At 37.7% G+C, this 115,343-nt stretch carries 117 protein-coding genes, 1 pseudogene and 1 riboswitch (2 of these 119 cut by a window edge); of the genes and pseudogenes, 29 read left to right on the forward strand and 89 right to left on the reverse strand.

The features are described 5' to 3' along the window. Positions 1-322, forward strand: partial view of a hypothetical protein gene (locus ACO1DI_RS26485; protein WP_423145757.1) — the 3' portion only. It extends 140 nt beyond the left edge of the window; the window shows 322 of its 462 coding nt (coding positions 141-462); the start codon falls outside the window, past its left edge; its stop codon occupies positions 320-322. A 30-nt stretch (positions 323-352) separates the two neighbouring features. Here ACO1DI_RS26485 and ACO1DI_RS26490 read toward each other — a convergent pair whose 3' ends face one another. Continuing rightward, on the reverse strand, positions 353-1,234 hold the full coding sequence (locus ACO1DI_RS26490) for a M23 family metallopeptidase (protein WP_243556594.1): 882 nt from the start codon (positions 1,232-1,234) through the stop codon (positions 353-355). A 263-nt stretch (positions 1,235-1,497) separates the two neighbouring features. Between ACO1DI_RS26490 and ACO1DI_RS26495 the strand changes: the two genes are divergently transcribed. Further along, the gene (locus ACO1DI_RS26495) at positions 1,498-2,034 is read left to right on the forward strand and encodes a histidine phosphatase family protein (protein WP_115654188.1); all 537 of its coding nucleotides are present in this window, start codon (positions 1,498-1,500) and stop codon (positions 2,032-2,034) included. Positions 2,035-2,094: 60 nt separating this feature from the next. On the opposite strand, the gene ACO1DI_RS26500 is transcribed toward ACO1DI_RS26495, so the two are convergent. Next, entirely contained in the window at positions 2,095-4,128 is a 2,034-nt protein-coding gene (locus ACO1DI_RS26500) for a Na+/H+ antiporter (protein WP_115654189.1), read from the reverse strand. A gap of 268 nt (positions 4,129-4,396) precedes the next feature. Here ACO1DI_RS26500 and ACO1DI_RS26505 point away from each other — a divergent pair, with 268 nt between their 5' ends. Continuing rightward, the gene (locus ACO1DI_RS26505) at positions 4,397-5,710 is read left to right on the forward strand and encodes a hemolysin family protein (RefSeq protein WP_423145758.1); all 1,314 of its coding nucleotides are present in this window, start codon (positions 4,397-4,399) and stop codon (positions 5,708-5,710) included. Here the strand turns inward: ACO1DI_RS26505 and ACO1DI_RS26510 are convergent, their stop codons facing one another. Then, a complete protein-coding gene (locus tag ACO1DI_RS26510; protein WP_226555337.1) occupies positions 5,711-6,157 on the reverse strand; it encodes a DUF4385 domain-containing protein in 447 nt (148 codons plus the stop codon). A gap of 105 nt (positions 6,158-6,262) precedes the next feature. On the opposite strand from ACO1DI_RS26510, the gene ACO1DI_RS26515 reads away from it, so the two are divergent. Both ACO1DI_RS26515 and ACO1DI_RS26520 read left to right on the forward strand, forming a co-directional pair. Further along, positions 6,263-7,651, forward strand: a complete 1,389-nt coding sequence (locus ACO1DI_RS26515; protein WP_328575301.1) for a DUF2254 domain-containing protein — start codon at positions 6,263-6,265, stop codon at positions 7,649-7,651. Positions 7,652-8,340: 689 nt separating this feature from the next. Continuing rightward, positions 8,341-8,637, forward strand: coding sequence for a hypothetical protein (locus ACO1DI_RS26520; protein WP_014459616.1), 297 nt, complete (start codon positions 8,341-8,343; stop codon positions 8,635-8,637). A 65-nt stretch (positions 8,638-8,702) separates the two neighbouring features. Here the strand turns inward: ACO1DI_RS26520 and ACO1DI_RS26525 are convergent, their stop codons facing one another. The 9 genes from ACO1DI_RS26525 to ACO1DI_RS26565 form a co-directional block, all read right to left on the reverse strand. Further along, on the reverse strand, positions 8,703-9,473 hold the full coding sequence (locus ACO1DI_RS26525; protein WP_115654193.1) for an ABC transporter ATP-binding protein: 771 nt from the start codon (positions 9,471-9,473) through the stop codon (positions 8,703-8,705). A 9-nt stretch (positions 9,474-9,482) separates the two neighbouring features. After that, the gene (locus ACO1DI_RS26530) at positions 9,483-10,280 is read right to left on the reverse strand and encodes an ABC transporter ATP-binding protein (protein ID WP_014459614.1); all 798 of its coding nucleotides are present in this window, start codon (positions 10,278-10,280) and stop codon (positions 9,483-9,485) included. 5 nt (positions 10,281-10,285) lie between these two features. Further along, positions 10,286-11,092: a nickel transporter permease gene (gene nikC, locus ACO1DI_RS26535; RefSeq protein ID WP_226555334.1), complete on the reverse strand. Its 807-nt coding sequence runs from the start codon at positions 11,090-11,092 to the stop codon at positions 10,286-10,288. Then, entirely contained in the window at positions 11,089-12,030 is a 942-nt protein-coding gene (nikB, locus tag ACO1DI_RS26540; protein ID WP_226555333.1) for a nickel ABC transporter permease, read from the reverse strand. Before nikB ends, nikC begins: the two co-directional genes overlap by 4 nt. A 2-nt stretch (positions 12,031-12,032) precedes the next feature. Further along, complete coding sequence (gene nikA / locus ACO1DI_RS26545) at positions 12,033-13,556, reverse strand: nickel ABC transporter substrate-binding protein (RefSeq protein WP_423145759.1); 1,524 nt, start codon at positions 13,554-13,556, stop codon at positions 12,033-12,035. Between the two features lie 243 nt (positions 13,557-13,799). After that, positions 13,800-14,213, reverse strand: coding sequence for a DUF4395 domain-containing protein (locus tag ACO1DI_RS26550; RefSeq protein WP_115654196.1), 414 nt, complete (start codon positions 14,211-14,213; stop codon positions 13,800-13,802). Between the two features lie 313 nt (positions 14,214-14,526). Then, on the reverse strand, positions 14,527-15,357 hold the full coding sequence (locus ACO1DI_RS26555) for a YitT family protein (RefSeq protein WP_116740831.1): 831 nt from the start codon (positions 15,355-15,357) through the stop codon (positions 14,527-14,529). 199 nt (positions 15,358-15,556) lie between these two features. Next, complete coding sequence (locus ACO1DI_RS26560; protein ID WP_014459607.1) at positions 15,557-16,117, reverse strand: hypothetical protein; 561 nt, start codon at positions 16,115-16,117, stop codon at positions 15,557-15,559. Positions 16,118-16,314: 197 nt separating this feature from the next. Then, positions 16,315-16,869, reverse strand: coding sequence for a GNAT family N-acetyltransferase (locus ACO1DI_RS26565; RefSeq protein WP_013057535.1), 555 nt, complete (start codon positions 16,867-16,869; stop codon positions 16,315-16,317). Positions 16,870-17,028: 159 nt separating this feature from the next. On the opposite strand from ACO1DI_RS26565, the gene ACO1DI_RS26570 reads away from it, so the two are divergent. Continuing rightward, positions 17,029-17,172 carry a hypothetical protein gene (locus ACO1DI_RS26570; RefSeq protein WP_158307786.1) on the forward strand — a complete coding sequence of 48 codons (144 nt, stop codon included), beginning with the start codon at positions 17,029-17,031 and terminating at the stop codon, positions 17,170-17,172. Positions 17,173-17,238: 66 nt separating this feature from the next. Here ACO1DI_RS26570 and ACO1DI_RS26575 read toward each other — a convergent pair whose 3' ends face one another. The 5 genes from ACO1DI_RS26575 to ACO1DI_RS26595 form a co-directional block, all read right to left on the reverse strand. Beyond that, positions 17,239-18,063: a thermonuclease family protein gene (locus ACO1DI_RS26575; protein ID WP_209366841.1), complete on the reverse strand. Its 825-nt coding sequence runs from the start codon at positions 18,061-18,063 to the stop codon at positions 17,239-17,241. Positions 18,064-18,481: 418 nt separating this feature from the next. Continuing rightward, the gene (locus ACO1DI_RS26580; RefSeq protein WP_209366843.1) at positions 18,482-19,141 is read right to left on the reverse strand and encodes a 2OG-Fe(II) oxygenase; all 660 of its coding nucleotides are present in this window, start codon (positions 19,139-19,141) and stop codon (positions 18,482-18,484) included. A 249-nt stretch (positions 19,142-19,390) separates the two neighbouring features. Further along, positions 19,391-20,893 carry a malate:quinone oxidoreductase gene (locus ACO1DI_RS26585; protein WP_209366845.1) on the reverse strand — a complete coding sequence of 501 codons (1,503 nt, stop codon included), beginning with the start codon at positions 20,891-20,893 and terminating at the stop codon, positions 19,391-19,393. A 120-nt stretch (positions 20,894-21,013) separates the two neighbouring features. Beyond that, complete coding sequence (locus ACO1DI_RS26590; RefSeq protein ID WP_042992073.1) at positions 21,014-21,838, reverse strand: pyruvate, water dikinase regulatory protein; 825 nt, start codon at positions 21,836-21,838, stop codon at positions 21,014-21,016. A 552-nt stretch (positions 21,839-22,390) separates the two neighbouring features. Then, a complete protein-coding gene (locus ACO1DI_RS26595) occupies positions 22,391-23,272 on the reverse strand; it encodes an HAD family hydrolase (protein ID WP_243556587.1) in 882 nt (293 codons plus the stop codon). Positions 23,273-23,592: 320 nt separating this feature from the next. Between ACO1DI_RS26595 and ACO1DI_RS26600 the strand changes: the two genes are divergently transcribed. The 3 genes from ACO1DI_RS26600 to ACO1DI_RS26610 all read left to right on the forward strand — a co-directional run bounded on the left by ACO1DI_RS26600 (position 23,593) and on the right by ACO1DI_RS26610 (position 28,497). Continuing rightward, the gene (locus ACO1DI_RS26600; protein ID WP_115654203.1) at positions 23,593-25,056 is read left to right on the forward strand and encodes a hypothetical protein; all 1,464 of its coding nucleotides are present in this window, start codon (positions 23,593-23,595) and stop codon (positions 25,054-25,056) included. A 969-nt stretch (positions 25,057-26,025) separates the two neighbouring features. Further along, the gene (locus ACO1DI_RS26605) at positions 26,026-27,048 is read left to right on the forward strand and encodes a hypothetical protein (protein WP_115654204.1); all 1,023 of its coding nucleotides are present in this window, start codon (positions 26,026-26,028) and stop codon (positions 27,046-27,048) included. Positions 27,049-27,900: 852 nt separating this feature from the next. Beyond that, the gene (locus ACO1DI_RS26610; protein WP_014459595.1) at positions 27,901-28,497 is read left to right on the forward strand and encodes a mechanosensitive ion channel family protein; all 597 of its coding nucleotides are present in this window, start codon (positions 27,901-27,903) and stop codon (positions 28,495-28,497) included. A 2-nt stretch (positions 28,498-28,499) separates the two neighbouring features. On the opposite strand, the gene ACO1DI_RS26615 is transcribed toward ACO1DI_RS26610, so the two are convergent. The 3 genes from ACO1DI_RS26615 to ACO1DI_RS26625 all read right to left on the reverse strand — a co-directional run bounded on the left by ACO1DI_RS26615 (position 28,500) and on the right by ACO1DI_RS26625 (position 30,711). Further along, positions 28,500-29,078, reverse strand: coding sequence for an HAD-IA family hydrolase (locus ACO1DI_RS26615; RefSeq protein WP_115654205.1), 579 nt, complete (start codon positions 29,076-29,078; stop codon positions 28,500-28,502). Between the two features lie 127 nt (positions 29,079-29,205). Then, positions 29,206-30,219 (reverse strand): hypothetical protein, encoded by a 1,014-nt coding sequence (locus tag ACO1DI_RS26620; RefSeq protein WP_423145760.1) that lies wholly within the window; start codon positions 30,217-30,219, stop codon positions 29,206-29,208. A gap of 72 nt (positions 30,220-30,291) precedes the next feature. Next, positions 30,292-30,711 carry a hypothetical protein gene (locus ACO1DI_RS26625; RefSeq protein WP_014459592.1) on the reverse strand — a complete coding sequence of 140 codons (420 nt, stop codon included), beginning with the start codon at positions 30,709-30,711 and terminating at the stop codon, positions 30,292-30,294. A gap of 407 nt (positions 30,712-31,118) precedes the next feature. Between ACO1DI_RS26625 and ACO1DI_RS26630 the strand changes: the two genes are divergently transcribed. Continuing rightward, positions 31,119-31,610 (forward strand): hypothetical protein, encoded by a 492-nt coding sequence (locus tag ACO1DI_RS26630; RefSeq protein WP_014459591.1) that lies wholly within the window; start codon positions 31,119-31,121, stop codon positions 31,608-31,610. Positions 31,611-31,690: 80 nt separating this feature from the next. Next, positions 31,691-31,825, forward strand: a complete 135-nt coding sequence (locus ACO1DI_RS26635) for a hypothetical protein (protein ID WP_014459590.1) — start codon at positions 31,691-31,693, stop codon at positions 31,823-31,825. A 29-nt stretch (positions 31,826-31,854) separates the two neighbouring features. On the opposite strand, the gene ACO1DI_RS26640 is transcribed toward ACO1DI_RS26635, so the two are convergent. From ACO1DI_RS26640 to ACO1DI_RS26675, 8 genes are all read right to left on the reverse strand, one after another. Further along, complete coding sequence (locus ACO1DI_RS26640; RefSeq protein WP_371905740.1) at positions 31,855-32,691, reverse strand: hypothetical protein; 837 nt, start codon at positions 32,689-32,691, stop codon at positions 31,855-31,857. Between the two features lie 119 nt (positions 32,692-32,810). Continuing rightward, positions 32,811-34,043, reverse strand: coding sequence for an aminopeptidase (locus tag ACO1DI_RS26645; protein WP_371905741.1), 1,233 nt, complete (start codon positions 34,041-34,043; stop codon positions 32,811-32,813). A gap of 143 nt (positions 34,044-34,186) precedes the next feature. Continuing rightward, positions 34,187-34,981: an IclR family transcriptional regulator gene (locus ACO1DI_RS26650; protein WP_013057552.1), complete on the reverse strand. Its 795-nt coding sequence runs from the start codon at positions 34,979-34,981 to the stop codon at positions 34,187-34,189. Positions 34,982-35,033: 52 nt separating this feature from the next. Next, positions 35,034-35,810 carry a fumarylacetoacetate hydrolase family protein gene (locus tag ACO1DI_RS26655; RefSeq protein WP_014459574.1) on the reverse strand — a complete coding sequence of 259 codons (777 nt, stop codon included), beginning with the start codon at positions 35,808-35,810 and terminating at the stop codon, positions 35,034-35,036. Between the two features lie 108 nt (positions 35,811-35,918). Then, positions 35,919-38,096 carry a malate synthase G gene (locus tag ACO1DI_RS26660; protein ID WP_014459573.1) on the reverse strand — a complete coding sequence of 726 codons (2,178 nt, stop codon included), beginning with the start codon at positions 38,094-38,096 and terminating at the stop codon, positions 35,919-35,921. Positions 38,097-38,267: 171 nt separating this feature from the next. After that, positions 38,268-39,719 carry an FAD-linked oxidase C-terminal domain-containing protein gene (locus tag ACO1DI_RS26665; protein ID WP_014459572.1) on the reverse strand — a complete coding sequence of 484 codons (1,452 nt, stop codon included), beginning with the start codon at positions 39,717-39,719 and terminating at the stop codon, positions 38,268-38,270. Continuing rightward, positions 39,703-41,064: a (Fe-S)-binding protein gene (locus ACO1DI_RS26670; RefSeq protein ID WP_014459571.1), complete on the reverse strand. Its 1,362-nt coding sequence runs from the start codon at positions 41,062-41,064 to the stop codon at positions 39,703-39,705. Before ACO1DI_RS26670 ends, ACO1DI_RS26665 begins: the two co-directional genes overlap by 17 nt. Then, positions 41,065-42,390 carry an FAD-binding oxidoreductase gene (locus tag ACO1DI_RS26675; protein WP_042992070.1) on the reverse strand — a complete coding sequence of 442 codons (1,326 nt, stop codon included), beginning with the start codon at positions 42,388-42,390 and terminating at the stop codon, positions 41,065-41,067. Positions 42,391-42,772: 382 nt separating this feature from the next. On the opposite strand from ACO1DI_RS26675, the gene ACO1DI_RS26680 reads away from it, so the two are divergent. Continuing rightward, positions 42,773-44,473, forward strand: a complete 1,701-nt coding sequence (locus ACO1DI_RS26680; protein WP_115654212.1) for an L-lactate permease — start codon at positions 42,773-42,775, stop codon at positions 44,471-44,473. A 464-nt stretch (positions 44,474-44,937) separates the two neighbouring features. On the opposite strand, the gene ACO1DI_RS26685 is transcribed toward ACO1DI_RS26680, so the two are convergent. After that, positions 44,938-45,585, reverse strand: a complete 648-nt coding sequence (locus ACO1DI_RS26685; protein WP_013057564.1) for a VC0807 family protein — start codon at positions 45,583-45,585, stop codon at positions 44,938-44,940. Between the two features lie 251 nt (positions 45,586-45,836). On the opposite strand from ACO1DI_RS26685, the gene ACO1DI_RS26690 reads away from it, so the two are divergent. Continuing rightward, the gene (locus ACO1DI_RS26690) at positions 45,837-45,983 is read left to right on the forward strand and encodes a hypothetical protein (RefSeq protein WP_014459567.1); all 147 of its coding nucleotides are present in this window, start codon (positions 45,837-45,839) and stop codon (positions 45,981-45,983) included. A 108-nt stretch (positions 45,984-46,091) separates the two neighbouring features. Beyond that, positions 46,092-46,895, forward strand: a complete 804-nt coding sequence (locus ACO1DI_RS26695) for a lipid II flippase Amj family protein (protein WP_014459566.1) — start codon at positions 46,092-46,094, stop codon at positions 46,893-46,895. Between the two features lie 27 nt (positions 46,896-46,922). Here ACO1DI_RS26695 and ACO1DI_RS26700 read toward each other — a convergent pair whose 3' ends face one another. The 15 genes and pseudogenes from ACO1DI_RS26700 to ACO1DI_RS26770 form a co-directional block, all read right to left on the reverse strand. After that, positions 46,923-47,699, reverse strand: a complete 777-nt coding sequence (locus tag ACO1DI_RS26700) for an ABC transporter permease (RefSeq protein ID WP_014459565.1) — start codon at positions 47,697-47,699, stop codon at positions 46,923-46,925. Then, a complete protein-coding gene (locus ACO1DI_RS26705; RefSeq protein ID WP_140451446.1) occupies positions 47,696-48,586 on the reverse strand; it encodes an ABC transporter ATP-binding protein in 891 nt (296 codons plus the stop codon). Before ACO1DI_RS26705 ends, ACO1DI_RS26700 begins: the two co-directional genes overlap by 4 nt. Positions 48,587-48,598: 12 nt before the next feature. Continuing rightward, positions 48,599-48,790: a PLD nuclease N-terminal domain-containing protein gene (locus ACO1DI_RS26710; protein ID WP_014459563.1), complete on the reverse strand. Its 192-nt coding sequence runs from the start codon at positions 48,788-48,790 to the stop codon at positions 48,599-48,601. A gap of 4 nt (positions 48,791-48,794) precedes the next feature. After that, a complete protein-coding gene (locus tag ACO1DI_RS26715; RefSeq protein ID WP_014459562.1) occupies positions 48,795-48,995 on the reverse strand; it encodes a hypothetical protein in 201 nt (66 codons plus the stop codon). After that, entirely contained in the window at positions 48,995-49,315 is a 321-nt protein-coding gene (locus tag ACO1DI_RS26720; RefSeq protein ID WP_014459561.1) for a YxlC family protein, read from the reverse strand. The genes ACO1DI_RS26715 and ACO1DI_RS26720 overlap by 1 nt, the downstream gene beginning before the upstream one ends. Next, positions 49,312-49,842 carry an RNA polymerase sigma factor SigY gene (gene sigY, locus ACO1DI_RS26725; RefSeq protein ID WP_013057572.1) on the reverse strand — a complete coding sequence of 177 codons (531 nt, stop codon included), beginning with the start codon at positions 49,840-49,842 and terminating at the stop codon, positions 49,312-49,314. Before sigY ends, ACO1DI_RS26720 begins: the two co-directional genes overlap by 4 nt. 97 nt (positions 49,843-49,939) lie before the next feature. Beyond that, positions 49,940-50,279 (reverse strand): annotated as a pseudogene (locus ACO1DI_RS26730) (DUF1033 family protein). Between the two features lie 155 nt (positions 50,280-50,434). Continuing rightward, positions 50,435-50,668 carry a hypothetical protein gene (locus ACO1DI_RS26735; protein WP_423145761.1) on the reverse strand — a complete coding sequence of 78 codons (234 nt, stop codon included), beginning with the start codon at positions 50,666-50,668 and terminating at the stop codon, positions 50,435-50,437. 6 nt (positions 50,669-50,674) lie between these two features. Beyond that, the gene (locus ACO1DI_RS26740) at positions 50,675-50,893 is read right to left on the reverse strand and encodes a spore germination protein (protein WP_013083687.1); all 219 of its coding nucleotides are present in this window, start codon (positions 50,891-50,893) and stop codon (positions 50,675-50,677) included. A gap of 109 nt (positions 50,894-51,002) precedes the next feature. Next, positions 51,003-51,524, reverse strand: a complete 522-nt coding sequence (locus ACO1DI_RS26745) for a hypothetical protein (protein WP_014459559.1) — start codon at positions 51,522-51,524, stop codon at positions 51,003-51,005. Between the two features lie 124 nt (positions 51,525-51,648). Next, positions 51,649-51,888, reverse strand: coding sequence for a YiaA/YiaB family inner membrane protein (locus tag ACO1DI_RS26750; protein WP_042992069.1), 240 nt, complete (start codon positions 51,886-51,888; stop codon positions 51,649-51,651). Positions 51,889-52,188: 300 nt separating this feature from the next. Then, positions 52,189-52,389 carry a DUF6501 family protein gene (locus ACO1DI_RS26755; protein ID WP_013057578.1) on the reverse strand — a complete coding sequence of 67 codons (201 nt, stop codon included), beginning with the start codon at positions 52,387-52,389 and terminating at the stop codon, positions 52,189-52,191. 79 nt (positions 52,390-52,468) lie between these two features. Then, positions 52,469-53,242 (reverse strand): alpha/beta hydrolase, encoded by a 774-nt coding sequence (locus ACO1DI_RS26760; protein WP_014459557.1) that lies wholly within the window; start codon positions 53,240-53,242, stop codon positions 52,469-52,471. Positions 53,243-53,363: 121 nt separating this feature from the next. Next, a complete protein-coding gene (gene ssuD, locus ACO1DI_RS26765; protein WP_371905743.1) occupies positions 53,364-54,434 on the reverse strand; it encodes an FMNH2-dependent alkanesulfonate monooxygenase in 1,071 nt (356 codons plus the stop codon). 219 nt (positions 54,435-54,653) lie between these two features. Further along, positions 54,654-55,511, reverse strand: a complete 858-nt coding sequence (locus ACO1DI_RS26770) for an STAS domain-containing protein (RefSeq protein ID WP_042992486.1) — start codon at positions 55,509-55,511, stop codon at positions 54,654-54,656. Positions 55,512-55,658: 147 nt separating this feature from the next. Between ACO1DI_RS26770 and corA the strand changes: the two genes are divergently transcribed. The 3 genes from corA to ACO1DI_RS26785 all read left to right on the forward strand — a co-directional run bounded on the left by corA (position 55,659) and on the right by ACO1DI_RS26785 (position 59,160). Next, positions 55,659-56,621 (forward strand): magnesium/cobalt transporter CorA, encoded by a 963-nt coding sequence (corA, locus tag ACO1DI_RS26775; protein WP_014459553.1) that lies wholly within the window; start codon positions 55,659-55,661, stop codon positions 56,619-56,621. A 443-nt stretch (positions 56,622-57,064) separates the two neighbouring features. Further along, positions 57,065-58,342: a polyamine aminopropyltransferase gene (locus ACO1DI_RS26780; RefSeq protein WP_014459551.1), complete on the forward strand. Its 1,278-nt coding sequence runs from the start codon at positions 57,065-57,067 to the stop codon at positions 58,340-58,342. A gap of 83 nt (positions 58,343-58,425) precedes the next feature. Continuing rightward, a complete protein-coding gene (locus ACO1DI_RS26785; RefSeq protein ID WP_423145762.1) occupies positions 58,426-59,160 on the forward strand; it encodes a polysaccharide deacetylase family protein in 735 nt (244 codons plus the stop codon). A 28-nt stretch (positions 59,161-59,188) separates the two neighbouring features. On the opposite strand, the gene ACO1DI_RS26790 is transcribed toward ACO1DI_RS26785, so the two are convergent. The 8 genes from ACO1DI_RS26790 to ACO1DI_RS26825 all read right to left on the reverse strand — a co-directional run bounded on the left by ACO1DI_RS26790 (position 59,189) and on the right by ACO1DI_RS26825 (position 67,328). Continuing rightward, on the reverse strand, positions 59,189-59,860 hold the full coding sequence (locus tag ACO1DI_RS26790) for a DUF421 domain-containing protein (protein ID WP_014459549.1): 672 nt from the start codon (positions 59,858-59,860) through the stop codon (positions 59,189-59,191). A gap of 110 nt (positions 59,861-59,970) precedes the next feature. Continuing rightward, positions 59,971-60,732, reverse strand: coding sequence for a M15 family metallopeptidase (locus tag ACO1DI_RS26795; protein ID WP_014459548.1), 762 nt, complete (start codon positions 60,730-60,732; stop codon positions 59,971-59,973). 166 nt (positions 60,733-60,898) lie between these two features. Then, entirely contained in the window at positions 60,899-61,966 is a 1,068-nt protein-coding gene (locus tag ACO1DI_RS26800) for a TolB family protein (protein WP_014459547.1), read from the reverse strand. Between the two features lie 25 nt (positions 61,967-61,991). Further along, positions 61,992-63,461: a sensor histidine kinase gene (locus ACO1DI_RS26805; protein WP_014459546.1), complete on the reverse strand. Its 1,470-nt coding sequence runs from the start codon at positions 63,459-63,461 to the stop codon at positions 61,992-61,994. Continuing rightward, positions 63,458-64,150 (reverse strand): response regulator transcription factor, encoded by a 693-nt coding sequence (locus tag ACO1DI_RS26810; RefSeq protein ID WP_025751271.1) that lies wholly within the window; start codon positions 64,148-64,150, stop codon positions 63,458-63,460. Before ACO1DI_RS26810 ends, ACO1DI_RS26805 begins: the two co-directional genes overlap by 4 nt. Positions 64,151-64,321: 171 nt before the next feature. Continuing rightward, positions 64,322-64,456: a hypothetical protein gene (locus tag ACO1DI_RS26815; RefSeq protein WP_258232115.1), complete on the reverse strand. Its 135-nt coding sequence runs from the start codon at positions 64,454-64,456 to the stop codon at positions 64,322-64,324. Between the two features lie 149 nt (positions 64,457-64,605). Further along, on the reverse strand, positions 64,606-66,117 hold the full coding sequence (locus ACO1DI_RS26820) for an FAD-dependent monooxygenase (protein ID WP_226701348.1): 1,512 nt from the start codon (positions 66,115-66,117) through the stop codon (positions 64,606-64,608). Positions 66,118-66,152: 35 nt separating this feature from the next. Continuing rightward, the gene (locus tag ACO1DI_RS26825; protein WP_014459544.1) at positions 66,153-67,328 is read right to left on the reverse strand and encodes an ABC transporter permease; all 1,176 of its coding nucleotides are present in this window, start codon (positions 67,326-67,328) and stop codon (positions 66,153-66,155) included. 197 nt (positions 67,329-67,525) lie between these two features. Here ACO1DI_RS26825 and ACO1DI_RS26830 point away from each other — a divergent pair, with 197 nt between their 5' ends. Continuing rightward, entirely contained in the window at positions 67,526-68,134 is a 609-nt protein-coding gene (locus ACO1DI_RS26830) for a TetR/AcrR family transcriptional regulator (protein ID WP_042992068.1), read from the forward strand. Positions 68,135-68,175: 41 nt separating this feature from the next. Here ACO1DI_RS26830 and odhB read toward each other — a convergent pair whose 3' ends face one another. The 6 genes from odhB to ACO1DI_RS26860 all read right to left on the reverse strand — a co-directional run bounded on the left by odhB (position 68,176) and on the right by ACO1DI_RS26860 (position 76,515). Further along, on the reverse strand, positions 68,176-69,471 hold the full coding sequence (odhB, locus tag ACO1DI_RS26835; protein ID WP_014459542.1) for a 2-oxoglutarate dehydrogenase complex dihydrolipoyllysine-residue succinyltransferase: 1,296 nt from the start codon (positions 69,469-69,471) through the stop codon (positions 68,176-68,178). Positions 69,472-69,487: 16 nt separating this feature from the next. Beyond that, complete coding sequence (sucA, locus tag ACO1DI_RS26840) at positions 69,488-72,349, reverse strand: 2-oxoglutarate dehydrogenase E1 component (protein ID WP_014459541.1); 2,862 nt, start codon at positions 72,347-72,349, stop codon at positions 69,488-69,490. 363 nt (positions 72,350-72,712) lie between these two features. Next, the gene (locus ACO1DI_RS26845) at positions 72,713-73,300 is read right to left on the reverse strand and encodes a PadR family transcriptional regulator (protein WP_423145763.1); all 588 of its coding nucleotides are present in this window, start codon (positions 73,298-73,300) and stop codon (positions 72,713-72,715) included. A gap of 66 nt (positions 73,301-73,366) precedes the next feature. Next, positions 73,367-74,911: an MDR family MFS transporter gene (locus tag ACO1DI_RS26850; RefSeq protein WP_140451437.1), complete on the reverse strand. Its 1,545-nt coding sequence runs from the start codon at positions 74,909-74,911 to the stop codon at positions 73,367-73,369. 138 nt (positions 74,912-75,049) lie between these two features. Beyond that, the gene (locus tag ACO1DI_RS26855; protein ID WP_014459537.1) at positions 75,050-75,496 is read right to left on the reverse strand and encodes an OsmC family protein; all 447 of its coding nucleotides are present in this window, start codon (positions 75,494-75,496) and stop codon (positions 75,050-75,052) included. Between the two features lie 122 nt (positions 75,497-75,618). Beyond that, a complete protein-coding gene (locus ACO1DI_RS26860; RefSeq protein WP_226701349.1) occupies positions 75,619-76,515 on the reverse strand; it encodes an NAD-dependent epimerase/dehydratase family protein in 897 nt (298 codons plus the stop codon). Between the two features lie 165 nt (positions 76,516-76,680). On the opposite strand from ACO1DI_RS26860, the gene ACO1DI_RS26865 reads away from it, so the two are divergent. After that, positions 76,681-77,901, forward strand: coding sequence for a DUF418 domain-containing protein (locus ACO1DI_RS26865; RefSeq protein WP_226701350.1), 1,221 nt, complete (start codon positions 76,681-76,683; stop codon positions 77,899-77,901). A gap of 41 nt (positions 77,902-77,942) precedes the next feature. On the opposite strand, the gene ACO1DI_RS26870 is transcribed toward ACO1DI_RS26865, so the two are convergent. The 3 genes from ACO1DI_RS26870 to ACO1DI_RS26880 form a co-directional block, all read right to left on the reverse strand. Then, entirely contained in the window at positions 77,943-78,401 is a 459-nt protein-coding gene (locus tag ACO1DI_RS26870; protein ID WP_153254556.1) for a hypothetical protein, read from the reverse strand. A gap of 320 nt (positions 78,402-78,721) precedes the next feature. Beyond that, positions 78,722-79,012, reverse strand: coding sequence for a hypothetical protein (locus tag ACO1DI_RS26875; protein WP_014459532.1), 291 nt, complete (start codon positions 79,010-79,012; stop codon positions 78,722-78,724). Between the two features lie 93 nt (positions 79,013-79,105). Beyond that, the gene (locus ACO1DI_RS26880; RefSeq protein ID WP_014459531.1) at positions 79,106-79,594 is read right to left on the reverse strand and encodes a GyrI-like domain-containing protein; all 489 of its coding nucleotides are present in this window, start codon (positions 79,592-79,594) and stop codon (positions 79,106-79,108) included. 221 nt (positions 79,595-79,815) lie between these two features. On the opposite strand from ACO1DI_RS26880, the gene ACO1DI_RS26885 reads away from it, so the two are divergent. Further along, complete coding sequence (locus ACO1DI_RS26885; RefSeq protein WP_014459530.1) at positions 79,816-80,103, forward strand: hypothetical protein; 288 nt, start codon at positions 79,816-79,818, stop codon at positions 80,101-80,103. A gap of 28 nt (positions 80,104-80,131) precedes the next feature. On the opposite strand, the gene ACO1DI_RS26890 is transcribed toward ACO1DI_RS26885, so the two are convergent. The 14 genes from ACO1DI_RS26890 to ACO1DI_RS26955 form a co-directional block, all read right to left on the reverse strand. Next, a complete protein-coding gene (locus ACO1DI_RS26890; RefSeq protein ID WP_014459529.1) occupies positions 80,132-81,229 on the reverse strand; it encodes an acyltransferase in 1,098 nt (365 codons plus the stop codon). Positions 81,230-81,445: 216 nt separating this feature from the next. Then, positions 81,446-82,126: a hypothetical protein gene (locus ACO1DI_RS26895; protein ID WP_223260186.1), complete on the reverse strand. Its 681-nt coding sequence runs from the start codon at positions 82,124-82,126 to the stop codon at positions 81,446-81,448. Between the two features lie 528 nt (positions 82,127-82,654). Further along, positions 82,655-83,362 (reverse strand): ABC transporter ATP-binding protein, encoded by a 708-nt coding sequence (locus ACO1DI_RS26900; protein ID WP_042992066.1) that lies wholly within the window; start codon positions 83,360-83,362, stop codon positions 82,655-82,657. Next, positions 83,359-84,156: an ABC transporter ATP-binding protein gene (locus tag ACO1DI_RS26905; RefSeq protein ID WP_115654233.1), complete on the reverse strand. Its 798-nt coding sequence runs from the start codon at positions 84,154-84,156 to the stop codon at positions 83,359-83,361. The genes ACO1DI_RS26900 and ACO1DI_RS26905 overlap by 4 nt, the downstream gene beginning before the upstream one ends. Before the next feature lie 12 nt (positions 84,157-84,168). Further along, positions 84,169-85,455 (reverse strand): branched-chain amino acid ABC transporter permease, encoded by a 1,287-nt coding sequence (locus ACO1DI_RS26910; protein WP_014459528.1) that lies wholly within the window; start codon positions 85,453-85,455, stop codon positions 84,169-84,171. A gap of 9 nt (positions 85,456-85,464) precedes the next feature. Next, positions 85,465-86,451, reverse strand: a complete 987-nt coding sequence (locus ACO1DI_RS26915; protein WP_014459527.1) for a branched-chain amino acid ABC transporter permease — start codon at positions 86,449-86,451, stop codon at positions 85,465-85,467. Between the two features lie 81 nt (positions 86,452-86,532). After that, entirely contained in the window at positions 86,533-87,708 is a 1,176-nt protein-coding gene (locus ACO1DI_RS26920) for a branched-chain amino acid ABC transporter substrate-binding protein (protein ID WP_014459526.1), read from the reverse strand. After that, on the reverse strand, positions 87,702-87,860 hold the full coding sequence (locus tag ACO1DI_RS26925) for a hypothetical protein (RefSeq protein WP_014459525.1): 159 nt from the start codon (positions 87,858-87,860) through the stop codon (positions 87,702-87,704). The genes ACO1DI_RS26920 and ACO1DI_RS26925 overlap by 7 nt, the downstream gene beginning before the upstream one ends. 325 nt (positions 87,861-88,185) lie before the next feature. Then, positions 88,186-88,548, reverse strand: coding sequence for a P-II family nitrogen regulator (locus ACO1DI_RS26930; RefSeq protein WP_013057611.1), 363 nt, complete (start codon positions 88,546-88,548; stop codon positions 88,186-88,188). Positions 88,549-88,562: 14 nt separating this feature from the next. Further along, positions 88,563-89,789 carry an ammonium transporter gene (locus tag ACO1DI_RS26935; protein WP_013057612.1) on the reverse strand — a complete coding sequence of 409 codons (1,227 nt, stop codon included), beginning with the start codon at positions 89,787-89,789 and terminating at the stop codon, positions 88,563-88,565. Positions 89,790-90,056: 267 nt separating this feature from the next. Then, positions 90,057-91,595, reverse strand: coding sequence for an AbgT family transporter (locus tag ACO1DI_RS26940; protein WP_423145764.1), 1,539 nt, complete (start codon positions 91,593-91,595; stop codon positions 90,057-90,059). A 209-nt stretch (positions 91,596-91,804) separates the two neighbouring features. Next, complete coding sequence (locus tag ACO1DI_RS26945; RefSeq protein WP_014459523.1) at positions 91,805-92,767, reverse strand: class F sortase; 963 nt, start codon at positions 92,765-92,767, stop codon at positions 91,805-91,807. 106 nt (positions 92,768-92,873) lie between these two features. Next, positions 92,874-94,217 carry a hypothetical protein gene (locus ACO1DI_RS26950; protein ID WP_014459522.1) on the reverse strand — a complete coding sequence of 448 codons (1,344 nt, stop codon included), beginning with the start codon at positions 94,215-94,217 and terminating at the stop codon, positions 92,874-92,876. Between the two features lie 435 nt (positions 94,218-94,652). Continuing rightward, positions 94,653-95,516, reverse strand: a complete 864-nt coding sequence (locus ACO1DI_RS26955; RefSeq protein WP_226701351.1) for an alpha/beta fold hydrolase — start codon at positions 95,514-95,516, stop codon at positions 94,653-94,655. A 150-nt stretch (positions 95,517-95,666) separates the two neighbouring features. On the opposite strand from ACO1DI_RS26955, the gene ACO1DI_RS26960 reads away from it, so the two are divergent. Next, complete coding sequence (locus ACO1DI_RS26960; protein ID WP_014459520.1) at positions 95,667-95,819, forward strand: YflJ family protein; 153 nt, start codon at positions 95,667-95,669, stop codon at positions 95,817-95,819. 122 nt (positions 95,820-95,941) lie between these two features. Here the strand turns inward: ACO1DI_RS26960 and ACO1DI_RS26965 are convergent, their stop codons facing one another. The 3 genes from ACO1DI_RS26965 to ACO1DI_RS26975 form a co-directional block, all read right to left on the reverse strand. After that, positions 95,942-96,874, reverse strand: a complete 933-nt coding sequence (locus ACO1DI_RS26965) for an alpha/beta hydrolase (protein ID WP_014459519.1) — start codon at positions 96,872-96,874, stop codon at positions 95,942-95,944. Positions 96,875-96,889: 15 nt separating this feature from the next. Next, a complete protein-coding gene (locus ACO1DI_RS26970) occupies positions 96,890-97,444 on the reverse strand; it encodes a GrpB family protein (RefSeq protein WP_042992064.1) in 555 nt (184 codons plus the stop codon). 90 nt (positions 97,445-97,534) lie between these two features. Beyond that, complete coding sequence (locus ACO1DI_RS26975) at positions 97,535-98,680, reverse strand: acyl-CoA dehydrogenase family protein (RefSeq protein WP_014459517.1); 1,146 nt, start codon at positions 98,678-98,680, stop codon at positions 97,535-97,537. Positions 98,681-98,956: 276 nt separating this feature from the next. Between ACO1DI_RS26975 and ACO1DI_RS26980 the strand changes: the two genes are divergently transcribed. The 7 genes from ACO1DI_RS26980 (at position 98,957) to ACO1DI_RS27010 (ending at position 103,719) form a co-directional block, all read left to right on the forward strand. After that, positions 98,957-100,084, forward strand: coding sequence for a TcaA 3rd/4th domain-containing protein (locus ACO1DI_RS26980; protein WP_423145765.1), 1,128 nt, complete (start codon positions 98,957-98,959; stop codon positions 100,082-100,084). Between the two features lie 182 nt (positions 100,085-100,266). Further along, entirely contained in the window at positions 100,267-101,046 is a 780-nt protein-coding gene (locus ACO1DI_RS26985; RefSeq protein WP_014459515.1) for an STAS domain-containing protein, read from the forward strand. Between the two features lie 143 nt (positions 101,047-101,189). Beyond that, positions 101,190-101,432, forward strand: a complete 243-nt coding sequence (locus ACO1DI_RS26990) for a spore germination protein (RefSeq protein WP_013057625.1) — start codon at positions 101,190-101,192, stop codon at positions 101,430-101,432. A 107-nt stretch (positions 101,433-101,539) separates the two neighbouring features. Beyond that, positions 101,540-101,782 (forward strand): spore germination protein, encoded by a 243-nt coding sequence (locus ACO1DI_RS26995; protein ID WP_013057626.1) that lies wholly within the window; start codon positions 101,540-101,542, stop codon positions 101,780-101,782. Positions 101,783-101,833: 51 nt separating this feature from the next. After that, the gene (locus ACO1DI_RS27000) at positions 101,834-102,337 is read left to right on the forward strand and encodes an Hsp20/alpha crystallin family protein (protein WP_014459514.1); all 504 of its coding nucleotides are present in this window, start codon (positions 101,834-101,836) and stop codon (positions 102,335-102,337) included. 90 nt (positions 102,338-102,427) lie between these two features. Beyond that, positions 102,428-102,853, forward strand: coding sequence for an Hsp20/alpha crystallin family protein (locus ACO1DI_RS27005; RefSeq protein ID WP_025751247.1), 426 nt, complete (start codon positions 102,428-102,430; stop codon positions 102,851-102,853). A 44-nt stretch (positions 102,854-102,897) separates the two neighbouring features. Then, the gene (locus tag ACO1DI_RS27010; protein WP_115654244.1) at positions 102,898-103,719 is read left to right on the forward strand and encodes a hypothetical protein; all 822 of its coding nucleotides are present in this window, start codon (positions 102,898-102,900) and stop codon (positions 103,717-103,719) included. 17 nt (positions 103,720-103,736) lie between these two features. Here the strand turns inward: ACO1DI_RS27010 and ACO1DI_RS27015 are convergent, their stop codons facing one another. From ACO1DI_RS27015 to ACO1DI_RS27025, 3 genes are all read right to left on the reverse strand, one after another. Beyond that, a complete protein-coding gene (locus tag ACO1DI_RS27015) occupies positions 103,737-105,020 on the reverse strand; it encodes an ABC transporter ATP-binding protein (RefSeq protein WP_226555315.1) in 1,284 nt (427 codons plus the stop codon). Beyond that, positions 105,017-106,075 carry a FecCD family ABC transporter permease gene (locus ACO1DI_RS27020; protein ID WP_115654245.1) on the reverse strand — a complete coding sequence of 353 codons (1,059 nt, stop codon included), beginning with the start codon at positions 106,073-106,075 and terminating at the stop codon, positions 105,017-105,019. The genes ACO1DI_RS27015 and ACO1DI_RS27020 overlap by 4 nt, the downstream gene beginning before the upstream one ends. Before the next feature lie 205 nt (positions 106,076-106,280). Continuing rightward, a complete protein-coding gene (locus ACO1DI_RS27025) occupies positions 106,281-107,807 on the reverse strand; it encodes a cobyric acid synthase (RefSeq protein WP_014459509.1) in 1,527 nt (508 codons plus the stop codon). 92 nt (positions 107,808-107,899) lie between these two features. After that, a riboswitch (cobalamin riboswitch) is annotated at positions 107,900-108,079 on the reverse strand. A 147-nt stretch (positions 108,080-108,226) separates the two neighbouring features. Here ACO1DI_RS27025 and ACO1DI_RS27030 point away from each other — a divergent pair. Continuing rightward, complete coding sequence (locus ACO1DI_RS27030) at positions 108,227-108,790, forward strand: YdcF family protein (protein ID WP_140451427.1); 564 nt, start codon at positions 108,227-108,229, stop codon at positions 108,788-108,790. A gap of 58 nt (positions 108,791-108,848) precedes the next feature. On the opposite strand, the gene ACO1DI_RS27035 is transcribed toward ACO1DI_RS27030, so the two are convergent. The 8 genes from ACO1DI_RS27035 to ACO1DI_RS27070 all read right to left on the reverse strand — a co-directional run. Continuing rightward, positions 108,849-110,420 (reverse strand): APC family permease, encoded by a 1,572-nt coding sequence (locus tag ACO1DI_RS27035; RefSeq protein ID WP_014459507.1) that lies wholly within the window; start codon positions 110,418-110,420, stop codon positions 108,849-108,851. 423 nt (positions 110,421-110,843) lie between these two features. Next, positions 110,844-111,491, reverse strand: coding sequence for a nitroreductase family protein (locus ACO1DI_RS27040; RefSeq protein WP_099000308.1), 648 nt, complete (start codon positions 111,489-111,491; stop codon positions 110,844-110,846). A gap of 181 nt (positions 111,492-111,672) precedes the next feature. Continuing rightward, entirely contained in the window at positions 111,673-111,822 is a 150-nt protein-coding gene (locus ACO1DI_RS27045) for a hypothetical protein (protein WP_157774334.1), read from the reverse strand. A 137-nt stretch (positions 111,823-111,959) separates the two neighbouring features. After that, positions 111,960-112,709, reverse strand: coding sequence for a glucose 1-dehydrogenase (locus ACO1DI_RS27050; RefSeq protein ID WP_115654246.1), 750 nt, complete (start codon positions 112,707-112,709; stop codon positions 111,960-111,962). Between the two features lie 21 nt (positions 112,710-112,730). Continuing rightward, on the reverse strand, positions 112,731-113,702 hold the full coding sequence (locus ACO1DI_RS27055) for a DHH family phosphoesterase (RefSeq protein ID WP_014459504.1): 972 nt from the start codon (positions 113,700-113,702) through the stop codon (positions 112,731-112,733). 346 nt (positions 113,703-114,048) lie between these two features. Next, complete coding sequence (hxlB, locus tag ACO1DI_RS27060; protein WP_028412834.1) at positions 114,049-114,597, reverse strand: 6-phospho-3-hexuloisomerase; 549 nt, start codon at positions 114,595-114,597, stop codon at positions 114,049-114,051. Then, positions 114,597-115,232, reverse strand: coding sequence for a 3-hexulose-6-phosphate synthase (hxlA, locus tag ACO1DI_RS27065; RefSeq protein WP_042992061.1), 636 nt, complete (start codon positions 115,230-115,232; stop codon positions 114,597-114,599). Before hxlA ends, hxlB begins: the two co-directional genes overlap by 1 nt. 102 nt (positions 115,233-115,334) lie before the next feature. Continuing rightward, positions 115,335-115,343, reverse strand: partial view of a LacI family DNA-binding transcriptional regulator gene (locus tag ACO1DI_RS27070; RefSeq protein ID WP_423145766.1) — the final stretch only. It continues 1,002 nt past the right edge of the window; the window shows 9 of its 1,011 coding nt (coding positions 1,003-1,011); its start codon lies off the right edge, out of view; the stop codon is at positions 115,335-115,337.

Genomic DNA, 115,343 nt, shown 5'->3' on the forward strand with positions numbered 1-115,343 from the left:
AGAAAAAATGCACTGGTGGACGGTTCAAGAAAACGTATTTTTTCTTACTAGCATGGGAGCAACGATTTATTGCCTTCATATTGTGATTACAATCTTTGTCTTTTACCTTACGTATCCCGGGTTTATCTTGTACATAATTGTTAACGTGATTTTGGATTTGATTCATGGTTATGTTATTGTTCCTTTTCTCGCTAAAATCGGGCTTTATAATCTGTATGAAATTAGTCATTTTGGGCTTTTCCTTGTCATGACTACTGTAGCCATTATTCTTTACTTGTTTCAACGGCTGCTTGACTTTATATTTGAGGAAATCCCTGCATAAAAAGCCACAGCAAACGCTATGGCTTTTTAATCAATAAAAAAATGGAATAACCGTATCTCCGCGAATCGGTTCAACAGCCGCATGAAATTGAATTCGCAAACTTTTTGACGTTTCGATGTCAGCGGCATCCATGACGTGAAAATGAATGTGGGGTTCGGATGAATTCCCAGAATTTCCACACCTTCCGAGCAGCGTTCCTTTACGAACCACGTCTCCTTTTTTCACAGAAACCGATCCTTTCTTCAAATGTGCAAGCACACTGTATTCTTTTCCTTCATGCTCAATGATAACGTGATTTCCTAAAGGATTTTTTCTATTCGTGTGTCCAATTTCATTATCTTCTTGACCATCAGCTGCTGCGATAACGACTCCTTCAAGCGGAGCTACAACCTTTTTTCCATATGCATAGTAATCTTCGTTTTTCATTCCATCATTTTTATAGCTTTGCTTTCCTTTTCGCACGACTAAATCATACGCATACCTTTGGTTTTCGACTGGATGGTGATAGTTTAACACCTCATGCTTTCCTCCCCAATAGACAAACCATTCACTTTGAATCGGCATTGTATATTTGTTTGTACTCCATCGCTCTCTCTCTGAAGATGATTCTATAGGAGCAAGCACAAGTGCTTGTATAGTGTTATGTTCATCAAACATAACGCTGATGGCTTTTGTCTGCGTAGAATTTATCCAAATAAACTGCTCAATTTGAGGGGTTAAATAAAGATTTGTTTCTAGTCTGTAGAGCTGTTCTCCTTGATTAAACAATTTGCTCTGCTCCAAAAATTGCTGAAGTGAAACTTGACGTTTAAATTCTTCGCTTACACAATCATAAAGCTTCTTAAAGTCCCCTTGTGCAAATAAAGTTCCAAACTCTTCTCTGATATTCACTTTTCTCTCTGTATCCATCATTGTAATCCACCCTTTTATATGTATTTCAATTTGTTTGAATTATCTATAAGTAATACGTTTTATGTTATAAAAAGGTTTCATTTTCCAATTATTCTATCTCAAAATCTTCTTCTATGCCGTATTTACAATTTTCTCAATCCATCTTATACTTATTTTACAAATATTTGAAAGGAGGTGCAGCATGATGAAAATAACGTTAAATAAGAAAATCAAGCTGCGCCGAGTAAGTGTTTTTGGCGCTTAGATTTTAAGGAGATTTCACAATGAAAGTAGCATTAGTACGTCATTACAAAGTAAACAAAGGGCTTCCAGAAAACCACCGCTTATCCACCGATGAACTAGTGGCTTGGTTTCAGGAATATGATGAATCAGATATTACGTATGGAGAGACTGATTTGAATAATATTGAATGGAAACGCTGTTTTTCAAGCGATATGCCGCGAGCACACAAAACGGCAAAGCATATTTATAAACAAGAGATCACTCTTCTTCAGGAACTTAGAGAAATACCTATGCCTATTATTCCATTAAAATTTAAACTTCCTTTTATTCTCTGGGCACTACTGTTTCGCATGTCCGGATTCATCAACAAACAAGCTCGTAAAGATATGGCTGAGACTAAGAGAAAAGTAGCAGCAGTGCTAGATCGCGCTATTTCCGAGTCAGAAGACGATTTGCTGATTGTCAGCCACGGAGGCATTATGAAGTTTATGCGTAAAGAACTTATAAAACGCGGCTTTAAAGGGCCTCGTTTTGATATTGCTGTTAACGGAAAGCTTTATCTTTTTGAAAAGCAATAGAATGAAACTTACTAGAAAAACATTCATAAAAAAGTCGCAGAGATCAGTCCCTGCGACTTTTTAATAACCATTTTCTTCAATTGTTAATGCTTCACGCAAAGCGATATCTTTTCGGATATTATGAGCGATTTCACGCGTGATTTCTCCTTTTTCATAAAGTTCTTGCACCGTTTCCCGCTCGGTATGAAACGCTTTATAACATAAATCTCTCGTTGCTTTTTTACGTTTGCCTGAATTATACTCCGTACTCTCTTTTCTAAGTCTTGCCATGGATCTATGGTATTCACTAATGATAGCAAGTGAAATCATTCGATTTTCTTCGTTCATATTTTCTTTAATGACCTTTATTGCTTCTTCCATCATTTGAATACGTACTTTATTCACTTTGCTTCTTCTTCGCAAGCTTTGTTTTCTTAAAGCCTGCTTATTCGGTGAAAAAATTCGGACTAATAATAATAAAACTTTTTTAAACCTCATCCAGCTCACCAATAATTTGTACCTTACACGATTGGTTACAGCCATTTCAAGCTTGTGCGTATGTTCCAAACAAATATACGCTGTCTCACGGTCTATTTTTTCCTCTTTTAATAGCTTTTCCACCAATTTCCCCTTGGCCTGAAGAGCCAGCAATCGAATTTCTTCTTCATACTGTTTGTTTTCAGAGGCTTCTAAAGGATGAGTTTTAACAATGATGTTATTAATCGTTGTATTATACGTTGAAATTAACGAAAGGGCTGCTCCACGATTTTCCTCGGTCATTTCTCTTTTTAACCGCTGAATAGCAGCTTTGTGCACTTTGATGCGTGCTTTAACCTCTTTTGTATTGCGCTCAGGCTTCTTCGGCGCCTTTTCTGTTTTCGCAATAACAGGTAAAAGAATGCTTGCCGCAACTAAGGTTAACAATATAACGCCTGCTGCTAGAAAAATAATCAGAGAGCGTTCCGGAAAATCACTGCCGTTATCAAGCGTATATGGAATCGAAAACGCTCCGGCTAACGTAACAGCTCCTCGTACACCTGAAACCGTAATAATGCCAATAGACCGAGGCTCAGGTTTTAGATGCTTGTTATTTTTGTAATACCAGCCTACTGACCATGACACCATCACCCAAATAAATCGTAGTACAAGCAAAAAGACAGTAATAATCAAAATATAAAGAAGCACTTGTCCATTATTAAAGTTTGGATCTTGAATAATTGCTTTCGCCACTTTTGGTATTTGCAGACCAAGCAGTACAAACACCAAACCATTTAACAAATATAAAATAACCGTCCAAGTACTTTTTGATACTACTTTAAGCTGCTGGTTAGGTGATTCCTCTCGGTCGCGCTCAATCGCATGCACAATGCCACCTGCTACAACTGCCAAGATTCCTGATAAATGAAAATGCTCAGCAATGTAGAAGACAACAAATGGAGTTAGAATTTGTATTAACATATGAATCGTAATATCTTCCATTCCTAAACGTCGAACAAGTACACGCAGTCTGATAATCAGAAAAGCGATAAATGCTCCTACAAACAAACCGCCTAGCGCTACCCAAAGGAACTGAAATGTAGCATCTACTATCGAAAAGACGCCCGTTACGGTAGCAGCTACTGCTACTTGAAACGCTACAAGACCAGAGGCATCATTCATCAGCCCTTCGCCTTCCAGCAAATGCATAATTCGCTTAGGCAGCTTTACTCGGCTCGCCATAGCTCCAACAGCCACTACATCTGTTGGGGACAAAATAGCGGCTAGTGCAAATGCAGCCGGTAACGGAATGGAAGGAATGAGCCAATTGATTAGATATCCCCCTACTGCCACCGTTACAAAAACCAGTCCCAGCGCTAGTAATAAAATAGGTGTACGAAGCTTCCAAAGAGCAGCTCTTGACACGTTTTTCCCATCATTAAATAATAGCGGGGCAATAAATAAAATAAAAAATAATTCAGGCTCCAAATGGACATCTCCGCCAAATGGCAAGATAGCAAGCCCTGCTCCCAAAGCTATTTGAACTAATGGAACAGGAATAAATGGTACAAAATGATTAATGATATTAGATAGACCAATCAAAGCCAATAAGACTAATATCGTTAGAAAAAATTCCATAAAAACAATCGACTCCTACTTCTATTTACATCCTTTTAAAGTTTCACGTTATCTCTTTTCGTTCATTTTATAGTGTTTAGTTTACGCTTTTTCTGCCAAAAAATGTTGCGGGTTATTAAAAAGTGCTCTTTCTTTTCGGTAAGTTTATTTCTACGGAGATTAAGGGAACAGTATACATGATATTCTTTATTTACCATATAAATCAGCTCATCAAACTTTTATAAAGGAGGTGTTCCCTTATCCGTTTCAACGGGGTAAGGAGATAAATTTGGAAACAGTAAATGTCATCTTATTCATCGTATTAATCATATTAACAGCCTTTTTTGTTGCAACGGAATTTGCCGTCATTAGGGTACGGTCGACTAGAATCGACCAGTTAATTGAAGAAGGAAACCGGAACGCTTTAGCAGCAAAAAAAGTAGTATCAAATTTAGATGGTTATCTTTCAGCCACACAGCTGGGCATTACGGTTACCGCACTAGGTCTAGGCTGGATAGGTGAACCTACGGTAGGTCATTTATTAGAGCCGCTTATTGACATGCTTCCTTTTGCTACATCACTTTCGCATGTCCTATCTTTTGTTCTTGCTTTTTCGATTGTCACATTTTTAAATGTGGTAGCTGGAGAACTTGCGCCCAAAACGGTGGCGATTCAAAAAGCCGAACAAGTGACGCTGTTATTTTCCCGTCCCCTTATTCTTTTTTCTAAGTTACTTTATCCGTTTATTTGGCTTTTAAACCACTCAGCCAGAGGCGTTGTCGGATTATTTGGCCTGAAGCCAGCTTCTGAAAATGAAGTAGCTCATAGTGAAGAAGAGCTTAGAATTATTTTATCTGAAAGCTATGAGAGCGGTGAAATTAATCAATCGGAGTTTAAGTTCATGAATAATATTTTTGAATTTGATAATCGTACGGCTAAAGAAATCATGGTGCCTCGTACAGAAATTGTTAGCGTATCAGCAGATGAAACGATAGAAGAATTCTTAAAAATGGCTAGAGTAGAGCAATATACTCGCTATCCAGTAGTTGTAGATGGAAACAAAGATCAAGTGGCGGGATTAGTTAATATTAAAGAAATATTAGCGGATTACATAAAAGAAGATGATATTAAACCACGTACCGTGCAAACATATATGAAACCCATCATTCAAGTTATTGATTCCATCGCCATTTACAACTTATTGCTTAAAATTCAAAAAGACAGAATTCACATGGCCATCTTAATAGACGAGTACGGAGGAACAACAGGGCTTGTAACGGTAGAAGATATTTTAGAAGAAATTGTTGGTGAAATTCGTGATGAATTTGATGATGATGAAATACCGGACGTACACAAAATTAATGAAAATCACTACGTACTAGATGCGAAGGTGTTGATTGAAGAAGTAAATGATTTACTCGGAACAACTATTGAACAAGAAGATGTTGATACCATTGGCGGCTGGATGCTGACCGAAAAGTTTGATCTTGCTAAAGGTGATAGCATCAAAAACGAAAGTTTTTCATTTAAAGTCATTGATATTGAACATCACCATATTAAACGAATCGAAATAACAAAGGAAAAAAGTACGGATCCCAGCTAATTATCCGTACTTTTTTTGATGCTCTTTTTTCATTTGCAAATACTCTTTATTCTCTCGTACCTCCTTCCATTTTTTCATAAAAATAGATGCCGATTCTGCTTTTCGTTCATCAATTTGCCGTTCGTTCCGCTCTCCGTCTTTGTTGTATTTCTTTCCGCCTTTGTAGTTCGCGTAGCGCCTCGATCGCGTGTATCCCATTTGGAGAAATTTCCGGGCCATGTCCATTCCAACAAAATCGCTTTTTTCTTTGTAGGTTAAAAAAAGCTGATAGATGGCGTCGGCGGATTCCTCAGCAATTTCAGGTGTACGAAAACGCCAGTGAGGAAGAATTTCACTTTTATATGGCTCAACAAGGAGAACTCCTTGTTCTCCTTTTCCTACTCTATACTTTTCAGGATGTTTTCTAAAATCGATATGTTCAAAGTCAAGTGAATAATCAAATGCCACGGCTCTCCCCTCCTTTTTTGATCTCTACCCTTTACAAATGAATGATAAAACTTTTCTTAAAGAAGTTTTTCACATGCAGGTGCGGGTAATAATAGGTGGATAAGTATGGCTAACTTTTTTCTTCATACTAAAAGAAGTCCGAACTTATTAAATCATGATACGGGAGATTTCGTTATGTCAATAAAGCTACAGCAAAATCGAATAAAAGCTAATTTTTGGATTACTCCTTCTATATACGGAATTGTTGCTTTTGTTTTAGCCACTATTAGTACATTTTTAGATCGATATTTGACGGCTCACAAACAGTGGTTAAAGTTAGTTCCTTCCGTGTTTCTAACGGATAAAGAGCTGGCTCATACTATTTTAAGTTCAGTATCAAATTCCTTATTAACGATGACGACGATTACCTTTTCTTCTGTTTTGGTGGTACTGACCACGTTTGTAGGTCAGTTTTCTCCTAGAACGATTCAGAATTTTAATACAGATGCCAAAACTCAGCGTGTACTTGGCACTTTTATCGGTGGATACGTATACGTGCTCGTACTGCTCATTCAAGTTCGCAGCAACCAAGTCAGCAATACTTTTATTGTTCCTTCATTAGCGATTGTGGTAGCATTCATTTGCTTAGGGATGTTTGTGTTTTTGATTCACCACGTCATCAACTGGATTAAAGTTGGAAATTTAATTTCAAACATTGCAAAAAAAACGATGCTTACCATTGAAGAGAGACGGCTAGAACAACAAAAGCACCCCCAATCAAAGAATGAAATACAGCTTGATTTTGATAGTGAAAACACGCTGCAAATTAGAAGTAACAGACAAGGATATATTCAATATATCGAACTCAACCACTTAACAGCACTAGCATCTAAATTAAATGTCATTGTTAAACTGGAAAAAGCACCCGGTGAGTATGTAGAAGTGGACACACCGTTGTTAACTGTGATCACTCACAATCAATCGTTAGAACGTGAAAGATTTCTTCATTGCTTGTTTATTACAAATGATCAAGAATCGATCCAAGACGTAAAGTTAGGTATTCAAAAAATAAGTGAAATTGCGTTAAGAGCTATTTCACCAGCTATTAATGATCCTGAAACAGCCATTAACTGCATTGAACAGCTCACCCAAGTGTTTATCAAACTCGGACAAAGCTATTCTTCTTCTCCTTATTATTGCGATGAAGAAGGACGCATTCGAGTGCTGCTAGAAAAACCTTCTTTTATGGATTATTTGTACAAAGCGTTCTATCAAATTCGCCATTATGGAAAAGAAGATGTTTCCGTGATGTCTGCTATCATTAAGGCATTAACCATAATCGCTGAAACAAATCGCTCTGCCATCAAAAACGACGTATGGGTTTTTTCTTCCTATATCGTAGAAGGTCTGCAAAAAGAAGAGTGGCTTAAAATGGACAAAGAATTTCTCAATCAGCTTCTCAAAAACCTTGCAAAAGCTTGTGATAAAAAATGCACTTCGATACTGATAGGATAAAAACAAAAAAACGCCGCTCATCAACTGAGCGGCGTTTTCTTAGGGTATGAAGTGCTCTATCTCTTCTCTCTTTTTCACTATTATAAATTTATCGTTATATGACGTACGAAGAATATGCAAAATTTTAAGTCTGCTTTGCTTTTCGAAATCTGAATTCCACTGAAACATGTTAATAAAAATAGAAAATGTGGGTGCATAATTCGCTTTTTCGATTTTAGCTTTTTGCAGAACATACCTTTTTATAATAAACCATATTCTTTTTAGATAATGGGTATCAAGAAAAATAATAAGATCAGCTTCATTAAAACTTTCATTTGCCCACGTATAGTGTACACCTTCTACGATCTATTCCTTTGAAGCTGCAATATGATGTAAACACTTCTTTCTATCCGCTTCACTTCTTCTTTTATCTCCTTCATGTGTTCGTTCCCACATAATATTATCAAGTTCGTAGTGAGGAACTTTTAATCTATGGGATAATAAACGGGCAAGAGCTGTTTTTCCACTTCCAACAGGTCCAACGATATGTATTTTTTTACATGAAGCGCTTTGAATACCTCATCTCCTCCTACTTCAAACCTGTTTTTTTACACATATTGTATAACTCACGTTCTTTTTCTCTAATGCAAACTAGAACGTTTTATGCTAGTATTTTATGGTACTTGACTGACAAAAGGAGTGAAATCGCAGTGCCTAAAACCCTTTTTGGAAAACTTACGCTGTTTTGGATTGGACTATTTTTATTGATTACAGGTCTATTTTTTTATTATAAATATACAAACCAAGCGTTTACCGCTGCGGATTTATTCTTTCGCGTCTCTCCTCCATTAGCTACTATTGGCTTCCTTTTAAGCGCAGCCGGACTATATGAAGAACGTGGAAAAAACAAACTAATTCCTCTCATTGTACTCAGCATTAGTTTTATCATGCTCTTTCAAGCAGGCTATCACTTTATCCATATGCATACTCCACCGCCGCGTCCCTGACTTTGTCTCATTCTCATTTATAAAAAAGCTCTTCGTTTAGTATATTAAACGAAGAGCTTTATTTTCTATTCAAATAAACGCACAAGCTTTTTTGTATAGGGATGCCTGTTTTTATCAAATAGCTGTGCACGGTCAAATTGATCGATAACCTCGCCTTGCTGCATAACCATCATGCGACTGCTCATAAATTTTACTGCTGCTAAATCATGCGAAATAAACAAATAAGATAGCTGAAACGTCTCCTGCAAATCTTTTAATAAATTCAAAATCTTCGCTTGTACTGTAACATCAAGGCTAGCTGTTGGTTCGTCTAATAGCACTAGAGACGGACCTACGCTAATGGCACGCGCAATCGCTACACGCTGAAGCTGTCCGCCGCTGAGCTCATGAGGATAACTCAGCGCATATTCCGAGCTGAGTCCGACTTTTTCTAACAAATAGAAAGCGATTTCTTTTTCATTCTTGCTAACATGAGATAAAAATGAAGGGACGGTTCGCTGCTGCCGCAAAGGCTCTAGCAAAGAGTCGATGATTTTCACTTTCGGATTAAAAGAAGCCGCTGGGTTTTGAAATACAACCTGCATGCCTAGACGAGCTTGCTGCATTTTTTTTCCTTTTAACCGGTGAAGAGGTTTCTCTGCAAACCATACTTCTCCCTGCTGAATTTCTGTTAACCTTAGCACACTTTTTACAAGCGTACTTTTTCCACTTCCACTTTCTCCGACAATCCCTACACATTCCCCTTTATCGATATACAAGGAAACATTATTTAGCGCTTTAACGTCTTTATACTGTTTCACAAGCTGCGTGACGCGTAATATACTTTTTTCTTTCATATTTCACTCCTATACCAACACTTTTTTCTGCGTATCTAATAATCGATCAGGCGTTTTCTGTAAAGAAGGAATGGCGTTAAACAGTTTTTTTGTATAAACGTGACGCGGAGCGTGAAGCAAAGATTCAATACTATTTTCTTCCACGATTTCTCCTTCTAGCATAATGGCTGCTCGGTCTGCATATTTCCGCACATGACGCAAATCATGGGTAATAAACAGAATGGCACAGCCTGCTTCTTCTTTCAGCTTATACAGCAGCTGAAGAACTTCAGCTGCTGCCACGCTATCTAAAGCCGTAGTTGGTTCATCTGCGATAATCAAGGCAGGCTTCATCACCAGCGCTAAAGCAATCGCTGCTCGCTGAAGCTGTCCTCCGCTCAGCTGAGAAGCATAGCTTTTATATACGCGTTCATTAGGTAAATTCACAGCTTTTAAAGCCTGAAAAATGGCGGCTTTCCTGTCTTTTTTAGACAGCTTACTATGTGTACGAATCGTTTCATCAAACTGCTTTCCAATTGTTAAAAAAGGAGTAAAAGCACTTCGATAGTCTTGAAAGATATACGAAATATCTTTTCCAAGGATAGGCGCCTCTCCTTTCTGCTTAAAGATAATAGATCCTCCTTTAAGCGTTACACCTGAAGGCAGCAGTCCTCCTATCGAAGCAGCAGTGATACTTTTACCGCTTCCGCTTTCTCCAACAAGCGCCATCCACTGTCCTTGCTCGATTATAAAAGAAACGTCTTTTACGATTTGTTTTGTTTTATTATGAATGGCTAGATGCTTTACTTCTAAAACGATGACGACCACCTCTTTTATCGATTAACTTGATATTTCCCTCGAATATATTCACCTAAAGCTGTAAACGTCAGCACAAATAAAATAATGGCCACACCTGGTATCAACATTAACTGCGGAGCATTGTAAAAGTAGGCCCTGCCTTCATTTAGCATCGTTCCCCATTCCGGAGTAGGCGGCTGAGTCCCTAGTCCAATATAGGATAGTGAAGCCATCATTAAAATAATTTTCCCTATATCCAGCGTAGCAAGCACGAGAATATGTCCTCCCACATGAGGAAGAAAGTGGCGCAGGATTAAAGGTAATGTTCCCACTCCGTTTAATTTAGCGATCAGCACATATTCTTTTGACTTTTCTTGAAGTACAATACTGCGCACTACCCTTGCATAACTAACCCACTTTACAATAACCATCGCAGCAATTAAGTTAAATAATCCAGGCCCTAACAGTCCGCTTAAGACGATGGCTGCAATATAGTCAGGAAAAGCTAAAAAAGCGTCTACAATTCTCATTAAAAAGCGGTCTATTTTCCCTCCAATATACGCTGAAACTAAGCCAACAGGTACTCCAATCAAAAGAGAAAGAGTTAAGACAAGAAAACTAGTCCCAATTGTGGTCTGAGCTCCAGCTACGATTCGTGAAAAGAGATCTCTGCCTAAGTGATCAGTTCCTAACCAGTGATCACCGGTGGATCTTTGAAGCCGATCTTGCATATTGACTTGTGTGGGATCCATCGGTGTTAGCTGACTTCCAAACAGACAAAATAAAATAAGCATAATACCACACACGCTTATTACTACAAAAGGAAGCTGCGGCTTTTTCACGTTTTATCCCCTCCCTTTACATAGAGCTGGGGATTTACATATTTGTAGCTCAAATCCACAAGTAAATTGATTAACACAACAAACAAGCCCATCCACAAAATATACCCTTGAATCACAGGGTAATCACGATTCATAATCGCATCAATAACTAATTTTCCAACTCCAGGATAAGCAAAAAGCACTTCAATGATGACCGTTCCTCCAAGCAAACTGCCTAAGCTTGTCCCTAAAATAGTCAGAAGCGGTGTTAAGCTATACCGAAACGCGTGGAAAATAAAAATGCGGCTTTCACTTATTCCTCTTGCTCGAGCAGATCGTACAAAATCTTGTTTCAATCCTTCTAGCAGACTAGCTCTAATCATTCGCATATACACAGCGGACATGGCAAAACCAAGCGTTAAAGAAGGCAGCACAAGATGGGCTGCTGTGCCTGTACCCATTGAAGGAAGCCATTGAAGACGTACAGAGAACAGCTGTATAAACAAAAGGCCGAGCCAAAAGCTTGGAATAGACGCTCCAATTAAAGAAATACTTCTGCTGAGATAATCAATCCACTTATTTGGATATAGTGCTGACAGCGTTCCGAGTGGCACAGCTATTAACAGCATCACAACCAAAGATGCAGCCGTCAAGCGCAGCGTAGCCGGAAACTTTTCTACCAATTCATCGATGACAGGCTCTTTTGTCATGTATGAAGATCCTAAATCAAACTGAAAAAAACGCGTCAGCCATTTTCCATATTGAATATATACAGGTTCGTTAAACCCTAGCTCTGTTCTCAAGTTATTCATTTGTTCCTCAGAAACTGCCACGTCATCTACGCGAAGCATTTGCTTAACTGGATCTCCTGGAGCTAGCTTCATTAAAACAAAGCTGAGAAACGATAGTATAACTAAAAAGATGAGTAATTCTATTATTCTTTTACCAATTAATTTCATATCTACTTCACATCTAAATCCTTTGTTATCACATAGTATTCACTTTTGGTTGTAACCCAATTTTTCACATTGTCTTTATAGGCTACAAAATTATTTGGGTGAACAATCGAAGAATGCAGCGTTTCCTTTTCTGCTATTTCTCCGGCTTGTCTTGCTAACTTATTGCGCTGTTTTTGATCAACGGTTTTATTAAGCTCATCAATAATGGAAGCTAATGCTGGTTCATGAAAATGTCCGACATTAAATGCTCCTCCCTCCGTATAAAGAGCATTAAAGAAATATCCTGCATCTCCTCGCGGCGCGGTTACTAGACTGTATGTAACGATTCCCCAATCATCTTTTGTTGTCATATACTCATCCATATTCTCAACTTGTTGAATATCTATTTTTACACCAATCTTTTTTGCTTCTGACTGAAGCATTTGTGACATTAAAGGCAGTTCTGGACGATAAGGGTATGTAACAAGCTTAAAAGAAAGCTGTTTTCCATTTTTTATTGCTTTTCCATCCTTGAGTATATAACCGGCTTTTTCTAAATATGTTTGAGCTTCACTTGGTCCATAGGTTTTCGTTTTTTGATCGTTCGAAAAATCTAAACTCTTTAAAAATGGACCTTTTGCCGGGGATCCTTGACCGGCAAGCGCTGTGTCGACAACATCTTTTGGATTTAATAATACATCAAACGCTTTTCTCACATTTTTATCTTTAAACGCTTCTTGCCTTGAATTATACAAAAGCATTTGATTTCTTAGGCTCGGCTGTATATCTACTACAATAGAAGAATCTTTTTTTAACGTGTTTAAGCTTTCAATTGCCGGACGGTACACAATATCGGCTTCACCTGATTGCAAAGCGGACGTTCGTGCATTTTCATCATCATTAAATGTTAACACAACTTCATCCAATTTTGGTTCTCCACCCCAGTATTCATTATATTTTTTTACTTTCATTTCATTATCCGGTTTAAACGAAGCTACTTTAAATGGCCCTGTTCCGACTGGTTTATTTTTTATATTTGGAGCGTCAACATCAATAATTGCCGTGTTTGGGTGAACAAGTTCAGAAGGCAGCGTGGCAAGCGGCTCTGTTGTTGTAATGGTCAAGATTTGGCCACTGGCTTTCATTTCTTTAATTTTAAGTGCACTTTTCATTGCTTCACTTTCTTTTATCGTTCTTTCTAACGATTGTTTCACGGCTTCAGCATTCAAATCCTTGCCATTTTGAAACGTAATTCCGTCTCTAATCTCAAATATCCAGGTCGTCCCATTATCTTCTGTTTTCCATTTCTTTGCGAGCCATGGTTCAATCTGTAATTGCTCATTCACTTTGACTAGCGTCTCAGCAATTCCCGCTCTTACAGTTGTATAATTTAGCTGCGGATTGAGCGTGTCGCTTGGAAAATTTGATACAAAAGTAAGTGATTTCTTTCCACTCTTTTCTTCGGTACTTGCGGAGTTATCCGAACATGCAGCCAGCAGACCTATCGTAACAAGCATTGAGCACAGCAGACTTATCTTTTTTCTCATATAAACCCTTCCTTTATTAAAAACTATCCTTCTTTTATGTACTGCCTCTAAATATAATCCCCCCTTTAAATCGTAACGATTATTATTATCATAAAAAGTTTAATTTGTTTACCTTACTTTGTCAACAAAGGTTTTTAAAGGATACAGGTGCTCTAGCACCTGCTTTCACTCGTTGTGATGATTGAATTTATTGATAACGTATACAAATGAGCATAAAAAAACAAAGCCTTCTCGAGGCTTTGTTTATACAGCATGTTTTTTTCTTTTATATTTCCACATCATATATCGATAACGAATCGTGCAGCCTATACAATATCCCATCAGCGCTACACCCGCAGCAAGAATCACCATTATACTAAATACATAGCCAACAAACGTATAACTAAGTAAAAATGAAATGAAAGCAATCCCAATGCATATCGTTGCAATCCATTGATTAAAAAGCTGCTGATCACGGTCTTCCATCTGATAAGAAGAAATAGGTTTCTTGAGAAGCTTTTTCCCTGCCATAATTACGGGATTACGCTTTGTTACAAGTGTGACTACTCCAACGAGAAAAGGCAAAAGTAACAGCCATTTTGTTGCAAGTAAGGCAATCAAAACCGTTATAACGACAAAAAATTGATTAAGCTGAACTAATGGTTTTGGAATGCTCATGGAATTCCTCCTTCTTAAAACCTATTATACAAATTGGTTTACTAATTTAAAAGAAAAAGCACTCCAAATGAGCGATAAGACTCATATAAAAAAAGCTACATAATTTCACTAACGTACTTTAAAATCAGTATCGTAAATAAAATCAAGACAACGTATCGTAAAGAACGAATTCGACGTTGAAGAAGACGTTTTACATGCCTTTTATTACGCATATGGGTTCTTCCTTTCGTATATTGAATTGTCTTTAGACACACTTATATCATACTTTTTCGGAAAACACCAACGTCAGAAAAAATTGCCAAGAATTGCGGCTTTATGCGCTTAAAAAGCCTTTTCCAATTACATCTCGTACATCGTGCACAATAACAAATGCTTCATCATCAATTTTTTTAATCAGCTTTTTAAGCTTAATAAGCTCTTGCTTGTTAATAACAACATACAAGATTTCTTTTGACTCTTTTGTATAGTTCCCTCGACCGTTTAGAATCGTTACACCGCGATCAAGCTGTTCATTGATTTGGTCCGCCACCTCGTTTTTGTTGCTTGAAATAACGGTAACGGCTTTTTTCGCATCAAATCCTTCAATAACGAAATCAATTACTTTTGTTGTAATGTAAAGCATAACGATTGTAAATAATAACTTTTCGGCTCCAATAATAAAATAAGAAGCCAATACCACTAGTAAATCAACCGCTAAAAGTGCGTAACTGACTTTCCAGTTTAAAAACTTATTTAGAATTCGAGCAATAATGGCTGAACCTGCTGTCGTTCCGCCAACTCGCAAAATCATCCCAATTCCAACCCCTAGCAGTACACCGGCAAAAACCATGCCGATGAGCTCTTCATGAAGATGAAGACCCCAGCCTTCAGTTACGTGAAGAAAAATAGATGTAGCGATAATCGTAATCATCGTATAAACGATGGTTTTTTTCTCTAAAAATTTATACCCTACGATAAGTAAGATACCGTTTAAAATAAAGTTAGTGATGCCCGTTGAAAGATGCGTTGTATAATATAAAATAATGGAGATACCCGTAACGCCGCCTTCACCTAGTCCTATTGGAATGACGAACATGTTAACTGCAAGTGAAAATACAAACGAACCTATTAATAAAAAGATGACATCTTTTACTGTTTTACTCATCGATTAAACCCTCCTCAGCATAAAAATTCACATAAAAAAGCCCCTTCTCCAAAAGAGAAGAGACGCTTATGTTTAGTTTTTATACTACGTATTCTTAAATTGCCATGTATGACTATAATATGTTCACATACGTTTGTCAAACGGAAAGTTTATGCATTATGTGTAACCAAGGCTATGAGTCATTTATCTTTTATGTATACTAGGAATGTTTTAATTTATTTAAACAAAGACGGATGCAGGAATTAGTCGACTCAATTAATTCTTTATCGCCTTTTTTCAATCGAATTTCTAACGCGCGTTGAAAATAGTGATGCGCTCTGGAAACAACCCGTTGATCAAGTAAACATTTTCCATAATGCTGATAGACAAAGTCTTCATATATGTGAAGGTCTTCATCTGCTTTTAATTGTTCAATGAGTAGCTGAAACGTTTCATTCGCTTTATCCCACTGTTCTTGCCAGTGATATGTATGTCCAAGTCGGATCGTATTCAAAAATTCACCTTTTGTATCAGCATGTCGGTCATATAGATAAATGGCCAGCTGCAGATGTCTTTCACTGCTCATTAATTCTCCAAGTATGCGCTCATATACACCAATATGTCCATATGTTTTAGCAGCGGCACACTCATCCTCTTCTTCAAGAGCTCGTTTCTTTAAATAGATAATTCCCTGCTTCATTTGGTGTGGGTTAACCGGAACTTCTCGAAGCTGTTCATTAAATCGATAACTCATATTAAACGGAAGATCTCTGATGTTCATGCACGCTCCTTTCGTGTGGCACATCAGCAAACATACTTTCATGACCGCTTGCTTATGGTCCATTTGATGTAGGGTTCTCTCCATTTTGATACGTTTACGCGATTTACAGGAAAGCTCAGCAAAACTGCTGAGCTGTTGGTTCTTATTATTTTACTTATATATCCATTTTATCACAAAAAATACTACCGTAAAGATGATCAGGCAGTCTTCATATAAAAAAATGGTTTTTTATCAATAAAAATGGTTTTATGCTCTTGAAAGCCTATACGCTGATACAATTTTTTGGCTTCTACGTTATTATATTCAACGTTTAACGATAAAAACATCTTACGCTTTTTGGCTTCTTGCTTGGCTACATTTAAAAGAGCCGTTCCTATCCCTTTTCCGCGGTAAGCTTCATCTACACATAGAGAGTCAATATAATAATCTCCATGTTCCGTTTCTATATCAATTTCCCACGCTGGATTATTAAGTTTAGCACGTACAAAACGCTTAACTGGTTCATAAAGCGTTTGTAACATACTTCCTTCATAGCAAAGCATAAGTCCAACTACCTTCTCATCGACTTCTGCGACTGTAATATGATGATAGCTATAGCGATTCTTCTCAGACAGAATAAACGCTTTAAGTCTTAAAAGCGCTTCTTCATTCGTTGTAGCCGCCGTATGAGAGCGTGCAATACTGCCAAGCATGTCATAAAGTAATTCCGTTACAGCAGAAGCATCTTCTTTTCTTGCTTTCCTTATTTTCACGATTTTCAAACTCCCTTTATCCTCTTTGCTTGCTTTATTTGCAGCAAAACTTCTTACCTATCTACTTTAACACGAAAAAGAAAAGAAAGAAAAAATTAACTCCTAATCTTCCTTTCATTGTATAATTAATGTATATTTTCAAATGAATGGATGATGACTATGAAAAAACGCCGGCAGCAGAAAGATAATACGATGAGCGGGAGAGAACTTATAGCGGAGGTTCTTTTACAAGTGCCTCAGTTGCTCATATGGCCCGTGCGTCTTCTTATACGAATTGGTCGTTCTTTGTTGGACGGTATTTAGCCAATCCTATACACATACTTACGGAACTCACAAAAAAAGAAACTCAGCAGCTACTGAATTTCTTTGTTAGTTTTTTGCTTTTTTGTATCCTGCTTCTTGTGCATCTTTTTCGGTACAGAACCAAATGATGTTGTTCATGGTTTGGTTGTAGTGTGCCCCTGTTGGCACGTGATAAATTTTAGAGTTTTGATTTCCTTTTATTTTACCTTCACAGTTTTTGGCAGACTGAGTATCCTTTTGTTTAGAAGAGGACTGATTTTTTACAGCATCCGTGTTATATCCTTTTTCTTGTGCATAGTTTTCAATACTCCAGATGCCTTTTTCGCTTTTTCGAGCCTGCTCCTGTATTTTCTTAAATTCATCTACGTACTTTGTATTAGGAGGAAATACCGCTACGCGGGCTAGCCCTTTTACTAGCAGCTCTTCATTATACAGCTCATTGTCTATCCATACATAAGCAAGCAAGCGTCCATATTGATCACGCTCTTGTACATCAAATTCAAGAGTGATTTCCTGCCCTTCTAGCCTTTTTTTGGTGTAAGCAGATGCTTCTGGACCAAAGGGCTGTACGCCTAGTTTGGGATGCTTTGTTTCAGGGGTATCGACAAGAAGTAGTCGCACTCGATCCGTCTTTCCGTTCAGCATTTTCACTTTAAGCGTATCGCCATCCACCACTCTTTCTACCGTAGCTGCCTCACCTACTACATCTTCACGACTTGCTTTAGAAGGACTATGATCGTCTTCTTGATCTGATGAACTTTCTACTTGAACTGCTTGTTTTGTATCCGTAGAAGATGTGGTTGAATGACTTGCCTGCTCATCGCTGCATCCAGTAAGAAGCAGCATAAACGTCGCGAGCATGGCGTAAATAATTGCTTTTATTTCTTTCAAAACCCGGGTCCTCCTTTAACACGTTCCCTATCTACTATATAAAAGTAAAATGATTTTATAAATAGTGTAAATCACCTAAAAACAAAAACTCGTGAAAATACCTTTCACGAGTTTTTTCGTGCACCTGTTATAAAAATTGGTTACCTGTTTTAAAATCATTATTTAAATGGCATCTATTTTATTTTTATCTCACGAACACATTTTTCGTTTTCGTGTATCCAGATTTTTAATCATGAGGATATTTTACACTACAAATACATTTATCGTCTACCGGCTTATAAGAATAAGGAATAGCCGCACAAATAGAATAAGTATGAATATTTCAATATAATAACTAGCTAACATGATTGCTATTTTTTGTAACATAAATAAGAGCCCTCATTAACAATAGCTAATAGGGCTCTTCAAACCTTTGTTATTACGATCGAATTTTTTGTTTGCGCATCCACTGGGTAGCGACCCACTTTTCTCCTTTTATAACAGGAGCTCCCCCGTGGAGAGTACGGTCATTAAGTTCAGCGTCACTATAAAAATATTCAAAGTACACGGCCATTCCTTTTGTCGGAGATATGGAAAGACCCAGCTTAGGAAAATAAGTTTCTCCTCCTTCTTCCACATCGTTTAAGTACATAACCAATGTACTAATACGGTTATTTTTAGATGCTTTACTTGCAGAAGTGAAATAATCGTGATGCGCTTTGTATTCTTGATCAGGCAAGTATTTTAAAACTTGAAGACCTTCAGCATATTCAATAGATGGTCCCATTATTTTAGAAAGTCTTCTTTCGATTTGATGTACAAGCTCGTTTTCGCTTTCTTCAAAAAACATGCCGCTGCTCGTTCGAATACTGTTTACTTCACGTTCAGCACCAATTTTTGATCGCTGCATTTTATCTTTGGATAGCTGTATAAGTTCGTCACATTCTTCGTTACTTAGGACATTTCCTAAAACTAGAACAAGAGGCTCTTCAAATCGAGCAACAATATCAATCTCTCTGTCTTCTAATTTAATTTTATTCCCTGAATGGTTAAAAATCGTTTGTTCTTTCGTTAGTAAAGATGTATTAGTTAGAATCATCTTTTATCGGCTCCTCGAAATAGCTATTTTCCACTTCTTCACTTCACTATATGTAAACGCTTACTAATAAGAATTATATCATGAATACGAAGTAAATTCTGCTAGCAAAGGAAATAAATAAAAAGAAGCCCGTTATATAACGAAGCTCCTTCATTTTTTATTATATGTTTCACCTATATTTTAAACACTTTATAAAGCAGCCTGAAAAATTCTTTTAATCTAAAGCATACGTGTCAAAGGCGCCTAAAATCATCGGTACGCAAGTTCTTTTTTACTTAAATCAAGCGTTTGTGCTGTAGAAGCATGAATTTCGTTAAAAAGCGCTGGATTTTCTACCAGTGACAAGCCGTAAGAAGGAATCATTTCTTTTATTTTTGGTTCCCATTTCTTCATATGCTGAGGGAAACACTTTTCTAGCACTTCAAGCATAACATGAACGGCAGTCGAAGCACCTGGCGAAGCCCCGAGCAATGCAGCAACGGAACCATCCGCTGAACTCACAACTTCTGTACCAAATTGAAGAGTTCCTTTACCTCCGGCTTCCGTATCTTTGATTACTTGTACACGCTGACCCGCTACGACGATATCCCAGTCTTCGCTTTTTGCGTTTGGAATAAACTCGCGAAGTTCTTCCATACGCTTTTCATTGGACAACAGCACCTGCTGAATCAAGTATTTCGTTAAGCCCATCTCTTTGACGCCTGCTGCTAACATCGTTAAGATATTATTCGGTTTTACAGAATTGATTAAGTCCAAATTTGAACCCGTTTTTAAGAACTTTGGTGAAAATCCGGCAAAAGGTCCAAACAGCAGTGTTTTTTTGCGGTCGATATAGCGTGTATCAAGGTGTGGAACCGACATCGGTGGAGCGCCAACCTTTGCTTTTCCGTACACTTTCCCGTGATGCTGCGCTACAACTTCGGGATTAGTGCATACCATAAATAATCCGCTTACCGGGAACCCTCCAATATGTTTGGACTCAGGAATACCCGTTTTTTGGAGTAAAGACAGACTTCCGCCTCCTCCTCCGATAAAAACAAAGTTCGCCGTGTGATATTCCTGTTTGCCGCTATGAATATCATGTACTTTTACTTCCCACGAGCCGTCTGCGTTACGTGTCAGATTTTCAACGCTGTGGTTATAGTTTATTTCTACGCTTTTACTTTTTAAATGTGTAAACAACATACGAGTTAAAGCTCCAAAGTTCACGTCCGTCCCTGAGTCAATTTTGGTTGCCGCAATTGCTTCAGTCGATGTACGGCCTTTCATAACAAGCGGCATCCATTCTTTTAACTTTTCAGGACGATCCGAATACTCCATCCCTTGAAACAACGGATTATTTGATAGCGCTTCAAAACGTTTTTTCAAAAAGGATACGTTCTTTTCTCCTTGTACGAAACTCATGTGAGGGATTGGCATAATAAACTCTTGCGGATGATGAATTAAATTACTGCTTACAAGGTACGACCAAAACTGTCTTGAAAGTTGAAACTGTTCATTAATTCGCACGGCTTTCGTAATATCTATGGATCCGTCAGCTTGTTCAGATGTATAGTTCAACTCGCACAGTGCAGCATGGCCCGTCCCTGCATTATTCCATTCATTGGAGCTTTCTTCTCCTGCATCTGCGAGTTTTTCAAATACTTTGATTTCCCATTCCGGCGCTAACTCTTTTAGTAAAGATCCCAACGTTGCACTCATCACTCCGGCCCCAATTAAGATAACGTCTGTTTTTTTATATACATTGCTCATCACAATCTTCCTTATCTTTTATATTTTAAAAAAGCACCTTTTAGCAACACGCCTGTTCTACTTGACTCTCTATAGATTAAGTATGTCTGACAAGTTGTCTGTCTTACATAATGGGAGTTTTTATACATACCCTTTCATCTTGTCCTTTTTTAACATGCTCAATATCACTTCAGCGGTTTCTTCAACTGCTTTACCTGAGACATTAACAATAGGACAGCCAATGCGCTTCATAATTTTCTCAGCATAGTCCAGCTCTTCAAGGATTCGATCTACATTGGCATAATTGGCTTGAGACGCTAAACCTAAATTTTTTAATCGTTCTTTTCGGATTTCATTGAGCTTATCCGGTGTAATAACTAAACCAATACATTTATTTTTTGGAATAGTAAAAAGTTCGTCAGGAGGCGTCACTTCTGGAACTAACGGTATATTCGCTACTTTAAGACTTTTATGAGCTAAATACATAGAAAGTGGCGTCTTAGATGTTCTCGAAACACCAATCAACACTAGATCAGCTCGCTTGATGCCTCTGAAGTCTTGTCCATCATCATATTTAACAGCGAATTCAACTGCTTCTACTCTTCGAAAATAGTTATCGTCTAATTTTCTTGTTAATCTCGGTTGAAGATTAGGTTCTTTATTAAAGGTTTGGCTAAAGGCACTCATAAGAGGGGTCATCAAATCAATGGCTACAATTCCTTCTTCTTGTGCCGTTTGGTCAAGATACTGTTTTAAAGGTGGGATGACGATAGTATACGCAATGATGGCCTCGTTACACCTTGCTTCGGCAATGATATTATCAATATTTTCCTCATTTTCTACGTAAGAAGTATTTTGAATTTCAATATCTTCTCCACTAAATTGAGTTAAAACTGCTTTTACCATCAGCTCAGCCGTTTCACCTACTGAGTCGGAAACTATATAGACAATTTTTCTTTTATTCACATTAAATCTTCCTATTCTTTGATTTTAATAGTTTAATAACGCTAATATTTTTTATTTAGCAGCTTACAAGATACACAATTTAATAGTAATGAATAGATAAATATGCTGGTCACTGTGATTATAAACACTTTAACAAAACAATTAAATCAAGAATTTATGTCATACTAATTACGAAATAAAGCTAAATATGTTATACTATTTTCATTAAATGTTATATTAGCATTAAATATACGGAGATACAATCCCTTTTCTGCGCATTTTATAAAAAGTTTGAAGAAAGAAAAAGTTTAGATTTTAAAATGTTTTATGCTTTGGCATGGTGCACTCATCAGGGCTGAGAGGCGTTTTGCAGGAATAGGCACGAGGATAGTTATGTTGTTTATAACATGATTTTTAAATTATAGAAGATTTATTCTTAGCTATTCTTTTTAGCTAAGAGTGCTATAACTAAAAATAATGAACGGTTTACTTTTTACCTTATACATACTAAAAACACCGCCTAAAAGACGATGTTTTGAATAGTTGGTTATATGTCGTGAAATAGATTAATTTTTATAAAACGGGATTACTTCTAGTAGATTTTTGCAATAAAAATTTAGAAAGATAATGAGATACGCCGTTTTCGTCACAGTTAAATTCCGTTACGTCATCGACAATTTCTTTAATATGATCCGGCGCATTTTTCATCGCTACGGCATAGCTGGCAAACTGAAACATTGGTAAATCATTGTTGCTGTCGCCAATTACTAGAATGTCTTGCTCGGGCAAATTAAAATGTTTTAGCATTTGCTGAATTCCCGTTGCTTTATTTACGTTTGCCACCATCACTTCAACATTGTGTTTAGATGAAGTAGAAGTTGTAAAGTCGATTTCTTTTTTAAGTTCTTCAAGCTCCGCTTTCCAGTTATCGATATGCTCGTGCGTTCTTGCAAAGAAATAGAACTTTGAAAATTCACTTCCTTCTACGGAATCTTTCCAGTCAATTTCTTCTTTAATTGCTTGTTTACGAGAAAGCCATTCGTTAATTTCCACACTGTCTGGCTTTGGCTCTCTAATTTCATTTTTAACATATGGCTGATCTTGTTTTAACGTCACGCGAGGTGTGCCATATGGGAAAAGCTCGTAGTATACCTTGTTCGCTCTTGCTTTTTCAATAATAGTTTCCACCAATTGAAGCGAAAGCGAGTGCTGAAAGACTGCTTCTTTTCCTACGTACCCTGCCATACCATTTGACGTGATAAATCCATCCACTTGAAAGCCTTCAGGAACTAACTCTTCTATTTCATCAAACGCTCTTCCCGTAGCAATAAAAACAAAAATTCCCTGTTTTCGTAATTCGTCAATGGTTTCTTTTGTTTGAATACTTACTTTGTTGGAGCGATTTAATATCGTACCATCCATATCTAAAAAAATTGCTTTAGGTTTTAACAACATATTTATTCCCCCTATTTGTAAAAAGAGTGTACTTGGCAAGTATAAACTTTTCCATTTTTAAACTCAATGAATGTACTTTGCTTTTCTTTTCTATAAAGCTACTATAATACTCTCTTCATATCAAAAGTACGTAACTATATGGAGGCCCTACAAAAAGCTATTTATATTTACAATAAGTCTTTATATACTAATAGCCGGCTGGGCTTATTTGGTATAAAACAGCTTTCAAAAAAATGAATTTTCCTTTTAGCCTTTAGAGTATCGTTCAAAAAAGATATAATAAGATTGTTACAGATTAAATACATACAGAGGAGGTCAACATGAAAGAACCATCCAATTTTTCTCCTTACCTTATTAAACAAATCAGCGATGCGATCGATGACAATATCAAAGCAAAGTGTATAGACTTTTTATATGATTCTCACTCGTTCTTTTCGAATGAAAAAGATTTTATAGAAGACTACATTTTAAATATATTGCAAGATACGTTTGTTTTAGAGAATAAATTAATAAATCCTAAGGAAATCAGAAACCCTGCCTACAAAAGAAGACAGTCGAATAAGAAAAACTGGCTGCAAACATTAAAAAAAGATATTAAAGCAGAAAAGCCTAACCCTATTTTTGAAGACATTGAATTGGCCAAAAAAGTGATGGATAAAAAAGTGGATACCGAACACTTAAAAAAGCTGTTTGGCGTGGAAAAACCTGAAGATATTTTAAAGATAAAGTTAAAAGAAGTAGAGGCATGGGCTAAAAGTAAAAAAACAAATATTACCGATTTTCCTTATCTAGATTCAAAGATGAATTATCAAATAGAGAAAGCATTTCACACAGACTTTACTTTTTTAATTGCTGAAATCATACTAGAAAAATACAATGGAAATTTGAGTAACTGGATTGATAAAAGATTAAATTCGTGGGTAGAGGCCCCTATCTTCTCAAATGAAAGTCATTCTCTTAAAACCAATATGGAAGTTAAAACAAACTCCCAAGAAGTCGTTTTATATAATGACTATAAAGTTGATGAAGAATATTTCATTCGCACCATTATCCCTGTGAATGATAATCAAACAGTTCTTTCCAAACGAAATATGGTTTTAGACCCAAAAGATTCCCAAATTATCCAGTTTGCTCTTTCACAGCGCGACGAGATGTTTTATAAAGAAAAAACGGTGACTCTTGATTTAGCGGATATCGTTAAAGAAATTTATAATTCAAAAGGTGTAAAAAACTATGAAGCGGTTGAAGCTCGCATTATGAAAATTGCCAGATATCACGTAGAAGGTGTAGCGAAGAAGAAAAATTCCAGAGATACAAAATTTGCGATAAACTTCTTCCAAAAAGCTGTTATTGAAACCGATGAAGTAACGGGCAGACGATATGCAACCATCGTATTTAGCGACGATACGCATCAAGGCTTTTTAAATCAGCAGTTTGTACAAATTTACAGTGACGTTATTAAAAAGTTTAAAGATAACTCGCTGTCTTCTTTACTGCTGTATGCATTTCAAAAAGAGCGATTAGATTGTTATTTACAAGAGAAGTCTTACACCCATTTTTACCCGTATCAATATTTTGCTTCAAAAGTTCGTTTTCGTTCAAAGAAAATTGATGTCAACCTAAAATTAATTAATGAATCTCTAGCAGAGTTTGTTAGCAATCAAGTGCTGATCCAAAGTTATCAGCAAAAACTTCAAGGATTTGAAATCTCTTTTATTCCTCTTCAAAATTATGAAATTCAAGATTATTTTGGAGGAGAACATAGAGAAACATTGGAAGGGTAAATTGTTCCCTTCCTTTTTTATTTGATATTTTGCCACTTTCAGCTTATAAATACAAAATATCCCTCTACTTTTATTTCATAGTTTGGAAGTTTTGTCATTTTTAACGTACTAACTAGAAGCTTTGGCCGTTTTTGACGTACCTCTTCGCTTCTTTTGCCGTTTTCTGCGTACTAATTACTACCTTTTGCTGTTTTTGACGTACCACTCTAATTCTTTTGCCATTTTTGACGTACTAAATGCATTTTATTTACTAATAATTACTTATTAATTGTTAATTATTCGCTTTTTTCCGTAAAACAATCCTACCTTTTGCCGTTTTTGACGTACTCCTTCGTTACTTTTGCCGTTTTCTGCGTACTAAACATTGCTTTTCCCTTTATTATTGCCTTTTCAAACCCCATTTTTTATTTTTTTCGCAGCATATATAAAGCTTTTGCCGTTTTTGACGTACCAAACGATAAATTTTGCTGTTTTTGTCGTACTACTACGTCGTTTTTGACGTTTTTCACGTACTAAAAATAGCTTTTGCCATTTTTGACGTACCAATAAAATTCATTGTGTTATTTACAACGATCAGAGAAGTGATTTTTTTACCTTTTTTTAGGTGAATCGAGGTATCTTTTGCTGTTTTTAGCGTACCATTCTTCACTTTTGCTATTTTTAGCGTACTATACTGAAACTTTGGCCGTTTTTTACGTACTAAAACGCATAAAGTTTTTTTTGGTTTTTACTGATCGTAACAAACACTGTTCTACCGGTACTTGCTTGCTTTTGCCGTTTTTGTCGTACTAAAAAACCTATACGCTGAACCCCTTGATACGACAGCATTCTTTGAACCTTTTGCCGTTTTTAGCGTACTACTCGTTCGTTTGCGATTCTGTTTCTTATTGATATAATTTTCACAAGGTATTCTTTGTTATTTTACCCTAATAAATTATTGTTGATATGAAATAGATTGGAGGGATTCTCATGATAAAAAAAGAATTTGCGAAAATTGGAAAACAAATTATTCGCCAATTGTCTAGCACCGTAGAAAAATATAAAGATATTGAAGATCACATGGACCTAGACGCTCATGGGAACCCTACAGTCAAAACAGTGGCAGAACATCACCGTTTATCTAAATCTCAAATTTCACAATTAATTTTTTATCACTTCCTTCACGTTGATGAAAGAGGTATTATTTGTGATGTTTCTGAAAAAGAGATTGCAGCCGCTTTGAATTGTACAGTTCGAACAGTTCGCAACAACAATGTAGTATTAGCAGAAACAGAATTAATTTCCTATTCTCGCAGCGGCAAAGGAATCAATATTTGTATTGTTCCCTATCCTCAATATTTTGAAGAACACGGCTTTGGGTTTATGGAATTAGAATATACTCGCTTTGAAGAACTTATTCTAATTGAAAACGTAAATGCCCTTCGTTTAGAGCTGCGCAAAGAATTGGTTTATGACAACGATACGATTAAGCGTCAGTTTAATCCTGGAGAAAACACTTCAAAAATTAGCTTTAATGACTATAAAATTTTTACGCCGAAATATACTCACTACAAGGGTATGATGCAAAAAATAGCTGAAACACAGACGAGCGCATTTAAAACCGTTGTCCAAGGATCTACTATTTTCTTTGTTTTAAAAGACGGAGCGAAAAATGGCAAGATGTCAAAACAAGAAAAGAAAGATCAATATAATGCGGCGATTCGACGTACTATTGAAGAGATTTTTGCAAAATTATCTGGACACAGCACAGATTCTACAGGAATTGTTATGTCTTCATTCCAAAACGAAGACATCGCTGATTTGGTTCAGCTTTCTTTTGAATATGGTATTGAACGAGTGAAGTCTGCCCTTTATTCTCTGATTGAACAGGCCTTCTTCAGCCATGACGCTCAAGTTGTTGAAAATTACGGTGGAAAAATCCGTACGCTCATTCGAAAAGAGCTTTCAAAAAATCTTCAAGATCAAGTCCCTGCCGAACTTACAGCTTCATAAGGGGCTTATTTGGCATGCCTTTTTTTTATTTTCTCTCCCTTCTCTTCTCTTTTTGATACAAATAGCGCAAACAAACACCCATTTTTGCAGCTCTCCAATTCCATTATCCTATCCATATAAACGTGATGAGTTCAAATAAATGATATTTCTTGTGTATAACTACGGAATATTACTAAAAAAACACCTTCATACTTATCCACAAAAGAAAGAAAACATATTCAATGACTGTTATATCATCCTCTTTGTTAATAAAAGCATCCCTTTTATTTTTTTATTAACGATAATTTCCAGGTTATTTACTCTTTAACATAACTACTTTTATCCACAGTGGAAATAATTCATACTTTTAACAGCAATCTTCATACCATTGATTTTAAAATCCATCTATTGTAGAAGAAAAAACATAGTAAATAAAATATATTCCATATTTATTACGATAAAAAACATCCTTTAGCTAAAGGATGCTGTTCACAAAAAAGGTCTATTTTCCACACAGTTATTTATTGAAAAGCTATTTTCTTTCTAACCCTTGATATCATTGTGTTTTTAGAAGATTTTTCTTTCTTTAATATTTGTATATAATGTTTGCTAATAAGATCTATACTAATATCTGCTATAATTTTTTATTTAATCTTTGTATAAAGAAATGCTTTAAAAATCTCTATACTTGAAGATTTCTTTTTTTCTAAATTAATGAATTTTTATTACATATACCAGATACAAATAAATTAAATTAAAATAAAACCATACAATCGTTCAAACTTACCTTAATAAATTCTAGTAGTATATTTTTTAAAATAAATTATACTATTCAGTAGAGAAAATTTTATAAAGCAAGAAAGGGACTTAGTCATGAAATACATACAGTGGATACAGCAAACTCTATTTAATACCGGTAAGTGGATTGACATTAGTGAAGTAATCATAAAGATTATCCTCATTTTTATCATTGCTCAAATTGTCATCCGGTTTGCTCGTAGTGTAATTAATAAAATCTTTGATTTCAGATTTAAAACTAAGCTGCTGAGGTACAATGAACGTAAAGAAATAACGCTCAAAAAACTTTGTCTGAGCATTGTCATGTACGTCGTGTATTTTATTGTACTTATCACATCTTTAGAAGCAATCGGAATTAATATGAAAGCACTTTTAGCTGGTATTAGCGTAGCAGGGTTTATTACAGGCTTAGGTGCACAGAATTTAATTAAAGATATTTTAAACGGTTTTTTTATTCTGTTTGAAGATCAATTCTCAGTAGGAGATCACGTATCCATAAATGATACGAAAGGAACTGTTGAAGAAATTGGATTGCGCACGACAAAAATTCGCGGAGTTGACGGAGAGTTTTACTTTTTTGCCAATAGTAACATTACAAAAGTAGCGAACTACACGCTCGGTGAAATTCCCGAAATACATACACCTGAACAAATAAAAACTCGTGAAGAATAGCTTCACGAGTTTTTATTTACGACCGTTGTAAAGAATTGATCATATGATGTAAGGTGATAATCTGCTTCAATATCGTCATTTTGAAATGCACATGTTTTAATTCCCAGTTCACGAGCAGGTTTTAAATCGAGCTCGCGATCTCCAATCACTAAATCGAGCTGATACTTATCGTGAAGATATGCATAAGCGCCGCTATCAGGCTTTCGTTTGTAGCCATCATCCTTTGTAATAATCTCCGTAAAATAGTGCTCCATATTAAAAAATGCAAGAATATCAAGAGTAGACTGTCTAGATTTATGCGTAACAATTACATTTGTATCCGCAAAGCTCAGTACGTCTTCTACGTGAGGAAAAGCAGGCTTATCTTTAGGGTTGATTTTCTGTTCGAGCACATGGAAGTGTTTATCAAACAAAGACTTTTCAATATTGAAATGCTTAATTGCTACGTCAGAAGAAACCTTCATTTGTCTTAGAATATCATCTTCTGAGATCGTTTGATCTGTTAGTAGTTCTTTAAATGCTTTTACAATAGTCGGATAGGTATCAAAGATGGTTCCATCAAAGTCCCATAAAATATTCATTTTCGCTGTCTCTCCTTTTTAAAAACGTAACGATTATACCAAATTTTTCATTGCTTGTCAGTTAACCTTTTTATCATCGTTACATTTGCAGTAAAAAAACTCGTATAAAGCGAGTTTTTTTACTGTACTAGCTGCTGCTGCACCCGCTCCCGCAGCTAGAGCTTGAACAGCTTGAGCTGCTGCAGTTTGAACTCGAACAGCTGCTGCCGCTGTCATGATGGTGGTGACCTCCGTCGTGGTGATGATGACGGTTGTCTTCCCATGGACTTGAACAGCTATAGCCGCTGTACGAGGCTGTATCTCCCGCATAGATTGTCTTTTTGTATAGCAGCAGTTCATTCATATGTCTTGAAAAGTCGGTAGCTTCGTAAAGTGAATAAAAAACAAAGCCTTGAAAGAGAAGTTCAGTTGATACATTCCCTTTTGTTAATGCTTTTTTAAAGTACGACGATCCTCCGGATTTCATTCGTTTTTTTGCATCCTTAATTTCTTCTTTTAATGTTTGAATCAAGTGCCTCTGTTGTTTTTCCCATTTGCCGTTTCTTAAAAAATAGCGATCTAGTAATTCATCTTCTGATAACCTTTGAAAATCTTGAAGCGTACTTTTATCAAGCGGATGCTGAAAAAATTTCCCCCAAAGCAGTCGGCTGTTACCCGTTATGTCAAACAAATGAGCATACATCCAATCAAAGAACGCTCGCTTATCCGGCTGTGGGGATGGAGGTGTTTCTACATTTGGCTGGTGATGCAAAAAGCGGTTGAAAAAACGGTCTGTAAAGCGCTCATAATCTACTGTAAACATAATCATTTCATGCCATACTTCATCCACTTTTGCACTAAACATCGGTACATCTTTGATGACTGCATTTAATAAAAAGTAGCGCTTCATCTCAAAAAACGTCCATTCCACTTCATCGTCTTTTGTATTTTTCCCTTTCATACGCTGTTTCACTTGCTGAACATAGGCTATCGGTAAAGAATCTTCTAGTGAATGAACAATATCTTCAAAACCATTACCTTTATGTATTCCGAGCTCATCTGGAAGCTCCTCTTTATACAAGCGAAATCCCCTTGGCTTTCCAATCGCTTTAATAATCAAAGCTAAAAGAATTACCGCTCCTACTATAATTGCTGCTATCATCTTCTTCCCCCTGTATCGTATCTGTATATTCAATATTTTACCACATTCGTAAAACACAAAAAAAGAGCTCAATTAACTTGAGCTCTCGTCATCATCGGGTATCTCGTCTACCTTTTCTACTTTGACTAGACCTTTCGTGCTATATTCAAGATCAAAGTATGCTTTAACGATATCCCCTTTTTTCAAATTGCTTGGAATCGGTTCATTTAAATTTTTATCGGAAAATTTAATGCCCGTTCCTTCTTTGGTTGTTCCGCTGTATGTACCATTTTCGATTTTTTCAATAGTAATATAATACACTCGATATTTGTGCGCTTCCTCGTCGCCCTTTGCTTTTTCTTTAACGGTTTCTTGTTCAGGAAGCTTACTCAGTGTTTCTTGGGCCTGTTCAGAAGTCGGCTCTGCTGATCGATTTATGAATTGCATCACAACTAACACTAAACATATAACTACTAAAACTAATAATAATATCTTCTTTGCTGATAAAGACAATGAACTGTGCCTCCTTACACCTTTATGTATATCATGCTGCACACAAGAGATTATACACGATAAAGGATTAGAAATTGGGATAAATTCTATAAAAATAGTAAAAATATGAGAAAGTACCTAGAATTTTTTACGCTTTTCTGCACTTTTTTGAGATAAAAAAGAAATTTGGTACCTTATCCTTAAATTGTAACTGATTCGCTTCATTTTCGAAAAGAGTTTTGCCCATTTTGTCGTAAAAAAGTCATAATAAGAAGGAATATCACACCATATTGTCGAACGTATGTATATACTTATAATGAACTGCCGAACTGCTTTTCTCTACCCTCATTGTTGAGGCAATATGGCAACTGAAACAGCTTGCTGTTAAATTCAGATTACACATCTATACTCAGGAGGTGGAATGCAAAATGATGTTTGCACTTATTGTTGTGGTTGGTATCGTAGCACTTGGCGTAGGTAGCTTCTACGTCATTAAGCGGCCTCAAGGCGCTGTTGATCCTGAGGATCGCAAACCGCTTGTTTCTGTAAACGGGCATGTTAAATTTGCAGAAGGAATTAATCAAATTTCTATATCTAAAATTGACATGTACGATCAGCGTCTTGTTATCAATCAAGTAGCTATTATTCCATTTAACCGTATTCAACGAGCAGAATTTTCAAAGGTTGTCAAAAATGAAAAAGGCCTTCACGGAGCTCCTGTTCAACGCTATTTCGGTGAGTTAACCATTCATTTCACAGACAAGAACGGGCAAGAAACCTACATTCGCTGTGAAACACCGAAAAAAAATCAATTTCACCTCATCTACCAGTACGATTTAATGAAAAGACAATTAAATAAGCGTCTTGGTCTTGAAGATCAGCAGCCTTACCTTACTCTCCAAGAACCATACGAACTATAAGAGAAAACCTCCCTTTTTCACATATTATTTCACTTCCCTGTACATACTAGAAGCGAAACTGAAAATGGGAGGTCATTCCAATGGATTTCGTCCGTTTTTTGCAATATTTTTGTTCAATCGCCGGCGCTCTATGCTTAGGGTTTACCTACTATCACATGTTCAAGCGTGACGCTCCGGTAAAAAAAGAAGAATCACAGCAAGGTGGAACTGAGTGAAGTTCGCCTGCCGTGATTCTTCTTTTTATTTATATATTCTTTATTTTTAGCCCAACAATAATTTTTGGTAAGTACATTTTTAATAATATTCCGTAGCATACAAATAGAATTGTAGGAATAATAATGAATTTTGAAAAAAGTAAAAATGCAGTAATAGACAAAGTTATAAAAATAATAAGAAAAATAACTAAGTGTTTCATGCTAGACACCTTTTGGTTATTAATAATATCAGCGATACCAACTAATATCATTAAGAAACATATGTAATCTATTACACCTTGTATCAAATAATATTGTTTGACAACAGATTCAACAGTTGACATAGCAGACGTGAGATATAATAGCATAAATGAAACCACTACAGTTAATAAAGTCAACAGGAAAGATATAAGCACAGGTGAAAGCATTGTTCTAAATAAGTGACCAAATGACCGAGATATACTTCTTTCACTTAAATAAGAGAAAGCATTAGGTTGGTTATATTTAAGGTTATTTCTCTCTGCACTCAATCTTTCGACGAATTCCTCGACTTTTTTCTTTTCTATTCCAGTACTAAAGCTTCCAACATCCTTACTTAGATCATAAGATAAATACGGATAAGCAGCCTTTAAATTCTCTTCTAATTGACTAAACTCTAATTCATTTATTAAGAATCTATTTAGTGCATACTCCAATTCTAGTAAAATTGTTAATACCTCACTGTACTTTTCTCTTTTATAGTTTTCACTATTTAGTAATTGAGTTCTGAACTCTTTGTACAACCATGTTCCAATTAATGCTATTAATAAATAAGTAATCAATTGCACATAATTTTTGCCAAATAATTGGTCTACACTATTTAAAACAATTTTTACTAATTCATTCATTTAACGTATTACTCTCCTCTTTACATTAAAAAAACTTATAGCCACTTCTATAAATCGAGAAGTGGCTAATTCATTTATTACCTTGATTATTGTAGAGACTTCATAGATTAAACTGTTTATTAAAGCGCCCAGTTCCCTTTTCTAAACACAGGCTCGCTTGTACCGTCAGCTTTGATGCCGTCGATGTCCATTTCAGCTGAGCCGATCATGAAGTCAACGTGGGTGATGCTGTCGTTTGCTCCGTTTTCTGATAGCTCTTCTTTAGACATCGTTTTTCCGCCTTCTAAACAGAAAGAATACGAGCTGCCGATGGCTAAGTGGTTGGATGCATTTTCGTCAAACAGCGTGTTGTAGAAAATGATGTTTGACTGAGAGATTGGCGATTGATGCGGTACTAAGGCTACTTCTCCTAAGTATTTGGCACCTTCATCTGTTTCAATTAAGTGCTTTAACGTTTCTTCGCCTTCTTCTGCTTTTACATCCACAATTTTTCCGTTTTCAAATGTTAGCGTGAAGTTTTCAATTAAGTTTCCTGCGTAGCTAAGCGGTTTTGTGCTTGTTACTTGACCGTTTACGCCGTCTTTTTTTGGAAGTGTGAATACTTCTTCTGTTGGCATATTGGCCATGAACGAGTTGCCGTCTTCATTAACACTGCCTGCGCCAACCCAAATATGTTTGTCAGGAAGTTCAATTGTTAAATCTGTTCCCGGCGCTTTATAGTGAAGCTTAGCAAATCTCTTTTCATTTAAAATGTCTACTTTTGTATGTAATGAAGCATTATGCTCTTCCCATGCGGCCACTGGATCTTCTTGGTCTACGCGCACAGATTTAAAAATAGCTTCCCATAGTTTTTCTTGCTGCTGTTCTTCTGGAACGTCAGGAAATACTTTGGCTGCCCAGTCTTTGGAAGGAACAGCTACGATGGACCAGCTGATTTTATCGGATTGAATCGCTTCACGGAATTTTTTCATTGCTTTTCCGCTTACTTTTTGGAACGCAGCAATACGTTTGCCGTCTACTCCTTTTAATAAGTCAGGACCGCTTGAAATTACAGATAAAACAGCGCCTCCGTTTTTAACAAGCTCTTCTCTTGCCTGAGATTTCCAAGCAGGAAATTCATTAAATACAGATTCATCCGCTTTTTCGTATTTCAAACGAACTAAGTGATCATCATGCCACTCTACATCAACAGACTTTGCTCCGGCTTCATACGCTTTTTTCGCAATTTCACGAACAAAATCAGCGGAAGAAATATCGGCATTAATGTTTAATACTTGCCCTTTTTGAATGTTTACACCGACTTTTACAGCTAGCTCGGCGTACTTTTCAATATTGCGCTCAAACTGTTCCATAATTTATCTCCTTTACGTATATATTCTAACGACTTTATTGTATCATGAATAAAACATCAATTAAAAATCCTAGCCTATAGTTTACATAATATAATTACGTTATTTTACAGATTATTATATAAAAAAAGTTTGTTCTTTAAGAATCAGAACAAACTTTTGTCTTTCACAGATTCCGTTTTGTAGCCGAGCCGCTCTGAAATATTCTTGCCTATATCAACCATGCGTTCTTGAAGATACGTTAATCGCTCATTTGTCATACGCATCGTAGCACCGGAAATGCTGACTGCGGCAACGACTTGACCAAGGTGATCAAAAATAGGCGCTGCGATGCAGGTAATTCCATATTCATTTTCTTCTAAATCCAGCGCATATCCTTTTTGTTTTACTTCTGAAAGTTCTCGAAGAAAGCTTTCTTCATCTGTAATGGTGTGATCGGTATGAGCTGGTAAGCCTTTTCTTTCAAGAATGCTCGTTACCGTATTAAGCGGTAAAAAAGCTAGAATAGCTTTACCGACAGACGTACAGTGCATAGGCGCTCTTTTCCCCACTTTTGAATGCATGCGCAGCGTCTGATTTCCTTCTAGCTTTTCAATATACACTACTTCACCTTGATCGTAGACCACAAGGTGAATGACTTCATTTGTTTCACTTTCAAGTTCTTGCAAAAACGGCTTTGCTTCCGTTCGTAGATCAATAGAATCTAAAAGCTTTGAACTTACTTCTAAAAACTTATACCCAAGCTTGTACCGCCCGGTTTCTTGATCTTGTTCAATATAGCCATACTGAGCAAGAGTAGTTAGAATACGGTATACGGAGCTTTTATTAATGTCCATTTGCTTTGCAATTTCTGTGACGCCTACCCCTTCTCTTTCCATGCTGACAATTGTGACAATATCCAATGCCCGGCTTACAGACTTCACCATATTTTCTCGCTCCATTTTTCCTCTCTCCTCTATGTGTCGTTTTACTGCCGGGCATTTTTTATCACTTTTATACGTTTACACGTTCTTTCTCTGCAACAAACGGATTTTGGAGGGTCCCAATTTCTCGGATGGTGCATTCAATAATATCGTTTGCGCTCACCAGTTCCGCGCCGACCGGACTTCCTGTTAAAACCACATCTCCCGGCTTAAGGGTCATAACAGTAGAAAGGTAAGCAATCATTTCTCCAACGGAAATAATCATTAAATCTGTTGAGCTGTTTTGTTTTTCAACGCCATTTAAAAACGCTTTTACATGAATGGACTTAAAATCAAGCTCTGTTTCGATTACGGGGCCAAGAGGCGTAAATGAATCAAAGGATTTTCCAATGGTCCAGTGCCCGTCTTCATGAAAATAATCCGGAGCCGTTACATCGTTTCCAATTGTATACCCAAATATATAGTCCCGTACGTCTTCTTTTGCGATGTTCTTCGCTTCTTTTCCAATAATAACTGCAAGTTCAGACTCAAACTTGACGTGCTTAATGGCAGTTGGAATGACAATGTCTTCGTTTGGACCAATCACAGAGGATGTGGGCTTAAAAAAGAAGACAGGAATAGAAGGCATTTCTTTTGGCAGCTCCGACTTTGCAGCTGCATAATTTGCGCCTATTCCAATAATTTGATTCGGCTCTAAAGGAGCCAAAAGCCTTACTTCACTCGGTGAAAAAGTCTGCCCTGTATAGTCCCACTTCTCAAATATATTTCCTTTAATAACGCTGATCGTATCTTCTTTTAGTACACCTGTATGACGGCTATCTTGTACAGCAAACCTTACAAATTTCATAACATGGCTCCTTTTCCCATTTGCTTTGTTTTAATAAGGATCGTAGGTAGTCAGGTTCTTAAGATGTAAGTACAGCCTGCCATCTCTATGGTGACAGGCCGTTTTTTTTTACTGTTTTATAGCTGCTTTTGCTTTTGCTTCGATACGGCGGCGGTGTAAAATGGGTTCCGTATAGCCGTTTGGCTGATCATAGCCTTGAAATACTAAATCGCAGGCTGCCTGAAAAGCAATGGATGTGCTGTAGTTTGGTGCCATTGGCTGATATAGAGGATCATTTTCATTTTGTTGATCCACTACTTTTGCCATTCGCTTTAATGTTTCCGTTACTTGTTCCTTTGTACAAATCCCATGATGAAGCCAGTTAGCTACGTGCTGACTGGAAATACGAAGCGTTGCCCGGTCTTCCATTAGCCCGACGTTATTAATATCCGGTACTTTTGAGCACCCTACTCCTTGGTCAACCCATCTTACTACATAACCAAGTATTCCTTGAGCGTTGTTGTCGAGCTCCTGCTGAATTTCATCTTTGCTCCAATTTGGTTTTTCTGCCACAGGAATTTGCAAAATGTCATCTTGTAAATCAGTAGACCGAGTAAGCAATTCGTTTTGAACATCTCTTACATCAATTTGATGATAGTGAAGAGCATGAAGCGTTGCTGCGGTTGGTGAAGGCACCCATGCCGTATTCGCTCCTGCTTTTAAATGCCCCACTTTTTGTTTCAGCATTTCGGCCATCATATCCGGCATTGCCCACATTCCTTTTCCGATTTGAGCGCGGCCTTGGAATCCGCTTGCTAATCCTACATTTACATTAGACTGCTCGTAGCCTTGAAGCCATTTAGACGCCTTCATATCATTTTTACGAATAACAGCGCCTGCTTCCATAGAAGTGTGAATTTCATCACCTGTTCGATCCAAGAATCCAGTATTAATAAAAGCCACTCGATCTTTTACTTCTTTGATGCACGCTTTTAAATTAAGCGTTGTGCGGCGCTCTTCGTCCATTACGCCAATTTTAATCGTATGACGCTCAAGCCCTAGCATATCTTCAATTGAATTAAATAACGTGTTGGCAAAAGCCACTTCTTTGGAGCCGTGCATTTTCGGTTTAACGATATAGATAGAGCTCTTTTTAGAATTTTGATACGTACCGTTTTTAAGCAAGGTGTGTTTGGCAATTAAACTAGTAATCACGCTGTCTAAAATACCTTCATAGATTTCGTTGCCATCTCGATCTAAAACAGCGCTGTTTGTCATTAAATGCCCAACGTTTCGAACAAACATAAGCGAACGGCCAGACAGTGAAATCTTTTCCTTGTCGGGAGAAATATAGGTACGGTCTGGATTCAAACGCCTTGTCATGTTTTGACTTCCTTTTTTAAAAGTAGACGTCAAATCACCTTTCATTAATCCTAGCCAGTTGCGGTAAACATCTACTTTATCTTCTGCGTCTACTGCCGCTACTGAATCTTCACAGTCCATAATCGTCGTAAGAGCTGCTTCCATTAAAATATCTTTTACACCCGCATCGTCTGTTTTACCAATCGAATCCGTACGATCAATTTGAACTTCAAAATGCAGGCCGTTGTTTTTGAATAAAAGAGCATCAGGGCTTTCTTCTTCTCCTTGATACCCTACAAATTTCTCTTCTTCCTGTAATTCTGTTAAACTGCCATCATTTAATTGAGCGACAAGCCTTCCATTTTCAAGGCTGTACTGAACCACTTCCGCATGAGAAGACTGAACGAGCGGAACAATTTCATCAAGAAAATTCTTCGCAAACGCAATAACTTTTTCTCCTCGAATTGGATTGTAAGAACTCGTGCGCGAAGCTCCATTTTCTTCACTGATTGCATCAGTGCCGTAAAGAGCATCATAGAGACTTCCCCAGCGTGCATTAGCAGCGTTAATAGCATACCGGGCGTTATTCACTGGTACAACAAGCTGTGGTCCTGCCTGATAAGCAATTTCACTGTCTACTCCTTCTGTACCAATAAGAAAATCTTCTGTCTTGTCTTCTAAATAGTCAATTCTCGTTAAAAACGATTTGTATTCGTTAAAGTCACCGTCAGGATTTTCTTGATGCCACGCATTAATTTGAGCTTGCAGCTGATCACGCTTTTCTAACAAGCGTTTATTTACGGGTGTTAACTCAGTTACTAACGCTTCAAAATCAGACCAAAAATTTTCTGTACTTAGGCCGCTGCCCGGAAGAGCTTCCTCATTGATAAATTGATAGAGAACTGGGGCTACTTTCAGATTTCCAACTTGTTTATAGTTTGTCACCGTCTGTTTCCTCCTCTTACTTCTTTATATTTTTAAAATTGGACACGCTTTCATTTTTTCTGACCAAGATGGTTAAGACGAACATATGCGGTGCTGTTTCTTATTACGAAACATCGTTTTATTTTTGTTAAAAAAATCATATCATCGAGCGAATGTATTTTCAAGAATTTTCTAAAAATATTCTACTTTTTTCTTTTCTTTTTTGACTTCAGCGCAGCGGCTCGGACTTGGAAAAAGCTTTCCTGCATTTAATAAATTTTTAGGATTAAATACTTCTCGTATATTCGTTTGTGCTTGAATTTCATCTTCATTAAAAACAAATCGCATTTCTTCTTTTTTTTCAATGCCTACGCCGTGTTCGCCGGTAATCGTTCCTCCTACTTCTGCACATACTTGCAAACATGCGCTTCCGGCGTCGAGTGCTTTTTCGGTTTCCCCTGGCTTTCTAGCATCAAATAATACAAGCGGATGCAAGTTCCCGTCTCCAGCGTGAAAAATATTGGCAATGCGAAGGCCAGATTCTTCGCTAATTTTGTTAATTCGCTTCAGCACTTGAGGCAGTTTACTTCTTGGAATGACGCCGTCTTGTACGAGATAGTCAGGGGATATAGCTCCCATCGCTCCAAATCCTGTTTTGCGATTTGCCCACCACCTGGAGCGCTCTTCTTCACTTTCAGCTACTTTCACTTCCCGTACGTTTTGTTTTTTACATACGTCTAAAATACGAAGGATTTGCTCTTCGATACCAGCTGAAATGCCGTCTACTTCAATTAATAAAAGAGCTTCAATATCTCTAGGGTGTCCGACCGGAAATGCAGCAGCTTCCACTCCTTCAATAGCGGTTTTATCCATCATTTCAAGCGCAGCAGGCACAATGCCGGCTGATATAATGTCTGATACCGCTTGACTGCCATCTTCTACGCGGTCGAAATAGGCAAGAACCGTTTGTTTTGCTTCGGGGTTTTTCAAAATGCGCACCGTAATTTTTGTAACGATTCCTAACGTTCCTTCTGATCCCGTTAAAAGTCCTAATAAATCATATCCCGGTTCATCCGGAATACCTTGCTTGCCAAGTTCAATCACATCTCCATTTGGAAGCACCACCTCTAGCCCTAAAATATGGTTGGTAGTGACGCCATATTTAAGACAGTGTGCCCCTCCTGCGTTTTCCGCTACATTTCCACCAATGGTGCAGCAATATTGACTCGAAGGATCGGGTGCATAATAATATCCTTTTTCAGAAATTGAATTGGTTAATCTAAGATTAATAAATCCAGGCTCTACAACGGCACGTCTGTTTTCATAGTCGACGCTAAGCAGGCGCTTCATTTTCACTAAACTAATAACCACTTCGTTATTAAGAGGAATTGCTCCTCCGCTCAGTCCTGTGCCTGCTCCTCTTGCAAGAAAAGGCAAATTATTTTCATTGCAGTATTTAACAATGCTAGAAACTTCTTTCGTATTTTGAGGAAATAACACCGCTTTAGGCAAATGTCTATGAATGGTAAACCCGTCGCAGTCGTACGCAAGCAAATCTTCTTTATGATACAAAATAGAATGAGCATCTACTAGTTGAGAAAGGTTTTTTACGTGAAGATCTTTTATTCTATTTTTCTTCAACACGATGTGCTTCCTCCTCTTCTTTTTGATAGGCCCACTCCAAAAGCTGTACCGTGTGAACAATTTGCTGACTTCGTCCATATTTTTTTACTCCTACTGCCATCTGCAGCATACATCCTGGGTTTCCCATTGAAATCATTTCTACGTCATCAGGGATATGTTCCATTTTATTTTGGAGTACGGCTCCCGCCATTTCAGGGTTTGTTAAATTATAAATTCCTGCGCTTCCACAGCACCGATCGGCATTAGCCATATGAACCATTTCCACTCCTGGAATAGAAAGCAAAATATCTCTTGGTTCTTCTCTGACTCCTTGACCATGAGCTAAATGACAAGCATCGTGGTACGTAATGCGCGTATGCAGCTTCGCCTGCGGAGGGCGATATCCCGTATCGTGAAGGTATTTTGAAATATCCTGGACTTTTTCAGCAAAGACTTCGGCTTTTTCAAGCCACTCTTGCTCTTCTTCTTTAAATAATTCAGGATACTCTTTTAACATGCAGCCGCATCCCGCAGCGTTTACAATAATAGTATCGGCATGTTGAAACGCCTCTATATTTTTTTTGGCAAGCTGTCTTCCCATGTCTCGGTCTCCTGCATGAACGTGCAAAGCACCACAGCACGTCTGAGACTGAGGAATAACAACATCGTTGCCGTTTCTTCTTAATACATTAAGAGTCGCTTCGTTAATATCACTGAACATGACGTCCATGATGCACCCAGTTAAAAAAGCAACTTCTGCTTTTCTTTCTGCTTTTGCTTTTAGAACACGTTCTTTTTTATATTTTTTCCGAACAGAACGAGTAATCTTAGGCATTACATATTCCATTTCTGATAGATGTGTCGGCATCATATTTAACATCCCTGTCGTGCGCATCATTTTTTGCATCCCGCTTTTTTGGTACAATTTTAATAGACTTCCTGCAGCTTCTAAGCGATGGAAATGAGGAAAAAGTTCCTTTAGAAAAAACTTGCTAATCATGCCTTTCCATCCCGTCAAAGGCATCGCCTGACGAATTTGGCCGCGAGCTTCTTCAATAAGTCCGCCAACGTCTACATTTGCAGGACAAGCAGTTGTACAGGCACGGCAGTCCAAACAGGCAAACACAGGATCTGTAAATTGTTCATTCACGCTTATTTTTCCTTCTGCTACCGATTTGATAAGATGAACGCGACCTCTTGGTGAATGCTGTTCTTGCCCCGTTATTTCGTAAGTAGGACAAGACTCCAAGCACATTCCGCAGTGTACACAATCCGCCCATTTTTTTTCGTCTGGCGCGTCTTTCCACAGATAATTGCTAACGCTTTGACATGGAGCATCTTTGATATCCGCTTTCGCTGAATTCACTTAGATTCCTCCTATAAATCGTTTATAGTTAAGCACGTTTTTAGCGTCCATCTTTGCTTTAATTTCTGCTAGTAACGGAAAATGAGAAGGTTTTTCTCCCCATACATTTACTTTTTGGCGCAGTATAAAAGGCAAGTGTTTAACGACTACATATCCTCCGTACGTTTTAGCAGTTTCAATAAATGAAGTAATAACGGAAAGAATGGCATCTTCTGAGCCTTTTATGTAGACCGAACAAAGACCATGTCCAACTCCTCCATGTGCTTTTATCAGCATTGGACGGGACGTTTTTAATGCATTACTTTTGTTTATTACATCGAGTACATTCATATTTGGTACGCCAATTTTTAGCGTGGCTTCCGTTTCTTCTTCGGAAGAACAACGTGCACCATTTGGACTAATGTTACTAAAAAATCCCCAAAATACCTCGGCTTCTTTTTGCTGCAGTACTTTTAAAATGGTATCAGACGGCTGAATACTTTTAATGTAATTCTCTTGATAATGAACGGAACTTTCCACATCTTCGAAGCTAATTACAAGCGTAAACAGATGCTGCCCTATTACATCTTCAGCTAGGGAAGGATTCAATAATTCCAAAGCAACGGGCTCTATCATCGAGTCTAGGACTTTGCTAACAAAAGCATAGATTTCTTCGATATTGCCTGTTGAAAAAGAAAGAAAAAGAACGCTTTGATACTTAGGCAGCGGACGCAGCTTTAACGTTATTTCGGATATAACGCCGAGTGTTCCCATTGAACCAATAAACAGCTTATTCATATCATAGCCAGCCACGTTCTTGACGACTTTTCCCCCTGAACGAACAATGGTTCCATCTGAATATACGACTCTCATGCCAATTACTGCGTCTCGAGCTGATCCATAAGACAAGCGCTTTGGACCACTTTCATTCGCTGCAATAACCCCGCCGATTGTAGCGTAGTCTCCTAGAGGTGGATCAAGTGAAACTTGCTGATTGTACGTTTTTAAATACGTTTGCAGCTCTCCAAACGGTGTACCAGCTTTTACAGTAACCGTCATATCACCTACTGTATGTTCAACAATTCCGCTGTATTCAGTCAGCGAAAGCAAAAGGTCTGCTGTATCTATAAGTCCGCCAAACCCTTTTTTTGTACCGTTCCCTTCAATGACGACTTTTTTTCCGTGTTCCGTCGCATACTTTAAAACGGCTGCTATTTCTTGTTCTGAAGTTGGCTTAACATGAAGGGATCCGTTATTTCCAAGGAAGTGATTCATATGATGTTCTTCAAGTGTAGAAGGATGAGATAAAATGGATTTTAAATGACCTGGAAGCTTCGACGTACTCAATAAATTGACTCCTCTCGTTTTGTAATAGCAAACACCGTTTCACTAATAACATAAAGAAGTGCCATATATAATACGACTAAAAGTAGTAGATTAATAAGAAGAATAATTAGTAGAATAGATGAAAAGATATATTTCAAGCGCTTACAATCATTAAATCACCTATTCTTGGGATTTTCAACCAATATTTTCTTCTTATCAACAAAAAAATGTCCGTTCTTTTGAAAAAAAGTTTCTTTTAGTACTTGCCTATCACAAAAGGATTAGAATATAATGTAAGCGAATTCATTTTTACATAAGTCATCAGATGACCTTATCATCGTAGTTTTAATGGTTTCGTTTTACTAAATTTATAGTTCACTAATTTGAAAATGAGGTGTTAGTTATGACATGGACACAGCAGTTCACTCCTGTAGGAAACAGCGTCATTTGGTCTTCATTAATCGCTTTGATTCCTATTCTTTACTTCTTTTGGGCTCTGGCTATTAAACGAATGAAAGGTTATATGGCTGGAGTTACAACTTTACTGGTCGCACTTGCCGTTGCAATACTTGCTTATAAAATGCCGGCTAGCATGGCTTTTATGTCAGCCAGTCAAGGGGCCGTATACGGTATACTGCCAATTGGATGGATTATCATTACGTCTGTTTTTCTTTACAAACTAACCGTAAAAACCGGTCAGTTTGATATTATTCGTACCTCTGTCGTATCTATTACAGAAGATCGCAGACTTCAAGCTTTGTTGGTTGCTTTTTCGTTTGGGGCTTTTCTTGAAGGGGCCGCTGGTTTTGGTGCACCTGTTGCTATTTCAGCAGCTCTGCTGGTAGGTTTAGGGTTTAATCCACTGTATGCCGCTGGCTTATGTTTATTAGCAAACACAGCACCCGTTGCTTTTGGTGCAATCGGTATTCCTATCACGGCTATGGAAGGTCCTACTGGAGTAGCGGCAATGGAAATCTCTAAAATGGTAGGCCGCCAGCTTCCTTTTATTTCTGTATTTATTCCGCTGTATTTGGTTTTTGTAATGGCTGGATTTAAGAAAACATTAGAAGTACTCCCTGCTATTTTAGTATCCGGCATCTCTTTTGCCCTTACCCAGTTTGTCAGTTCTAACTTTTTAGGACCGGAACTTCCCGATATTTTATCGGCACTCGTTTCACTTTTTGCGCTCGCTATTTTCTTAAAATTCTGGAAACCAAAAACAACGTTTCGCTTTCGATCTGAAAAAGCAGCACATGAAGTAGCTTCCGCTTCGGCTGAGCCAAGAGAAACTCAGGATCAACCCGCATTCACGGGGGCTCAAATTGCAAAGGCGTGGTCACCTTTTTTAATTTTAACGATCTTTATTTCTATATGGGGAATTCCTCAAATTAAAACCGCTTTGACAGGACATTATGAAGGATCTAACGCTTTTTTGAGCGCTATCAATTCCATCGGACATTATTTAACGTTTATGCCAGAAGTACCTTGGTTAAATAATTTAATTTTAAATGGAAATGGAGAACCGATTGCGGCAGTGTATAAGTTAGAATTACTAGGCGCTGCCGGCACAGCTATCCTGTTGTCTGCTGTTGTCACAAAATTTATCGTCAACATCTCTTGGAAAGAATGGTTTATTACGTTTAACGAGACGTGCAAAGAATTAGCGTTGCCGCTGCTTACCATTATGTCCGTTGTAGCATTTGCTTACGTGACAAATGCTTCTGGAATGAGTACAACCTTAGGACTGCTGCTAGCTAAAACAGGCGCGTTATTTCCCTTTTTCTCTCCTGTACTCGGCTGGCTTGGTGTTTTTATTACAGGATCAGATACATCAGCCAACTTATTGTTCGGCAACTTGCAAAAAATCACGGCTACGTCTATTGGAATGGATCCGCTTCTTGCGCTTGCAGCAAACTCTTCTGGTGGAGTAACCGGTAAAATGATTTCACCGCAGTCCATCGCTGTTGCCTGTGCTGCGGTTGGGTTGGCTGGAAAAGAGTCCGATTTGCTTCGTTTTACGGTGAAGCACAGCTTATTTTTACTGCTGATTGTCTGCGTATTAACATTTTTACAATCCAATGTATTATCGTGGATGATTCCTTAATCAAAAAAGCTTCCGCAGCTAGAGGTGACCCTCTGCACGGAAGCATTTTTCTTTTAGTTAAGATCGATTGATGGCATATACAACAAATAAAACTATATCTAGCAAAATCATCACAACACCGACAAGTAGCCAGATGTTTCCTTGAGTCTTTTTTCTCTCCTTCTTGCATTTCAAACGCTCGAATAGCAAATACAATTCCAAGCGTAAACACAAGGAAAAAAAGCTGACGGTAATCAAAAAACGACAGTACGACAAAAATTAAGGTAAAAAACACCATAATCATTTCTAAAATTCGATAAGGCTGCTTTTGACATGCTAATAATAGTTTCATTTCTTGACCTACTTTCATCCCGTTTCTAATAGCGTTATTTTACTATTAATTTTAAATGAGATGTTAGTGTTTCGAGCACTGTTCACTGTTTTGTAACAAAAAAGCGTACGTTAGTTAAACGCACGCTTCTTTTTTATTCATTTACATTTGGATTCATTGGATTATCCATCCCTGTTTTATCTTGAATTTTTTTATAGATAAAATACGTGTAGACGGCAATTAAAATGGAGAATGCCCACGTAACGGCCTGACGGAATACAATCATGTTCCCGTACCCTTCTACTCCGTACTTTTGAATCAATACGTATTTTACGATTGCTAAAAATACATAGCGACCTGCGAACAGTACTGTAAGCCAGTTCATCATTTTGAATAAATCGGGCTGGTGGAAGAGTTTTAGAGAGTCTTCTCGCTTATAGCCCATTAAGTAAGCCGTATCTACAAAGAAGTACAAACCAATTGGCTTTTTTATCACAATGGTAAACAGAACAACTACAGCCAGTCCAATCATAAAGTATACTTGATTGTTTAACATCGTCGCTGCGTTCCCTGAAATTAAATCAATAATGGTACGTGCCAGCAGCGTAATGACAATAAACAATCCTGTTACGTTAAACTGGCGATCTTTAATAAATGTATAAATGGTATACACAAACGCTGGTGCTGTTGAAAGCAAAATGGCATAGTAATCACCAATAATGTCTTTTCCTTGATTCCATATTAGGTAAGGAATAGCGATATAAAAAAGTAAATCAAACCATACTCGTTTTGTATTGTTCATATATAACTCCTTTAAAAACGTTGTTCCTGCTATTATATGGGATACTACGCAAGAAAAAAAGGCTTTTACCTGGAATGTTATGAAATTTTAATCATTTATGTTTAGATCCAAAGCGACAGGGAAAACGATTTCTAGAAAGACTTCAAGAATTATAAACATCGAAACACTTGAGCAGCAATACATGTGCCACAAGTGAAAAATGCTGAAAGGATTGATTCATTATCGCACTTCACCTAACGTACACGTCAGAAATGGAAAAGGCCATGCAGCTTTCTCACGGCGTGGGGTATGCTGAATATAGCCGTAAACTAGACAAACGTCTACAGGTGGAAAAAGAACGGGAAAAAGATTATCAGGCTAGCAAAGATATACTTCGTGATATTAACCAGCATCGATAATAAAAAGCCGCTTGCTACTCTTGGTAGCAAGTGGCTTTTTATTTACAAATGAACCAAAATTATACATAATAAGGAAGTGCGTGTATCAAAGAAAGAAACTTACTTATTATGATGGAAAAATTACTGATTATTTGTGTATTTGTAGGAATTATTCACATGATTGAAACACTAGCCTACTCTGTGAGACTTGCGGGCTTGAAAACTGGAAAACTAGTCGTGGCCCTATCTCTTTTTAATATTATTGTCATCGTTTCAAGAACAGCTAATATGGTGCAAGCTCCGCTGACCGGCAAATTAGGAGATGCGGTCCAGTCTAAAGAAGATTTGCCCCTTCTACTTCATCAGCTTCAAACTATCTTGCTCGCGGCTTCTATCGGGACAATCGCAGGTGCTCTTTTAATTCCTAGCTTTGTATCGATCTTCTCCCGCATGATTTCACACTTAGAAGTAGCGGGATCTGTACCCAAAATGATGAAAAACATTGCTTCCATACATACGCTGGAAAAAGCAAAAAAACACGTGAAGCGTCCTAGGTGGATTATGCTGTCTCAGCTGCGAATAGGCGGAGTGCCCAAGCGGTTGCTTCTTTTGAATTTAATGGCTACGACCATTTATACAGTAGGTGTTCTTTCCACTCTTTATGCTTCTACGCTCGAGCCTACCCTTTCTAAATCAATTCTGATGTCTTCTGGTCTTATTAACGGACTAGCGATGATTACCCTTGCTGTGTTTGTAGATCCGCAAGTAGCCATTTTAACTGAAAAGGTAATGAAAGGTGAATCTACTAAGCAATCTATGAATAAAATGGTTGGTACACTCGTCATCTCTCGTTTATGCGGGACAGTATGTGCCCAGATTCTCTTAGTCCCCGCTGCTCTTTATATTGCGTGGATTTGCAAATTAATTCCTTAGAAAAAAGACTTCGTTTCAGAAGTCTTTTTATACATATTCTACTTTTTTGTATCTATAAACAGCAGCAATTAAAAGAAGAAAGCAGCTCACTAATGTAACAACTACGGTATTGGTGACACTTTGTGACCAGTGCAATTGTTCAAGTATACGACCGGCGTATTGTGACAGCGCTGCAGGACTCCACTTTAATTGATTCGTAAACAAAGTACTCAAAAATGAAAGTGACGCAATGATCAATATGCTTACTCCAGCAATTCCTCCGCTTTGTAAAAGAAAGGTTCCAGCTGCCACTAAAACGGACAGAATAAAAATCAGCCACAGACTGTATAAAAGAAAGCTAACTAGCATATGAGTCCAATCCACATGTGAAAATAAAAGATTTGTATAATACCACGCTGCTATATAGCTTATAAACGTTGAGCCAATGACCAGTACGATTTGCGCAGCCCATTTACTCATAATGTATTGAATGACGCTCACCGGTCTCATCATAACAAGTACAGCCGCATGATTTTGTCGTTCATTTGAAATCATATTCATGCTTGCTAGTACAATCAATAAGATTCCTATTGTGCTATATTGTGAAAGGACACCTTGCAATACTTCTTGACCGGTGGGCGTAGGAAGTTGAATAATGGCTCCTTTTGGTAAATTTCCTGCCATGTCAATGATTTGTGGCATATAATAATTCGTTAAAGGCTGTGTGATGCCTAGCAAAATTAGAGAGACAGGCAGCCAAATTCCTTTGCCGTTCGCAAATAATTCATGCAGTTCCTTTTTAAATAAGACTCCAAATGTGTTCATTTGTTCATCACCTCTAGATACACATCTTCGAGAGAATGCTGTTTTCGTTCAAATAAAACAAGATTTGCTTGTTGATCAACAAGCAGTTGAAGCAGTTGCTGCTGCTGAGATGTATCTTTTACACCTACAGTGGCTTTATATGGCGAATGAAACAACAGCTGTTCACTTGGCAGACTGCTAAGAGATGCAGGGAGCCTTTCTTCTGTTTCAATCGTAAAAGTAGGAGACGTAAACTCTTGGCGCAGCGAACTCTTTGTTCCATTCCATTTCATACGTCCGCTTTTAATCATGATAATGTTATCGCATATTTGTTCTGCATCATGCAAAATATGGGTTGAAAATAGAATGGATGTATCCTTCTTTAATGCTTCGATAATCATTAGGACATCTTTCCTGCCTTCAGGATCCAAAGCCGAAACGGGTTCATCTAAAATTAGCAGTTCAGGTTTATGCAACAAGGCTTGCGCTAAGCCCAAACGTTGTTTCATTCCTCCAGAAAAGCCAGCAATTTTCTGCTTTTCCTTTCCTTTTAAACCTACAGTTTCAAGTACTTCATCTATTCGTTGGGAAAGCACATTCTTTGAAATATTAGATAAAAGACCTAAAAAAGTTAAATACTGCTGAGGCGTCATCCAATTAAAAAACGTAGGATGCTGTGGCAGAAAGCCAACAAATGACCGTACGTCTTGATGTTGTTTATCTTCAAAAGAAATTTTCCCTTTATTAGGTGCCGTAAGACCTGCAATCATATGCAGAGTAGTTGTCTTACCTGCACCATTAGGCCCTAACAATGCTACACATTTTCCTTTATCGAGATTAAATGAAAGGTTATCTACAACGGTTATATTGCGGTACGTTTTTGTCAGTCCTTCTACTTGCATAAACATCTTCGTTCCACCTCACTGTTTTTTACGTCCTAAAACAAAATATAAAACGGGACCGACTGTACTTACACATAAAATGATGAGTCCCCATAACCATTTTGGTCCGTTTGTCTCTTCTTGCTTTATGCAGCTTATCAATGCTGGAATCATTAAAAATAATTGTAATAATAGAATTGGAGCAATTAACAACCAGTTAATTTCATTCATTTATTTACATCCCCCTTTTTTTTCGTGCTGGAAGCCAAATAATAAAAAACCAATAAAAAAGCGTTGGCATTGGAATTTGAATCAGTCCCCATATTCCCCAAAACCATGGATGGGCGCCGCGTTTTTTTGCATTGATAAAAAGGAGAAAGCTTTGAAGAAGAAGAAATGGCGAAATAAACAGAACCAAAATCCATTTTTCATTCATTATAAAAACATCTCCTTTTTCCGTCTATAGTGAAAGACGATAAAAGAAATAGGAGCAACAATGATCCCGATCACTTCAATGGCGATAAATAAGGCAGGTATTTGTAAAATAGCCGTTGCCATTACTGTTAAAATAACAAGTGCTGTTAATGTAAATAAGCATAATTCTTTCCGGAAAGCTTTTTTCTGCTTTTGTTTTTCAATAAGAAGTTGTTCTTTAATTACATGAAGAGAAATATGTTCATGACTTGCTAAACTCTCTAGCTGCTCCCAATCTTTTTTTAAAGAATGCAAGGGCTGATTGTCATTTTCTTCTCTCATTCTTTCCACTCCTTTCTCAGTATGTTTACTCCTTTATTTACTCTTGATTTGACCGTTCCTGCTCGCATATTCAGCATATGGGCAATCTCATCGTATGTGTATCCGTAATAATGTCGAAGCAAGACAGGAATTCGAAAGCGCGAATCGAGTTCATTAAAATCGGAAAACATCTCGCTCCATTCCACTCCTTTGTATTTAGCTTTCCACTGAAGCTGATGCGATAAAGACTGCTTTATTCGCTGAAGACTGCTTTTTTCACGTTTTTGCTTACGCAAATAATCCATGTACAGTCTTGAAGCAATGGATATCATCCAAGTCGAAAACTTTGCTTCATTTTTGTATGAAGAAAGATTCACGTAACACTTCATCATTGCTTCCTGACACAATTCACTGCATAAGTCCTCATCTAATGTCAGCTTTAAAAGGTATTTATATAAAAATGAATGATAGCGCTGAAATAATAATGAAAAGGCATCATCATCACCTTGTAATGCTTTTTGGACAAGGATGAAATCATCTTGTTCCAAAGCGGTCACCCCTCCTTTTTGTTTCATCACCTATATGACGCTTTAGCAATTGAAATCGTTCATTTTTTATATAAAAAAAACGCCCCGCAGGACGTTTTTATTTAGTACGAAGCATTTTTAATCCTTCTTCATCTTCTTCTAATGAATAGACTTCATCGTTTTTAGCGAATAAAACACCGTGGAAGATTTGAAGATCATCATCACAGGCCTCGCAAAATTCCTTTTCGCCTTCGTTCCAAAAGCTAAAGAGCGCTAGTTCATCACTTCGCACGCTTGCATATTTTTGATGAAATTCATAAATCATCATCGCGTAGTAGCGAAGCGCTTCTTCTTTTTTCAAATTCAATGGTTTCAATAATATCTTTTTCCCAGCCTTCTAAAAACAGCCAAGGTTCACAATCACTTTTTATTTTATGAACTCTCCATTTATCTGTCATGATTGAACATCTCCTTACTTACAGCTTACTTCTAAAAATTCTCTTTTCCTTATTATTCAGCAAAAATAACTTTGAATCAAGTAAAACGGAAAAAAACGCCTATTTTCAGGAAATAGACGCCAACAAGGTAGCTTAATTCGAACATCTTTTTTATATTAATAATAGCTCCTTAAACTATAAGGAACTAAACTGCCCGTATAGTACTGGGTAACAGGAGGGAAAACGCCGGCTGAAGGCGTAATTTTCCACCACCAAGATGGTTTTTTGCCCCACCAGTTATCCATCGCTCCATCAGGTGACACGACAAATCCAATCGGACGTGCAAAAGAAGGTATAAAATACGGATAAAACGAATACTGAAAAGGCGTGTAGAAAGAAGAGTAAAACATCTCTCCTTATCCGTTTCCGAAGCCGTTTTGATCAGAACCATCCGGATCGAGCGTATTTGTATTAGAAAGTCCTGAATTTGTATTTACACAAATTCCTGTATTTGAAGACCCTGAACCTTGTGCGGTTTTACTGTTACTTTTTGGAGAAACATAGTACGTGTCGCCAAACGTAACGACTCCTCCTGTAACGTTTGGAATCACTACATGATTAATAACAATCGGCATTATCCTCACCCTTTTTATTTTCATCGTGATGTAATATATGAACGATTTATCAAAAGGGTTATAAATTAATGGATATAAATAAAAAATCCCCCTGCAGAATGGGGTATTTTTACGCTTTTACCTCTTTTTTAGAATGACTTAATTCATCTCGCAGAATATCAAAATCTCGTTCTGCTACTTCTTCAATTTTTGTATACAATTCGTTCTCTGTTAAAAGTCCTTTTTCCTCAAGTATTTCGACAAGAGCCTTAAATTTTATTCTAGATAAAAGCATTTCGTTTACCGTGCTCTCTGTTGGCTGTTCATTTTTCACTTGTTCTTTTGTTTTAACAGATTCTTGCTGCAGCTTCACCCTGAAAACAATATTTGTATGCTCTGTAATTTCAGGTGACTGATAAAATGTGCTATGCGAAATGTTTTTTAGTGTTAGCGTTTCTTTTGTCTCCATATTTGTTACTTCAAAGTACGGATCCTCAAAAAATGCATCATATTTATCATAAGCTGCTTTGCCTACAACCGAAAAAGAAAAGTTTAGCCTTTTCAGCTTTTCACCTGTATTCGCATCAGTAATCATTTTTTCTTCAAACATATCAACGTGAAAATTTACGTTATTAATCATTAGTTGTGTCAATTCAATCGCCTCCTTCTTTATTAATACGACATGGAGTGACAAGTTCCCTGTTTTTTATATAAAAAAACATCTCCCAAAAATGGAGATGTTTTTCAAGGAGCTAGAAAAACGCTCTTTTTTCGACTTACAATTCTTCTTCGGCTTTGTCATGTTTACGTTCGTGCGCCGTATCTTCTTCGTTATCACGAATGGTTTTTTGAAGCACAAAAGCGGACATCGTTAAGTATAAAGTTCCAACAGCATAATAACCTTTAACCGGTAATGATGCATCTAAGGTATAAATTCCTATAAACATAGCTAATAGTGCTGTAATGAAAGCTGTCCATGCTAAAAATGTAAAAGCTGCTGTATTACGCTTTTTCATCGTATGACCTCCTCTTTTCCTTTTTCTGTTAAGCGTCGCTTTCATTTTACATTGTAAAATAATTGTTGTCATGGGTATTTATAGTCAGTTACCCTTTTAATCAGAACAAGAAACGGAAGAATTTAGGTCTTACATCCTATTTTTATCTCAGAGCTTTTTCGCGAAGTGATTGTATATAGAAATTCTATTTAAAAGTACGTTCATTCGTTCTCATTGAGAAGTAGAAGACATTGTTTGTAAAGTTCAGTTAATCATTTCTATTACAACAAAAAAATCATCGCCGAGACGATGATTTTTTGTTTAGCCTTCAAAGTATTCTTTATAAAAGCCGCCGACTTGGCCAGTGTTATCAACAACAAAATAAAATTCTTCTGTTTCGTTTTTTACATCATATGTTTTTCCTGCTGTTAAAACATTTTCAACCACGAATTTTTTTGCATCTGTATGTATGCATTTTACTTGTTTAATTGTTGGACGATCGTTCCATTCTAAATGAATCATGTATGTACACTCCTTTGTTTTCATTCAAGATTCATTTTATCTTACTTGAAGTAAAAAAGAAACGGAGCGAATTTAAAAATTAAAAAATTCGCTCATGCACTTTTTTTTTGGCAACTGTTGCTTGTACAAACTGTGCCGTTTGTGCAACAATTGTGTCTTTATCAAAATCCATCGACGCAACATGGTAAGAGTTTCGAAGCATGTGCTGTCTTTTTTCTGCTGATTGAATATGGTTTAAGATATAAGCTGAATTCTCAGGCGGTACTACGTTATCAACGGTTGATGTTAGTACTAAAGCCGGGCACGTTACATAAGATAAGCGTTCTTTTGTTTCGTCCATTAAAGAAAGCAGCTCACGCATAGAGCGCACTGGTACTTTGTCGTACGTAATTTCATGTACGTTTGGATCTTTAATATCAGGATGCTCTTCTTTTAAATAACGAGGCGTATGACGAGAGCGGTAAGGCTCCATTGAAGGAATGGACGTCATAGCCGGATTGATTGCAATAACTCCGTCAAGATCTAATCCTTGGCTTGCTGTATGAAAGGTGAGAGTGCCTCCCATGGACTGACCCAAGATAAATACATGACGGCATTCTTGCTCCAAACGCTGATACCCATTTAAAAAGTCTTGCTTCCATTCCTCGTACGTTGTTTGTTCAATATCATAGTAGTGAGTACCATGTCCCGTTAGTCGCAAACCGTACACAGTAAAACCTTTTTCAGCTAATTCTTTTCCGATATATTCCATACTTTGAGGAGTCCCCATAAATCCGTGAGAAACAAGTATACCAATGTCGTTGCCTTTATAATAAAAAGATTCTGCGCCTTGAATTACGTCATAACGTTCCATTTTCTTCACCCTTTATCACAAATTTTCTGACTAAATGAACTATCTTTATAATACACCTATAATTCCTATAAGTCAACTGGGGTATTTATTTTTTTACGATTCAAAAAGAACGAAGCAAGAATTATCTCTTGCTTCGTTCTTTTTGAATATGTGGAAATACTAGCTCAGCAAACGTATACGCTTCTTCCAGATGAGGGTAGCCTGATAAAATAAACGTATCAATTCCCAGCTCTTTGTATTCTTTTAAACGATCCGCTACAATTTCAGGACTTCCAACAAGAGCGGTTCCAGCTCCTTCTCGTGCTAAGCCAATTCCAGCCCATAGATTCGGAGCAATCTCCAGCGCACCTCGATCTTTTGTGCCGCTGTGCAAACTTGACTGTGTTTTTTGGGCAGTGGAGTCAAATGAGGCAAACTTATCTTGAAACGCTTTGATCGTATCATCATTAACATGTTTAATTAATTTATCTGCAGATTCCCACGCTTCGTCTTCCGATTCCCTTACAATAACGTGGAGGCGAATACCAAAGCGAATGTCCCTACCTTCGTTTGCAGCTTTTTCTTTCATCTCATCAATTTTTGTTTTAATCACTTCGGGCGGCTCTCCCCATAACAAATATACATCTGCATGCTTTGCTCCTACTTCTTTTCCTGCTGGAGAAGATCCACCAAAGTACAGCGGAGGATACGGTTTTTGGACAGGAGGAGATGGAATGTACGCGCCTGTTACATCAACATGTTCTCCTTTATAATCCACTTTGTTTCCTTCCATTACATCTCGCCAAATCGTTAAAAATTCATCTGTTAACTCATAGCGTTTATCATGACTTAAATAGTTACCGTACGTTGCTTGCTCCACAGGATCTCCTCCCGTCACAATGTTCAACATAAGTCGGCCGTTTGACATTTGATCGAATGTCGAAGCCATCCGTGCTGAAAGTGTTGGAGACATGACACCCGGGCGAAGTGCAATTAAAAACTTCAGTCGGTTCGTAACGGAAGCAAGTGCCGATGCAATCACCCATGAATCTTCACAATTTGAACCAGTAGGCAACAAAGCGCCGTCATATCCTAGATAATCCAGCCCGTGTGCGATTTGCTTTAAGTAGTGAATGTCACTTGTTCTGCTTCCTTCGGTTGTGCCTAGATAATGTCCGTCGCCTGCTGTAGGGAAAAACCATAAGATGTTCATTTCCATTTCCTCCTAAATATTCTCGTATTCTATATAAAGCGTTTTCATATTGTTTGTTCAATTCTTGTCCGCTAATTACAGAGATGCATTTTTATATTAGCGTATGTAATACAACTCTTTTTATTTATTAAATTAGTAAAATCATAATACCTCTTTAACCTATATGTCAAGTATGAATTGAGATAAAAAAACAAGAATTAAAAGTAATTCTTGTTCGCTTTATTTCCTCATACGTGAAGCCATCGCATTAGCAAGGGTTGATTTTGTTGATATGTTTTCAAACGATAAACCTAAATGAGAAGCGGTAATCGCGATTTCAGGACGTACCCCAGAGATCGTTGATTCTACGCCTATTAATTTTAATGCATCAATCAGCTGGAAAATCTGATGAGCAACCATCGTATCAACAATAACCACTCCTGAAATATCAATATAAAGGTGATTCACTTGCTGTTCAGCGCAGCGAGTTAGCGTATTTTCTAAAATTCGGCGCGCTCTTGCTGTGTCGATATCCCCAACAAGCGGAAGAATCGCAATATGATCGCTCAATGGAATAACTGGCGAACTCAGCTCATTAATCAGCTCCTTGTGTGCTTCAAGCAACCGCCTTGAATGCTGATGGTGCTCTTCAACAAATTTATAAACGGTGATATCAAACACGCGTACAATCAATTCGTTCCATTCGTCTAGTTCTTCTTGCGTAATATCTTGGTCATACTCTTTTACAAATTGATTTAAATACGTTAAATACTGTTTTCTAACTCGGAAAAATTCTCGAATAATATAATGAATAGGCGTTCTTACATGCTCTCCGTCTTCCGCAATCTTTAAAATCCACGTTTCAAATGAATCAAAAAATTCTTTTTCACTTTTTATAAATACATCGGCTATGTATAAATGAAATTCATTATTTTGACCTTTTAATACTGAAATGACTTCCGGATGAGTAGATGCATAAACCGATTCTGGGTCATTGTCTTCAATGCTTTCATACCATTCTTCCGTCAGTTGATCTGCATGTTTTAAGAAAAACATTCGAAGTGCTTCATTTTTATTCAAAACGATTCCCCTTTCCATACCAGCTACTACTATCATTATAATTCAACTTTTTCCCCCTTACTAGTTTTATAAAAAGAGAAGAAAGAAAATTTTTAAAAAAATACGTGTAGTTTATGATTTTATGCTACATTGAAAATGGCTATAAAAACACGAAGGAGTTTTCAAATGATACGAACGTTAGCTCTTACGAACGATGACAAAATTGTGAAACATATACAATTAGATCAGATTCACGACCCTTCTATTCAGTACTATTGGATTGACTTTAACTGCCCTTCTGAAGAAGAAGCGCTGCTGCTTCAATCATCCTTCCACTTTCATCCGTTAGCGATTGAAGATTGCTTTCATTTTCTGCAGCGTCCAAAACTCGATTATTATGAAGGATACAGTTTTTTTGTCCTTCATTCGTTAAATCGTCAAACGTTAGAAGCTGAAGAAGTTGACCTTTTTATCGGCGAAAATTATATGGTTACTTTTCATTTTCACCCGTCAGCTGCAATTGATAAAGTATGGGAAAAGCTGCTTCATACACCTTCGATTCAAGAAAAAGGGATAAGCTATCTTGCGTATTCTGTGATGGATAAAGTGGTAGATGAATATTTCCCCACTGTATATCAGATTGAAGATGAGCTGAATGATATAGAAAACATAGATGCAAAGAAATCCATTTCTGTTTTAATGGAAGATGTATTCAAACTTCGAAGTGATTTGCTAAAAATCAGAAGGACCATTTTGCCTATGCGCGATTTATTGTACCGTGTTATAAATTCTGAACGCCTAGATGTTCATCCTGAACAAAAAAGGTATTTTAAAGATGTCTATGACCACTTATTAAAATTAGCCGATATGATTGAATCAAATCGGGAAATGACGTCTGATATGCGCGATAATTATCTTTCTCTTAATTCAAACCGGATGAATTCAATCATGATGACACTGACTGTTATTTCATCTATCTTTATTCCTCTTACCTTTATTGTTGGCGTATACGGAATGAATTTTGAAAATATGCCTGAGCTAAAGTGGCACTATGGCTATTTCTTTGTGCTTGGCTTCATGGGACTGATAACGCTTGGATTAATTTTATGGTTCAAGCGAAAAGGCTGGTTTAATACTGATAAAGAGTAGAGACATTGAATCAATCCCACTTAAAGATAAATGAGATAGCATGAATCGCTTGAGACACCGCTGTTGGTTTCCGCGCAAGACTTCGCTTTCTGCGGGCGGCGTGAGCCTCCTCGTCGCTTACACTCCTGCGGGGCCTCACCTGTTCAGCTTTTCCTGCAGGAGTCTTCGCCTTCCCCTCCAATCAACCGCTAGAAATCCTACATACATGAAGCCTACGTTCATCCTACCAATGAAAAAATTCGAAAGGTTTCGATTCCTATCAAGAATATGGATTCATTGTTCGGATCTTCCTTCAACGAAAATATGTTTGTCTCAACCGCCTTTCTATGTGATGATAACTAGTTATTTCCCGAAAATATCCATAAAATAACGTGCTTACGTTTCCCTTTTCTAAAAAATTTCATAAGATAGTGAAAATAATGCTCAGAAAGGAGGCTGACGTAGTGGATACTAAAGGCGAACACTTGCTAATGGATGCGTTCGAATGCGATGAAGTGATATTAAACGACCCCTCACTTTTAAGGAGAATTCTTGTTGAAGCTGCACTAGATGCAGAGATGGAAGTTTTGCACTGTTACTTTCACCAGTTTACGCCCCAAGGCATTACAGGCATTCTCGTATTAGCTACCTCTCACTTGTCTATTCATACGTGGCCGGAGGAAAACTACGCTTCATTAGATTTTTATACGTGCGGAGACAAAGAAATAATTGAAATTGGTTATGCCTTGCTGAAGCAATTAGCTTCAAAAAAAGCTGTTGTGTATTCGATTTCTCGCGGAATTCAACACGCCGAAACTCCAACAAAAAATCGTCAGCATGCTGAAAGCACCCGTCTTCTCAATGGTGGAGATGACTCAGATCACGTTAGTCTACAGCAGATCTTATCAGGCCAGCATGACATTTTGTTTCATCAGAAAAACAGTATTCAAGATATTCAGCTGATTAAAGCATCTGATATTCGAATGTATTTGGATGAACAGCTGCAATTTAGCTCATTGGATGAACATGCGTATCATGAAGCTCTTGTACACCCTATATTTGCAGCTTCCTTAAGTCCTCGCCGCATTCTTATTCTAGGCGGAGGAGATGGTTTAGCTTTGCGAGAAGTTCTTAAATATAAAGAAGTTAAAGAAATAGACCTTGTGGAAATAGATGCTGACGTGGTAAATGCTGCGATGAATGTAGAAGAATTAAAGAAGTTAAATCAACGCTCATTCGAAGATTCTCGTGTCACCGTTCATATTCAAGATGCTGTTGACTACCTCTCTTTGAATTCAGCGTGTTATGATATTATCATTATCGACTTTCCTGATCCTACTAACAAAAACATAAGTGCTCTTTATACAAAAGAATTTTACGCACTTCTCCAACGTTCACTATCGCGCAGCGGCTTGGTCGTGTGTCAGTCAAATTCTCCTAGAGACACACCTATCGTTTTTTGGAGCATTAATAAGACGATGAAAGCTTCTCAGTTTTATACGTTGAGCTACCACACCATTATTCCCTCTTTCGGAGATTGGGGTTTTCACATCGGCTCGAAAACACCTTTGTCTGCCCCGGTACTCTCTACTGATGTTTCATCTACTACGCTGCCATCAGACTTTACTAAGCTAATGCGTTTTTCTCCCCATTCGCTTTCTAAAAAACAGTTTGCAGTTGTGAACTCTGCTGAGCACTTGGTTCTGCATAAAATATTTAAAAAAGAAGGCTTATATTTGTAAAAAAGAAAGCTTGGCTTATACATTCCTTTTCTTTTGACATACTAAAACAGTCTCGTCACCACTGTGCAACAGAAAGGATTGTTATGAGAAAAATTTCGGTTTTTGTTATCTTAGTACTAACTGTTATTTTCCCTTCCCCCGCTTTTAGCCAAGTGAAAGTGCCTGTCCTGATTTACCATTCTATTGATGCCTACACAGGCCACGGGGAAAAAGAACTGTATGTGACGCCTGAAAATTTTGAGAAACAGCTTCTTTATCTTAAAAAGCAAGGATATACGCCGCTAACATTTGAAAAATGGCAGGAACTAAAGCGTGTGAAAAAACCTATATTTATTACATTTGACGATGGATATAAAAATAATCTTACTATCTTGCCTATTTTCCAAAGAGCAGCCAGCCCTCGATTTCATCCAGCGGCTACAATTTTTGTGATTTCAGACTTTATCGGCCGTCCCAACCGTTTGTCGCCAGCCGATTTAAAAAAATTTGTTGATTCAGGATTTTTTTCTATTCAGTCTCATACCGCTACTCATCCGGATTTAACTAAGACGAAAAATTTATCCTATGAGCTAGCTGATTCAAAACGAAAAATTGAAGCCATTACGAGCAGGCCAGTTATTGCTGTTGCTTACCCCTATGGAAAGGTCAATAGCCGCGTAGTCGACGAAACAAAAAAGAATTATACATTTGGTCTTTCAACGATTCCAAATTTTTTTACTGAAAGCGGACAAAAGAATGAAAACTATCTTATTCCTCGTCTGTACGTCACGTATTCTACAACGATTGAAGATTTTGCTAAGCTATTAAAAGAAAGCTAAAAACCCTTTCCTTAAAAGGAAAGGGTTTTTAGAATTTTGTTATTTCTAGCCCTCGCTCTTGCTGCCATTCAGCATAAAAAACTTCGCCGTATTCCTTTATTTTTTTGATTGCCAGCTGTTTTTTTAACCACTTTTCATCTACGTTAGCTTCTTTTAAATTGCCAGGCACTACTTTTCCATCCATAATTAAAGCAATGGGTAAATTGGTTTGAGAATAAGGGATGTTTAAATCATTTTTCGTCGGAGGGCCGAATTCATGTTTAGGAGCGACGCTCACCTCTCCATTCGTTTCTAAAATGACGTATTCTGCTTCATACAGTGAAAAATACCCTTGCTGTCTCATTAGATGCTGAAGTTGATTCAAATCCAAGTTGTTTTTCTTAAGCTCTTTATAAAGGATTTTCCCTTTATAAATAATCATTGAAGGCTTGCCTTCAAGAATTCCCCTAAATCCTGTAAAGGTTTGAGATAGCTTTGTCACTGCGTAAATCAGAAGCCCCCAAATCAAAATGCTATAAAGAATTTCAGTTAATTCTACTCCTTTTTCGAGAGCTGCATCCCCCACAATATTTCCCAGAACAAGCGTTGTAATAAAGTCAAACGGAGTAATTTGAGCAAACTGTGTCTTACCTAAAAGCTTCAGCATAATAAATAACGCTAAAAATCCACATATCAGTTCAATCGCAATATCTTTATACATTGATACCCTTCCTCTATAGCAAGCATGTTATAGTATCAGTTTGTATCATATGTGAGAGTGATAAACCTGACTTTTGATTTTTCTTCGTTCTCCAGTTATAGAACTTTTGATTAAGCTTTTTTCTTACTTGCATAGGTTTCTAACGTTGCATATTGATTAAAAATGGATGCGGCTGCTTTTTTCCCTACATATCTAAGGTGCCATGGTTCGTATTTATAGCCGGTAACCTGCTCTTCACCTTCAGGATATCGAATAATGAATCCGTATTGATACGCATTTTTTGAAAGCCAATGAGCTTCTGGTGTATCAGCGAAGCAGTCTGCTGCAGCACACATTCCGCTTCCTCCCGTGACATCGATTGCTAGTCCCGTTTCGTGTTCACTTGTTCCAGGATAGGCGCTATAGGTTAGTGCTTGTTCTTCACCGTCTCGCTTTGCATAAAATGCAAAAAGCTCTTTTTGACGCTCGTGAGATCGATAACCGGATACACCAAGTAAGCTGATTCCCTCTTTTTCAGCATCTCGGAAAAGTTCTTCAAGTGCTTGGGCTGCAGGCTTTCTAAGCATTCTTTTTTCTATTTTTTCGCTAAAGATAAATGGAACGTCAGCATAGACCAAATCAGAAGGCTGATAGGAGTCAGGAAGCTGATGCTTTTTATTGACTAAAGCCGTAAACGATTCTGGATTCGCTATGACCACTGTTTCGTCTACGTTAGGTTTCGTTAAAGGTGAAGAAGCTGGTGAGCTTTCTATTTTTTGAGCCTGTCCATGTTTTGTAAATTCTCTGGCGGTATTTGATGAAGAATTGTTTGTTCCGCATCCCGCTATCATCAGCGTAAAAGCTAAAGAACAAATAACTAAAAAGTATTTCATGATGTCTTACTCCTTTCAAACGGCTTTTGATGCGCTACAAAAGCCTATAAAGAAAGGATAAAATATAAATGTTTCTGTCTGTTATTCAGTTGTTTCAAACTTGTAAACACTCTAAAAAAAATTAAGGTGTGAAAAAATATAAATAGACTGCCTAAGCCTAAGCAGTCTATTTCAAAAAGATAATATACGTATGAACTTGATTTTGCGTAAAGCTCGATGCAACTAGTTTATTTCCTGATTGACTCCAAGCAAGCTGATCAGCAGCATAGTCTAAATTTACGTTTAAGTGTGTAACATCTCCTGTTAATCCATCTGCTATGAATATCCCTTTATCTCCTTTTTTTTCAGAAATAAAGTTATAAGCTAATTTCGAACCGTCGGGAGACCAGCTTACGCCAAAAATTTGAGTGGACAGAGCAAGCTGAAAGGCTTCTGATCCTTTTAAATCTGTGATAGACAACGTTCTCGTTTGGGCATCTTTTTGCTGAACGAGCGCTAATTGTTTTCCGTTTGGAGACGGGATAATAGAAACCACATTATCTCGGATTTTTTCAGGGTCCGTCTGTTCGTTATGAAGAAAAAACAGCTGGTTGTTTACACCAATATAATAAATGCCACCTATTCCTTTAACTGCATCTAAGATTCGATCGTCTCTGTGCAACAGAGGTTCTGCTTCTCCTTTTACATTTGCTTTAGAAAGCTTTCCTTCCATTGTAATAAACATTACTTCTGAATTATTAAGCCACTCTCCGCTTGATGGATAGAGAAGAACATTCTTTATTTTAACTGTTTTTTTTGTTTGAAGGTTCATCATATAACCAAATGTATCTTCGCCTTTTGCTACTTTATAAAAAAGATATTCACCGTTCGGAGAAAGCTTCGCCGCATGTTGAATTTCATTGCTTGGATGCAACACAAAAGTAGACTTGTTTTTAAGATTATAAGTAGCTAAATTCTGTGCATATACCTCTTTGGGACCGAAATCGTGCGAACGAAATTGTTTATTTTCTTTACTAACAATCATTGTGTTTTCGTTTGAAAATTGAAACGCCCTTACGCCGTTAATATCCTGAACGTCTTTCACTTCTATTTTTTCATCTTTATCTACTTGGTCCAATACAGTAATTTTCTTGTCGGGTTTTTCAACGGTTTCTCTATGGCTTTCTTCTTGTCCGCATGATGTTAAAATAAGAAAAGTACTTGCTATACATATCATTAATCTATACCGTTTCAATAACGGTTCACTCCTTTTAGCTAACTCATTTCTCTGTTTTCAAAGGAAACGACACTTTGAAAATCGTCCATTTAGAATCAGAATGATGCAGCTTGATAACGCCTTTTTGCTTTTCAGTTAAGTCTTTGGCTAATGCTAAGCCAAGGCCTGTACCTCCGGATAAACGCGACCGATCTTTATTTACGGTGAAAAATGGTTGAAATAATTTCTCTTCTGCTTCGGATGGAATCCCTATTCCGGTGTTAGCTACATCCACAATAATAGAATTCTCTAAAGTGTAAGACGTTACTTCCACTTTTCCGCCTGGTTCATTATATTTAATAGCATTGTCAATTAAATTGATAAAAATGTGTATTAAGCTTTCACGATCAGCCCAAACAACTGCTTCTTTTATATTTGTATGAAGAGTCAAATCAAATTTAGCTGCTTTTCCTTTCATACGATCGCATATGTCTTCTATAAGCCGCTTCAATTCAACTTTCTCTGGCCGCTGCTCGAAATCATATTTCTCAAGCGCTGAAAGTTTTAAGATTTTATCTACCATTTCATGAAGGCGATTCGTTTCTTTACGAATATTTTGCACGCCGTCTTCCATAAGCTGAGGATCATCTCGATACATATCAAGTAAGTCAACATAAGCTTTGATCGATGTTAAAGGCGTCTTAAATTCGTGGCTGATGTTACCGATAAACTGCTTTTGCTGCTGTTCAAGAGACTGCAGTTTCGAAATAGCGAACTCAAGCTTTCTTTTTTCTTCATTCATTTGATCGATATTTTTTTCAATCGACGTACTCATAAAAAACAAGCCCTGACTGAGCTCCCCGAGTTCATCGCGCCGTTTGAACGGCAGGTCGGTTAAATAACGACCTTTTCGAATCTGCTGTGAAGTTTTTTGAAGGCTAGCAATAAGCGAAGCGATACGGTAAAAATAAGCGTAGCCAATTAAAAAAGCTGCTGCTGCTGCAATCGTTCCCCAAGTACGAAATAGGTGCCTAATGTCAGCTATAAACTGCTGATTATTTTTTAGGGAATGGTCAAAACGAATGGCGCCGATAAATTGATTATCGATTGACACAGGTGCAAAGTAAATAAGGGAAGAACCCGAGATTTGATAAGCTATTTTTCCTTTCAAAGCATAGCTAAGCGTGTCAGAAACATCCACATCTTTTTGGCCGATGGGAATAGAGCTTCCTGCTTCCTGTCCTTTTTGATTATATAGGACTGTTTGCATTCCGCTTTGTGATGCAATCGAAGAGGCAAGACGCTGTCCTTTTTGCTGAAGAAAAGAATCTGTATTCAAAGACGTGTCACCGGTTACATAACTTTGACGAATCGTCTGCTCGGCTGCTTTGCTTTTTTGAATAAGTTCACTTTCTAGCTGATCACGCTGATTTGTCTCAATTCCTTTTAACACAAGTACGCTCAGTACTGTTACTGTTAAAATAATTAAAAAAGCAAGAACGAGCCCCATCTTAGCTTTTAGGCTGATTTTCATTCATTGATCCCTGCTGTCGCTTTATATCCAACCCCATATACCGTTTGAAGCAAATAAGGCTCTGCTTCTCCTACTTTTTTTCGAAGGCGCTGCATGTGAATGTCTACCGTACGTGTACCGCCTGCATAATCCATCCCCCAGACAAGATCTAGTAAATCTTCTCGTGTGTATACTCTCTCTAAATTGGCAAGTAATAAAGCAATAAGATCAAACTCCTTTGGTGTAAGCTTAACTAACTCATTGGCAACATGTAACGTGCGCTGAATTAAGTTCACCTTCACTTTTCCCACCGTGATTTCTCCCACAGCTTCAGGAGCTTCATTTTTTTCCATTCGCCGAACAAGTGCTTTAGCTCTAGCTACAAGTTCTCTTACATCAAACGGCTTGGTCATGTAATCATCAGCGCCTAACTCTAAACCTAGAACTTTATCGACTATATCATTTTTAACCGTTAACAAGATAATCCCCATTCCTCTTCGATTCTCAAGTTTTCGGCATACTTCATAGCCGGTTAATTTCGGCATCATCACATCTAATATCATCACGTCAGGTCGAAAGCTTTTTACTTTTTCAAGTGCTTCTTCACCGTCAGATGCTGTGTCTACAATATATCCTTCGCGCTTGAAAGCATAAGATACCGCTGTAGCAATACTTTTTTCATCATCAACTACTAAAATCCTTTTATTCAATGTATCACGTACTTTCATTTGATATTTCTCTTCGTCTATCTTATCAAACAGCTTTAGCAAAAACATCTCCAAGTTGTTTCGAAATTGTAAACAAAAATAAATAGATTGAGACATAACAAAATCAATTCAATCTAAAGACGAACAAACGGGGTCAATGAGCTTGACTGCTCGCTACACCGCGGTTGATTTCGGTGCAAGGCTTCGCTTTCCGCGGGCGGCCGCTGAGCCTCCTCGTCGCTTGCGCTCCTGCGGGGTCTCACCTATTCCGCTTTTCCCGCAGGAGTCTGCGCCTTGTACTCCAATCAACCGCTAGAGTAAACTAAATAGATGAAATCTACGTTTACCATGACTATAAAAAAATGCGAATAAAGTTGATTTTCCTTGAAAAATCTCGATTCATCGATCCAATTTTCTTTCAGCTAAAATCATGTTGTCTTAGCTTTTTATTAGCGTTATTATTCATTTGTAAAAGGCAGGATTTTATGAGTATTCAAATATTGATGAAGTAGATCTATACGCTGCTCGCTGCTAATAAAACCAATGTATCCATCCGGTCTAATAACGTATAGAGCATCTTTTTGAAGCCCTGCTTTCTTTAAGTAAGGGTTCCAAGAAAACTCGTGCAAGGAGAAGTCTTTTTCTTGCATGCTCTTTTTTAGCTTCTCTGCTGCTGTTCCATAGACATGTATTTGCCAGTTTATAGACTGTAAATATTCAAAATTCCCTTCTACATAAGGTAACCGATCACCACTTTGCACATTTGTTCCTTTCCCGCTGCTTAGGTCACTACTTCGATACTCAATGCGAATTTGAGATAAAATCGTAAATGCTTTGTGACGAGGATAAGGGAAACGAAATAAAAAGGATAGTACAGGCGGAAAGATATGTTTTCTGAAAAATTGACTCGTTTTATCTCGTGCCACCATTCGCTTAAAAGCGCGATCAGTTGTATTTACAAGCAGCTCTGCAAAAGGCAACCTTTCTTCTTCGTATGTATCTAATATGGAAAGTGCCGCTTTGCGTTGAAGGACAGCTGCTAATTTCCATGAAAGGTTGAGTGCATCTCCAATTCCTGTGTTCATTCCTTGTCCGCCTGCAGGACTATGAATATGGGCCGCATCTCCACTTAGAAAAATACGTCCCTGTCGGAAACGACTTGCTACTCTGTGATGGATATGATATGTCGAGAACCAATTTATACCCTCAACCTGGGCACCAAATGTTCGTTGAATAAAAGCGTGAATGTTTTCAGCTTTTACATCGTTTTGATCCTCAAAAGCTGAAGGAATAATGCCGATCATTCGATACGTTCCTTTACTTCTAACAGGCATACAAATCAAAAATTCTTCATTACTAAATGAAATACTGATTTTTTGATCCTTCATCACTTCACCAGAGCCGTGAACATCCATCACATAAAAATGCTGTTTATATTTTTCTCCTTTAAATTCTATCTTCAGTTGTTTACGAACTGTACTGTGTGCTCCGTCACATCCACAAATATATTTAAAATAAGCGGTTTCCTCTTGCTGGGCTTTTAATAAAGTTTTTACCCCTTCTCCGTGTTCAGCTAGAGATAGTAATTCCGTCTTCCATTCTACTTCAATCCCGAGATTTTTTAATTTTCCAAGCAGAAACTGCTCATGGTCGTCCTGTGGAAATGTAAGAATAAAAGGAAAAGGACTTAATCCTTCTCCTAAAGATCCTAGATGAACTTTTGCTTTTATTTTATTCTTTACTCGGACGTATACATCTTCCATCTTAATCCCGCGGTCTATGACTTCATCTGCAAAACCGAACTGCTGATAAAATTCAAGCGTTCGCGGTAAAATAGCCATTGCCCGGGAGGCTTGCCCAGGCCCGTCGCTTTTATCAATAATTCGAAAAGGAATGCTATGTCTGGCTAAATTGTAGGCCATAACGAGGCCAGTAGGGCCGGCCCCAACGATTAAGATTTGTGGATTCATCATCATCTCTCCTTTTCATTCAGTCACAGTATTTTTTATATTGAGCGAGACTCCTCTTTTTTCACAGAAGATGCAGGTAAAGCAGAAGCAAACAGAGCACACAAACTTATTAAAGAGATAAGAGTTAGAGCAGATACAGAAGAATTCCATGTCAGATGTCTTCCAAAGAAAAATAATTCTCTTACGCCATCTACCATAAATCTCATTGGCAGCCATGGATAAATCCACTCTCTATAAAAATCAGGCATAATTTCTGGGGCCATTGAAAGCAAAGGTGCGCCAAAAAATAGAATAATAACGAAAATTGGAAGTCCCTTTAGTCCTAGCCATGAAAGTACGGCTGATATCAAGGTGAAAAAGCTGAAGTAAGCAATAGCTAAGAATAGTGCCGTATCCAAAAATGAAGGAACACTTATTCCAACTACTTCAGCAAGCCATGCTAGCCCGAAACCAGCAGCTAAAGCAAGTATAGCCCCGATGACTATGAACCCTACTTGGTTAACGAGTTTCTCTTTACGAGAAGAAAACGTGATTTTTTGGATGCTGAGGAAGACAATTGCGGCACCGGCTATACTCGCCATCCACAGCGGCTGAAATAATGAAACGGGGGCATTTCCGTTGACACTATGAGTCCCTGTTTCGTTTACGTTTATCACTGTCTTTTGAATTGGTGCAGCGAGTGCTAATGCTTGGCTTGCACTTAGTTGCGTTCCGTTTTGTTCAAATCTTTTCACTAGCTGCAAGCGCATATTTTCATTCATCTTATCAACTGCTCCGTTTAGCACCTGACTTGCTAGTGTTGAAGCAGCTGTATTCATTCCTTGATTCACTAATAATCTAATAGCAGGTGCATCAGGCTGAGCCGTCTGAAGAGTCGCCTGTTTTTTGGTGAAATCTTTTGGAATGATAAGCGCCCCGTAGTATTTTTGATCATTTAACCCTTTTTCAACTTCTTTAGTAGTTGAGACAAAAATCCATTTAACTAAAGATTGTTCAGTACTTGCCCGCTTCATATTTTGTTCCATTTGATTTCCTATATTTACATTACCCTTTGTTGGAACTGTCATTCCTTCGTCAGCATTTACGAATGCAATTGGTAAATTCTTAGGTGCTGAGTTTGCCGAAGGAATTAAGGTTAGAATAAAGATAAAAATAACAGCTACTACTATAATTGGTGAAAAATATATAAGCCTTTGATTACCTACTTTCATATAGATCTCCCCTTTATGTTTTAAGGATATACACGTTAACGAAAAGATAATGTACATGATGTTGATTAGTGATCACTATGTAAATTATAATGAATTTACCTGTATTCTCAATATGCAATAATAGCGGGAATGTCGATTACTTAACACAAAGCATATAACTGTTCATTATTAAAGAAAAAAGTAGGTGTTTAAAAGCTGTGGGGAATTCAAAAACAGATCGCAGAATTATTCGAACGAAAAGATTTATCCGAGATGCTTTGACAGAATTAATGGAGGAGAAAGGGTTTGAAGGCGTCACGGTCAGGGATTTGACGAGAAAAGCGGATATTAATCGCGGAACTTTTTATTTACACTACCAAGACAAATACGATTTGCTTGAAAAAAGCGAAAATGAAGTCATTCAAGAGATAAAAGAATTTATCAAAAAAGCAAATCCAAATGAGATTGTGTCTGCTAATTTGAAAGAACAGCCTTTACCGTTTATTATTGCACTTTTTGAATATATTCAAGAAAATGCGCGTTTTATGCAGGTTATGCTTGGTCCAAAAGGAAATCCTGGATTTTATCTTAAAATTAAAGAGGTCATGAAAACCAATATGCTAGAAAAATTAGAGCTCATGGATAATAAAATGCCTCCGCTTGTTCCACTTGAACATTTAATGTCTTATGTAACGTCAGCGCACCTTGGAGTCATTCAGCACTGGCTAGAACAAGATATGAAGCAGTCACCGCGAGAAATGGCTCTGACACTCGCTAGCATAACTTTCTTGGGTCCTGCTTATGTTGCAGGCATTAAGCGAACATAAAAGAACCTGCTATTCTCTCAAAGAATAGCAGGTTCTTTTTATTAACCTTCTAGTAATAAAGATTCTGGATCTTCTAATAGTTCTTTAACAGTAGCTAGGAAGCTTACGGCTTCTTTCCCGTCAACGATACGGTGATCGTAAGAAAGTGCAATGTACATCATCGGACGATTTTCGATACGCTCTTCATCAATTGCTACCGGACGAAGCTGAACTTTATGCATTCCTAAGATACCAACTTGAGGTCCGTTTAAAATTGGTGTAGACATTAATGAACCGAAGACGCCGCCGTTTGTAATTGTGAACGTTCCACCTTGTAAATCTTTTAATGCTAATTTGTTGTCGCGCGCTTTTTTCGCTAAATCAACGATAGATCCTTCGATACCAGCGAATGTTTTACGGTCAGCATCACGTACAACTGGAACAACAAGACCGTCTGGAGCTGACACAGCAATACCGATATCATAGAATTTTTTAATTAATAACTCGTTGCCTTGAATTTCAGCATTTAATAATGGATACTTTTTAAGTGCTGCTACTACTGCTTTTGTAAAGAATGACATAAAGCCAAGTCTTACGTCGTGCTGTTCAAAGAATTTGTCTTTGCGTCGTTTGCGAAGAGCCATAACAGCCGTCATGTCTACTTCGTTAAACGTTGTCAGCATAGCCGCTGTTTGCTGAACTTCAACAAGACGTTTGGCAATTGTTTGACGACGACGTGACATACGCTCGCGTTCAACAGGTTTGTCGCTATTTTCACTTGCCGCTGGAGACGGAGATACCGGGTTAGCTGGCTTACTTGCTTGTGCCTGCTGCTTTTGCTCATTTGATTTTTGGTCTGCATACGAATCAATATCATGTTTGCGCACACGGCCAAGAGGATCAGTAGTTGGCACTTGATCTAGCTTAATCCCACGTTCTCTTGCTGCTTTGCGCGCTGCAGGAGAAGCAATTAGCCATTGTTTTTGATTTCCTTGCTGAGGCGCTTCAGCTGCTGGCGCTACTTCTTCAACAGTTTTTTGCTGAGCTGGAGCCGCTTCTTGCTTTGGTGCTTCCTCTGCTGGTTTTTCTTCAGCTTTTGGTGCTGCTGGTGCTGAAGCTCCTTCTTTCGCTTCAAGACGTGCAATTGTTTCACCAACTTGCACTGTGTCGCCTTCGCCAGCAAGAAGTTCCGTTAACACACCAGAGTCTTCAGCTGTAATTTCAACGTTAACTTTATCTGTTTCAAGTTCAACGATATAATCGCCTTTTTCAACGAAATCTCCTACTTGTTTTAGCCACTGTGCAACTGTTCCTTCAGAAATTGATTCTGCTAATTCCGGTACTTTAATCTCTCCCATGGTTCATTCCCCTTCCTTATCGTGTAACAACGTCGTTAGCAATTTCATTTTTAGTTAATGCATCTTGTAAAATACGTTCTTGTTCTTGTCTGTGGACTGTTGGATCTCCTTCAGCTGGACTTGAGCGTCTTGTGCGGCCGATGTAGTCAACAGTAGCTCCTTCTGGTGCTACTTCACGCAGTCGATCTTCTACATAGTTCCATGCGCCCATATTTTCCGGCTCTTCTTGTAACCAGACAATCTCTTTTAAATTTTTATAGCGAGCAAAGATTTCAGCAATTACGCGTCTTGGGAACGGGTAAATTTGTTCTAGACGAAGGACGTGTAGCCAATCTTTATCATCTTCTGCTTTATTTAAGCGTTCCGTTAATTCACTGCTGATTTTTCCGCTGCACAGAACGATTCGTTCAACTGCATCTTCTTTTTTGCCTAATCCAGGCTGTTCTACTACTAAGCGGAAAGAGCCTTTTGTAAACTCTTCAAGGTTTGACACACTAAAAGCATTACGAAGCAAACTCTTTGGTGTCATAACTACTAGCGGTCTTACTTCTTCGCGCTGTAAAATGGCAGCTTGTCGTCGAAGTAAGTGGAAATATTGTGCAGCGCTTGTTACGTTTGCGATTGTCCAGTTGTTTTCTCCAGCTAGCTGTAAATAACGTTCTAGACGAGCGCTTGAGTGTTCTGGCCCTTGACCTTCATGGCCGTGTGGCAGCAATAAGACCATTCCAGATTTTTGTCCCCACTTAGCACGGCCTGCTGCAATAAACTGGTCAATAATAACTTGACCTGCATTGGCAAAATCACCGAACTGTGCTTCCCAAAGAACAAGCGTTTCAGGAGCAAATACATTATAGCCGTATTCAAATCCAAGAACGGATCCTTCTGATAATGGACTGTTACGAATATCAAAGGAAGCGCTTACGTTCTTCATTGCGTGTAGTGGTGAGTAAACATCCCCTGTCTTATGATCATGAAGAACAAGATGTCTATGTGCAAACGTACCACGTTCAGAGTCTTGGCCTGTAATACGAATTGGCGTGCCGTCTCTTAAAATCGTAGCAAATGCAAATGCCTCGCCCAATGACCAATCTACGCTTTCATTTTCTTCAAACGCCTTGGCACGCTTAGATAAGATGCGATCAAGTTTTGGAAATACGTTAAATCCTTCAGGGTATTTCACTAGCTCTTGATTTACTTCAAACAGCTCTTCTTTTGTAACAGATGTGTCAATATCTGAAATTCCTTTGAAGACTGCTTGTGGCATTTCCATAATTCTATGTTGCTTTTCAGCTTTTGGCGGTACTTTCTCATAAGCTGCTTTTAACTTCGCTTGTAACTCTTCATTAATTTGATCGGCTTGGCCGCTTTGAATCACGTTTTGTTCTTCAAGCTGCTTTGCATACATAGCACGAACCGTTGGACGTTTTGTCACAATTTCATACATCTTCGGCTGCGTTACAGACGGTTCATCCATTTCATTGTGGCCAAATCGACGGTATCCAATTAAATCAATCAAGAAATCTTTGTTAAAACGTCTGCGATACTCATAAGCAAAGTAAGCAGCAGCTAGACAGGCTTCCGGATCATCCGCATTTACGTGAACAATTGGAATTTCAAATCCTTTTGCTAAGTCACTTGCATATTTTGTTGAACGAGAATCGACGCTTTCTGTTGTAAATCCAATCATATTGTTAGCAATAATGTGGATTGTTCCACCTGTTTGATAACCAGTCAATTGATTTAAGTTCAGCGTTTCTTGTACAATACCTTCACCAGGGAACGCAGCATCTCCGTGAATTAAAATCGCGAACGATTTTTTTACATCTTGTTTTGGGTATCCATTCACATCACGCTCATCTTGAGCTGCTCTTGTAAACCCTTCCACAACCGGATTAACAAACTCCAAGTGACTAGGGTTACTAGCCAATGTCAAACGAGCTCGAACTGTGTTCTCTGCTTTAATTTGTTTGTCGGCACCTAGGTGATATTTTACATCTCCCGTCCAGCCGTAGTTGATACCGATTGAACCTTCTGAAGGAACTAATTCCTTGTTAGGCGCATGCTGGAATTCCGCAAAAATCATTTCATACGGCTTGCCTAATACGTGTGCTAATACATTTAAGCGTCCACGGTGAGCCATACCGATATTAACCGTTTTTGGGCTTGTTTCCACTGAGCGTGCAATCAGTTCATCTACAAGTGGAATTAACATATCTACGCCTTCAATAGAAAAGCGTTTTTGTCCGACAAATGTACGGTGTAAAAATTGTTCAAAGCCTTCTACTTCTGTTAAACGCTTTAATACAGAAGTTCTTTTCTCATTTGAAAGAGGTTGGAAAATAGCACCTGACTCGACCATATCAGTCAGCCACTTATTCTCTTCCATGTTATGTACGTGATGGAATTCAAACGCAATGGTTTTTGTGTAGACATCTGTTAAATAGTTAATTGCGTCTAAACCATTTTTGACGTGTGATGGCGCATTCGTACATAAAATATCAACCGGAATTGATTTTAAATCTTCTTGCGTTAAATTGTAATCTTCCAAGTGAAGCAAGACAGGATCTTTCTTCTCGCTTTCAAGAGGCTTAATTGACGCGTATAGATGACCATAAGCACGGATGTTTTCCGCTAGCTTAATAGCCGATGCAATTTTAGATGTGTTAGCTGAAGGTGCAGCCTGTGCGTATTCAGCTTGCTGAACCTGCTCACTTTCGTTTAATGGAGGAGCACCCCAATAATCAAATAATTCTTTTAAGTCTGGATCTATTAGATCCGACTGCTCTTCATATAACTCATACTGTTCTAATACATAGCCATAGTTCGGACCCAAAAATCCTTGCCAAGGCTCCCCTCTATTCGACGTTTCGTTACCCATGATAAAACCCCCAACGAGTTATAATAATTGTCGTACTCAACAATCTTTCCATTTTGAATGTCGATTACCTTATCGTCTGACATCTTTACAACGAGTGATAAACCTCACTGCGTGTGTATCTGATATCTGCTTATATTTTACCACTCTTTTACTCGTCAATCAAAATGAAATCGCTATATTTCTTTAATTTTTTTTACTTTTTTAATAGTCTTACTACTTTTTGAAAGCGTTTTATAAGTAAAGCTGATTAAAGGTCGAATCAGGTGTTAATTAATTGTTATTGACCTAGCTTTTGGCAAAATTAAATTGCTTGAAATATATTTTGTGATCATTAAAAAAAGAAGCAGCGTTTTGCTTCTTTTTTTAAAACTCATCTACGATTTTTTCAACGTCTTTAAAATAATCATCATCTACTTCTGTAAGCTTGCTGCTTTTCGCCGCTTCGAGTAAATGAGTGAACCAAGTTAGTTCTACTTTCAAATGCATAATCGTGCGCATAATGATCGACAGATTTGCAATGGAATGATCCACCTTTTTAACTTGGTACAAATTTTGCATTTTTTCTAAATAAGCTCCCGTTTCCTCAATCTTTTTTTCTAAAGCAGAAGCCACTTTTTTTTGATCGACGTAAGAAGTAAATGAAAGAGCAGCATAAACAGGTCTATGCATATGCTCTTTTTTTAACAGCTGTTCAAAATAAAGGCGCTCAAATTCTTCTTTTCCAGCATCTGTGATAGAATAAACGGTTTTTTCAGGTCTGTTCGTCTCTCGAATCACATCGACTACTTTGACCAACTGATCTTTTTCGAGCGTATCAAAGGCATAATATAAAGAGCCGCTTGCAAGTTTAATATAGTGCTTCATTTGTCTTTCATTAATGGTTTGCTGAATTTCATAAGGGTGCTTATTTCCTTCCATTAATAAGCCCAGTATGACTAATTTAACACTCATAACACCTTTCACCTCTTGACATGCATCTTATTTAGTAAAAAAAGCACGAAGATGTTCGTGCTTTTTTTATTTTTGAGCTGCAGGTTCCTTAGCCTCTACCCGCTTTTTAGGGGGAACTTCCACTCGTTCATTTCCCATTAAAAAGACAGTAATGATAGCTACTGCAATTGGAATAAGAGCAAGCATAAATGCATACGTGATCGATGTAGACATGGCATCAACAATCTTATCTAATATTTGAGGCGGAATGCTGTTTCGAGCGCTTGATTGAAAGACCGAACTCGGATCTCCTATTTGAGAGAATGCTCCTTGAGATCCATTTCCCATCCCTTGAAAATTGCGCTGCAGCTCATTTGTAAATGTATTGCTTTGAATCGTTCCAAAAATCGTAACTCCCAGCGTCATTCCTAAAGAACGCGCAAATGAGTTTGTGGAGTTGGCAGAACCTCTAAACTGTGGGTCCAGCTTATGCGTTGACGAAGTTGGTAAAAGAGAAAAGCTAAATCCTACGCCAAACCCAGTCAAAATCATGAATACCGTTAGCATCCAACGAGGTGTATCAGGCTCCATTGTTCCTAATGAAAACATTCCTACTGCAAATGAAAAAACGGACATAATCATTAAGTTTCGAAAGCTTGTTTTTGTTAGAAAAATTCCGCCGATAGCACTTCCTGCTACCGAGCCTAACATCATCGGAGTTAAAATTAAACCTGCATTTGTAGCAGAACCTCCATAAACAGCTTGAACGAAAATAGGAATAAATACCGTTAAAATAATAAACGTTGCTCCATATAGGAAAGCAAGAATTTGTGATGTTGCAAATAAACGGCGTTTGAACATCCAAAACGAAATAATCGGCTCTTGCGCGCGTTTTTCCACAAAAAAGAAGAGTGATAGCGCCACAGCAAAGATAGCAAAAAGAGATAAAATTTGCGGAGAAGACCACTCGTACTCTTTTCCTCCAAGTTCAAGAGCAAACATTAAACTGACTACTGAAATTACAAGAGTGGCTGCACCAGCCCAGTCAATTTTTTGTTTTTTATGACTTGTTGATTCTTTATAAAAGCGCACAATAAAAAATAACGATAAAAGTCCAATCGGCACGTTCACATAAAACACCCAGTGCCAGCTGATGTATTCCGTAATGTATGCACCAAGAAGCGGACCAAATACGCTTGCTGAGCCGAAAACGGCACCTAATAATCCCGTCATTTTCCCACGTTTCTCGGGAGGGAAAATATCAAATACAATGGTAAAAGCAATCGGAAGAAGCGCTCCTCCTCCAATTCCTTGAATCGCCCGGTAAATACTTAGCTGTACAATGCTTTGCGCTAGGCCACACAATGCAGATCCAAGTAAAAATACCGTCAATCCAAAAATAAAAAACCGTTTACGGCCGTACATATCAGATAGTTTACCAAATATCGGCATACCTGCCATCACGGCAACCATATAGGCGGACGTAACCCAAACAAACTTATCTAACCCGCCTAGATCAGAAATGATTTTCCCCATAGCCGTCGCTACGATTGTATTGTCCATGGCTGACATGAAAATACCGAGTAGCAATCCTGCTACGATAAAACGAATATTTTTTTCTGATGAAACCATTTCAGTTCCTCCTTTCGCGTCATCTTTTTGATGAACAGAAATGATAGCTACTTAAATTATTATATTCAAATTTGAGTATTTTACAATCTTAAATGTGCTTTTTTTAGAAATAAACATAAGAAAAGCGTAATGGGTCCATTACGCTTTTACTGTGAGCTGAGGATCTAATTCAATCTCAACATTTCCTTGAATGGCTCTTGAAATCATACAGGATGTTTCTGCTTTTTTTATAAGTCGATTGATTTTTTCTTCTTGAGCCGCAAATTCAGGTGTGATGATAACATGAGGTTTATGAATGATTTTTTCGTACGTAAATACACCATTGGTTACGTCCACGATAGCTTCCGATTCCATCGTTAAAGCCTCCTGACGGATTCCGCTTCTTTCGAACATCGCTGCAAGCGTAATGATGTAGCAAGTGGCTGCTGCCCCTAGCAGCATTTCATCTGGATTTGTTCCTATTCCTGGCCCATCCATTTCTGGTGGAATAGAAATTTTTGTTTTTAATTGTCCTGATTCAATTGTACCTACTTCATTTCGGCCTCCTGGCCAATTTGCTTGCAAATGAAAGTGATGTTTTGCCATAGTTAATCCTTCTTCCTTCTATATAATGATGTGTACTTAGCGTACCCTTTTTATGTATAAAATAAAAATGTTCTGCTTGTCACAGCAAAAAGACTGCTAAACGGTGCAGTCTTTGTTTTTTCTTAACTTAAAGGTACTTTCTTTTCGCTTTCAACGAAAGCTTTGATTAATGATGGCAGCCAGTCCTGCAGGTTTGTAAATGAATATCCCCAAAAGCTAGCTTTTTCATTGCTCATCGTCCAAGAATGATCTACTCCGTAAGGAGAACTATTTTCATCTGTTAAACGAGAAGTTGTTTTGGCTGTTTTATTCGCTGCTTGTTCAATATATGAAAATAAGTTTTTGAGTGAAATAGTACCATTTGAACAAGCGTTAATCGGCCCTTTTAACTTCTGTTCTGCACACCAGACTAAAAATTCACCTGCTTCTTCCTGTGAAATGAAGTTCATTTCTGCTTCAATAGCCGGTACACCAATTTCTTCTTCATGCATAATTTTTTCTACGTGAAAACGTAAGCGATCCGTATAATCATCTTTTCCCATTACAATTGGAAAACGAACAGCCGTTACCGAAAACGGTGCTTCTTGAAAAAATACTGCTTCAGCTTGGCGTTTTCCTTCTTGGTAAGAAATATTTTCACGGCGTGTATATGAAATAGGATACTTGTATGGATCAAAATCTTCTTCATAACACGTTTTTTCTAAAGAACCGTATACTGAAAGAGTCGAGGTGAGTATATAGTGACTCGTACTGTGACGAAAAGCTTCAACAGCTACAGCTGCGCCGTGTGAAGAATAACATATTTGATCGAAGATAACATCCCATTTTCTTCCTCGTGTTGTTTCGATTACAGAATCTTTTTCTACACGATCAAGAAAAATCCGCTCAACTCGGTCGCCGAAATCATCCGGTGTTTTGCCTCTCGTTGCTAACGTAACCTGTACTCCTTTAGAAAGCAATGTCTGAACTAAATTTTTTCCGAAAAAACGCGTTCCACCTAACACAAGTGCTGTTTTCATCCTTTTCTCCACCTTTCATATTTGATATGGGTGACCGTACCATTATTATCCAACTTTTTCATCCATAAAGCTATGAATCTTTCCGCTTATTTTTTTGTACTCCCACCTATTTTTTCGCCCCTGTCGTGTTAAGATGTACATATCTAACCAAAAGGAGCGACAGCGATGAATCCTTCTCCACTTCCCCTTAACGAACGTCTTGTTGTTCTTGATATTATTCGGGGCATTGCTTTGCTGGGCATTCTTTTAGTGAATATACCGGCTTTTACTTCTCCGATATTTATTTTTCAGCTGTACAATGTTTCTTATAAGTATGAAGGAATAGATGCTTATATTGATTTATTCTTGCAGCTGTTTGTCCAAGGGAAGTTTTTTACGATTTTTTCTTTTTTGTTTGGGCTTGGATGCGGAATCTTTTTGCATAGAGCTGAAGAAAAGCAGTACTTTGCCGCTGCTTTATGGTCAAGAAGAATGGCTTCTTTGCTATTAATCGGGCTTTTTCATCTTATCTTTTTCTGGTATGGAGACATTTTGCATGTGTATGCTATTGGTGGTTTTTTATTATTCTTTTTTTACAATCGAAAAGCTAAGACGGTTTTGCTGTGGGCAATAGGCTTGCTATGCTTTTTTTATCTTTTGGCTTGCATGCAGTTTTTTATTCCAGCACACGTCTTGCAGGAGGCTCAGCGGGAGTATAAGGTTTTACATGAACATGCCTTAACTCAATATTTATCCACCTACAGGCAAGCAGACTATTTATCTTGGCTGTTTTATCGCTTGAATGTTGAAGTGGTGCCTATGCTATTAAATCTACCGTTTTCTATCTTCCCCGTATTTTCTATGTTGTTATTTGGCTTATATACTGCTAAAAAAGGATTCATACATAGTATCGAACAAAACCGTTCTTTTTTTAAGAAAATTCAGTTAATATCAGGCGCAGCAGGTTTTACTTTAACTATCATTCTCGCTATCTTAAAACTAGAAATTTTAAAATATGGACTCTATCAGCAGGCGGCCATTCACCTTTTTACAAGTTTGAGCGGCATTTTTCTATGTTTTTTTTATCTTACCACCTTACTGTTATTCCTGCAATTTTCTCCTTACGCTTCGATGCTGGGTCTTTTTAAGTATAGCGGAACAATGGCCTTAACAACTTACCTTAGCCAAACTTTAATTTGCCTGTGGATGGTTCGAGCCTTTGGTTTATACGGAACTCTTACCTTAACAGAAAGCACGATTATTTGTCTCATTATATATACATTCCAGCTTCTTTTTAATAAGTGGTGGCTTTATTATTTCTATTACGGTCCGTGTGAATGGTTATGGCGGAGCTTTACATACCGATCTTTCCCACCTCTCAGACGGAATAGGAAAGCTTCAGCTTAACAGCAAATCGGCCTTCAAGTTTGAAAGCCGATTTGTCTCCTTTACTGCAAAGGCGGTATGGTTATTCGTTTAATTCCATTTGTCTCAAATTCTCGTATATAATCCATTTCTCGATGGAAAATTTGCATAAAAACTTCATTTTTTATTTCTTTAATGGGTCCTATTTGTTCTATCACATCTCGCTTGGCCATGCGATAGGCTAGCGCTTCCCAAAACACTTCGTTATCGTATTCTCCAATAATATCTTGAAGAGAATCTTCATGTTCTTCTGTAAACATAATCTCACTGTTTAGCGAGTGAAAAGGTCCTTTTTCAAGGAAAGGCTCTGCGTGAGAAAACATTTGTTTTTCTATATCCGTATATTCTTGTGCATGCTCATCTTCCACTCCAGAACATGCTGTGACCATCCAGTTACCTAAATAAATTAAATCAAGCAGTTGGAAAAAGTGCGTTTCAGATAGTTGAAGTTCAATATCGTTTTTTACAGGAGCTTTTGACATAAGCGCGGATCTCTCCTTTAATTTTGAGGGTAGTTGCTACTAAATAAAATAGCTAAAAGGGTTAGTATGCAGGCTAGCAGGAAAACTGAAGAAATGGCTTCACCTCTTTTCTGTAGTGTAAAAATAGAGGTACTGACATCCAAAGAAGTGAATACGAAGGGTGTAAACTTATCATAATCGAAATAAAGACAAGATACAAGACTTTTTTACTAAATTTTCTGACTATTTTCGTCATAAATACCTATTTTTTGTTTATACTAGAAAGGTTCGAAAATTGCGTTCGGTGCTGCCCAAAATAAAAAAGCGCTGAATCAGGCGCTTTAACGGTGTAAAAAAATAGATAAACCAATAAAAAAAGCAGCTAAAATAAAATCAAAAATCCATTGCCACTTCTCACGTTTTAACAATACGTGCTCTACCCCTGATAACAGCGAACTTATACTAACCAAAACAAAAATAAAGCTTAATTGGTTAAACGAAAATTTAGTGACAAAATTTGATACAAGTATGACTGCTACGGCGATGAACAGTGCCATTTGACTTATAAGTACCCATTTAATTCTCTGTTTATATCCGTCTTTTAAAGCTTGCAATAAATCGTTGCTGATCACTCTCACTAAACCCCTTTTGTATTCCTATCGTCAAAAGTAAGAACGCAGCAAAAAACGCTTATCTGCATCTTAACTACTTAGCAAAACTAGCTATTAAATCGAAACGTAAATATCAACTTGACTGTACTCAGGATCAATACAGCGTTCATCATATAATTCAAAATCTATCTTATAGGCACGATGATTTTTTTTAGCCCACTCGCGAATATAAGCCCAAGCCTCTACGACTACCTGTCTAGCTGGACCGATAGCTGTTGTAAACACCATGTATTCACCTTCTGGGATGATAAACTCTCTCATATCATCTTTCAGTTCGCCGCCGGGTAAAACTTCATATCCGAGAGCAAATGTAAAATCCATTTTTTGATTATATTCAAATTCTGTATAAAGAGCAAATGTATTACCATTTACTTTATTGGCGATTTTATTAGCTAACTGTTGTTTATAAAAAGTCTGCCAGTGCTCAGGAATAAGACCTGTGCCCGTTTCTTCCACAGGTTCATCTGTTCGAATAGGCACTCCTACAACAGTAAATTCATTTACCTTGACTACTTTTTGACTTACGACTAAGTCAGTCAACATATTGAGCCCCCTTAATTCTTCTTTTTCTGTAGTTACAATGAGGGAAATACTTCTTAATATGCATTTTATTTGTATTCAAAGAAAACGTCAACCTTTTATGCAAATCCCTTAACGAAGGGGCTAAAGATCATTCTTCTAAACTATAAAAAAACGATTCTATTTTCTTTGTACACATCATACGTATAAGATACCCCTAATTTACAATAGAGTGAGGTAAAAAAATGAAGATCATTGAACTTGCCGAATTCATTAAAACAAGTAAAAAAACAACTAAACTTGCTCTTTCCTCTTCTACAGTACAGTATACATTAGAAACAGATGATTTGAAAATTGAATTAAAAACAGGCGGCACGAATAAGCGAATCGTGTTTTTTCGCATCTTCTTAAAAAGAACATACAAGGATTGGATTTGTTATCACCGGAATGAGCATCATATTTACGAATTATATCAAAATATTCCTTTATCTCCCAAACTGCAAAAGCAGCTATTGTATGCTATTGCATCATAAAAGAGCTGGCTTAGTTAGCCAGCTCTTTTTATTTATGCTGTAGTTTTGTGATTGGATGTTTGTGCGGCTTTGCATGTAATTTTCCCTTTGTCCATTGAATCCCTCTATATAAATAGTACGAGCACCAAAAAACTGCTGGAACGATAAGTACGTAGGCAACGACACTATTTGTAAAGAAAGAAGAATCTATAGAACGAAGCAATCGATAGGTCTCATTTAATATACATATATGCACGACATAAATGCCAACTGAATTTTTCCCAACCTTTGAAAAGAATGAGTTTTTACCAAGACTTGGACTGCTCAATACGAATAAAAACAATGATGCCGATAAAAAGATTGTAGAAATAAAATAGTCTCCGGGCTTGCTGTGGTGGATATTAACCAACCAGTAACGCTCGACGATCTCTAGCGCTGAAAACACAAAAAAGCTGGCTAAATAAATCATTGGCCTTACGTTTAGTACTGACAGAATTTGCTTGCCATAAAGGGCAAACATAGCTCCTAATACTGTATAGAACAAACCAAAGAACAGGGCATCTCTCGTTTGAAAAGAAAGGGGGAAAAATAAAGAATAAGACTGCCCAAATAACCCAGTTACATATAATACGGTGCTGATAAGCATTAATAAGCCAATCTTTTTCCATCGTTGAAATAAGAAAACGATAACAACAGCCCAAATTAATGCAATCAAATACCAAAGCTGAAATCCACTTGTGTCACTTCCATAATAAAAGATATCTTTAAATGTGATGGATGATGTTAAATAATCCGCTACTGCACCTTTTCGTTCTGCCAATGTTCCGTGGTTTTGAAATAAGCGCAGAACTACACCAAACAATAAATAAAAGATGAACCAACATGCATAAAGCTTTGAAATATTCCACGTGTATTTTTTTAAGTATGCAGAAGGCTTTGGATGTTTTTGAATTTTATTCATAAACAAATAACCTGATACAATAAAGAAAAAAGGAACCGCGAATCGTGCAAATGTGTCAACGATGACATCTAGCACATTTTCCTGGTTCCCTAAAAAGAAATCGTCATGTGATGGATTAACATGGATACAAACCACAAACACTGTAGCAAAAAACTTAATAAAATCAATTGAATAATTACGTTCCATCTTGTTGTCAGCTCCTTAAAATAAACTCGAGCTCTATTTTAGCATAATTATCCAAACGAAAAAGATATTTTGGTAAAATTAACCTTATAGTCATGGAAAAAATTTCTTAACTTCCAATATTCTAGTCTTGTTTACTTGTATGATGTCTTTCAATATTCCAAATAAATGATTCTAAAGAACCACAAAACAAAAAACAGATTACGCGTAACCTGTTTTTTAAATTAACATTTTCCATGCAAACTTATTATCTTGTTTAATATCGACTTCTTTTTCATGCAAAGCTTGCACATGCTGTTTAATTTGTTTGAGAAACAGCATTACTTCCCCGCTTGATACTGCAGCTGAGTTGAGAGATAACGAATGTTTTTTAGCAATTTTTAATTCCTCGGTTTCCACTGAAATACTCACGTGTCGAAATAAGTGCCAAGGGTAGTAAACTGTTTTAAAAGATTTTGAGAAATAAATCCCTTTAGAACAAACGGTAATCCCTTCGGTTTTTTGAAGAGGATATGTATTTAAATGAGCTACAATTTTTTCTTTAGCAGGTAAATAGAGCCTGTTTCGCATCTCTTTTTCAACTTCTTCACATAGTTGTCCTTCTACCGACAACACATCTTTTGGATCAGGGGTTTGATGAATTTGAAAAGATGAACAAATAGAAGTTAATTCTTTTGAGGACACACACGGATATATATAGTCTTGACACATATATTCATGGGAATGAGTGCGAATAAATTTCTTGATTTTTTTTAATAGAGATACTAGCTTTCTAGCTGAGTAATCGTTTTGATTGACTTGAAACTTCTCCACGTCATTAAAACAAATCATTTCTTCTCTTCGAATGGTAATGGATTGAATGTTAGCGAACTCTTCCCATAACATTTTTCCTTTTTTCATCCCTCTGCTTTTCCAGTAAATCCCCTTATTTGTAAAGCAAACTCCCCTTTTATCTAGGCCTGCTATAAAAGAGCTGTGTAAATACGCAATTATTTTTTCTTGGGGCTGAAACTGAAAGTATTTGCTAGCCATTTTTTTGTAGAAACTAGGTATTTGCATTACATAAAATTGACTTTCTCTATAGATTAAGCATAAGTCAGTCAAATAATTAGTTTTCAGCGTCGCCACGCTCTCACTTCCTTTTTGAGTGTAAATAACCGTACCCATTTTTTTCTATTACTTTATAAACGTTTTTTAATGAAAAAAGTTTCAACTTTTTTTGTTTTTTATAAAAAAGCTTTAAATTGAAGCATTCCTTTCATCTAGGAGGTTATCTAATTACTCACTTATTCAATAATCTTATTTTAAACGTTCCCTACTTAATTAAGGAACTAAACCAGATAATAGTAATGCTTACCTGCTTTATCCAAATCATCCATTGTGAACAAAAACAAACCGCAGCGTTAAAACGCGATGCGGTTTGTTTTTTTAAGCTAAATAAGCTTCTTTTATTTTTTCATTATGAATTAATTCCGGTCCTTTCCCTTGCAGAATAATTTCGCCCGTTTGAATCACATAGCCTCGGTGCGCGATTTGCAGCGCTTGATAAGCGTTTTGTTCAACGAGTAAAATGGTCATTCCGCTTTTATTTAATTCCATAATGATTTCAAATATCTGTTCTACAATGATAGGAGCAAGCCCCATAGAAGGTTCATCTAGCATAAGCATAGAAGGGTTCATCATAAGCGCTCGCCCGATAGCTAGCATTTGCTGCTCACCGCCGCTCATCGTTCCTCCTTTTTGAGTCAACCTTTCTTTTAACCTTGGAAAATACGTGAATACTCTAGCCATATTTTCTTCTATTACTTTTTTATTAGAAAGTGAGAATGCTCCGATCGTTAAATTTTCTTTTACCGTCATCTTAGGAAAAATCTTTCTTCCTTCTGGCACGTGAGCTATTCCTAGCCGGGCCGTTTGGTGAGGAGGGAATTTCGTGATGTGGGTGCCTTTATACACGATACTACCTGCATTGACAGGAGCTTGACCGCTAATGGACTTTAGTGTGGTAGATTTACCGGCTCCATTGCTTCCGATAAGAGTCACAATTTCTCCTTCTTCTACATCAATCGTTATTCCTTTAAGCGCTTGGATTCCTCCGTAAAAGGTGTCAACTTCAGTTAACTTTAATAGAGTCATGTGCTTTTCTCCTTTCTCTCTATCTCCTCTGCCGCTCCTTTTCCTAAATAGGCTTCGATCACTTTCGGGTGCGTACGGATATGTTCAGCGTTTCCTTCTGCAATTTTTATTCCATGATCTAATACAATAATATGATCAGAAATTTCCATGACGAGCTTCATGTCATGCTCAATTAATAAAATAGTTATTTCCCGGTCTTTTCGTATCGTGTGAATAAGATCCGTCAGCTCTTTTGTTTCACGCGGATTCATACCAGCAGCCGGTTCGTCTAATAATAACAGTGAGGGTCTAGTAGCTAACGCTCTGGCAATTTCGAGTCGGCGCTGCGCTCCATATGATAAGTTATTGGCTACTTCGTTATATAAAGCTTCTAGCCCAACGTATTCTAACAGCTTATACGCTTCTTTTTTAGCTGCTTTTTCCGCTCTTCTTGCTCGAGGTAAATTCAACAGCGTTTCAAAAGTGGTTGCTTTTAAATGATTGTGCATCCCAACTAACACATTTTCTAAAACCGTTATATTACTAAACAACCTGATGTTTTGAAATGTCCGAGAAATCCCTTGTTTTGATACGCTGTGAGGTTTTAGCCCTGTTATGGATTGACCATTTAACATAATATCACCTGAGGTTGGCTGATAAACACCTGTCACCATATTAAAAAACGTGGTCTTTCCAGCGCCGTTTGGTCCTATTACAGCTGTTATTGAATTTTTTTGAATATCCATTGTTACGTCTTGATTGGCAACTAAACCGCCAAAGGTCTTGGTTACATTTTTCACTTCTAAAATAGACAATTTCTTTCACCTCTATAGATTGACGTTTTTCTTAGCCGCTGAAATCACAGGCTGTATTTCTTCTTCAGCTTCTTCTTTCAGCTCTTTCAAATCGAACGTAGGCTGTTTAGCAGGAAGCAACCCCTGAGACCTGTATAGAGCAAATAGAATAAGAAGTCCGCCAAAAATAAATCGCTGCATTTTAGCTGGCGAAAGTGCATCTGGTATAGAGATAACCCCGTTTAAACTCAGTTGATTAAACCAATCAGTGAGCTCCGTTAATACTTGAAGATTAAGAATGGTTACAACCGCCGCTCCAAGTATGACGCCTGGAACGCTCCCCATCCCTCCTAAAATAACCATCACTAAAATCGTAATCGATTCTAACAGGGTGAAGCTGGTTGGATCGACAAACGTTTGCTTAGCGGCAAAAACAACTCCCATCATCCCTGAAAAAGAGGCACCAATAGCAAACGCAAGCAGCTTTGTTCTGACAAGGTGAATTCCCATCGCTTGAGCTGCAATTTCATTTTCACGAACCGCTTTCCACGATCGTCCTACTTTAGAATATTCAAATCGCCGTACAATAAAAATAACCGCAGCTAAGATGACTAATACTACATAATAAAACTGACTTGGATATACTAAGTTAATCCCAAAAATAGAAGGCGGCGTCACGGAGGACAGTCCCATTGCCCCGTTTGTAATATTGATCGGTTTATCCAAATTGTTAAACACAATTCGAATAATTTCCCCGAATCCAAGCGTAACGATAGCTAGATAGTCTCCTTTTACGCGCAGCACAGGTATACCAAGCAAAACTCCAAATAAAGCGGCTATTAGGCACCCTGCAATAATAAAAAACCAAAAGCTTTCTCCTGATAATGGGTACGTACCAAAAGGCATAAAATTAGCAGCTTGATTGGTCGCGAAAATTCCATACGTGTAAGCCCCAACTGCAAAGAAAGCAACAAATCCCAAATCCAACAATCCGGCCAATCCGACTACAATGTTCAACCCAAGTGCCATAGCAACATAAATGCCTACTAGCGTAGATACTTCCATATATGATTCATAAGCAGGGCCTTGGCTAGCTGAAAAAGGAAGCAACACAATTAAAATGACCCCTGCTATTAGCCATTTTAATTTAGTAGAAAGAGACATAAAGTACAGAAGTAATAATGAAAATAAAAGAAGTAAAAATGCGACGACGGACTTTTGGGCAAGCATTAAACTACCGCTTGTTGCAATTACATATATATAAAATAAAATGATTTGCGCCTTTTTGTTTCCTTCAAACCTACTCATTAATTTTTTCATCGTCATCACCTACACTTTTTCTGTAACGGCTTTTCCAAATAAGCCTTCTGGTTTAAAAATTAACACCAAAATCAAAATGGCAAATGCAAATACATCTTTATACTCTGCTCCTAAAACATTGCCGGTAATTGTTGATAAATTCGCAGCTGCAAACATTTCAAGAATGCCAAGCATTAGGCCTCCAAACATTGCGCCTCGTATATTGCCTATACCTCCTAAAACAGCTGCTGTAAAAGCCTTTAATCCCAATATGAACCCAATGTAAGGATCAATTGTTCCGTAATGAAGCGCAAATAACACACCGGTCGCGCCTCCTAGAGCCGAACCAATAAAGAAAGTAAGAGAAATAACTTTGTTTACATTAATGGACATTAATGAAGCTGTATCAGGATCTTGAGCTACAGCTCTCATTGCCATTCCCCATTTGGTCCGATTGACGAAAATTTCAAGTCCGATCATTAAGCAAAAAGCAACAAGTAACACTACGATAAACGTTACTTTAAATGTAGCATCATCAAATGATGATGAAAGAGAAGAAGCACTAACCGATACTTTTCCTGAAAATAAAGCAGGGGTATTAACAATATAGTTACCATTCTTAAGTTCCGTAATGAAGCGCACAAAATCCTGTAATAGAAACGACATTCCGATAGCTGTAATAAGTGTAATTAGTTTAGAAGACTTGCGCAGGGGGCGGTAAGCTACTCTTTCAATTCCCATACCAAGAAACCCAGTCGCAACGCTCGTAATAAGAAGAACTAAAATTAACGTCACAACAGCTGGAAAAGCTGCAATCCAACCTACGCCTGTTAACCCTATTAAAATAGCGGTTCCGATAAAGGCGCCTGACATAAAGATTTCGCCGTGTGCAAAATTGATGAGTTCTAAAATGCCATATACCATCGTATAACCTAGGGCAATAATTGCATATACAGCTCCTAATGTTAGTCCGTCAATTAACACTTGCGGCAGCGTTTGTATAATATGAGCAAACATATAACCTCGTCCCTTTCGTCCTATAAAATCGATTTTAAGAAAAGAAAGGTACGGAACATCCATACCTTTCTTTTCTAAGGTTTACTGTGAGATTTCTCCTTCTAATTTAGCTGGGTACGAAGGAGCGTCAAACTTATAGATAAAGATTTTAGCGTATTTATTGTCTCCTTTCTCATCAAATCCTACCTGTGTAAGTTCTCCTTTGTATTCTTTAATACCGCGTACGGCGTCACGTACTGCTTCATGAGAAGGAAGCTTTTTATCATTGTCTTCAATTGCTTTTTGAATACCTTGAAGCATAACTTTCATGGAATCATACCCGTATACAGAATATGACTCTACTTTTTTATTGAATTTCTTCTCATAATCTTTAGCAAATTGCGTCTTGGAAGCATCGCCTGCTACTGACGTAAGATACGTATCTTTTACAGCATCTCCAGCAATATCAACCAAAGTTGATGAGTCTAAGCCATCCCCTCCCATAAACTTAGCGGTAATTCCTTTGTCACGAGCTTGTTTAATTAAAAGTCCGCCTTCTGCATAAAGACCACCAAAATAAACGAGATCCGGCTTTTCTTTAGAGACTTGATTTAACACGCCGTTAAAATCTTTTTCTCCAACCGTAATTCCTTCAAATCCAACAATTTTTGCTCCTTCTTTTTCAGCTGCTGTTTTAAAAGCATCTGCAAGCCCTTGTCCGTAAGCAGTTTTATCTTGAATGACAAAAATATTTTTTGCTTTCAACTCTTTAACAGCATATTCAGCTCCTGCAGGTCCTTGGAAGTCATCGCGCGCTACAATGCGGTTAACCGTTTTTAACTTTCGATCTGTTACGTCCGTTGCTGTACTTGCAGGAGAAATCATTGGAATGGAATATTTCTCATACGTTTCAGATGAAGGAATGGTAACCCCTGAATTTAAATGTCCTATCACTCCATAGACGGCTTTATCGGATCCAATTAACTGAGCGTTCGCTACGCCTTTTTTAGGATCGCCCTGATCGTCATACGGTACAAGCTGAAGTTTATATCCTAATTTTTCAAACGTGTCTTTTTCTTCATCAAGAGCTAGCTGAGCTCCCAGTTTGATCGCTTCACCCAACGTCGCACTACCTCCTGACAAAGGGCTTTGCGTAGCAATTTTAATAACATTGCTGCCTTTATCTTCTCCTGATGTACTGTTGCTCCCACAGCCAGCTACAAATCCTACCGATAAGACCGTTGTTGCTAAAATAGATAACATTTTTTTACTTAGCATGTAGTAATCGTTATAAAGCGCTTAATAGCGGCTAGTCTTTTATAACGATTTTCCCTCCCTTTGTTCGCGTCTAGAACGCTTTTTATCTTTGCAACAAATGTCATCTCTGAAAACGGTGAAACAGCTTGCTGTTTATGTACATCTTTTTTCACATCCTTTCATAATAGATTCACTTTCATATATAAAGAGACACTAATAAAAGTAAAAATATAGTTATTTTTTACTATTATAAAAGGATAAACAGCAGTATTTCACCAAACTTGTCAGTAATAATGACACATATTTTTATAATTTTCCCAATTTTATAAAAATAATTTTAATTATATTCACTTATTTTTTGTGATATACTTTTTGGCTATATATATAACAAAAAAGCATGTCACCCTAAGGAAACATGCCGTGTAACTATTCAACCTAAAAAAAGGTGCATATTATGCACCTTTTATATGACCCTTTGTTTTCTCTTTCTCCCTAAGTTTAACTATTATTTCGTAATGCCTGTGATCCCTCTTCCCCTGTTCGGATCTTAATCGCATTTTTTAATTCATAGATGAATATTTTCCCATCTCCAGGCTGACCTGTATTTAGTACTTTTCTTGCTTTATCAACAACGTCAGATACTGGAACTTCGCATACCACAATTTCTACTTTAATTCGTGCGTGCATATTGTCTTGTTTTTTAACGCCTCTATAAAGTTCCGTAATGCCTTTTTGCAACCCGCACCCCAGCGCATCTGTAACTGTAATACCGCTAACGCCAATTTTCGCCAGTTCTTGCTTAAGCTCTTCAAACTTTGAAGGGCGTGTAATAATTTCAATTTTTGTTAAAACATCACTCACTGTGCCCACCCCTTTTACATATTCGATTCGTGATACGCTCTTTCACCGTGCAGCGTAATATCAAGCCCAAGCGTTTCTTCTTCTTGTGTCGCACGCAGAGATACAATTAATCCAACCACTTTAACAATAATGAAGGTAGCAATGCCGACAAATAGATACGTTGCTACGATAGCCACCAGCTGTTTCCAAAGTAGACTTGGATCTCCGTAGAATAAACCATTCGCACCGGCGTCATTTACAGAAGTTGTGGCAAATAAACCTGTTGCGATACCTCCCCACGTTCCCCCAATACCGTGAAGACCAAATGCATCTAACGCATCATCGTAACCGATTTTCTTTTTAAGTGAGAAGATACCCCAGAAACAAACCGCTCCGCCGATAAAACCAATTACAATAGAAGCAAACGGTGTAACGAATCCACAAGCTGGTGTTATAGCTACAAGTCCAGCAATTGCTCCCGAAACGGCTCCAAGCAGCGTAGGTTTTTTATTAATAATCCACTCTACTACAAGCCAGCCGATAATTCCTGTTGCTGCCGCTGTATTCGTGTTAATGAAAGCCGTCATTGCAACGCTGTTAATTGTTAAAGAACTTCCAACGTTAAAACCAAACCACCCGAACCAAATCAGCATTCCGCCTAAAAGAGTTAGCGGTAAATTGTGAGGTGCTGCGGCATCGGCATTTTTTCGTTTTCCAACAACAAGAGCTAGAATTAATCCTGCTACACCTGACGAAATGTGAACGACGTTTCCTCCGGCAAAGTCGATCGCTCCTAGTTCACGAAGCCATCCGCCAACTCCCCAAACCCAGTGTGCAACGGGTGCATATACAAATAATGACCATAGGATAGCAAATAAGATAAATGCTGAAAACTTCATGCGCTCTGCAAAAGCACCGGAGATAATAGCTACTGTTAACACAGCAAATGTTAGCTGAAACATCATAAACATGTTATGCGGGATCGTAGCACTGTAGTCCCCGTTTGGAGTAAACCCGACTCCTTTTAATCCTACCCAGTCCAAGTTACCAATAAAAGCATTGCCACCGGTCGAAAATGCTAGAGAATAGCCAGCTACTATCCAAAGAACAGATATGACTGCTAATGAACCTACGCTATACATCGCGGTACTTAACATGTTTTTACTTCGAACCATGCCTCCGTAAAACAATGCAATAGCTGGTGTCATAATCCAAACCAATAATGCTGAAAAAAACATAAATACTGAATCGCCCATTTGCATGATGATTTCCCCCTTAAGTACGAATAAATAACCCCTAAATTTAATGTTAGATTATATAACATCTTTTGTTATGTTTACTATCATATTTGATTTGTATGTATTTAGCAACTACTTTTTGCAAATTTTTTCAGAAAACTTTTGTTTTTTTATACACTTTTCTTTTTGTTATTTATTCTCCTATGTACACATAAACTGAAATATTATTTATATGTGTTAGAATTTCTAACACAAAAAAATCCTCTTCTTGGAGTAGAAGAGGATTTTTCTTTACAAATACATATATACGCCTGGTCCTAGAGGAATACCGAATACAGCAAAAACAATCAACATTATAATCCAAATTCCTAAAAAGGCTAAAGTATAAGGAAGCATAAGTGAAATGATGGTTCCAAGCCCCGCTTTCGGCTCGTATTCTTTCATAAAGGCTAAAATGACAATCATGTATGGATTTAAAGGAGTGATTACATTCGTAGACGAATCCGCTATTCGGTAAGCTGCTTGAATAAATCCAGGGTTGTAGCCTAACAGCATGAACAATGGAATAAAAATAGGTGCTTCTAGTGCCCATTGAGCGGAGCCGCTAAAAATAAGAAGGCTTAGAACAACAGTTAAAAATACAAAACCAACCACAACTGGAAGTCCAGTTAGATTTAGTGCTTTTAATGCATCCGCTCCTTCTACTGCAATCCACGTTCCAATATTAGTCCAATTAAAGTAAGCGATAAATTGAGCAGCCGCAAAAATAAGGACAATATAGCTAGCCATATCTTTCATCGAATCAGTCATATAAGCAGGTACATCTCTAGAATTTTTGATTTTCCCTACTGTTATTCCGTAAACAGAGCCAACTACCACAAAAAACAGCAGCGTAATCGGAATGATACCATCTAAAAAAGGAGATGGAACAATTCCACCGTCTTCATTTCGTAGAGGAGAGTTGGGCCAAAATAAGAAAACAGCTAGTACAACGACATAAATACATGTAGCAACGATACTGTTTTTTAATCCTTTTGCTTCTGCCTCACTAATTTCACCAAAATCATTGCGTTTTTTTCCTTTATAATTGCCCAGCCTAGGTTCTACAATCTTTTCGGTGACGACCGCCCCTATAACGGTCAAAACAAATACAGAAGCCGCCATGAAGTACCAGTTTGCTGCAGGACTTACAGCAGTGCTTGGGTCAATTGTTTTGGCAGCTTCAGTCGAAATGCCTGATAACAATCCGTCGGTTCCAGATATAATAAGATTCGCTGTAAAGCCTGATCCCACCCCAGCAAATCCTGCTGCTAATCCAGCAAGCGGGTGCCTTCCTACTGTATAAAAAATCATTGCGGCAAGCGGAGGCACGATGACAAAAGCAGCATCTGCCGCTAAGTTGGCCATAATCCCTGTAAATATGATGGCGTATGTAATAAGAGCTTTTGGAGCATTTAAAATCGTTTTTTTTATGGCCACTTCAAGCAGACCTACTTTTTCTGCAAGTCCGACTCCAAGCATCATAGCAAGTACAAGTCCTAGGGGCTTAAATTCAGTGAAATTGGTCAGCATCGATGTTAAGATATACTGAATGCCTTCATGCAACAACAAACTTTTAATTGGAAGAGTTTTATTAGTACCAGGATGGACCACCGTTACTCCCATACTATTAATAGCAACAGATGCTACTACGATAATAAGCGCTAGGCATACAAACAAAATAAAAGGATCAGGTAGTTTGTTTCCGAACACTTCTACTCTTCCTAATAGTTTGTCTAGAAAGGTTGTTGGGTGTGATTTTTGCTCTGTTTGCAAATTAGGTTGTGTCATGCTTTCTCTCCTTTTTCTTTTAGATTCTTTCCTTTTAATTACCAAAACACTATTAGTACATAATAATCTGAATATTTATATTATTCAAGTATTATTTTTAAGGGCTTTTTATTTATCTATTAAAACTAATAGCATTTAGATAAATAGAAAGGCAGAAGATATCTTTTTAATCGACAACAAAAAGCTCTCCGTTTGAAGAGAGCTTTTTGTTATTTCGCTATACTAGACGGAGCAGACTCTTTTCCTGACTCATTAACAGCTGTTACATAGTAACGAGACTGAGATGCGTCGGAATCAGCAAAGCTTTTTCGCTCAAATTCCGAAACGCTGCCAATATGGACAAATGTTCCGCCTGGTTTCTTTTTATAAATTCGATAACCGACAATATTGCCTTCTCGTACCGCGTACCACGTAAGCAAATTACCGCTCATCTTTACATGTGTAGGAGGTTGCGGGGCAGTTGCTTCACGCTCCAATTCTTTTGCTTGGTCAGCTTTTAGTTCTGTATAGACAACTAACCTCTCTTGATGGGTTCCTTCCTCACGGTCAAACGTGCCTGTGCACGTAATCAGATTTAAAGTACGTTTGTTGCTGTACCCAAAAATTTCGTTTAGAGGTGCCTTATCTCGCGGATAGCTTTTTATACGTTTAACAACAAAAGTAAGCGTGGTCCCCTGTGCATCTCTTACGGTAATTTCATCGTCTTTTTTTAAGTTTTTTAGATTGTAAAAGACGGCAGGGCCGGTTTTACTGTCTACGTGTCCTGCTAATACAGCATTTCCTTTTACGCCAGGTTTAGCTCCTGGTTCAAACCAAGCAACTCCATTTTCTGTAGATGGTGCTGCCATTTCACCGTTATCTAACAATCCTACTTCTTCAATTGAAGCCTCCACACCAATAGCAGGAATGGACACTTTTTCAGGGATGATTCCTTTGAATTCTTTGTTTAACTGTTTAGCTTCTGTTTTATGTTTTTTTAATACAGCAAATTCTTCTTCAAGCGTTACCCGGCTTTTTAGATCCTTTGATTGTGCTTCTTTCTCTTGTTGCTTAGCTGCAGCCTGTTGCTTTGTTTCTTTTGCTTCTACCATTTGTTCTTTAAAATATAGTCCGCCGCTAACAAGCAGGACTAAACTTAATATACAATAGGCAAAAACAATCGCTTTTTTCACATCGTCACCTCATTTCACAGCTGTTTATAAAAAAGAAGAGAGAACAACCTCTCTTCTTTTTTCAGGACTCTTGACTTGTAATCGATAGGGAAAAGGAGAAAAAATATTATTTGCTTACTGGTTTCTTGCGTAAAATAACTCCAGCTGTTAATACGGCTAATGAACCTAGTGCAATATAGATCGCTGTTAGTGGGTTCATCGTTGATTCAGATGCCCCGCCCATACCTGTTTTCGGCATATCTGTTGGCATAGCTGTTTCAGCAAACTTATCGGGGTTTTGTTTTACAATCGCTTCACCTAGAGCTTGGCCAACACCAAACATTAATTTATACCCTTCACGATACGTATCATAACTTCCAGCGTAGTCACCGGATGCATATTGCTCAAATGTTTTAATAACCGTATCTTCATGTGCTTTTATAGCTGCCTGTGCGTCTGCAGTTGGAAGGTTTCCATCTGTTGCTGTTCCTAAGAATGTACCAAATTCTTGCGCGAATTTATGGAGCTTATCTTTTGCAGCCTTTTCTCCTGCTTCATCGCCTTTTACTTGTGCACTTACTAATTCAGCTTGGGCATTGATGTGATCTCCTTGCCAAATTTTTTCGAATTGTGCAGCTCCTTCATCGCCGTATACTGAGCCGATTGCAGCTTTAAAATCTGCTGTGTTAGCATTTTCTAGCCAGCTGACGTAGTCGTAATCTTTTGAACCGTTAAACCCTTTTTCCATTCCCATTGTTGCTAACGCAAAATGTTCTGCTGCTAAGCTGTTTAATGAAGAACGTAAATCTGCTGCTGGTGTATCTACTTTGGTATTATCGAATTTATCGGGCATTTGCGTTACGATTGCATTTGATAACGCTTTACTAATGGCAAACATTTGCTGATATCCTTCGCGGTATGTCTTCGCGGCTGCCTCATAGTCACCTTCTACATAATCTTCAAACGTTTCTTTTACTTGATCTTCGTGCACGCGAAGCGCTTCTTTCGCAGCATCTTCAGGTAGTTTACCTTCCGTAGCAGTGCTTAGAAATTTAGCAAATTCATTCACGAATTGATCTACTTCTTTATCTACTTCCGCCATGGCTTCTTTGTCGTTTTCTTTTGTTGCTTTTACAAAATCATCTGTGTAATTGTTGTGTTCTCTAAAAATCCGTTCAAACTCAGCCGCTCCTTTATCACCATAGATAGAAGCAATAGCTGGTTCCATGTCGACGGCATTTTGATCGAGTGCTTTGAACGCAGCGTCAGCATCTTTAGAACCGTCATAGGCTGTTGTCATAGCGGCAACGGCAAGCGTAAAGTGTTCAGATAATAAGTAGTCTAAGTTCGCTCGTAGATCTGAAGCTTTTGTTACTGCCGTTGGTTTTGCTTCCTCTGCATTTGCAATAGTCGGCATCAATAGTGAAGCTCCTAGTACAGGGATCATTAATTTTTTACTTAATTTCATCATTTTCCACTCTCCTCATTTTTAGTTGATATACGCCACTTTTTTCATTCTTACTACATCTTAAACCATTAAATAGATTGAAGATTTTGAATATTCTATATATTAAACCTTCATGTTCCCTCACATTTAATGATTCTTTTTAGGAAGTATTCTCTTTCTATCTACTAAACGATTGCTGAGTGACGTTGGATCACTCTTTTTAAAAAAATTTTTAAAATGTCATCTTCTTGAAGAATTCCTTCCCTTTCTACTTATCTAACGGACGCTTTGTTCAGCTAGATCACTTTTTTTAAAAAGTTTTTACCCGCCTTTTTTCAAGAATCCCTTCCTTTTATACTTACCTAACGATCACCTTATTCTGTTGGATCACTTTTTAAAAAATTATTTTAAATTCAAAAGAAAAAGAAAGGTTTCTATAGGAAACCTTTCTTTTTCTCTTTACTTATTTAAAAAATTCCACATCACGTCGTTTACTTCTTGAGGCTTTTCATGCTGAGGAGCATGAGATGCTTCAGCCAATCGATGAACAGATATGTTTGGCACATATTCTTCAATGCCATCTAAGTTTTCAGGCATAAACGTAGGATCTTGATTTCCCCAAATAATCTGTACAGGGATGTTTAACACTTCCTCTTCTAACGGAAACAAAGATTTTCTTTGAAGATCTTCTTCCGTGAAGATTTTTAAATTGCGGTAATAACTTAGCATTGACAGCACAGAGCCATTTTCCCAAGAGTTCTTGTATGCTTGAACATCATCAGCTGTTAGATATCCTTTTTTTACACCTGGGTCGATCACAAGCTTACGCAAACCGGAGAAGTTGTCTCGTTCCATATAGTCCTGTGCTTCTTGTTTTTGAAACCATTTCATATACTCACTTGCTTTTTGCTGATTTTTATTTGTTCTAAGCTCACGCATAAATGTATAAGGATGCGGACCGTTAAAAGCAATTAATTTTTGTACATATTCCGGGTAGCGATAAGCAAATGTCCACCCAATTCCTGCTCCCCAGTCGTGTACAACTAGCGTGCAGGAGCTATATCCTAAACCTTCAATCACTTGGCGAATATCTTCTACTAATACATCAATCTCGTATGATTCTAGTCCGCTTGGCTTTTCAGATAAGTTATATCCTCTTAAATCCAAAGCAACTGTGTGAAAATCATTAGAAAATTCTTCTATCTGATGTCGCCAAATATGCGAAAAGTCAGGAAAGCCATGAAGAAATAGCATAAGCTCTCCCTGCCCCTTGCTTATGTAGTGCAAATTAACGCCATTTACATTTATATACTGTTTACTCATTGTTCATTTCCTCCTTTATAAGTAGCTGTAGAGCAGTATAACGCTGTAAAAAATGAACGTCAATTCATTTGCTTCGTTCACTTCTTTTTATCTCTTTTTATGAATATAGTTAATTATTTAGAGTGGATCTTTTTGAAGGAGTGGTTAACGATGGCTTATATCTATTCCAAGGGCTGGTTTGTTCAACAGTTAAAAGCGGCCAATATCTCTAAAATCGATGGAAGAAAGCTAGAAAGTTACAAAACCTATATTCTTCGTAATTTATATGCTGAGCTTATAGAACAAGGTAAAATCAACTGCTAGAAAGATTTACACACATGAAACCTACGTTTGTCCCACCAAAAAAGCGAACCACTAATCAAAAGTCTTGATCAATGGTTCGTTTTACATTTCGTCTAAAATATTTTTGTCCCAGCTTCATTTTTTTACAGCGATTGATCAATAAAAGTTAATACGCGCTTTACATATTCTTTTTTGTATACATGGTAATTTTGAACATGTTCTGCTTTATCAGTTTTCCAGAAGTGAAAAGCATCCGAGTGCGTTTTAGCCATTTTTTCACTTTCAGTGTAAGGAATTTTTGTATCTCCTGTGCTGTGTATAAATAAAATTGGTCGAGGGTAAATATGCTCGACTGCTTTAATAGGACTAGCTTCAGCAGGATTTACATCTGCAATAACAGGAAGAATAGCAATGGTTAGCGGCGTAAACGGAAAGTTTGGTAAATGAGACCATACAGATAGATTTTCTTTTAAATAAGAGGTTAAATCACTAAAAGGACTATCGGCTACCACTGCTTTTACGTCGTCATCTTGAGAAGCTGCTAATAAAGAAGTGGCTGCTCCCATTGAAATGCCGTAGAGCACAATTGGCTCTTTTGTTGTTTCTTTCATTTTCTGAATAACGCCTAATAAATCGAGCTGTTCTTTTACACCAATCGTCGTTTGATTTCCTTCTGAGTCTCCTGAATCTCTAAAGTCAAACATGACTACTCGATATCCCGCTTTTACAAACTCTTTACTCAGCGGCAGAAAGCCAGCTCCTTGTGCTTCACGGTTATTTCCGTATCCATGTGACATAATAATGGTCGCTTTTGGCTGTTCCGTTGGTTTAATCATCCATCCTTTTAAATGGGTTATTCCGTCTTTGCTCAAAAATACTTGATTGCTATAGTGCATGCCGTAATCACCAGGATTTTTCACAGCAGGATTTTTATCTAGTTTTGTCAGGCTTATGCCTACATAAAGAGAAATTGCCGTACAAAGTACAAAACAAAGAATAACAAAGGATATTAGGCTGATCCATATTGTTTTTTTCTTTTTGCCTGTATTTGTCTGTCGATTTAGAACTGGAGTCAAGCTCGTTCCTCCTTTTTATCTAAGATCATCTTTCCTATTCTTATTGCTGCTTCCCTTTCTCCATTTTAAAGCTAGCCCATCTATTTTATGAATAAAATTCGTTTTATTTTCCACATATTTTTCTGGTTCAAAACGATAGCGCTGCGCTAGTTCTATTTTCAACGTTTCGTATTCTTTTGCTGCATCAGGGTGAGTACGCAGATAATCTCTAAACCATAGATGCCGATTAATTTCTGGGTGGCCTTTTTCATAAATATGAACATGATGCGTTCTTTCATTTCCGCCTTTTTGGAAGTATCGTCTTCCTTTTATGCCGTTTTCACCTTTCGCTTCGTAACCGAGCTGTTCCATCCTCTGATTATATGTATCTACTTTTTTTATATCTTTCACTTCAATAAGTAAATCAATAATCGGTTTTGCGCTTAAGCCGGGAACAGCAGTGCTTCCGATATGATGAACCTCTAAAACTTGAGCTGACATTGTAGTTGTTAAGGTGGCAGCTTCTTTTGTAAATTCCTTTTCCCATGCAATATTATAGGGTGTCAGCTGAATTTCTCTTACAGATTTCATCTTCAATTCCTCCTCTTGCAACGAAAAAACTGCTTATTATAGAATAGCCTATAATAAGCAGTTTTTCATCATTTAACATGTTATTAAGTTTTATCTAGTAAACGCCTGCTTCGCTAAATTAACAATCGTCATATCATCCATAGGAGGGTTATGAAGCCCGGCACGCACATCTCTATAATAACGCTGTAGCGGATTACTCCGCTGTAAGCTTCGCGCCCCGACAATGCGCATTGCTTTGTCGACGACCGTACAGGCACTATTAGTCACCACGTGTTTGACAGCTGCTAACTCTCCCGCTAATGTTGCTCGGTCGCTGTTCTCATCCCATTTACTTGCCACGCTGTACATAAAGTGACGCGCTTGCATAAGTTCAAGTTCCATTTCCCCTACTAAACGCTGCACATTTGGCAACTCGCTAATCGTTCCTTCAATACTATTAGGCGAATATTCTGTAGCAAATGCGACAGCATAATCTCTTGCTGCAATGGCTGTACCCATGTAGCAAGCTGGTATATGAAGCAGCCAGCCGCTTGGCTCATTCTTTTTAAAACCACCGAGGCGTTCAACAAGAAAGTCGTGTTTAATATCGACGTTTTCTAGCACAAGATCGTGACTTCCTGTCCCGCGCATTGCAATCATATCCCATGTTTCTTCTATTGAAAGTCCGCTTGTTTCACGAGGAATTAAAAACAAGCCGACCTCTTCTTCACCTTCAATGCTTGCTTTTACCAAAAAGTAATTTAACACTGGAGACATCGTGGTGAATGTTTTTCGGCCATTGATTCGCCAGCCTTCTTTTGTTTTTACGGCTGTCGTTTCCGGTTTTCCTCCTCGAGTAGGACTTCCTGTCTTCGGTTCAGTAGCGGCGGTGTTAATAAGTGCACCTTTTTCTATTTCTTTAAAAATAAAATCGAGCATTTGCTGATTCCAAGGCTGTTTTTCACGCAAGTCCATTGTAATCCCCATATGCCATCCAATACTAAGAGCTGTAGAAGCGTCTCCTTGAGCAATTAATTCTTGAAATAATAAAAAATCATAAAGGCGCAATTCATCTCCGCCATATTTGCTTTCGAGAGAAAGACGTGTATAGCCCGCTTCTTTTAACTCTTGAATATTTTCAAACGGAAACGTACCTTCTTCATCTATTTTAAAAGCTCGTTTCTTAAATTTTTCGACTAGAGGCAGCAATTTTTCATACGTAGACTTTTGATTTTTATTTACAAATGAAACACTCATTTGCTTCATCTCCTTTTTATATGACAGAGTGTCCCTATCGGATTAATATATAGTTCTTATCATAGCATACCTCACCTTTTCTGTGCATGTTTGGTGTGTTTATCTTTCTTGTTGAATCTATTCTTTTTCCAATTTAATGGTCTGTTTTACCTACACGTTCCATACATTTAATGGAATAAAAAGAAAGGAATGGTGTGAATGAATCAATGTCCAAAATGCGGAGCCAGTGCAAGCACAGACCAATTATTTTGAAATAACTGCGGCTTTTCTTTCACCGTGTCGCCAGCTGCAGCTAAGTATAAAAAGAGCTGGTATATTGGCGGGGGTATTGCGCTTATACTTCTTTTAACTTTTGTATTTTATTTCTTTTTCTCTGGCTCAGAAGAAAAGACGGCTGACCGCTTTATTGAGGCATTAGAATCGAAAGATACAGCTGTGTTAAGAGAGTTATTAGACTCTTCGCAGTCTACTATAGTTATTAATGACACATCTATTCAAGCTCTCTTAGATGCAACTTCCGATGGTTCTATTTTACGAGACGTTGAAAATGATTTAAAAAATAAATCGAGTATCTACTTTACAATAAAAGAACAGAAACATTCACTACTCTTCAAAAAACAATACGTGGTTGTGCCGTCATCATATTATATCTCCCTCACCACGCCAGAGGATGCAACGGTTACAGTCAATGATACAAAACAATCGATATCCAAGAATCAAACGCAAAAAATAGGGCCTTTTATGATTGGGAATTACCCGCTTACGGCTTCTTATGAAAGCTCTTACGGAAAACTTACAGACCAAACCACTGTAAATTTTCACCGGCAAAAAGAAGAAAATATATCTGTGGTATTTAAAGGGGCTTACGTTACAATCTCATCAAATAGAGATGACGCTATTTTATTCGTAAATGGAAAAAGCACGGGGCTGCAGGTGAATAGCTCATCACAAATAGGGCCTGTTGCCACGGATGGAAGCGTCACTGTTCATGCAGAAGTGCAAAAAGACGGCACAACGTTCAAAAGCAGTCCCTACACTATTCAAAGTGAGGAAAGTATTATGTTAAATATACAAACGCCACCCGTTGAAAAGGAAAAAACCGTCATAAAAGAACGAGAAGTGATCGTGCCTGGGCCGCGCTCTTATGCTACTTCAAGCCCTTATATTCTTCCTGGTTCGGATTCTTACAAATTAAGCTATAGTGATATTAGCAGCTTGAGCTCGAGTGAACTAAGGCTAGCTCGAAATGAAATCTATGCGCGGCATGGGTATGTATTTAAATCGAAAGATCTTCAAGCCTATTTTTATGAAAAGTCATGGTATACGCCTGATTCATCATTTAGAGATTCCTACCTATCAAGCGTTGAAAAATATAACGTTGATTTTATTAAATCATATGAGTAAGGTGGACTCCCCTTTTGCACAGGGGAGTTTTTTGATTGAAGCGAGTGCTTACTCCTACGCTTTTTACATACCATGATCCCTATACACGTTACTAAATTTCTTATAGCCTTCTTCATTCTTTTCACTGTAAAATATAAAGTAGATGTACATAAACTTACTACACGCATAAGGAGAGATGGAGAATGAATGGAATTGGACGACTTCCACAAAAGCTTAATGGACATTTGATTTTAGAAAATATTCAAGAAACCATGATCATTGCGGATAAAGACTATCGTGTGCAGTGGATGAATGCAAGAGCAATTGAAACACTTCAGCCAGTACTCCCAATCTACCAGTTATCTCATGTCGAAGAGTTAATTGGAAAGCATATGGACTTCTTTCATTCCAATTCTGAAGAAACGGAAAAATTACTCACCTCTCTTCATACAACCTACAGAACGCGTATAACGATTGGCAGTCAATACGTAGCAGAAGCTGTGACTCACCCCATTGATACAAAAGACGGCGAGCGTTATGGCTACTTACTTATGCTATTAGACTTTACAGATCAAGCCGAAGCAGAGCTTGAAAAAGAACGGTTAATTGAGGATTTGTCCACTCCTTTATTAAAGATATGGGACGAGGTTTTAGCTGTGCCCATTACCGGTAAGATGGATATAGAACGTGGAAAGAAGCTAACTGAAACGGTATTGGAGGCAGTTGTAAAAGAACAGGCGCGCTATTTGCTTATTGATTTATCTTCCCTTCATTCGTTAGATGAAGAACACGGTTATTATATTAACACGCTCCACGATGCTTTGCGTTTGATTGGTACCACTTGCCTTATTGTTGGTCTTTCTTCAAAAATGGCTCTCTCGCTTGTAGATTCTCAGTTTAATTGGCGGACATTTTCCACTGTCCAACAAAGCATCTCTTACATTTTAGAAAAAAAGAATTATCGTATTGCACCCATTTCATAAGCCCATCATATCATTAAGTAATCCTCTCTCAATCGCTTTTTCCTGCAATCGGAAAAGGCGATTTTAGTTATGAGGAATTGTGAACGTTTAGGCACTTATCATCATAGGATACATTAATCAACCATAGAAAAGGGTGAGAGCATATGCCAAGTGTTATTAACATTTATAATTTAAAAATCAACAGTATCTCAAGCAACGGTTCTGTCAACATTGGCGAAGCACTCCACAACAGTCACACGGCCCATTCAAAATCCACTGGTACGAACTCTTCTTATGGCGATGTCTCACCTGCTTCCTCGAAAATGCGAAACATTTATATCGATCCTGATACAAATGACCAAACAGATATTGCAAACGTTGATCATGTCAATGGTTATCAGCAGTGATATAGGGCAATGCTTGTCAACAGCATGACGACAAACGGTGAATACATTCTCTCTAAACGTAATAGGCCGTTGGAGTAGAATGAATAAAAACAGTAAGGAGTCTCTTTATGCCTCTTCAAATTAACGTTTTTAATATCGTAACAAACGGTGTCACGCAAAACGCAAATATTGATTTTGGTTCCACCATTCAAAACAGTCACACGGCGAACTCAAAATTTAACGGCGCGAATTTTTCTCTAGGTAACTTCTCTCCTACTTGCTCTCAAATGAATACAGGCGTGTTAGATCCTGATGTAAGCGATCAAGATCAAATAGCAAACCCTTCAGCTCCAATTGGAAATCAAATTTAGCTTTAACAATTTTGTCGTTTTACTTGGCACATTACAAGGAGGTGTGTAAATATGTTTCCATTTGGAAAGTCTCCTTTTAAAGGAATGATGGAAAATATCCCAAAAGGAATGGCATCTAAAGACATGAATAAATATATTCAGCAAATGATTTCTTCTACGATGTCCCATTCTTTTCCGGATTTTATGCAAGGAAATGAATTCTTTAAGCAAGCCCAAGACATGATGAAAGAACAGCAGGATGTGGGAAATGAAGGTCATGGACAACAGTTAAGAAGATTTGATTCAAACGTTATCAATACATTAGATGAATGCATTGTGCAGTTAAAAATTCCTAACCGCGATATTGTATCAAGCATTAAAGTCTATCATACTCCATATCTGTGTACGATTGAAGGAATAGATGGAGAAGAATCCTTCAAAGAAGAAATTCAGCTTCCTTGTTCGGTTCGTAAAAAAGGTACACGCGCCGTATATCGTTCCGGAGTGTTGGAAATCCGGATGCCTAAACATGTTAATATTCCTATGTCTCAAATAGACGTCCACGATTTAGATTAAAGTGGACGTTTTTTTCTGTTTTCATGCATACATATAAAATAGAAAGCTGCAAAAGGCCTTGTTTTATTTCTTTTAAAGAAGGTGACAAATATGAATCACGGAAAGTTTAAAAAGTGGGCAGAAACGTTACAAGAAGAAAACCATACAAAATTTTGGGAAAAGATTTTTGATGATGATCATGAAGAAAAGAATGATACGGAAGCAGATGCTTCTCCTCAAATTGTAAATGAGTATCGAGATTATCCTTTAATTGATGTATACGAATGGGCAAATCAGCTGTTAGTTGTGATTGAAATACCCGGTGCTAAACGAACAGACGTCGAATTGACCATGCACGAAAATACTTTACACATATCCGGTTCATCTCTTTTAACCGTGAAGGATGCAAATGTTCTTCACAAAGAAAGACGTGAAGGAACGTTTCAGCGATCAATTATCCTTCCGCCTGCTGTAGGGGAGGCGCCGTGTCACGCATCATTTAAAGATGGTCTTTTGCATGTGAAATTTGATTTGTAATTTATTGTGCAGAACTATACGTAGCATGAAAGGCAGGGAATTTCATGTTTTCTAAGTGGTTTAAACAATCGCCTAAAATTGAAACAGTCCGTAAAATAAATCCGTCTTCCCTTCCAACTCACAAAAAAGTAAGTGCCATAGATCAACGTTCTAATCAAAAGCGGAAAGAATTACCCGAAAAGATGAAAGCTAAAAAACAGTCTAATCTAAAAAAACCCCCTCAACAGCCAAAGCAGTTGCCTAGCCAAATGGAGCCTAAGACCTCTGCAGAAGCTGAATTCACAAAACCTGCTCTTTCGTCAGATTCAACGCTGAACCTGCAGGGAATTATTGATCAAGTGACGCGTTTAACCGACGCGATCCCTAAAATAGAAGAGCTTCATCAGCAATTAAATGAATCAGCTCACCTTATTCAATCACTGTCTCAACTGCACGAGCAAACAGCTCATTTACTATCGGCTATGCAGTCAGCTCCTAATTTCGAAGCTATTCAAAATCAGCTCTCTGCGTTAAAGGAAGAATCGTCCAATACAGCCTTATATGAGATGATGAAAACTCTTGACAAAAAGATTGATGAAGTAACTCAGCCAAAGCAGTCCATTGTTGTTGAAAAAATCATGGTCGAAAAAGTATTATTAGACAAAATTGATCTTAGTAATAATTTCGGCCAGCTAGGCATTAAAGATTTGACCGGTCACTTAAACATCGGTACCACTTACAGCGCTGACTCTGATCAAGTAGATGAAGAAGTCAAAGACTTGTTTTCTGTTAAGCTAAAAGAAAAAAAGATTGATGAACATACAACTGAGACAACGATGAGTTCAGGAGGTGAAACAGAAAAACCTGATGATCACTCCGAAGAATAAAAAATGACCGCTACTGCTTATTTAAAGCAATTGTCGGTCATTTTTGTTTCCATAAATAGTTTTAATTCTTTCTGAAGGCGTTCCATTAAGAACTCTGAAATTTCTTCTTGATTTTCTTCTTTATGATGAGATGATGCTATAACAATACGTCCTGTTTTTCCTAAGAAAGCCCGGTACTCAATTACCTTCATCGCAGCATGAAGTAAGTTCGCGTCCGAAAGCTGTGCATTTGTTAGTAGAACAATATTTACTTCGTTTTCTTTTTGTCCATATGTCAGCACAGCCAGCCATGAGTAACCTTTATCGTCTTTTAAGTGAACTTCATGACTAGATAAAGACGAAGATTTCCACGCCGCGTTAGCACTGCTTTGCTGTTGAACAATTTCTTGACACCAGTCTAGACCCGTTTCGTTTGAACCAAGCGAAAGAGTTCTCAGAGGACGCACAAATGATAAAGACAACAGGCCGGGTTCCTTTTGTAACTGGTACAATTCATGGAAGTCCGTTTCGGGATATTGATGCGGCGGCACAAAAGCAACTTGCCGCTTGTTCACAGCAGGATGGTGAAATACATGCAAATCAACGCCATATACTCTTTTTAACGTAGCTGCATCATGAAAAATGGCATCCATCCCCGTTTCTTCTACTTTTCCATCTTTCAATAACACGGCATCATCTGCAAACAGCGAGGCGATGTTGAGATCATGCAAAATAGCCAGGACCGTTAAGCTCATTTCCTGCTGTAAAGTTTTTAACAGCTGAAGCAGTTCCATCGTATGTTTCACATCTAAGTGATTTGTTGGTTCATCAAGAAGTAAGTAGTCAGGTTCTTGCGCCAGTGCTTTAGCAAGTAAAACCCGCTGTTTTTCTCCACCGCTCAGCGATTGAAAGGTATGATTTCGATAGTGCCAGACGTTTGTTAATTTCATCACGCTTTCTACCACTTCTTCATCCTGTGCTGATACAGTGCTAAACAAACCTTTCGCCTGATAAGGATAACGTCCCAGTGAAACAATTTCTTGAACCGTAAATTCTAATCCAATTTGATTTTCTTGCGTCATGACTGCAACTTTTTGCGCCAGTTGTTTTGGTGAATAAGCCTTCACTGACTTCCCTTCTACCTTCACTTCTCCTGATTGAGTGGTTAATACATTCATAATTAAGCGAATAAGCGTTGTTTTTCCGCTTCCATTTGGTCCTAGTAAAGCAACAAAAGAACCTTTGTCTACGGTGAACGTGATGTCACGAACGGTCGGTTTCTGTTTATCGTATCCTCCCGTCACATTATATAGTTCAATCATGATATTCCTCTTTTCCGCATACGTTCTTTTACAAGCAGCAGCGTAAAAATTGGCGAACCAATTAAGGCGGTTACGACTCCAATCGGCAGTTCACGAGGTTCTAATATCGTTCGTGCCAATAAATCGGCTAAAACCAAATAACTTCCTCCGATTAAAATAGAAAGCGGTAGTACATGCTTATGGTTAGCTCCCGCTACGAGACGCACTACGTGGGGGATAACTAAGCCAACAAATCCAATTGCCCCAGATACTGATACCGCAGCCCCTGTTAATACGGATGCTCCTATTAAAATCATTCTTTTTTTCTTCTTTACGTCTATTCCCATAAACTGAGCGGATTGATCGCCAAATGCTAAACCGTTCAGCTCTTTTACATGTAACAGCAGCATAATCGTACCGGCTAAAAAGAACGGCCCTAAAATTTGAATATGCGACCATCCTCTCATTGATACGCTTCCCATTAGCCAATATAAAACCTGCCTTACATCTTCTTCAGGAGACAGAGCCACAATTAATGAAATAAGCGCGCTCATAAAGGATGATAAAATAATCCCCGCTAAGATGATGGTTTCATTGGCCAAATTGCCGCTTGCGAGCTTTGTAATACCAAAAACTAAAAGAAGAGTAATAAATCCAGATACAATACCGACTACAGGCAGCGTGAAGATAGATAAACCAAAAATACTCCAATGAAAATAAATTGCCATGACAGAGCCAAGGGTCGCACCTGAGGAAACTCCGATCGTGTAAGGATCGGCAAGAGAGTTTCTTAATAGCCCTTGAAAGGCAGCCCCTGCTATTGAAAGCGACGCTCCTACTAAAAATGCCACCAGTACTCTTGGAAATCGAATTTGCCATATGATTAAATCCATGTTCTCTGGACCATGGTATAAGGATAGTCCGGTAAGGTGACCAATAATAATTTTAATTGTATCTCCTACGGTTAACGAAACTGTACCAATAAATACGCCCATAATCACCGAAACACATACAATAAATAAACTAACTATGTATAAGATAGATGCTTTGTTTAAAAAAATACGTTTAAAAATCAATACTTTCAGCTCCTCTAGGAAACGAGGCATGATGTTTTACATTACATTAACCATTCATTTTCCTGTCCATAAACCATGTTTCCACCCTATATAGAGTGGGAAACAATTATCTTTTATTTGTTGCGAGTGCTAGACTGTTGAACTAGGCAACGTAGCACAGCGTACTAAAGTTCTCGGTAAAAAAACAAGCGAAAGCCTCTACAAGCTATACTTTTTGTGCTTGCTCCGGGCTTTTATAGTTGTCTATTAAATGATACAGCTTTTCCATATCTACAGCTTCTCTCACATATGCTGCTGCTTTTGAAAAAGACTCCTCTTTTTGCAGACGGCTGTTGAATGTATCCGTAATAGGTGGCAATTTTTTATGTTTGCGAATTTGATTAAGCAAAGCTCTGCGCAAAGCATCGTTATGAAACACATCATGAACATACGTGCCAATGATGTTTTCTTTAACCGTTCCTTCTTTTTGATCATCTACCACCGCAAAGGCTTCCGTCATGCTTTTAGAAACCGTCTTTCCCATATGAATTTCATAGCCTTCAATCGAAACCTTCTCACTCTCTAACTGAACATATCCAGAAACTCTTTCTGTTTTTTTGCTGGTTGTCATAACGGTTTCCACTGGAAGCAAACCCAGCCCTTTAATAGATTCAATCCGGGACTCTACTGCATCGGGGTCCGTAATCGTCTCGCCTAACATTTGATATCCCCCGCAGATGCCAATAACGTGAGCGTTCGTTGCGTTCAAGACTTGATTAATGGCTAGAGCCAGCCCGCTTTCTTGTAAAAACTGCGCATCTTCAATCGTATTTTTGCTTCCTGGTAAAACAATTAAATCAGGCGTACCTAGTTGTGATGGCTTGGTTACAAGCCTCACATGACAGTCTTCTTCTAAGCTTAAAGGATCGATGTCTGTAAAATTTGAGATGCGTGGGTACGAAATAACCGCAATATCAATTTCTTTTAACGGATTCACAAGGGTTGAGTAATTTCTGAGGGATAATGAATCTTCTGCGTCAATTTCCACGTCGTGCATATAAGGAATAACGCCTAGGACCGGAACGCCCGTGTATTCTTCAAACCACTTTAGCCCCGGTTTTAACAGTTCTAAATCTCCTCGGAATTTATTGATTAACACCCCGACAACTCTGGGCTTGTGCTCAGCTGGAAGCAATTGAAGAGTTCCTACTAGGCTCGCAAAAACTCCACCTTTATCAATATCTCCTACTAACACAACAGGCGCTTGGGCTATCTTTGCTACGCGCATATTTACCAGTTCCCGATCGTTCAAATTGACTTCAGCAGGACTTCCAGCACCTTCAATCACAATTCGATCATAATGACTGGCAAGCTCTTTATAAGACTCAGTGATAACGTTCAAACCTTCATTAAAAAATTCTTGCCGATACTGAAAAGCAAACATATTACGAAGCGGCTTTCCATGAACGACAATTTGAGATTCATGATCACGAGTTGGTTTAATTAAAATAGGGTTCATATTAGTTGTTGCTTCTACTCCAGCAGCTTCTGCTTGAATTCCCTGCGCTCTGCCAATTTCTTTTCCATCCATTGTAATGTATGAATTGAGCGCCATGTTTTGCGATTTAAACGGTGCAGTTTGATAGCCGTCTTCTTTAAAAATACGGCAAAATGCTGTAGCAATCATGCTTTTTCCAGCGTCTGAGTGCGTTCCTTGAATCATAAGAGGTTTTCCTTTTTTCACTTTATCCACTCCCTACCACATAAAAAAACCTTAACTGTAAAAGTCAAGGTTTGGTCATGCGCTCATTAACACATTGTCTTGACTTATTTCTCCCACCGAAAAATAAGGGGTTTTTAAAAGCAGGTCTCCTGGCTTATGCTTCATTTTACTTCTGCACCCTTCCTAGTTTGACTAGTGGGTCTTTGCAGGTTCATCCACATTTACAGTAGCGGGGGCTGCACCGGATTCTCACCGATTTCCCTATTATCCTCCTTAGAGGCACTTTTAAAATCATTTATTCTTTATTGTAACGAATTTTATAACCATTCACAATAACGATTTTCTTCTATTATTATATATTACTGTGTTTATACTTATTTGGGTCTCGTATGCTATAATAACAATTATTTTCCAAACATCTTATGAAATAGCTAGGAAGGTGCTCACAGTTGAAGAAAAAAATGATTTATACCTTTATTGGTTCGCTTGTTCTTTATATAGTAATTATATCTTTTTGTATGTATCAAACTGCCCACAAGTCTGTTCCACAAAACGCAGATTATGTCCTCGTTTTAGGTTCTAAAGTAGATGGTGATCAAATGTCTCCTAGTTTAAAAGAGCGAGCAAAAACAGCTTTATCTTATTTAAAGACTCATAAACAAACAAAAGTTATCGTAACGGGTGGAAAAGGATCTGATGAAGAAATTTCTGAAGCAGAGGCAGCCTACCGTTTTCTACGAAAAGCAGGAATTAAAAAGAATCGCATTATAAAAGAAGATCAGTCAACTTCTACTTTTGAGAATTTTATTTTCACCAAAAAGAAAGTTGATATTCAAGATAAACGAGTCGTGCTTGTTAGCAGTGATTTTCATCTGTTTCGCGCTTCTATTATTGCCAAGCGCCAAGGTTTTGATGTTTATCCTTTAGGCGCAAAGACACCAAATTCAATTAAACTTCAAGCCTACTTTCGTGAGTATGCTGCTATATTAAAAACATGGCTGTTTGATAAATAAATAGAGTACACGCCTATACAAACGAAAAACACGGCATGAATTCATGCCGTGTTTTTTATTAATCATCTGTATCGATAACTGCTTTTGGTAAACCTGTGTATTTCGCCCAGTAGAAAATACCGAGTGAAACAAGAGCAATTAAAATTAAGTCAAGTGGGTTGCTTAGCACACCTTGTCCTCCGCCAAATGAACCTAGATAAGAGATAACAAGCATAATAATATAATAAGCAACTAGCCACCAAGCAGATTTAAGCTGCTGTGCAAATTTCACAACGTCAGTTGGTACGTATTTCTTAAACGCTACGTAGATAACAACCATTAGAAGCTGTGATCCTAGCAGCCAAGAAATTGTTGTCCATCCTGACCAGTATACGATGTATGAACAGAAGATAAATGAAACAGGAGCAATAATGCTCATGCCTTTTAATTTGAAAGGTTTTTTAAGATCTTTTGCATTTACTCTGAATGCTGCAGCTGAAATTGGTGCGATAGCATAAGACAGAATAAGTGCTACTGAACATACGTTTACTAGCGCTTCCCAAGAAGGAAATGGCAGTGTCCAGAATACGGACATTCCAAATGATAGCCATAGTGACGCACGTGGAATTCCTGTTTTCTTATCTACTTTTGAGAAACGTTTAAATAGTGTTCCATTACGAGACCAAGCATAAACTAGACGAGAAGTTGTATTCATAAAGATGTTTCCGTTACCGCCTGGTGATAAAATAGCATCAAAAATAACAAGCGTTACTAACCAGCCAAGGCCTAAAATAAGTGCAATATCTTTAAATGGTAAAGAGAATTGCTCTTGAATTGTTCCCCATCCTCCTGATAGCATATCAGCCGGGATGTTACCGATGAACAATACTTGCAGTGCTGTGTAAATAATCGCTGAAAGTACAATACAGATAATTAGCGCGATTGGAATATTACGCTGCGGATTTTTAACTTCACTGGCTACCGAAACAATAGGGTGAAGTCCTAAGTAAGCAAACATAACGCCACCTGTTGAAATGGCTGCTTGAATACCATTAAAACCAAACGGAGCAAAATCGCCAGTTGTAAAGTTAGCTGATTTGAAGTGATAAGCTAACACGACGATAATTGTAAGAGGAACCGCATATTTAAACACAGATATAATGACATTTGACTTAGCAAATGCTTTTACACTTACGTAGTTAATAATGAAAAATAGTGTTAATAACGCGAACTGGAATAGCCATCCAATCGTTGTAGGCGATTCAGAACCATGTTTAGTTAGACCAGGAATCCATACAGCAACATACTGACGTACAGCTGTTACCTCAATGGCAATTAAACTTGTATAAGCAATAATGGTAATGAATGAAATTAAGTAACCTACTAAATGACCATGTGAATAAACCGGATAACGGATAATTCCACCGGTACGCGGCAGCGCTGCTCCAAGTTCAGCATACACTAAGCCGATAAGTAAAATAATGACTCCGCCAATCAGCCACGAAAAACTTCCGGCTGGACCAGCCTTTGACGCCACGTTACTAACCGCAAATAACCAGGCGGAACCAAAAATAGCTCCCATCCCAATTAACGTTAGGTCAAGTAACGATATTGATTTTTTAAATTTTCCTTGATTTCCTTGATCAGACATAAAATCCTCCTTTAAAATTCCCACTCCACATATCTACGCCCTTGCGTCCGATATGGGATTCTTTACATCATCCTCCTCTTACTAAGACCTCACAAGTGGATATGTTAACAAATATTCTCTAAAAAACCAAGTTAAAAACTTTATTTTTTTACAAAACATCATTGAATTGCTTATGTATAGCGCATTAATTCCACCGAAGATTTGAGGACTACCCCTCCTATTTAACCGCATTTTTCTTAGATTAAACATAAAAGAATATTCAAACTATTTATTTTAAAAAAGGGTCTGAGACATAACGAAATCAACCGCTAGAAGCAGCTACATACGCAAAACCTACGCTTGCCATACCAATAAAAAAACCCGAACGATGAATCGTTCGGATCTTGCTTCAAATAAAATAATTTTGTCCATGCCTTTTTTTGCTTATTTAAATACTTTTACACGTTCAGTTAGCGGTTGAAATTCTTTTTCTCCCGCAGGTGACACAGGATTACCAAATGGCATTTGAGCAATTAATTTCCATGAGCTTGGAATATTCCAAGTTGCTTTTACTTCATCGTCAATCAATGGATTGTAATGTTGTAAAGTTGCTCCTAGGCCTTCTAGCTCAAGTGCTGTCCAGATCACATGCTGCAGCATGCCTGATGATTGGTTAGACCAAACCGGGAAGTTTTCGCTATAAGATGCGAACTGCTTTTGCAATCCTTCAATTACTTCTTGATCTTCAAAGAAAAGAACTGTTCCATAGCCGCTTCCGAATAAGTTCATTTTTTGATCCGTATCTGAAAAATTTTCAGCTGGAACAATTTTACGAAGCGTTTCTCTCGTAATATCCCATACTTTATCATGCTGTTCACCAAATAAAACAACTACACGTGCGCTTTGAGAATTAAATGATGAAGGAGTATGTTTTACCGAAAAATTAATAATTTCTTCAATTTTTTCTTCTGATATTTTTACATTTTTATCAATTGCATAAATAGAACGTCGGTTTTTAATTGCTTCATAAAAATCTTTTCCAACCTGTTGTTGATCACTTGATTTATCAAATAATTTATCTAAAAAACCCATTTTCAACACTCCTAATTGTTTGTTTTTTTAAGCTTAAATTGCATGTTTATACCCTTCCCCCTGATAAAAGGAGATAAACAAGATATAATGAATTCTTATATCTCTAATTCGAGATATTAAACTAAAAAAATATTAATTGAAATTTAATTACTTTATGTAACTTACTTTACAATGATTATTATTATCTGTCAACAGAAAAATTATTATTTCTTCTGTTGATTATCAAAAGAGGTTGAGACATAACGAAATGAATCCAATCTAAAATGAACAAATGGGATATATGAGCTGAACCGCTTTTTCCGCCGGAGTCTTCGTCGTGCCCTTCAATCAACTGCTAGAAGGAACGAAACAGGTGAAACCTACGTTTACCGTAACAAAAAAATGAACCACTAATCAAAAATTTGATCAATGGTTCATTTTTTCACTTCGTCTAAAATACTTTTGTCTTAGCCTTTTTTTTATAGATGCTTAATGTTCATAAATCATCTTTCGCGTCATTCCCCCGTCTACTACGAGGTTAGCTCCTGTGACAAAATCATTTTCAACGTTTGTTAAGTACATACACGCTCTTGAGATATCGGCTGGCGTCCCCACCCGATTAGACGGATGCTGCGTATGATCGATTTCACGAAGGCCATCGTAATCAGATGTCTCAATCCATCCTGGAGAAATAGCATTTACTGTGATGCTGTCATCACCAAGTGAAATGGCAAGTGCATGAGTTAAAGCAACGATTCCTCCTTTTGTAGCCGCATAGGCTTCTGTATGAGGTTCAGACATTGTAGCTCTCGTAGAAGCTAAGTTTACAATGGAGCCTCCGCTTTCGTTTTTTCTCATCACCTTAGCTGCTTCGCGAGAGCATAGAAACACGCTGCGCAAGTTCGTATTGATAATGTCATCCCATTCATCAATGGTTAGCTCATACGGTGATTTCCAGCGGGAAACGCCTGCATTATTAATCAAAATATGTATCGTTCCATACGTACTGACCGTTTTCTCAACGAGATTTAAAATGTCGTCTTCTTTTCGGACGTCTGTTTTCACAAAAATGGCTTCTCCGCCTTGTCTTTGAATAGCTTCTGCGTGACGCTCTCCTTCGGTTTCGTCCACATCTGCCAATACCACTTTTGCTCCTTGTTTCGCGTATGCGCGGGATACATCTTTACCTATTCCGTTCGCAGCTCCAGTAACAACAACAACTAAATCTTTAAACGACATATCATCTCCTCCTTATACGCTTTATTCACTTTTTTCTTCGTCTTTAAACAAGTGATCCGTGACGAAAAGAGCAAACGTTTCAGCCGTTAACTTGCATCCAGAAGCTTTTGGGTGACCTCCTCCTCCAAGGTGCCCAACAATTTCTGCTAAGTTGATTTCGTCTTTTACTGCACGGAACCCAATCTTTTGCCGTCCCATGTCCACCATAACGGAAAAGTCGATATCTTCGTTTTCTAGACACAGTGCATTTCCTAACTCAGACTGATATGTATCTGCAAATACAATCCCTGCGTTGTACGCTGTTTTATCAATTTCAACACTTTCTTTTATGATTTGTTTTTGTTTGTCATAAATATATTTTTCAATCTTTTTTTCTTCTGCTTCTAGTAAAATTTCGTGTTTGTCCGTAAACGTAAATTCTTGATTTTCAGAATGATAAGATTCACGAAGCGTTTCTAGAATGGTTTCTTTAAATTCCTCATGCGGGATTAGATAATATAGGTGATTAAGGCGCTTTGCTTTCAAGTTATTTTCATGGAACCAGTCCCACGTATCAAATAAACGCACAAGTTCTACGTACTCATCAAGCAACACCGTTTTTTGGAGCATGTTGTGGCGCACTAAGTAGTCATAGAAAAGAGATGTAGCTGCGGTCTTTTTACCGTTTTCATCTTCTGCAATAACATGAACCCAATCGTATTTCTCAGCTAGTGGAAGAGCAGAGATATGATGGTCAATAAGAGTGATTTGCTGGCCTTTTTTTACCAGTTCATTTAATTTTTCTGCTACTTCCTCATTTACGCTAATATCCGTTATGTATAAAGCTGTGTCTCCATCGTTTTCTTCTTCAATAAAATGCGTCACTGTATCATTGATGCGGCCAATGCTTACCGTGCTGTAATCAAAGTTGTCGTCGCCAAACGCTAACCGACCCAATAGTGCTGGACTTACCCCGTCTAAATCGTTATGTGAAATTAATTTTATTTTTGTCATTAATCAAAACTCCTTTATTTTCAGTCGCCTTAGTATATGTACCGGCTTGTATATTATAGCAATTTCAGCATAAAAATGCTGTCATTTACTTTGAAGAGAAGGAATATATTCGCAATAAACAAAAGCGAAGTAAACGTTTAGACTTAGACTTGCCTGTATCAAAAGAGAGTGAGACATATAACTACATCGATTCAATCAACGGCTAGAAGCAACTACACACATGAAAAACCTACGCTCACCCATACCAATGAAAAAATCCGAACGAATGTGATTCTTCATCAAGAATCTCGATTCATCGTTCGGATTTTCTTTTAAATAACCTACTTTTGTTCTAGCCTCTTTCCGCCTACTCTAAATTGCTATGCTGCTTAAACGCTTGTTCATGATCGGTGTGATTCAAATTCCCGTATTCTAAGCAAATGGTATCAAATACAACGTGAGCACATTGATCAAATAACGAGCCAAGTGGCTGAATGGAAGCTGCTTCATTTTCGCTTCGATATTTAGTTGCAGCGGGAATGTGCAGCAGCTCATCGGTATGAGCAGTTAACGGTGATTCTGTACTAGCTGAAATGCCTATAACTGAACATCCTACTTCTTTAGCTTTTTTCGCTACACTCACCACCTGCTGTGTTTTTCCTGAACCAGATACGGCCACCAACACGTCACCTGCTGCAATCGAAGGAGTAATGGTTTCCCCTACAACATATACTGTCGCACCTAAATGCATCAGTCTCATTGCAAATGATTTGCCCATTAGCCCAGAGCGGCCTTCGCCTATAACAAAAATTCGTTTCGCTTGGTAAAGTGAAAACGCTACTTCTTCTATTTGCGGTTCTTTTATGTGATTCATCACGGCCGTAATTTCGTCTAAAATTGTTTGTGTTTTTGTCATTATACGTTCCCCCTGCTCATAAATAAGTCTTGAAATTCAGCAGATGCCTTTGCCACATCCGCATTTTTTGTAATCGCTGATCCAATAATCGCGACGTCCGCTTTCATTTGAAGTAATGATGCTGCTGAGGTTGGATTAATTCCTCCTGCTACTGCTATTTGGGCATCTGAATGAAAATACTGCCGCAAATTTATTTGACTCAGCGATTTCCCTTCTTTTTCTTGCTCGTCTTTGCTGATATGATGGCAAAAAATAGCGTTTCTATAAGTACCTACTTGTTTTTGAGAGCTGCTTGACGTGTTTAATAAATCCACCATCATTTTTTTATTCCATTTTTCGCTGACATTTGCGCAAGTCTCTATCGTAGGTAAAGGTGATACGCCCATGACTGTTGCTATATCTGCTCCTGCTTGATAGCACATGGTAAATTCATACTCTGCGTTATCAATCGTTTTGATATCTGCTACAATCGTCTTGTGCGGAAATGCCTGTTTGATTTTATAAATACTTTCAACTCCATACTCTTTTATAAGAGATGTACCTACTTCAATCCAATCAACAGAGGGTTCTGCCAGCTTGGCAAGGATAATAGCTTCTTCAATTGTGACGCGATCTAATGCTAATTGTATCTTCATATTTTTTCTCCTCACTTTATACTAAACCGGTTTAGTAACAACGTAAAAAAAACCAATATTTTGATGAGCTAAAAAGAGCACGCCATAGGCGCTCTTTTTAGCTTAATGCGA

Origin of the sequence: Priestia sp. 40, from assembly GCF_049368575.1 — a bacterium.
In the GTDB taxonomy this organism is placed as follows: Bacteria; Bacillota; Bacilli; order Bacillales; family Bacillaceae_H; genus Priestia; species Priestia zanthoxyli.

Excerpts from the sequence above, each read along its gene's own strand:
- ACO1DI_RS27000 (WP_014459514.1), top strand. The coding sequence starts at position 101,834 with ATGTTTCCATTTGGAAAGTCTCCTTTTAAAGGAATGATGGAAAATATC.
- ACO1DI_RS26755 (WP_013057578.1), bottom strand. The coding sequence starts at position 52,389 with ATGATTCATTTAGAATGGAACGATCGTCCAACAATTAAACAAGTAAAA.
- ACO1DI_RS26955 (WP_226701351.1), bottom strand. The coding sequence starts at position 95,516 with ATGAGTAAACAGTATATAAATGTAAATGGCGTTAATTTGCACTACATA.
- ACO1DI_RS26760 (WP_014459557.1), bottom strand. The coding sequence starts at position 53,242 with ATGGAACGTTATGACGTAATTCAAGGCGCAGAATCTTTTTATTATAAA.
- ACO1DI_RS26690 (WP_014459567.1), top strand. The coding sequence starts at position 45,837 with ATGGAAAAGGCCATGCAGCTTTCTCACGGCGTGGGGTATGCTGAATAT.
- ACO1DI_RS26680 (WP_115654212.1), top strand. The coding sequence starts at position 42,773 with ATGACATGGACACAGCAGTTCACTCCTGTAGGAAACAGCGTCATTTGG.
- ACO1DI_RS26525 (WP_115654193.1), bottom strand. The coding sequence starts at position 9,473 with ATGAAAGAAAAAAGTATATTACGCGTCACGCAGCTTGTGAAACAGTAT.
- ACO1DI_RS27010 (WP_115654244.1), top strand. The coding sequence starts at position 102,898 with ATGTTTTCTAAGTGGTTTAAACAATCGCCTAAAATTGAAACAGTCCGT.
- ACO1DI_RS26650 (WP_013057552.1), bottom strand. The coding sequence starts at position 34,981 with ATGGAGCGAGAAAATATGGTGAAGTCTGTAAGCCGGGCATTGGATATT.
- ACO1DI_RS26515 (WP_328575301.1), top strand. The coding sequence starts at position 6,263 with ATGGCTAACTTTTTTCTTCATACTAAAAGAAGTCCGAACTTATTAAAT.
- ACO1DI_RS26615 (WP_115654205.1), bottom strand. The coding sequence starts at position 29,078 with ATGAATATTTTATGGGACTTTGATGGAACCATCTTTGATACCTATCCG.
- ACO1DI_RS26695 (WP_014459566.1), top strand. The coding sequence starts at position 46,092 with ATGATGGAAAAATTACTGATTATTTGTGTATTTGTAGGAATTATTCAC.
- ACO1DI_RS26880 (WP_014459531.1), bottom strand. The coding sequence starts at position 79,594 with ATGTTGACTGACTTAGTCGTAAGTCAAAAAGTAGTCAAGGTAAATGAA.
- ACO1DI_RS26990 (WP_013057625.1), top strand. The coding sequence starts at position 101,190 with ATGCCAAGTGTTATTAACATTTATAATTTAAAAATCAACAGTATCTCA.
- ACO1DI_RS26635 (WP_014459590.1), top strand. The coding sequence starts at position 31,691 with ATGGATTTCGTCCGTTTTTTGCAATATTTTTGTTCAATCGCCGGCGCT.
- ACO1DI_RS26960 (WP_014459520.1), top strand. The coding sequence starts at position 95,667 with ATGGCTTATATCTATTCCAAGGGCTGGTTTGTTCAACAGTTAAAAGCG.
- ACO1DI_RS27015 (WP_226555315.1), bottom strand. The coding sequence starts at position 105,020 with ATGATTGAACTATATAATGTGACGGGAGGATACGATAAACAGAAACCG.
- ACO1DI_RS26885 (WP_014459530.1), top strand. The coding sequence starts at position 79,816 with ATGAAGATCATTGAACTTGCCGAATTCATTAAAACAAGTAAAAAAACA.
- ACO1DI_RS26655 (WP_014459574.1), bottom strand. The coding sequence starts at position 35,810 with ATGAAATTTGTAAGGTTTGCTGTACAAGATAGCCGTCATACAGGTGTA.
- ACO1DI_RS26605 (WP_115654204.1), top strand. The coding sequence starts at position 26,026 with ATGATAAAAAAAGAATTTGCGAAAATTGGAAAACAAATTATTCGCCAA.
- ACO1DI_RS26715 (WP_014459562.1), bottom strand. The coding sequence starts at position 48,995 with ATGAATGAAAAATGGATTTTGGTTCTGTTTATTTCGCCATTTCTTCTT.
- ACO1DI_RS26700 (WP_014459565.1), bottom strand. The coding sequence starts at position 47,699 with ATGAACACATTTGGAGTCTTATTTAAAAAGGAACTGCATGAATTATTT.
- ACO1DI_RS26785 (WP_423145762.1), top strand. The coding sequence starts at position 58,426 with ATGAGAAAAATTTCGGTTTTTGTTATCTTAGTACTAACTGTTATTTTC.
- ACO1DI_RS26900 (WP_042992066.1), bottom strand. The coding sequence starts at position 83,362 with ATGACTCTATTAAAGTTAACTGAAGTTGACACCTTTTACGGAGGAATC.
- hxlA (WP_042992061.1), bottom strand. The coding sequence starts at position 115,232 with ATGAAGATACAATTAGCATTAGATCGCGTCACAATTGAAGAAGCTATT.
- odhB (WP_014459542.1), bottom strand. The coding sequence starts at position 69,471 with ATGGGAGAGATTAAAGTACCGGAATTAGCAGAATCAATTTCTGAAGGA.
- ACO1DI_RS26935 (WP_013057612.1), bottom strand. The coding sequence starts at position 89,789 with ATGCAAATGGGCGATTCAGTATTTATGTTTTTTTCAGCATTATTGGTT.
- corA (WP_014459553.1), top strand. The coding sequence starts at position 55,659 with ATGATACGAACGTTAGCTCTTACGAACGATGACAAAATTGTGAAACAT.
- ACO1DI_RS26645 (WP_371905741.1), bottom strand. The coding sequence starts at position 34,043 with ATGGAACAGTTTGAGCGCAATATTGAAAAGTACGCCGAGCTAGCTGTA.
- ACO1DI_RS26570 (WP_158307786.1), top strand. The coding sequence starts at position 17,029 with ATGAAAAAACGCCGGCAGCAGAAAGATAATACGATGAGCGGGAGAGAA.
- ACO1DI_RS27040 (WP_099000308.1), bottom strand. The coding sequence starts at position 111,491 with ATGGGTTTTTTAGATAAATTATTTGATAAATCAAGTGATCAACAACAG.
- ACO1DI_RS26805 (WP_014459546.1), bottom strand. The coding sequence starts at position 63,461 with ATGAAAATCAGCCTAAAAGCTAAGATGGGGCTCGTTCTTGCTTTTTTA.
- ACO1DI_RS26555 (WP_116740831.1), bottom strand. The coding sequence starts at position 15,357 with ATGAGTAAAACAGTAAAAGATGTCATCTTTTTATTAATAGGTTCGTTT.
- ACO1DI_RS26850 (WP_140451437.1), bottom strand. The coding sequence starts at position 74,911 with ATGGTTTCATCAGAAAAAAATATTCGTTTTATCGTAGCAGGATTGCTA.
- ACO1DI_RS26970 (WP_042992064.1), bottom strand. The coding sequence starts at position 97,444 with ATGAAATCTGTAAGAGAAATTCAGCTGACACCCTATAATATTGCATGG.
- ACO1DI_RS26915 (WP_014459527.1), bottom strand. The coding sequence starts at position 86,451 with ATGTTTGCTCATATTATACAAACGCTGCCGCAAGTGTTAATTGACGGA.
- ACO1DI_RS27055 (WP_014459504.1), bottom strand. The coding sequence starts at position 113,702 with ATGACAAAAATAAAATTAATTTCACATAACGATTTAGACGGGGTAAGT.
- ACO1DI_RS26920 (WP_014459526.1), bottom strand. The coding sequence starts at position 87,708 with ATGCTAAGTAAAAAAATGTTATCTATTTTAGCAACAACGGTCTTATCG.
- ACO1DI_RS26770 (WP_042992486.1), bottom strand. The coding sequence starts at position 55,511 with ATGGAAAGGGGAATCGTTTTGAATAAAAATGAAGCACTTCGAATGTTT.
- ACO1DI_RS26620 (WP_423145760.1), bottom strand. The coding sequence starts at position 30,219 with ATGATAGCAGCAATTATAGTAGGAGCGGTAATTCTTTTAGCTTTGATT.
- ACO1DI_RS26740 (WP_013083687.1), bottom strand. The coding sequence starts at position 50,893 with ATGCCGATTGTTATTAATCATGTAGTGATTCCAAACGTTACAGGAGGA.
- ACO1DI_RS26705 (WP_140451446.1), bottom strand. The coding sequence starts at position 48,586 with ATGTTTATGCAAGTAGAAGGACTGACAAAAACGTACCGCAATATAACC.
- ACO1DI_RS26845 (WP_423145763.1), bottom strand. The coding sequence starts at position 73,300 with ATGAGTGTTAAATTAGTCATACTGGGCTTATTAATGGAAGGAAATAAG.
- ACO1DI_RS26500 (WP_115654189.1), bottom strand. The coding sequence starts at position 4,128 with ATGGAATTTTTTCTAACGATATTAGTCTTATTGGCTTTGATTGGTCTA.
- ACO1DI_RS26870 (WP_153254556.1), bottom strand. The coding sequence starts at position 78,401 with ATGTCAAAAGCTCCTGTAAAAAACGATATTGAACTTCAACTATCTGAA.
- ACO1DI_RS27035 (WP_014459507.1), bottom strand. The coding sequence starts at position 110,420 with ATGTCTGATCAAGGAAATCAAGGAAAATTTAAAAAATCAATATCGTTA.
- nikA (WP_423145759.1), bottom strand. The coding sequence starts at position 13,556 with ATGAGAAAAAAGATAAGTCTGCTGTGCTCAATGCTTGTTACGATAGGT.
- ACO1DI_RS26750 (WP_042992069.1), bottom strand. The coding sequence starts at position 51,888 with ATGAAAAAGCGTAATACAGCAGCTTTTACATTTTTAGCATGGACAGCT.
- ACO1DI_RS26640 (WP_371905740.1), bottom strand. The coding sequence starts at position 32,691 with ATGAATGAATTAGTAAAAATTGTTTTAAATAGTGTAGACCAATTATTT.
- ACO1DI_RS26860 (WP_226701349.1), bottom strand. The coding sequence starts at position 76,515 with ATGAAAACAGCACTTGTGTTAGGTGGAACGCGTTTTTTCGGAAAAAAT.
- ACO1DI_RS26720 (WP_014459561.1), bottom strand. The coding sequence starts at position 49,315 with ATGAGAGAAGAAAATGACAATCAGCCCTTGCATTCTTTAAAAAAAGAT.
- ACO1DI_RS26865 (WP_226701350.1), top strand. The coding sequence starts at position 76,681 with ATGAATCCTTCTCCACTTCCCCTTAACGAACGTCTTGTTGTTCTTGAT.
- ACO1DI_RS26710 (WP_014459563.1), bottom strand. The coding sequence starts at position 48,790 with ATGAATGAAATTAACTGGTTGTTAATTGCTCCAATTCTATTATTACAA.
- ACO1DI_RS26490 (WP_243556594.1), bottom strand. The coding sequence starts at position 1,234 with ATGATGGATACAGAGAGAAAAGTGAATATCAGAGAAGAGTTTGGAACT.
- ACO1DI_RS26550 (WP_115654196.1), bottom strand. The coding sequence starts at position 14,213 with ATGAGCATTCCAAAACCATTAGTTCAGCTTAATCAATTTTTTGTCGTT.
- ACO1DI_RS27005 (WP_025751247.1), top strand. The coding sequence starts at position 102,428 with ATGAATCACGGAAAGTTTAAAAAGTGGGCAGAAACGTTACAAGAAGAA.
- ACO1DI_RS26820 (WP_226701348.1), bottom strand. The coding sequence starts at position 66,117 with ATGAATCCACAAATCTTAATCGTTGGGGCCGGCCCTACTGGCCTCGTT.
- ACO1DI_RS26685 (WP_013057564.1), bottom strand. The coding sequence starts at position 45,585 with ATGAACAATACAAAACGAGTATGGTTTGATTTACTTTTTTATATCGCT.
- ACO1DI_RS26560 (WP_014459607.1), bottom strand. The coding sequence starts at position 16,117 with ATGAACATCAGAGATCTTCCGTTTAATATGAGTTATCGATTTAATGAA.
- ACO1DI_RS26825 (WP_014459544.1), bottom strand. The coding sequence starts at position 67,328 with ATGAAAGTAGGTAATCAAAGGCTTATATATTTTTCACCAATTATAGTA.
- ACO1DI_RS26580 (WP_209366843.1), bottom strand. The coding sequence starts at position 19,141 with ATGATTCTAACTAATACATCTTTACTAACGAAAGAACAAACGATTTTT.
- ACO1DI_RS26595 (WP_243556587.1), bottom strand. The coding sequence starts at position 23,272 with ATGTTGTTAAAACCTAAAGCAATTTTTTTAGATATGGATGGTACGATA.
- ACO1DI_RS26890 (WP_014459529.1), bottom strand. The coding sequence starts at position 81,229 with ATGGAACGTAATTATTCAATTGATTTTATTAAGTTTTTTGCTACAGTG.
- ssuD (WP_371905743.1), bottom strand. The coding sequence starts at position 54,434 with ATGAACATCTTATGGTTTTTCCCTACAGCAGGCGACGGACATTATCTA.
- ACO1DI_RS26790 (WP_014459549.1), bottom strand. The coding sequence starts at position 59,860 with ATGTATAAAGATATTGCGATTGAACTGATATGTGGATTTTTAGCGTTA.
- ACO1DI_RS26950 (WP_014459522.1), bottom strand. The coding sequence starts at position 94,217 with ATGATGAAATTAAGTAAAAAATTAATGATCCCTGTACTAGGAGCTTCA.
- ACO1DI_RS26795 (WP_014459548.1), bottom strand. The coding sequence starts at position 60,732 with ATGAAATACTTTTTAGTTATTTGTTCTTTAGCTTTTACGCTGATGATA.
- ACO1DI_RS26895 (WP_223260186.1), bottom strand. The coding sequence starts at position 82,126 with ATGAAAAAAGGAAAAATGTTATGGGAAGAGTTCGCTAACATTCAATCC.
- ACO1DI_RS26940 (WP_423145764.1), bottom strand. The coding sequence starts at position 91,595 with ATGACACAACCTAATTTGCAAACAGAGCAAAAATCACACCCAACAACC.
- ACO1DI_RS27050 (WP_115654246.1), bottom strand. The coding sequence starts at position 112,709 with ATGTCGTTTAAAGATTTAGTTGTTGTTGTTACTGGAGCTGCGAACGGA.
- hxlB (WP_028412834.1), bottom strand. The coding sequence starts at position 114,597 with ATGACAAAAACACAAACAATTTTAGACGAAATTACGGCCGTGATGAAT.
- ACO1DI_RS26910 (WP_014459528.1), bottom strand. The coding sequence starts at position 85,455 with ATGAAAAAATTAATGAGTAGGTTTGAAGGAAACAAAAAGGCGCAAATC.
- ACO1DI_RS26630 (WP_014459591.1), top strand. The coding sequence starts at position 31,119 with ATGATGTTTGCACTTATTGTTGTGGTTGGTATCGTAGCACTTGGCGTA.
- ACO1DI_RS26985 (WP_014459515.1), top strand. The coding sequence starts at position 100,267 with ATGAATGGAATTGGACGACTTCCACAAAAGCTTAATGGACATTTGATT.
- ACO1DI_RS26735 (WP_423145761.1), bottom strand. The coding sequence starts at position 50,668 with ATGTTTTACTCTTCTTTCTACACGCCTTTTCAGTATTCGTTTTATCCG.
- ACO1DI_RS26995 (WP_013057626.1), top strand. The coding sequence starts at position 101,540 with ATGCCTCTTCAAATTAACGTTTTTAATATCGTAACAAACGGTGTCACG.
- nikB (WP_226555333.1), bottom strand. The coding sequence starts at position 12,030 with ATGAAATTAATTGGTAAAAGAATAATAGAATTACTCATCTTTTTAGTT.
- ACO1DI_RS26975 (WP_014459517.1), bottom strand. The coding sequence starts at position 98,680 with ATGAGTGTTTCATTTGTAAATAAAAATCAAAAGTCTACGTATGAAAAA.
- ACO1DI_RS26495 (WP_115654188.1), top strand. The coding sequence starts at position 1,498 with ATGAAAGTAGCATTAGTACGTCATTACAAAGTAAACAAAGGGCTTCCA.
- ACO1DI_RS26600 (WP_115654203.1), top strand. The coding sequence starts at position 23,593 with ATGAAAGAACCATCCAATTTTTCTCCTTACCTTATTAAACAAATCAGC.
- sucA (WP_014459541.1), bottom strand. The coding sequence starts at position 72,349 with ATGGGTAACGAAACGTCGAATAGAGGGGAGCCTTGGCAAGGATTTTTG.
- ACO1DI_RS26610 (WP_014459595.1), top strand. The coding sequence starts at position 27,901 with ATGAAATACATACAGTGGATACAGCAAACTCTATTTAATACCGGTAAG.
- ACO1DI_RS26585 (WP_209366845.1), bottom strand. The coding sequence starts at position 20,893 with ATGAGCAATGTATATAAAAAAACAGACGTTATCTTAATTGGGGCCGGA.
- ACO1DI_RS26855 (WP_014459537.1), bottom strand. The coding sequence starts at position 75,496 with ATGGCAAAACATCACTTTCATTTGCAAGCAAATTGGCCAGGAGGCCGA.